The sequence below is a fragment of the Allorhodopirellula solitaria genome (genome assembly GCF_007859855.1).
GTDB classification, from domain to species: domain Bacteria; phylum Planctomycetota; class Planctomycetia; order Pirellulales; family Pirellulaceae; genus Rhodopirellula; species Rhodopirellula solitaria.
In genome coordinates this window covers 57,672-173,014 of record NZ_SJPK01000009.1, presented here as the reverse complement: position 1 = coordinate 173,014, position 115,343 = coordinate 57,672, and the positions used below count along the sequence as shown (strand labels likewise).

The following is a 115,343-nucleotide window of genomic DNA, read 5'->3' as shown; positions in this document are numbered from 1 at the left end:
GGCTGTCGATCCGATCGATTCCGCAATCAACCATCACGAGCTTGCAAGGAATGGGAAGCTAACCAAGATAGCTCGACGGCATGCTGTTGACAGCCATAAGGGGAGAATTTCGGTTCATCCGACGGAAGCGTGCGCAGAGCACAGCGGAAGTTTTTTTGAGGCATGGCTCTCGTATCCAATGATCGTTCAAAAATGCGTCCCTGACGAACAAACGCTCGCAAGAGACAGACAACACCATTGGCGTACCGCTTTTGCAGGGAAACGCTGGCGACCGAGATATCCCTTGCCAAGCCAGCAGCTCTGCAGAGCTCGGCTCCGTTTCTCCCGGCAGTGCCAGTCTAACATTGATAATCACATCCCACAAATAAATCCTTCGATACTGGAGCCATGCCTTGAAAACCTCGGGCGCACGCTTCCGTCGGATGAGCCGGAATTTCTGGCATTCCCTTGCCGTCTGGGGGTGCCTCTACAGTTCTTGCTCGCTGGCTGTTATCCTGGCGGGTCCTGCCTGGTCACACCCCACCCACCGAGAGAAACCGCATGAAGATAATTCCGTCGTTATTGGGCACTTGTGTGTTCGCACTGTCGGCCCTGTTAGTCAGTCCCGCCCGCGATGCCGAGGCGGAATCCCCACGCATGATCGGACGCGTCGAAACGCTCCAACCAGAACTGGAGAAGTTCTTCGCGCCGGACGCCAAAATGGAAGTGCTCGCAGGAGGATTTACCTGGACCGAAGGCCCGCTGTGGGTGCCTAGCGGATCGCAGGTTGACGGATGCCAAAGCGATGCCGGCTGCCTGCTGTTTTCGGACATCCCTCGGAACACCATTTTTCGTTGGACGCCCGGTCAGGGTATCGACACTTTCCTCACGCCGAGCGGCTACACCGGTGTCTCCTATTATGGCGCCGAGCCGGGTAGCAATGGTTTGGCTCTCGACCCCAGTGGTCGTTTGACGATGTGTGAGCATGGTGACCGCCGGCTCTCGGTGCTGACCAGCGGCGGTGGCAAAAAAACACTCGTCGATCGCTTCGAAGGCAAGCGGCTCAATAGCCCTAACGATCTGGTCTTCGATCGAGCCGGAAATGTCTACTTCACCGACCCGCCCTATGGCTTGCCCCGCCGCGAAAAGGACGATCGTCGTGAACTGGATTTTTGTGGCGTCTATCGCTTGTCCACCGACGGTGAACTGAGCTTGCTGACCACCGAAATGGTGCGTCCCAATGGCATCGGGATTTCACCCGACCAGGAAACTCTTTACATCGCCCAAAGCGATGGCCAGCGACCTGTCGTCGTTGCGTTCCCAATCCAAGCCGACGGCAAACTCGGGCCGCTACGGGAACTCGCCAACGCCAAGCGATTCATGAGCGACATGCCCGGTGCTTTTGATGGCATGGCGGTGCATTCCTCTGGGACGCTGTTCTGCAGCGGTCCCGGTGGGATCTACGTGATCACTCCCGAGGGTGAATTGCTCGGACGAATGATCACAGGCGGACGCGTCAGCAATTGTACGTTCGATCAAGACGAAAAATGGTTGTACATCACCGCCGATAAAGAGCTATGTCGAATCAAAATGGAGTAGCCGCCGGCTCCGCTCTCGTAGATCGTTTCGGGCGCGTCCATCGCAGTTTGCGAGTCAGTGTCACTGACCGCTGCAATTTGCGTTGCACGTACTGCATGCCCGAGCACACGCCGCAGTATCAGCCGCGCAGCGAAATCTTGACGTTTGAAGAGATCGTTCGCTTTGTCCAGATCGCGGTCTCACTTGGCGTTGCCGATGTGCGCTTAACCGGTGGCGAGCCGCTCGTCCGCGCCCAACTGCATCGCCTCATCGAATCGCTATGTCGGATCGAGGGTTTGGACAAGGTATCGGTAACGACCAACGGCGTCCTGCTCGAGGACCAACTCGATGATCTCCTCGCCGCTGGACTCCGGCACGTCAACGTGAGCCTCGATGCACTCGATGAGGAGACGTTCCGAGCGGCCACCCGCCGCTCGGGATTGCAGCGTGTGCTCAGCGGGATTGACGCCGCGGTGCAGGCGGGCATGAACGTCAAGGTGAACTCGATCGCCATGCGAGGGCTCACTGAACATCAGATCGTTGCCTTCGGAAAATTCACCAGACGGACGGGAATCCCTGTCCGCTTCATCGAATTCATGCCGCTCGATAGCGACGGGAACTGGGACACCTCCGCGGTGTTCTCGGGCGATGAGATTATCGCGATGTTCGAACGTTTGGTCGGGCCGCTCGAGCCAGTCCAACAACGGGGGTCGGCCCCGGCTGCCGACTATCGTTTCACCGACGGGCAGGGAACCGTAGGTGTGATCGCCTCGGTGACGAAACCCTTCTGCAACACCTGCGACCGATTTCGCCTGACCGCTGACGGGCAGCTGCGAAATTGCTTGTTTGGTGAAGACTCTGGCGATGTCCGTGAGTTGCTGCGAAGCGATGCGAGCGATGAGAGAATTATCGCGGCGATGCAGGAATCCGTGAAATTGAAAAAACGTGGGCACGGGACGGATGATCTGTCATTCCTCCGCCCATCACGCCCCATGCATGCGATCGGAGGTTAGGTATGTCGTCCGCTGCGTCTTCGTCCCATCCATCGGTTGGCGATTTGTCGGTTCTCGTTTTCGGTCCCCAGGCACGTAGCGCCGGCACTGATCGCCTGCGATTGTCGGCGATCGAGTTCCCGATCACGGCGGGCAAGCTGATCAGCAAGATAGCCGAGACCTACCCCGATCTCGCCAGTTCGCTGAACGTCAGCCGGATCGCGGTCAATCATGAGTTCGCTACCGCGGGGTGCCCGATCCAGCGTGGTGATGAAGTCGCATTGGTGGGGCTGATCAGTGGAGGCTGACCTAAGCGTTCTCTCCCCCGGGCCGCACATCCGGGTCGCGTTGACCGAGGGCCCGATTATCGCTCCTGCGAATTTCGCTGAGGCGGCCCGTCAAGCGGCCAACGCCGGCGCGGTGATCACCTTTCTAGGTTGTGTCCGCGGCAGTGAGGCGACCTCGGAGAACACCCTCGAGCCGATCGATGGTTTGGAGTACGAGATCTACGAACCAATGACCTCCCGCGAACTCGATCGTCTCGCTCATTCACACGCGATCAAACATGGTGTCATTGCCGTCGACGTGGAGCATAGTTTTGGCTTCGTCGGCAACGGTGGTTGCTCGTTTGTACTGCAGGTCGCTGCGGCCCATCGCAAGGAAGCCATTGCGTTCGTCGACGATTTTATCGACGCGATGAAAAAACACGTCCCCATCTGGAAGGTGCCCCGCAGCACTGCGGATGAGGGCAATTCCTAAGTGGACGTGCTGTTGATTGCCTCTCGTTTCCGTCAGGTTTCCCTCTTTTTGCTTTTCCTTGCACCATCGAGTTCGATCATGAATCAATGTGTTCGCTATCTGTTGCTCTGTGCGTTGGCGTTTTCTGCCACGGGGCGTCTGGCCGCTGAGCAGCCGCTGCGGCCGTCTGCCGAGTACCCATGGTATTGGAGCTTTCGCGGCGAACCAGTGTTGCTGTTGGGAGGCAGCGATGATGACAACCTGTTCCAGTGGCCGGAATCGCAGCTGATCGCGCAGTTGGAACGGTTGTCCGCGGCGGGTGGCAATGTGATTCGCAACACGATGAGCGACCGTCACGACAAGGGATTCGAAGTCTATCCCTTCAAGCGACTCGCCAGTGGCAAGTATGACCTCGATCGTTGGAACGTCGAGTACTGGACCCGTTTCGAACGAATGCTCCGCGAGACGTCCAAGCGAAACATCGTCGTCCAGATTGAGATTTGGGATCGGTTCGATTACACGGACCAAGGCGGTCAGGATCACTGGCAAGGCCATCCCTACCACCCCCGCAACAACGTCAATTACACCGCCGAGCAGTCTGGGTTTGCCCAGAGTTATCCGGATCACCCGGGTGCCAACAAGCAACCTTTCTTTTTCACGACGCCCCAGCAACGAAATAATCAAGTCGTTTTGCCGTACCAGCAACGCTTCGTCAGTAAGTTGCTCGAGCACATCTTGCCCTACGACCACGTGCTGTACTGCATCGACAACGAAACGAAAGGCGAACCAGCGTGGAGTCGCTACTGGGCGCAGTTCATTAAGCAACGGGCGGCGGCCAAGCACAAAACACTCGACGTCACCGAAATGTGGGACGATTGGAATTTGACGTCTCCGCAGCACAAGCAAACGTTTGATCACCCGGAGTTATATAACTATGTCGACGTTTCTCAAAATAATCACAACCACGGGCAAGAGCACTGGGACAATTTCCTAAGTGTCCGCGAGTACCTCAGGGTGCAACCGCGGCCCATGAACACCACCAAAACATACGGGGCGTCGGGCAACAAGTTTGGCCATACCGATCAGGATGGGATCGAGCGTTTCTGGCGACATCTGCTGGCCGGTGCCGCCTCAATGAGATTCCATCGTCCCAGCGCAGGTCTAGGGCTCAACGATCAGGCCGTCGCGAGCATCCAAGCGGCACGAGAACTCGAGGCCCGGGTCCCGCTTTGGTCCGTCGAGGCCGCCAATGAATTGCTCTCTGATCGTGAAGACAATGAAGCCTATCTCGCTGCCGATCCTGGCCGCGCCTATGCAATCTATTTCCCTGCAGGTGGCAGTGTTCACTTGGATCGCTCCGGGCACACCCGTCCACTGACCATTCACTGGATCAACATCGAAACAGGCGAAGCGATCGAGCCGAAATCACTCCCCGCGGCCGCCTCGATTCGCATCGAAGCCCCCGGTGATGGCAATTGGGCCGCCGCGATGATAGAATGAATCGCAGAAAAATTAGACCATCCGCCCTGCGTTGAATTCATTCAGATGGAGTTCACAACGCAGAGGCTCAGAGCACGCAGAGGTAAAATCAAGAACACACCAGCAACAGGACTCTGCGCTCTCTGCGCCTCTGCGATAGAAAATCCTCATCCCAGAGCATCCCGATGAAGAAGGACCCACTCACCGAGTGAATCATCGGTGCCGCGAACCCCAGCCACAGTGTGATCAGAATCGTCCACGCCGACCCAGCCGCCGTGATGATAGAATGAATCGCAGAAAAATTAGACCAATGCGCTCTGCGTTGAATTCATTCAGATTCAGTTCACAACGCAGAGGCGCAGAGCACGCAGAGGTGAAATCAAGGACACACCAGCACTGGCCTCTGCGCTCTCTGCGCCTCTGCGATAGAAATCCTCATCCCAGACATCCCGATGAAGAGAGCTACCAGAGTACCAGCAGAGTACCAGAGGGACATAGCACTTTGTTTTCCGAGCCAATGCTGGCTTCATTGAATCGACGGCCGATGACGGCCGAGTCGATGAGCTGTCAGCTCTCGCGCACAACAAGTACCCCTCTGATCAACTTGTCTAGCCGACGTCAGTGGTCCCGCGTCAACGCAAACCCAGTACTGATGGCGGCTGAGGTGCGTGTGGCCGGTGGGAACCTTGTCTTTATCCACAAAACCGGATCCCCTGTCAGCTTGTCTGACAGGAATCTCCGTTTTGTGATTAGATCAAGATGCAGCATTCACCCCGCTCCCATGCGGGCTTGCCCCGCATGACAGCAAAGTTGATCGACTTGGTTTCCTGTCCCGCGTCAATGCAAACCCAGTACTGACGGCGGCCGAGGTGTGTGTGGCCGGTAGGAACCGGCCCTACTACTACTACTACTACTACTCGCCCGATAGCCCGCTTGGATAAGTACGGCAGTTGCCTACTCGGTCGCAGCCACGATCCAACCGCCACCGAGGACGCGGTGGGCGTCGTAGACCACGGCGGCTTGGCCGGGTGCGACTGCGGATTGAGGCTCGACGAACTGCACGGTGAATCGCGCCGGGTCGGCGGGGTTGAGCTTCACGCGAGCAGCGTGGGGGCGGCCGTTGTAGCGAATCTGCACGCTGACCTGATCGGGCAGCGACTCAGGATCGATCAACCAATTGGCTTGGTCCGCCTCCAGCCCTGGGGCGAGCAGTTCCTCGGGGCTGCCGAGCACGACCCGCCGCGTATCGGCTTCGATGCGGACGACGAAGTGGGGGGTACCGAGCGCCACGCCGAGTCCTTTCCGCTGGCCGATCGTGAACGCTTCGAACCCGTTGTGTTGCCCGACAACACGTCCGTCGGTCGTGACGAAATCGCCTGCGGTGGTGCCGACACGATCGGGGCGACGCGACTTCACAAAGTCACTGTGGTGCCCCTGGGTAACGAAGCAGATCTCTTGGCTGTCTTTCTTCTCGGAGACGCCCAAGCCCAGCGAGGCAGCGATCTCGCGAATTTCAGATTTCTTGAAATCGCCGACAGGCAGCATCATTCGCGCCAGCCGCTCGCGACCGATGCCAAAGAGTGCGTAGGATTGGTCTTTGCCGTCATCGAGTCCTCGCAGGAGCTGCGCTGTGCCCTCGGTGTGCTGCATCCGGGCGTAGTGGCCGGTGGCGACGTAGTCCGCATCGACACCGTCAGCGTAGTCGAAGAGTTTGCCGAACTTGATCCAATGGTTGCATTTGACGCAGGGGTTGGGGGTGCGAGCGTTGAGGTAGTCGTCCACGAAATAGTCGACGATTTTTCGAAAATCTTCCTGCAGGTCGAGCGAATAGAAGGGGATATCCATCGACATCGCCACGCGGCGGGCGTCGGCAGCATCGGTGGCGCTGCAGCAACCCTGTTTGTGATCGGCGCGTTTGCCCGTCGATACGGCGCCCATCGACGTCCCAGCGAGGACGGGCAGTCCGAGCGGATTGGAGTCGGACGCCTCGTCGCTGCTGATTCGGCACGCTGACGCCGAGGCTTCGCCGTGCCGCATGAACACGCCGATCACCTCATGGCCAGCCTGGGTGAGCAGGTGGGCCGCGACGGACGAATCCACCCCGCCACTCATCGCAAGAACGACACGAGACATGTATAAATAACCCAGTGAAAGAAGCACACAAAAACCAGGATTCTGTCGCCGATCGGATCGGCGAGCATCATCACACCACCCCTATCATACCCATTGAGCCTGATCCGTCATGGACGCTGAATTGACCCAACGCCGAAAATCGATCGTCGCTCGCCTGAAACAGCTACAGGACTCTCTTTGACCACGCGGCAAAGAACGAGCAGATCCAGACGATCGAGACTCAGATGGCGGCCCCTGATTTCTGGGATAACAGCGAGTCGGCTCAGAAGGTCGTGATGCAGCTGAAGACGCTCAAGGGCATTGTCGGGCCGTTGGACGATCTCGATGAATCGGCGACCGACCTGAACGCTTTGTTCGAGATGGCAGAGGAAGACCCCTCGATCGAGGAGGAAGTTCGCGGTGAAATCGATCGGCTCGAAGGGATCCTCGACGATCTCGAGCTGAAGGCTCTCCTGAGCGGCCCCCACGACGCGGCTGGCGCGATCCTCACGCTCAACGCCCGCGATGGCGGTACCGACGCCAACGACTGGGCCGACATGATGCTCCGCATGTACTCCGCTTGGGCGGTGGGACACGGCTACAAAATTGAGCTGCTCGACCGCCACGAGAACGAGGAGGCGGGGATCAATAACGCGTCGATCGCGATCCGCGGCCCCATGGCCTATGGGTACCTCAAGGGCGAAGAGGGAATGCACCGGCTCGTCCGGATTAGCCCCTTCAATAGCGAGGGCAAACGCCAAACCAGTTTTGCCGCCGTCAGTGTCTCGCCAGAGATCGATGATTCGATCGTTATCGACATCGAGAAAAAGGACGTGCGGGAGGACACTTACCGGGCTGGCGGAGCGGGTGGACAACACGTTAACAAAACTGATAGTGCAGTCCGCTTGACCCACATTCCCACCAACACCGTCGTGCAGTGCCAAAACGAACGCAGCCAACACCAAAACCGCGATACGGCGTGGAAGATGCTACGTGCGAAGATGGCACGGATCGAAGAAGATCGCCGCGAAGCCGAAGAGGCGTCGAAGTATGCCGGACAGGCCAAGACCGGATTTGGTAGCCAGATCCGCAACTACTTCTTGCACCCCGATCAACGGGTCAAAGACTCACGCACCGGACACTATGTCGGGAACTTCGAAAGCGTGCTCAATGGTAGCGAACTGCAAGGCTTTTTCGACGCCTTCCTGCGACTCAAGGCTGGCAAAAGCGAAGCCGTCGTCGATGACGAGGGTTAGGTGGGCGTGTCGGTAGACGAGTGTAGTGTCTGTTCAGGTGGTGTTCGCTTGCGCTCGAGCCACCGGCTATTTTTTCAGGCTCATCCGACGGAAGCGTGCGCCCGAGGTTTTCAAGGCATGGCTCCCGTATCGAAGGATTTCTTTGTGGGATGTGATTATCAATGTTAGACTGGCACTGCCGGGAGAAACGGAGCCGAGCTGTTGATTACCCAGGCCGCTTCCCATCGAAAGTCAGCGGTATTCGGCCAAAGCCCGTTGCCGTTTAGCGAACGTGATCGCAGGGCAACTCAGCGTCGAATGCAAGTGAGGCGCCGTTGCGCTACGGGCCATGCTCGCCACCATGAAAATCGTTGGCCTCGACTTCAAACGGGTTATCACGGTAGAACCGCCGACCGGTCAGCCACACGAATACCGACGAGAGGTAGTACGCAGGTAGCATGAAAGGCCCCCAACGTTCGTATTGTGCGACGTGAATCGCCTCGTGTCTGCGACAGATATCGAGAGCGGCATCGGTTTGGCCGAGTATCGTGTGACCCAGTGTCAACGCGAGTGTGAATTGGCCGTGTGGTAGCCGGTGGAGAAACCATCGAATGCCGCCACCGTAGAATTCGATCGAGCGGCCACGAACTCGAACGCGGCCGCCGAAGCATAGTCCGATGCCACCGATCAGGAGGCCAACCAGTGTGTACGGCGACGCCCACAGGACGCGAACGAGAAACAGTAAGGTTGTGATCAGTGGGTACCTGAGGCGTACATCGTTTCTAGTAGACGACACTCTGTCGCAGCAATCGCCCAGGGCCGGAAAGCGAATGATTGTGGTGGCTTGGGTAGCGACCCGCAAACCGACTACAGTGAGACCTGGACCAGTTCGCGGGCGCTGGCATCGGCGTTGGCTGTGATCGCTTTCTGCTCGAGTTCCTGATCAACGAGGTTGTAAAACACATCTCGTTGGCGGGGTTCGAACCCGTGTTCCTCGATCGACCCGCGGATCTGTTGCAGGGACAGGTAGTGGACTGTGCCAGCTTCGGCGACCACGTTTTCCTCGATCATCAGGCTGCCCATATCGTTGGCACCAAACATCAACGCCATCTGGCCGATTTTCAAACCCTGAGTCACCCAACTGCTCTGCAGATTCGGGATGTTGTCGAGGTAGAGTCGTGATACGGCCAGCATCTTCAGGTATTCGAACGAGCCGATCTTAGGCAGTTCGCTCATCTCGGTATGCTCGGGCTGGAACGTCCAGCAGATGAAGGCGGTGAATCCACCGGTTTCGTCTTGCAGTTCGCGCAGTCGGCGGAGGTGCTCGACACGTTCGGCGAGCGTTTCAACGTGACCGAACATCATCGTCGCCGAGCTGACTCCGCCAAGTTCGTGCCAGGCCCGCATCACGCCCAGCCAGTCATCGGTCATGACCTTGCCCCGCGTGATCTCGCCCCGGACGCGGTCGTTAAGAATCTCGGCGCCGCCACCAGGAATACTGCCCAACCCTGCGGCCTTGAGCCGGGTCAGGACCTCGGTGATCGACAGCCGGTTCATCTTGGTAAAGTGATGCAGTTCGGGCGGCGAGAATCCGTGCACGTTGACTTGCGGGAAACGGGATTTGATATCGCCGAGCATCTCCTCATACCAATCGAGTTTGAACTGCGGATGCAGCCCGCCCTGCAGCAGGATCTGGTTGCCGCCAAGATCGACCGTCTCTTGAATCTTCTGCAGCAGCACCTCGCGGGGCAACACGTAACCCTCGTCGCTCTTGGGGCCACGGTAGAACGCGCAGAAGTCACAAACGGCGGTGCAGACGTTCGTGTAGTTGATGTTCCGGTCGATATTGTAGGTTCGATAGGACTCCGGATGCTTTTGCCGGGAGACCGCTTCGGCGGCAGCTCCGATGGCCGCCAAATCATGGGATTGCAGCAGTGCTAAGGCATCGGCATCGTCCAAGCGAGTGCCGGCGACCGCTTTGTCGAGGATGTCACGGACGGAGGAGGATCTGGACACAGTGGTGGTCGTTGGGTTGGAGTGCGTGATCAAGCCGGTGGCCTCTGATTTCTGGCGAAAGAGTTCGAGTCCTGCACGCTCGCCGCTGCCGAGTTGAAAGTGCAGGTTTTCAGCAAAGTAACGGTGCAGGTCTTCGTTCGTCAAACCGTGCTCGGCCGCTTCCCGCACCGCGATCGCTTCGAAACACTGTTTGCCTTCGTCGCGGCAGACATTCAGGGTGTCGGCAATTCGTTCTCGCACGGCTGGATCTTGGCTGATTTCGCGGCGGGCAACCCACATGGCGAAGACGAACGGCAGTTCGGTCCAGCGGCACCAGCGGTCACCGAGGTCCCAGATTTCGTGATAGACGCCATGCGGCGGATGCATGGCCCGGTCGCCGATCGTCAACACAGCATCGGCAGAGACATCGGCAGCATCGGTCCCGATCGGGAACGGGACTGTGGTGGGGCGAACCCCGTGCATCTCCCAGAGCAGGACCTGGGCCATCGCGGCGCTGGTGCGACTGCCCTCGTCCAGAGCCAGCGTCTGGATCTCTGACATCGGCACCCGGCTGAGCAATCGCACGCTCCATACCGGCCCGCGACAAGCAATCGCTGCATCGGATACGATTTCATACTCTTCGCTGTGACGAAAGTACTCCACGCTCGGAATCAAAGCGACATCGAGATCGCCTCGGGACAGATCCGTGGCCAACCGGGAGGGCAGGTCCAAACGGAGTGTGCCCCAATCGGCCAAACGCTGCGGCAGGGTTTCAATGAGCGGTTTGGTATTGAGATAGGAAACGGCGCCGAAGCGAAGCATGGGAACTTTCGAAGTGGGAGGGGGCGTGGTTGAGCCAGCGAATGTCAAATTCGTCGTGCCACCGAGAAGTGGGCGATTTCGATCAGGGAATCGAGGGCCGGTGAGGGCCTGAGGTGCTCGATCGCAGAGATCGCCGAACGGCGGAAACGATTTGCGACGCCGCGAGTATATTCTGCCGCATCACTGTTGCTCAACAGCGGGAGGACTCGGGCTAACCGCTCCGCTGGGGCGGCCTGCAGCGCCGCCTGCGTTTCTGCGGCGAGGGCGGCGTCACCGCTATGCAACAGCCGGATCAGAGGCAGCGTGAGCTTGCCCTGGATTAAGTCCGTTCCGAGCGTTTTGCCAATCTCGTCAGCATCGCCCCACAGGTCGAGATAATCGTCGGCGATTTGGAAGGCAATCCCCAGGTCGTTGCCGTAGCAGCTCAGGGCCGCTGCCAGCTCCGGATCGCCACCGGAGAGGCTGCAGCCGAGTCGACAGGAAACACTCGTCAGCTCGGCGGTTTTGCCACGCAGAATATCCAGATAGGTCTGCTCGTCCATCCCCAAGTGATCGCGGCTGAGGATCTGTCGCAGCTCACCCTCACAGACCTGCTGGGCGGCTTGGCCGACCCAGCGACAGGCCTGCGTCGAGGCCACCGGCGAGGATAGTGTCGCGGCCAGCGAGAAACTTTGGGCGAACAGATAGTCCCCCAACAGAATGCTGGTGTCGCTGTCCCACTTCGCGTTGATCGTGGGCGTGTGCCGCCGTGTGGCCGCCTTGTCGAGGACATCGTCATGGACCAGCGTCGCGGTATGCACCATCTCGATCACCGTTGCCATCGTGATGTGGTCATCACGGATCGTATCCCCGTCGTTCCCAGGGGCGGGCTGTGCATCGAGTGAATCAAGGTGGTGCTCGGTTGCGACCGCAGAGAGCAGCAGCAGGGCGGGCCGCAATCGCTTTCCACCGAGCTGTGTGCCGTGTCGCAGAACCGGCGCGATCGCTTCGTAGCGAGACTGCAGCTCTCGACGCAGCCGTGCATCGACAGCGGCAAGATGATCGGAGATCGGTGCATACACCCGCCGCATCTCAGCGCTAGCGGTGCTGCGGTGCGCTGTTCTCTCGCGACGGTCGGAGCCGTCGGTCGACAAAGTAGCCAGACGACTCCGTTCGTCTGAGCTGAGGTGCGCTGTTTTCTCGCGACGGTCGGAGCCGTCGGTCGACAAAGTATCCCGACGAACCTGCTCGTCTGAGCTCGGGTGCGCTGTTCTCTCGCGCCGGTCGGAGCCGTTGGTCGACAAAGTAGCCAGACGACTCCGCTCGTCTGAGCTCGGGTGCGCTGTTCTCTCGCGACGGACGGAGCCGTCGGTCGGCAAAGTAGCCAGACGACTCCGCTCGTCTGAGCTGAGGTGCGCTGTTCTCTCACGACGGTCGGAGCCGTCGGTCGACAAAGTAGCCAGACGACTCCGTTCGTCTGAGCTCGGGTGCGCTGTTTTCTCGCGCCGGTCGGAGCCGTCGGTCGACAATGTAGCCAGACGACTCCGTTCGTCTGAGCTTGGGTGCGCTGTTCTCTCGCGCCGGTCGGAGCCGTCGGTCGACAAAGTATCCCCACGACTCCGCTCGTCTGAGCTGAGGTGTGCTGTCTCCTCGCGACGGTCGGAGCCGTCGGTCGACAATGTAGCCAGACGACTCCGTTCGTCTGAGCTGAGGTGCGCTGTTCTCTCGCGACGGTCGGAGCCGTCGGTCGACAATGTAGCCAGACGACTCCGTTCGTCTGAGCTGAGGTGCGCTGTTCTCTCACGACGGTCGGAGCCGTCGGTCGACAATGTATCCCGACGACCCCGCTCGTCTGGGCTGAAATCGTCGTGGTGTTCAGGACGGTCGGTGGGTGACACGTCAGTGGCGACGAGTGGTTTCATGGCATGTGGTTCCGGGGTCGAACGTGCAGAAAGCAGCTGGTTCCCCAACCGCATTTCCGATCAGCTCGTTAACTCGGCGCCGGATGGATCTCTGGAAAAGTCACCTGATTTCCCTCCTGACTTCGAACACCAAGAATGATCTCAACGCGTCAATTTAAAAACGATGGGAGCATTCTGCTCGCTCGACTCCACGCAAAGATACTCCTGGCTCTTGCTTAAATCCCCGACCTGATCGACGCGGCCGGATGGCCATGTGATCTTGACGTCCTGAAACGTGTCGGCAGGCCCCAAGCCAACATGAATGACGCTTTCGTTCGAGCCCATGTATCCGTTGCCCGAGAGCAAGGGATAAGATCGCAGAGCACCCTGTACCGTACCACTGACGGTGGCACCGACGGCATCACGTGAAGACACAGTACCCCTTAAGTAGATACGAACGTAGGCACCCTCATTGGCGACTTTCTCGGTTTGGTTGACCAGCAGCGCCGACGGAGTGGAAGCGTGCGTGACCGCCAGGTCGAGCCGCCCGTCTCGATTGAGGTCGGTGATTGCCACAGACCGTCCGAGGTGGCGTCCTTCAAAGTACCCCCCGATATCGCTGGCGGCGGATTCGCCCCAGCGCCCCGTCTCGGCGCGCTGAAAGAGTTGCGGCGGCATCTCGTAATCCTTGTCGCCACCCGCCGGCCGATTGACGTGCCCATTAGCGATAAAAAGATCAGGGCGTCCTGAATTCGTTAAATCGAGAAACTGCGTCCCGAACCCGAGCCATGGCATGGTCGGCTCGAGCATACCCGCTTGATAGGTCCGATCGGCCCAATTCCCGGGTGAGATCTGCTCATAGTAAGTGTTGTAATCCCGCGAGAAATGGGTCACGTAGAAATCCAAGTCGCCGTCCCCATCGGCATCGGCAACGGCGACACCCATGGAGGCTTGCGCCAGCGAAGCGCCACTGAGGCCGAGCCCGCGAGTCGTCCCTGTCTCCTGGAACCCGTCCTGCTCGTGTCGATAGCTCCACAAGTGATTGGCAGACATATCATTGGCAATGTAACAATCCAGTCCACCCGACCCATCGAGCTGTCCGGCGACAATCCCCAAGCCACGCCCGACGGTGGACACGTCAGCGAGAAGCTGGCTCTTATCGACAAGCCGCCCATCGGGCTGTACCGACCAAAGAACGTCTGGCTCGGCAGGAAACTGCAGCGGTGGGCACGTGACGAGATGGCTGTCGCCGCCGCATTGATGACGAAACGGCTCGTCGCCGCCACAATAACAGACCTCGAAAATCTCGTTCAATCCGTCTCCATCAAGGTCCGCCATGGCCGCCGACGCCGACCAGCGTTTCCCTTCGAGCCCAACAGCATGAGTGACGTCGAGAAAAGTTCCGTCGCCCTGGTTTTGATACAAGCGGTTCTCGCCGATGTTGCAATCAAACAGGTCTGGAAAACCATCCTCGTTGTAATCGCAAACCAAGATGCCTTGTCCAAAACCATGGTCAACGTAGCCTGCCTCGACGTTGCACTGCCGAAACTTACCATCGATATTTCGGTGCAAGGTGTTCGGCAAATTATCGGATTTCATAGGCGTTCCGTCGAGCACGGAGGAAGCCAGGTCAGGCCATCCGTCGAGATCAAAATCGATCACGCCCACGCCGCCGCCAACGGTCTGATAGATCCAAAGCCACATCTCTTCGTCGGACGACCGAGGCAACGCTTCGTGGTGATAGGTCAACGCAAGGGCTCGATCGTCGAGCTTCGGAACCCGATTCGGCGGGAACGAATCGGGCTGCACGCCTTCGAGATCAAAATGCCAATGAAAGGCACCAAGTTCCGATGGGTCGAACTGTTCGGCGAGGCTCGATCCTGGCATTTGCCATGGCGTTCCAGCAGCAATGCTTCGGGTGACATGAGCCAATCGTTGGTCGAGGTTTGCCACAGGGTCATGGGTAACCTCATTCGCTTTGCGAGCCCAACCGTATGCCTCCCAAGGCCGGCCTAATTCGATCAGCTGATCAGCAATCTCGAAACAAAATGTTTGCGACTGATGCTCGCCCTCGAAGAAACGGCCCAACGCATCGCGAACGGCTGTTTCCATTTCGATTCGCTCGGCGACCAGATCTGCTTGCGACGAAAGACCGAGTTCGGAGAGGCTCTGATAGAGGCCTCTCATGGCGTGGAAATGACCTGGGTTGATTCTGAGCGTTTCCAGATAGGCGCGGCTGGCCTCTTCGTGATTTCCAGTGCGAAGCGACCAATCCCCAGCAATCGCCCAGTAGTCTTCCGTTTCCCGCAGATGGACAGGTAAGCGTTGGGCCCAATCTTGGATCGCCGTACCGTCCTCGGCCTCAACAATCGCCTGGCCGTAGAGGACCCAAGCTGGATCGATATCGGGGCGAACGGCTAGCAATTGTGATAGTTTTGTGGCCGCTTCGTGGTATTTTCGATCAGCGAAATCAATCGCCGCCAACCCATACTGCAGCTCCTGGCGTTGCGGGTGAGCACGAACCAGGTCATAGATGTAATTCCAATCTGGCTTGACGCGACCGGGATCCATTGCAACGGCAATGGTTTGAAAATCTCCCTGCCCGTGTTTGATCAGCACACGCAATGCAAACAGCGATTCTTCCGCCATTCCGATCGCCGAGCTGATGCCGGCGATGTCATAGTAAAATTGCGTCGCGGACGGGTGCTCGGCAATGGCTTGCTTTAATAACTGGACCGCTTCGTAGGGCTGGCCAGAGCGAACGTACGCTTGCAATAGTTTGTCATAGAACCCCCTAGGCGATTCGGGCCTGATCTCCATCACCGCACGATAAGACTCGATGGCGTCGTCGATTCGACCGTTCTTCAGGTATTCGTCGCCCAGGCGTTCGGCCGAATCCGCGGCTTCATCGCCTCCCACAATCAACAGAGATTTGAGTTCTTCGCGCGGAGTTGATCGTACCTCTGTTGCGTTGATACGCGGTTGCGCCGCTGCAGTGGGAACTTCGTTAGACGGAGGTGTTGAGGAATGCTGGTGTGGCTCGCATCCGACCGATCCAAGCACTGCGAGCACGAGCACAAGCAGCATCGACTGCCCCCGCTTTCTGCGGTGACAGTCGATACTACGCTCGAAGTAGAGATCGGGATGCACAACCATGTCCAGCAGCAATCAAAAATCAGTCGAGATGACTTCCCTGCTCGCTTTCGTCCCCAGCGCTCCCCACAATCCATAAGGGCTGGCGATCCCAGTTTCGGAGATCTTCCCGGATGCGTCGAATCCGATCGTGGGACGGCTCTGTGTTCCCGCTTCAATGGACTCCGTCAAGAATTTAATCGCGCCATCTCCGAACGCCACATGAACACCGCCTTGGTGACGACTCGAGGGCGGTAGGATCCCTCGGCTGCCGTGCGCCTCAACAATGCAGGCGGAGTTTGGCGGCGAGACGGTTACAAATGCCGAGAACTGTGGACGACCGTCTGCCCAACGTCGCCCGCGCCCGTGTTGGGGTGCGCTCCCACTTCCTGCAGATCCGTTGTCGACATCGAGATTTTGACCGACGGCCCAAAACTTAGGCCGTGTGGGATCGATGTAGGGTGCCGCAGTGTAAATGGCTGCACCATTTCGTTCGACCGTGTTATCTCGGAGGGGCGACGTCATGACATCACGGTCGCCCAAGTCACAGGCCACCTCGCCCGCCATCAGGGTATTGCTCAAACCGTCTTGGAAATCGCGGAAACGAGTGAAGTGCCGCGCTCGAAAAGCACCGCGCGCGTAGGGTTGCTCGGCAGCCGATCCCCAGTCCCAACCGGCTTGGGACGCGTCTCGCCCGTCATGCCAAATCCCAGAGTGGTGTTGCTCCCGAATCGCGTCTCCCGTGCAAGCGGCGTAGTTATTAAACGCCACCTCACCTTGGTTGGCGACGGCGGGGTCACTTGGGCATCGCAGGGACGGGACCTGTGTCAACCAAGGCACATAGCTCGTGTTCCAAGGGCCGTTGCCCATCGCCGGAAATGGCGGGACTTGCGGTGTGACCAAATCCCGCTGATACGCGAACGGATTCGAAATCTGTTCCCAGAGAGCCTGCTGCTCCATCATCGGCAAGACACCGACGCACCAACTCAACCAGTGCTGGTTCGTGATGCTCGAATCCGTCCCTTTCGTACCGCCTGCTTGCATCGGCAGCCGGTCAAATGCGGAGTGATAGTTGTGAAGGGCCAAGCCGATTTGCTTGAGATTATTCGAGCAGCTCATTCGGCGGGCAGCCTCGCGGGCAGCTTGCACGGCGGGCAGAAGCAGGCCCACCAAAACGCCAATAATGGCGATCACGACCAAGAGTTCCACCAGGGTAAAGCCGTGGCGGCGGAAGTCGTTTCTTGAAACAGTACGAAACACAGTCAATTCTCAATGAGGTAGGAAGCAAGTTGTAGTAGGAGGAGAGGCGAAGTAATCACCCACGGCAGGGAAGCGGGGGCTAAGCTCCCGGCGGCTTTGACATTTCTTCGTTGTAAGCCTTCGCGGCCGCCTCCTCCTCGGCGGTCGGGAGGGCAAGTGGCTCATAGGTCGCCTGCTCGTTGGAACTGCATCCGGAGCAGAGGAAAGCGAGAAAAGTAAGAACGGGAAGCCGCAGTAGTTTCATTGCCATAGGACTCGAAAAGGGGCGAGATTCGGAGACGCGTGCATTGGTTGCGAAATTCATTTCGCTCCGACTTGATGACGGTTGCACACGCAATCGCCGTCAACGCCTCCGAGACGAACGCCGTCAATGTGAAGCAATCGCTGATCCGCTAGACAACATTTCTTCGTTCATGAGTTTTTATGCTGCCCAGTCCGCCGTCATCGAGTCCAAAGGCGGAGAAAAGAACCTCGGACGCCCGTCTGTGCACGCCACGTTTCTCCAGTCGAATTACCGGCTTTGCCAATAAATTAGGCAAACCTACGACCGCGTCTGCCTGTTACACAGACAGGAGGTCCCACGTGCGGGTGGGAGGGACTGTTTCCCTTCCGGTGCGAAGGCACGACTGCTCCGGTACTCTGCCAGGCTGTCTCCTTGACGTTGCCCGCGAACGTCGTTTGCAGCCGCCTGCTCCATCTCACGTTTTTCCCAACCGAGATGTCTGGGATAGAAGGCCGACGATTTTCGCCCCGTTGGCCAACGCGGTGACGGGTTTTTATCAGCCGTTATTCAGACCTGTTCTGAATCGAAGTTTTTCGGGCTGATCCGACGGAAGCGTGGGCCCGAGGTTTTCAAGGCATGGCTCCGGTATCCAAGGATTTATTTGTGGGATGTGATTATCAATGTTAGACTGGCACTGCCGGGAGAAACGGAGCCGAGCCCTGCAGAGGTGCTGGCTTGGCAAGGGATATCTCGGTCGCCAGCGTTTCCCTGCAAAAGCGGTACGCCCATGGTGTTGTCGGTCCCTGGCGAGCGTTTGTTCGTCAGGGACGCATTTTTGAACGATCATTGGATACGAGAGCCATGTCTCAAAAAACCTTCCGCTGTGCTCTGCGCACGCTTCCGTCGGATGAACCGTTTTTCGTTCCTTCCAGAGTGCGAAGCTCCGACTACGCTCTGGAGAAGTCGCCTGATTTCCCTCCAGACTTGGATTCCAAGCGGGTGGCGGTGATTTCCATCGCACGGTCAACGCTCTTGAGCATGTCGTAGACCGTCAGGGCAGCGACCGAGGCGGCGGTGAGCGCTTCCATCTCCACGCCGGTTCTGGACGTGGTCCGCACCGTCACCTCGCACTGCAGCGTTTCTGGGGAGGCGGGAGAGGTGGGGTCGCCGTGGGACAACCATGTGAACTGCACCTCGACGCCTTCGACGGGGATCGCGTGACAGAGCGGGATCAGGGTCGACGTCCACTTGGTGGCACTGATCGCGGCCAGGCGAGCAACACCGAGCACATCGCCCTTGCGGCTCGACCCGGCTCGAATCGCAGCGGCGGCGGCGGGGTTCATGCGAACCGTGGACGACGCCACCGCCACTCGCGAGGTGACGGGTTTGCCGGTGACATCCACCATATGTGCTTGGCCGGCATGATTGAAATGGGTCGAGCCCGGCGGGTCCGATCGACTCATGGAATCCATCCTTTCTCGGAAAAAGTGGGTAAATACTACCGATTGCGACAGTGTGGCTGGGGAACCGTTGTCCGATTGAGCACGTCGTAACGGTACGAGGAAAAAAAGTTTCCGTGAAGCCGAATGATCTTGACTCGCAATTCACGTCAGTTGGCGGCTCGATCGGCTGATAGTGATTATTCGTGATGAATCACATTAAAGAGTTACCCCGGTTTTGCTCGACACTAAGCCTTGGAAGGACACTTTCCCTTTTCCTTCGGTTTTCTGCTCCGGTAGAGTATCGAAGGCGACGGTGAAGGTCGACGGACACCCAGGGGGGAATTCTGGGAAACGTGTTTGCGTGACTCCACGTCAGTCAACGTCTCTGCGACTTCGGTCAGTCAGTGCGGTGATCGGCGTGGAGAACCAGAGCACGGTCGATGAGCGATTTTACTTCGTTGAATTCGGATTCGAGACAGTGATTTCGACCGCCAGCACGCCACCAGACGGGCATGCCGAGCGGCTGAGATTGGATCGAGAACGAGTTGGAAGCGAAATGGCGAAACGCGGCATCTATTTTTTCCCCCGATCGTTCACGTACCCGCGTGGATGAGCAACCTCATATTTACATTTATCAACAGCGAGGATCCCACTTCGGCAAAGCGTTCAGCAGGATGCGAGCCGGCTGGCCCAGACCCAGCGTTTTGAAGATCGTTTGGTGTAAACCGATTGCGACCCACCGCAAACGCTTGTTTCACTGACAAACGATTGGACGAACGACCACGGGCCATCGAGAACATGGTTACCGACGCACCATGTTTTCAAGGGATGAATCAACGAGGCGTTTGGAGCACCTAGAATGAAGGTCTTCACAACTGGTCAGGTCGCCAAGATCTGTAAAGTTGCCCCGAGAACCGTTAGCAAATGGTTCGACTCGGGGCGGTTAAAAGGCTACCGGATTCCTGGATCGCAAGATCGACGGATTCCGCGAGAATATCTGATCAAATTCCTGAAAGAGCACGGCATGCCGCTGGGCGATCTGGAAGACGAAGCGATGGCGAAATGCCTGATCGTCGCCCAGGATCAGGTGCTGATCGAAAACCTGAAGCGCGAGCTACCCCCTGAGAAATCGTTCAAAGTCGCAGTCGCGGCCAGCGGTTTCGAAGCTGGGATTCAAGCTGAGAGTTTCAACCCAGACTGCATCATCGTGGACTTCTCGATCGGTAAGATCGAAGCGGTTCAGATCTGCCAGAATCTGCGGAAGAACATCGACTTCACCGACATCGTGCTGATCGCGTTGCTGCCTGACGACGGCCAACCGATGAGTTTCGATCGCAGCAGTATCAACGAAACGTTCAAGAAGCCCTTCGACGCGCACCTGCTCGCCGAACGCTTGCGAACCCTCGTCGGTACGAAGAAAGAGCTGGTTTAAGACCGGCCGATTCATCGCCTCGCTCAAAAACGCCACTGACGCTTGCCCGCTCGCGTCCGTGGCGTTTTTTTTTGTCCTAAGCAGGTCGGGTGAAGTTTTTCGGTGGAATGAGCCGACGACGCTACGAGCTGTCGTTCTATTGAGCCGAGACGCGTAGGCGACCGGGTGGGCGGGGTACCTGGGGTCTTACGGCCGTCGGCTCACCAAAGATGTGCGGAATCATTTCTCCCGATGTGCTCAGCTGCTAGCTTTTAGCCTTTTGGCCCAGCCGTTCCCGCGCAGGAGGCATTGGGTTACAAAGCAGGTTAGTCTATTGGCTCGGTTGTCCCCGTTCGGCGACCCCGTGCCCATCACCCAACACCTTCCCGTCCTACCGAGCTAGCAGCTATTCGCTAGTAGCTAGCCGCTAGTAGCTATCACCTCATCGCTCAACCAATGACTGATCGCATATCACGCCTGGCTGCCTCACTGTCCGACTTCGACATCGATGCTCTGTTGATTATCGATGAGACGAACGTCCGCTATCTCAGTGGGTTTACCGGCGATAGCTCGTGGTTGCTGGTACGACCGGATGCTTCGGCGACGATTCTCTCCGATGGGCGATACCGCGTTCAGCTCGCCCAGGAGTGCCCCAACCTCCCGGCCGCGATCCGCCCACCGAGTCAGAAAATGGTCGAGTTGTACGCCGAGGTGGCCGGCGGGCAGAGCCTTCGCCGGGTCGGCGTGGAATCGGCTCATATGTCGATCGCGACTTTGCGTGACCTCCAGGAACAGCTCCCCGAGATGACGTGGGTCGAAACGAGTGGCCTCGTGGAAGACCTCCGGGCGATCAAGGATTCCACAGAAATCGCGACGATTCGGCAAGCCGTTGCCGTTGCTCAGCAGGCGTTCCTCACCGTGATCTCGGACTTCAAAGCGACCAAAACCGAAGAAGATATTTACTATGAGATCGAGGCTGCGGTGCGGCATCTGGGGGCCGAAGGCGTATCCTTTCACCCCATCGTCGGCGCCGAACCGAGCGGTGCCCTGCCGCACTATCGCCCCGGCGACATGCCACTGGGCGAGTGCCGCACGCTGTTGATCGATTGGGGCGCGAGGGTCGACGGGTACTGCAGCGATCTGACGCGTACGCTGCACCGGCCGGGGACGAAATCGGCTAATTCGGCCCGGTATGAAGCTGCTTACGAGGCGGTTTTAGAGGCTCAACTCGCGGCGATTGCGACCATTCGCGACGGTGTTGAAGCTTCGGCGGTGGACGCGGCAGCCCGCGCGGTGTTGGCCAAACACGGATTCGCCGAAGCCTTCACCCACGGCCTCGGGCACGGCTTTGGGCTGGAAATTCACGAGGATCCACGCATGGGACCATCGGCAACCCAGACGCTTCGCAGCGGCATGGTGCTGACCGTGGAACCAGGTGTCTATTTCGAGGGTGAATTTGGAATCCGTATCGAAGATGACTTGTTGGTCACCGATGCGGGCTGCGAATTGCTCAGTGACTTGCCCAAGGGCCTCGATGATTGCCCGCTGGTAATGTAAAACATCGATCTGAATCCCCACACGCACCCCGCTCCTTTGTTTAGTAACTCAGGCCTTTCGCATGACTGCTGATTCGCCCAAACGTGGCTCCACCTCCAAGAGCACTGGCTCGAAATCAACCACGGGAACCCGATCCCGCTCGGGTTCTGGATCGAGCGATGTTTTTGACATTGACCGCATCCGCCAGATCGTGGAGCTGATGGAGCAGCACGAGCTCAACGAGGTGGATTTGCAGCAGTCCGATGATCGCATTCGGCTGACCCGTGGCGGTGCTCCCGTCGCAGCAGCCCTCCCGCCTGGGTACGCACCACCGGCCGCCGCGGCAGCGGCCCCCCCGGCACCTGTACCAGCGGCGGCTGCACCTGCGTCGAACGCCTCCTCGGGAGCGGGCGACGCGGCGTCTACGGCTGGCACGATCACCATCAATTCACCCATGGTGGGGACGTTCTACTCGCGAGCGAACCCAGAAGCACCGCCGTTTGTCAAAGTAGGCGATCAGGTCAGCGACGATACGGTCGTGTGCATCGTCGAGGCGATGAAGGTGTTCAACGAAATTCCCGCCGAATGCAGTGGCAAGATCGTCGAGATCCTCGTTGGCGACCAGGAGCCGGTCGACTTCAACAAGCCCCTCTTCCGCATCCAAACCGGTAGCTGAGCGATGTTTCAACGAATCTTGATCGCCAATCGCGGCGAAATCGCACTGCGCATCATCCGCGCCTGTCGTGAAATGGGGATTGAATCGGTGGCGGTCTATAGCCAGGCCGATGCGGAATCCATGCACGTGAAATTGGCCGATCGGGCGATCTGCGTCGGCACCGCTCGCAGCGCCGACAGCTATCTGAAGACCGATCGCATCATCGCCGCCGCCGAAGTTTCTGGCGCAGACGCGATTCATCCGGGGTACGGGTTCTTAGCGGAGAATGCCCAATTCAATGAGATGTGCCGCAGCAGTGGCTTTGAATTCATTGGCCCTTCGCCTAGCGCCATGGAAAAGCTCGGCGATAAGAACACGGCTCGCAGCATGGCGGTCGCCCAAGACGTGCCCGTTGTGCCGGGCAGCGATGGGCTGATCAACGATTTTAGTCGGGCAGCCGCAGTTGCTCATGAAATCGGCTTCCCAGTCCTGATTAAAGCCACCGCGGGTGGTGGTGGTAAAGGGATGCGTGTCGCCGAGACCGAGGACGTCCTCGTCAGCCAGCTTGAAGCGGCCCGCAATGAAGCCATCGCGGCCTTCGGCAATGGTGGCGTCTATCTGGAAAAGTTTGTCGAGAACCCGCGCCACATCGAGGTCCAGGTGATTGCCGATACGCACGGCAACGTGTGCCATCTCTTCGAACGCGATTGCAGCGTTCAGCGGCGGCACCAGAAACTCGTCGAGGAGGCCCCCAGCCCCGATTTGCCGCAGGATCGCCGCGAGGCCATCTGCGATGCCGCGGTACGCATGATCGCCGGAGCGGATTACTCCGGTGCGGGCACCGTCGAGTTCATCGTTGACAAGGATTACAATTTCTACTTCATCGAAGTCAACGCGCGGATCCAAGTCGAACATCCCGTCTCGGAAATGATCACTGGCGTGGATCTGATCCAGGAACAAATCCGCGTGGCCGCCGGCGAACCTCTCTCGTTTCGTCAGGACGAATTGCAGTGCAACGGTGTCTCGATTGAATGCCGGATCAACGCGGAGGATCCCACCAAGAACTTCCAGCCCTGCCCCGGTAAGATCGCGTCGATGTTCGCCCCGGGCGGTTTGGGTGTGCGGTTCGATTCGCATGTGACGACCGGCTATAGCGTGCCGCCGTACTACGATTCGATGATCGGAAAGTTGATCGTTCACCGCCCCACGCGAGAACTGGCGATTGCAACAATGCTCCGTGCCCTTCAAGAGCTCCAAGTTGAAGGCATCTCGACGACGGTGCCGTTCCACCAGTGGATCTTGAAGGACGAGGCGTTCCTCGGCGGCAGCGTCGATACCAAGTACGTCGATCGCGCCTACAAAGGTCAATAGTCTGCTGCGGCCCGCGTCGGTTTCGCCCGCGAGTTTACTCGGGGCGACGGTGGGTAACGACAGCTCGTGGCCTCGACCACGAGGACAACCATTGTTCCTGCGTTCCTTCATGACGCCTGTGGACTGCTCCGCTGAGTGATCGGCGCGTTATCGCTTGAGCCCGTTACAGCTTGGGCGTGGCCTGCTTGCTCTCGCGGTCGAACTGGTAAATCTGTTTCTGCTTGGGATCTGCAACCCACACGCTTTGGTCAGCGATGGCGATCCCGACCGGCCCGACAAGCGGTTCACCTTCGTGCCATTTTTCGGTTTTGCCTTCGGCAGTGAACTTCCAGATTGCGTGCCCGTAGCCATCGGTGACATATCCATTCCCGTCACCTGCCCAGACGAGGCCGTTGGGGTACTGGAAGGGACGTCCTGTGATCACGTTGTCGACGTCTCCAGTCCCCACGTCGATCTTGACCACGGCGGCATCATCCGGAGTGACCGCCCACAGATTGCCATCCTCGTCGAACGCGAGGCCTCTCGCGTTGACCCGAGCGACCAGTTCTGGGGCGCCGCCACTGATGGGCAGTTTCAGGGTCGCCCGTTTTTCAGCATCGCCCACGTACAGGGTCTCGCCATCGGCACTGACGGCCAGCGTCATGGCGATCCCAATCTTGCCGCCGCTCAAGCCTTGCGGTTCGCCGCCATCCTTCGCGATGTGGTAGACCTCCCGGGTGGCTGAGTCACCGACGAGGATCCCGCCATCGGGATGCATGGCGATGCAGCGGGGACGGTTCATGGGTTTGCGAAGCAGTTTTGATCCAGCGACAAACAGTTCTCGCTCGGCATCACCCGTGATGCTGCTCTTCCATACGCCCGGCAGATCCAGGTCAACGGTGTACACATTGTCCCCATCCACTGCGACCGCAATTGGGTAGGCGGGCGCGGCAGCGGATTCTACATCCGGCTCGGAGTCCTGCGCCCTCAGCGGAGCAGGCAGGCATGAGAGGCACGCCAAAAACGCGCAGGCAGATGCGATGGAACGAGTAGGCAGAACCGAAAAAGGTAGATTCGATGGCAGCATGGGCGATGTGATGAAAGAAGGAATGGAGGAGGGCGATCTGTACGACTGATCTACCGGCAATTCGATGCCGATTTCGCGGCATCGCCCGACGCTGGCATGCTTGCGGGCCTGTTCGACGGGGGCGTGCGGGAACCGTTGAGGGCGATTCCGTTTCCATTTCAGCCGTATCGTGCAGGTCACGCGTGTTGCGAGGGAGAGGCGACGGCATTGTACCCCAAATCACCTGTCGCTCCATCAATCCTGCGCGGCAGGTTTCGGGTCGAGCTCTGCATGCCAAGCGTCGGACAGTTGTTGGGCTGTGGATCCGGTTGTCTTCCTCCAGAACGCGTCGGTATAGGTTCCCGTGCGAGCGGCCGCGTTGAGCTGGGCGAGAAGGTCTGGGTTGCCCTCGTCGATCACCCAGGCCAGAAACGCCGCCGTGTCCCGGTAGCTGGCGTCGTAACGCAGGCTCGAAGGCCGACGTCGAGCCACACCGCCACCGACTGATTCCGGTTCGTACAAATGCCAGCGGACGTAGTCGGCGATGCCTTCGACGACCCAGCCCGGTGTTCGCTTGGCCTGCGGGTTGGTCCGACGCGCGTTGCCATACTGCTGGACCACGTGGACGAGTTCGTGCACGGTGGCGCCCTTGGCTTCGCCCTGCAAATTACGGCGGTACCAATCTGCTGAGCAGGTTACGTTCGTGCCGCTCGTCGCTGCCACGCCATCCATCGCCGAGCTGATGTGGATGCGGAAGCTCTGCGGTGCCTCGTATCCGTCGCTTGCCAATAGCTCGACGACTTTCGGGTACCACTGCTGTACGACAGGAGCCAATTCCTGTTCCGCCCAGCGGGTCAAGTCTGAGCAATCAGATGTATCCATGACAAACTCGTACTCGCCGCTTTCGATCTCGAAGGTAGCGATTCCCTCGACGTCAATTGAGTGGGCGGGAGTGACGGCGGCACCCTTCTCCAAGACGTCGATCTCACTGAAAAACGTGTTGGAGAATCGGGCCCCGGGCTCAGCCGGTTGGATCTCGAACAACAGGTAGCGAAAACGACCCAGAGGGCTTCGAGAATCTTCGTCATTGTTGGCGATTTTGACGCCCACCTGCCCACCAACAGTGGCTGGGCGGAGCGGCTGGGAGGCTGTGTTTTCTCTCGACGGGCGGAGCCGTCGGTCGACATTGTTTCTTTCCGACGGGCGGAGCCGTCGGTCGGCATTGTTTCTTTCCGACGGGCGGAGCCGTCGGTCGACTTTGCTATTATCCGACGGGCGGAGCCGTCGGTCGACTTTGGGGCCGCGTGTGTTGATGGAGGCGATTTTGGTCCATCCACAGGACTCTGGGTCTGTCTCGGCAGCGGGTTTAAGCTGGAAGCTGCCGTCGTTATCGATTTGCCGCTCGCGTTGGTCCTCGGCTGGCGGATCGCAGCCGTACACCGTGTAGACCTGGGGGGACCGCTCGCTGGGGTGCCACGAGTAGCTGCGAATTTCGGCGAGCTCGATCGATCGCTCTAGGTCGAGCAGCAATCGCCCACCGTCGGTCGCGGGAGCAAAGAAAAAGTTCTCGCTCGGTTGGTCCGATAACCGGGGCAGCTGCCCATCGTTGAGCTTGGTCAATCCTCCGCCAGCTCGATCCGGTGTCCCGGAGACCACGGCCCATGTTCCTTCTTCGCCCGCGTCACCTTGGACGGGTGATTCCATCTCGGGAATCTGGAATCTTGCGTCGGCACGCCGCTCGGATTGATGCCCGACTGAAACGGTCGCCTCGGCCCAGAGGCTAGTCGGTGCGTGAAGAGAGGCTGCGAGTGCGAGCAGAAGCGGAGTGCGGTTGAGCATGACTGGCCGAGGGGTGAGAGGTGGGCGCAGGTCGTTTGACACGTGAGCCGGTGGTTTGACGGGCTGGCGGTTGAATCGACGCCCGGTTGAGGGTAGTGAACACTACCGGACACGTCCTCACTCTCTCCAGCGGAGAGGTCGTTCAGATTTTGAGTGCTGTGTTCGCAACGATTCACCTCTCCCGGCGCAGCTGGGTGAGGCCGACCCTCCTCAAACTTCGTTTGAAGAGGGTGAAGGCATTGCGAGCCCTTGCAAAATCAACTGCACGAGCTTCCGCGGATGAACGCGAAATCCTTAGGATTTGCACTTGGCAGCGAAGATCGGGCCGCCGTATTGAGCGGAATCGCCGAGCAGTTCTTCGATCCGCAGCAATTGGTTGTATTTCGCCATCCGGTCCGAGCGGCTTGCCGATCCGGTTTTGATTTGGCCGGTCGACAGGGCGACGGCCAAGTCAGCGATCGTGCTGTCTTCGGTTTCGCCGCTGCGGTGGCTCGAAATCGACGTGTAGCCACTGCGGTGTGCCAATTGGATTGCATCGATGGTCTCGGTCAACGTGCCAATTTGGTTGACCTTGATCAGGATGCTGTTCCCGATGTTTTCGTCGATTCCGCGTTGCAGACGCTCGACGTTGGTGACGAACAGATCGTCACCGACGAGCTGCACTTTGTCGCCGAGTTTGAGGGTCATCTTCTTCCACGTGTCCCAGTCGTCTTCGCTGCAACCGTCTTCGATGCTGCAGATCGGGTACTTGTTGCACCAATCAGCAAAGAAATCGACCATTTCGTCGCCCGAGAGCTGCTTGCCGTCGATCGTGTATTTCTCGGTCTTGGTGTCGTAGAACTCAGTCGATGCAGCGTCGAGAGCGATCCAGATCTGTTCGCCCGCTTTGTAGCCGGCTTTATCGATCGCCGTCATGATCACATCGAGGGCTTCCTGGTTGCTCTTCAAGTCGGGAGCAAAGCCGCCTTCGTCACCGACGGCGGTGTTGTAGCCTTTGTCGGTCAGCACCTTTTTCAGGTTGTGGAAAATTTCGGTACCGGCTCGCAGGGCGTCGCTGAATCGATCGAAACCGAGTGGCATGACCATGAATTCTTGCACGTCGACGTTGTTGTCGGCATGCTCGCCACCGTTGATGATATTCATCATCGGTGCTGGCAACATGCGGGCTCCGCAACCGCCAAGATAGCGAAACAGGGGCTGGTTCGTTGACGCGGCGGCCGCGTGGGCGGTTGCCAGCGACACGCCGAGAATCGCGTTGGCACCGAGGTTTTTCTTGTTTGGGGAACCGTCCAAGTCGATCATGGCTTGGTCCACGGCGGCTTGATCGGTCGCGTCCATGCCCTCGAGGGCGTCGGCGATTTTACCATTGACGTTCTCAACGGCTTTGGTGACGCCCTTGCCCATGAAGACGGACTTGTCGCCGTCTCGCAGTTCCCAGGCTTCGTGGATACCGGTGCTAGCACCACTGGGTACGGCGGCGCGGCCAGCCGCTCCGTCCATCAGGGTGACTTCGCACTCGATGGTCGGGTTGCCGCGGCTGTCGAGAATTTGACGGGCGTGGATGGCTTCAATCAGTGTCATGATTCTTTGCAGGGCTGAAGGTTGAAAAAACTGAAAAGGAGGGGCGTGTCGATAACGCTGGGCGTTGTGCTTTCGCGGCGTAGTTTGTCCAATGAGCGGCAAGTTGAATACCCCGCCCCGTTTCTCGTGCGACCGCCACCGTCCATGTTCACCGGACTGATCGAAACCCTCGCTGACGTCGTCGCTATCGACGACCAACCGCCCGGTAAACGCATTGCGGTTTCGGCACCAGCATTCTGCAACAGTGGCGAGAATCACGCCGTTCAGATCGGCGACAGTATCGCGATCAATGGCTGTTGCTTGACGGTAGTCGAGATCGACGGCGACCGGTTTTCCTTCGAGGCGGGGGAGGAAACCTTGCTGCGAACGAATTTGGGGAAACTCGTCGCGGAATCGCAGGTGAATCTCGAGCGTGCCCTCGCCGTCGGTGATCGACTCGGTGGGCACTACGTGACCGGTCATGTCGATGCGATTGGCAAGTTGGTCGAGCGAAGCGACGATCCTCCATGGGCGCACCTGAAATTCAGTATCCCCGCCGAGTTCATCCATCAGATTGTTGCCAAAGGCAGCATCACAGTGGACGGGATCAGCCTCACCGTGGTCGACGTGGGCGATAACAAGGGCGTCGACGATTCCTACTTCACGGTCGCTCTGATTCCGCACACCCTCAACGCCACCACATTGGGCCGCTGCAGTGTCGGTGACACAGTGAACCTGGAAACCGATATTCTTGCTAAATACGTGCAGCGCAGTCTGCAACACCGTGAAAATTGAAAACCAATCCGATGAACGCTCCTGACGACGTCTCGCCCTCTGACGAACCTACCGATCCACTCCCCGATGAGTCTGCATCCGAGTCCGTGGAGCCGATCCGGCTCGATCGCGACCGCAGTCGACACCGCCGGCCCCCGGCATCTTCGGACGCCGGGCCTGCTTGGCCCGCGCAGCCGCCCGCCGAACAAGCCAAGAGCGGCCGCACCAGTAAGAAGCGGTCGCCATCGCCATACGATGCGGCGGCGGCCGATAACTCGCACGCCGCCTACATCCGCGCCAAGCGTGACCAACAGGGCCCGCGGCAAACCGTCAGTTATCTTTCGGATCGCCTAGCGTCGGCGGGCCTGCGTCCGGTGTCGAAATACGGCCAGAACTTTCTCGTTGATCTGAATCTCGTCGAGTTAATCGCGCGCTCGGCCGAGCTCACTCAACGTGATTTGGTGCTCGAAATTGGGACGGGCGTGGGATCCCTGACCACGATCATGGCGGAGCAAGCCGGGGCGATCCTGACTGTTGAAATCGACAAAAATCTGCACCAGCTCGCCAGTGAAGAGTTGGCCGACTATCCCCATGTCAAGCTGATTCAAGGTGACGCGCTGCGTAACAAGAATTCGCTGCGCCCCGATATCATGGAAAGCGTCCGGGATGCCAAGGCACGCCTGCCCGAGGACGGCCGATTCATGCTCGTGGCAAATTTGCCCTACAACGTCGCCACCCCCATCATCAGCAATTTGCTGCATGAGTCACCGCCGCCAGACCGGATGGTGGTCACGATCCAGAAGGAGCTCGCCGAGCGGATGACAGCCTCACCGGGCACCAAGGACTACGGGGCGCTGAGCGTGTGGGTCCAATCGGTCTGCCATGCGGAGATCGTGCGAATTCTCTCGCCCGGCGTCTTTTGGCCACGCCCCAAGGTCGAATCAGCGATTATCCGATTGGATCTCGATCACGCGCGTCGCGATGCGATTCCGGATCTGGCCTTTTTCCACCAGACCGTCCGGGCCCTGTTCTTCCATCGCCGCAAGTTCCTGCGGAGCGTCGTGATCAGTGCCTTCAAAGGCCGGTTGGACAAATCCGCCGTCGATGAAGTCCTCGCGTCACTCGGCCACGGTGAGACGGTTCGAGCAGAGGCACTGAATTTGCAGCAGATCCAGGATCTCGTCGAAGCGCTGCGGCAAGCTGAACTTGCGGCGGACAATTGAGGCGATCGGCCATTGACTGACAGATCGCCTCTCTCGACGGGTCGACTTTCCGCCTGTATTCTGGATTAGCTGGCGATCGTCTGATCGCTGATCACCCACCCGACCTATCCACCTGCCTAGGTTTTTTTATGAATCGCCGAACCTTTCGTTTCGCCACTGCCCTCGCCTGCTCCGTCGGACTGGCGGGGTTCCTCACGGCCCAGCCGTCGTCAGCTGAAATCACCTTGCATATCGGTGATGAAGCCCCGGCACTGGACATCGAGCACTACGTCCACGATCCCGCCGACGGTTTTGGCGAAGTGACTGAGTTTGAAAAAGATAAGGTCTACGTGGTTGAATTTTGGGCGACCTGGTGTGGCCCCTGCATCGCCAGCATGCCGCATCTGGTCGAACTGCAAAACAAGTATCGTGGCGAAGGCGTTCAAATCGTCAGCATCTCAGATGAGGATGTCGAGACGGTCAATGAATTGATGGAGAAGGATTATCCTGAGAAAGACGTCACGTTCAGCGAACTAACCAGCGCCTACACGATCACGACCGACCCCGATGGCTCGGTCAGTGACGCCTACATGCGGGCCGCTGGCCAGAACGGAATCCCGTGTGCCTTCGTCGTTGGCAAGACCGGGCAAGTCGAGTGGATTGGCCACCCGATGAAGATGGATGAACCCTTGGCAGAAGTGGTCGCCGGTACCTGGGATCGCGAAGCCTACAAGGAACAGATGAAGCAAGAGCAGCAACTGCTCGCGGCGATGCAAAAAATCAACCAACTCGCCCGCAATGGCGAATTTCAAGACGCCATCAAAGTTGTCGATAAAGTTCTCGGCGAGATCGACAGCGACAACCCCGAATCGGAAATGATCCGTGAGCAACTCACTAACTTCCGCTTCAACCTGCGTTTGGATGCCGGTGATCAATCCGAAGATGTCCTGGAGTTCTTCCGCAAGCAGATTGCCGATGCCAAGGGCGACCCACGTGCGGTGACCCAGTTCGGTTTCGGACTGATGTCCTCCATGCAACAAGGCACCGATCCTGGTCCATTGGCAGCCGAAACGATTACGGCACTCGAAGCCGATGTGGAGAAAGCCGATGCTGAGATCAAACCGTTGATGTACCTGTGCATCGCACAGATCAATGCGTCGATGTCCAACTTCGACGAAGCGATCGCGGCCCAAACCAAAGCGATCGAACTGTCCGAAGGTCAACAGAAAGAACGCATGCAGCAGGTGCTCGAGCAAATCAAAGAGATGTCGGCAGAGCCCGAGAGCGATGACGATGCGTCCGACAACGAATCGGAGTGATCGACGCACGCTCGTAGCTTCCATCGCCTAAGTTAGAACCCGCGGCCATCGCCGCGGGTTTTTTTATGGGATCATGCATCTGTTCGGCGGGGTAGAGGCGACGCCATGGTGAGCCGAGTGGCGCAAGCAACGCGTGATCAACAAGTGGCGAATTTGGAGAATTTGGCGAAAGCGCTTCGTTGGTCGTGGAACGTCGACCCCGAAGCGGATCGCAGATCCCGTCATGAATGATCTTTCACCCCATTCGGGGTTGGTTCTTGAGTCTCGCGACGTATCCGGTGGTGTTCGCATGCGCTCAAACCACCGGCTATTTTCTATCATCCCTGACGGGAGACTTCTGGATACTGAGCAGCTCGTTGGTTCGTCCAACACGACACTTACTTCCTCCCCCGTTCCTTAGTTCTGCGGTTCGATCTTGATACACGGTAGTGGCTCGGCAACTCGAGGCCGATCCTCGGTGAAGTCGTATCCCATTGCCGCGGCGACGGTCGCGGCGATCTGCGATTGAGTTAGCTGGCCGGCATCTCGATCGCCGGGGCCGATGCCAGGTCCCATCGCGGCGGCCCAGATCAGTTCACAGCCGGGGATCGATGCGCTGTGCGATTTCCAGGCGGTCCGGTTGTCACCGCGACCATGGTCGGAGGTGATGATCAAGGTTGTGTTGTCGCGGTATTCTTCCATGGACTGGATCGTTTCCCAGATTCGGCGAATGTAATCGTCGTTTCGCTGGGCCGACTCCAAGTAGAGGTCGTAGCGACCTTCGTGGGCCCAGTCGTCGGTTTCACCCAACGAGAGATAGAGCACCCGTGGGCGTTTCGCCTGTAAGTAGATCCGCGCCGCCTCCAAGGTGATGTAGTCATAGCGAACCGCGCTCCAAAGATGCGGGATCTCGGCTGCGATTTCGTCGAGACGCTGCAGTTCACTCACCCACTGTTGGTTCGCATCACCGCTCGCGTCGAGTAGGTCGGACACCGGTGCCCAGCCCGCGTTGACCAACACGCCGCTGCGTTGGTCGTTGATGATAAAGGGGAACACATCCCACGAGCAGAATGCTGCGACGCGGCCGTTGAGGGCGGGTTGCTCATCGAGCCATTCGAGTACCGTGACGTTTTCGTTGTACTTCTTGGCGTTGGAGTCCACTTCCGGATCCGCGAACCCGCATAGCAATTCGCTATAACCTGGATACGAAAAATGCTGGTTGTTGGTGACGTGGACAAAGGACTCTTGTTCGGCGTCGCCATAGATCACGCCTTGGTCCGCAACGGTCGACCACAGAAACGGCATGAGTTTCTCTCGAGCCTCCATGGGATCGGCATTAAGAAATCGCTCTTGAGTCTCGCGAATGTTTTTTGCGCCTGCGTCGGGCGAGATCAGCCGTTTGTCAGCACCCCGGAAAACCTCTTGCCAACGCAGCCCGTCGAGTGTGACCAGCACCACATTGCGGCGCGGTTTCAGAGATGCATCGCTTGGGGACGATGGGGGCTGGGCCAACGAGCTGTTGTCGATTGCTAAGCTTTGGGCCGTGAACCAACAGCAAATCAGAAGAAGCATGCGGCAGCGAGCGTATGGCATATTTCATTTCGTTATAGTAGCGGGCGAGATGGGAGAGGCCCCGATTCTACCTAGCGCGAGCTGTCTGGGGCGAACCGGCCCGTGTTTTCTGGGCTCACGCCTGCTACTTGCGTCGCGGTTGCCACTCCTCCGATGTATTGACCCAGCCCATTTTGAGCCCACTCGAAGGATTTCATGAACGCAGCGATCTCACGATGGATGTTGCTCGGCGGCCCCACGCTTGCCGTGGTCATTTCGCTCGCCTGCTATGTCGGTGGTTTGCCCCCGCAAGCCAGTGCGTGCGCCGGTGTTGCGGTTCTCTGTGCAACCTGGTGGATTTTTGAGAGTTTGTCCTTGGCTGTCGTGGGTTTGGTCCCCTTCGTATTGCTGCCGCTGCTCGGTGTCGTCGGGCACAAGGAGATCGCGTCGTCCTACGGCCACACGGTGATCCTCTTGTTGCTCGGCGGGTTTCTGCTATCGGCTGCCATGGAACGTAGCGGTGCCCATCGCCGTATCGCCATTGCGATGGTGCGACTCGTCGGCGGGACAAGTGGGAAACGATTGGTGCTCGGCTTCATGCTGGCCACGGCGGTGTTGTCGATGTGGATTAGCAATTCGGCGACCGCGCTGATGATGCTGCCGATCGCGATGGCGGTGCTGCAGCAATCCGGTGACTCCCGATTGCGCACACCACTGTTGCTCGGTATTGCGTATTCGGCGAGTGTGGGCGGCATGGCGACACCGATTGGAACCCCGCCCAACGTCGTCTTCATGGGGCAGTTCTTCGAGCGGACTGGGCATGAGATGCCCTTTGCAACTTGGATGTCGATCGGGCTGCCGATCACGCTGGTCATGCTGCCGATCATTTGGTGGTGGTTGACTCGCGGAGTGGCTTCGATGCAGCCCATTGAGATGCCCTCGATCGGTCCGATGCAGAGCAATGAGCGGCGCGTGCTCATGATTTTTTTCATCACGGCACTGCTGTGGATCTTTCGCGCCGGACCCGGGGGCGGTTGGTCGGCGCTGCTGCCCGTCGATAGCGCGATGGTGGGTGATTCGACGGTGGCGCTCGGTGCGTCGTTGATGATGTTTCTTTGTCCGAGTGGTCGGCGGAGTGGGGAGCATGCTGAGTCGCTCCCGGCGGGCGGAGCCACCGGTCGACCATCCGGCTCTGTCGCAGGGCAATCAAACGGAGTCGATGGAAAGTGTGAGCGGCTTTTGGACTGGGAGACGGCTGCAAAGATTCCCTGGGGGATTCTGGTGATGTTCGGCGGTGGCATGGCTTTAGCACGAGGGTTCCAGGACTCAGGACTGAGCACCGCGATTGGGCACCAGCTGACGTTTATGGAAGGAGCGCCGACGTGGTTGATCGTGCTCGCAGTGTGCTGCTTGGTAACCTTCATGACCGAGATCACCAGCAGCACGGCGACGGCGATGTTGCTACTGCCGATCCTCGGGGAACTCGCCGTGCAGTTGGGCCTGCCGCCCGCCATGCTGATGGTGCCGGGCACGATCAGTTGTTCGTGCGCCTTCATGTTGCCTGTTGCCACACCACCCAACGCGATCGTCTTCGGTGCCGGCGGGATCAGTACCGAGGAGATGGCTCGCACGGGATTGGTCCTCAACCTGATCGCCGCCGCTGTGATCACGGGGCTGTCTCTCATGCTGATGTCGTAGCTCGCAACTGAGTCTGACGCTGATCACATCGACGCCGCGGCGCCGGCGATGCGAAGCAAGCATCGACAGTTCGGTATGTTGTTTGTGATTGTTCCCAGGCGCCAGACTTTCTTTTTGCGCTCGCTCAGCTTACGCTGTCATCTGACTTGGGTGTGATCGCTGCGACAATCCGACGGAAAATGAAATGCGAATTGGTGTGCCAGTCGAGACGTGGCCGGGCGAACTTAGAACGGCGCTCGTGCCGGGTAACGCAAAAAAACTGATCCGGAGCGGTTTTGAAATTATCGCTGAGTCAGGGTTGGGTCGCGCCTCAGGGTTCCCCGATGAAGAGTATACCGACGCCGGTGTAACGATCGGCAACGACCGTGGCGAGGTGCTCTCGCAAGCTGATTTGGTGTTACGGGTTCGGCAACCCGAACCAGCCGATATCGAATCACTGAAATCGGGCTGCGTCCATGTCAGTTTCCTCGATCCCATGAATCGCCGTGAGTTAGTCGATTCGCTGGCGGCACGCGGTGTCACGGCGGTCTCGATGGAGATGATTCCCCGCAGCACGCGGGCGCAGAAGATGGACGCGCTCTCATCCCAGGCCAACCTGGCTGGTTATGTGACGGTCATCGCGGCGGCAAATCATTGCCCCAAGATCTTCCCGATGATGATGACGCCGTCGGGAACCATCCGCCCCGCCAAAGTGTTTGTGATCGGAGCGGGCGTGGCCGGGTTGCAAGCGATCGCGACCGCCAAACGACTCGGTGCCCGTGTCGAAGCCTTTGATACGCGGCCCGTCGTTGCCGAACAAGTTCGGTCGCTGGGGGCCAAATTCGTCGAAATCGATCTGGGTGAAGTCGGCCAGACCGATCAGGGATACGCCAAAGCACTCACACCTGAACAGATTGAGTTGCAGAAAGCTGGGCAAGCCAAAGTGATTGCGGAATCCGACGTCGTGATCACCACGGCGCAGTTATTCGGCCGCCCCGCCCCGCGGATCGTGACCGCTGAAATGGTTTCCTCTATGCAACCGGGCAGCGTCATCGTCGACATGGCGGTGGAGTCGGGCGGCAACGTTGAAGGCGCCGTGCTCAATGAAATCGTCGATGTCGGCGGCGTGAATATTTATGGCTTCGGTAATTTGCCGTCCCAAGTCAGCCGCAGTGCCAGCGAGATGTATTCCAACAACCTGTTCAATTTGATCGACGAGTTCTGGGATGCTGAAACGAAACAGTGGAACCTGTCACCCGACGATGAGATTGTGCAAGCCGCCGTGATCACGCGCGACGGTAACATCGTTCACCCCATGCTTGAAGACAAATAGTCACCGAGGGCCGAAAAATGGAAATGGTATTCTTAGGCTTCGTGTTGATGCTCTCGATCTTTTTAGGTTTTGAGCTGATCTCGAAAGTCCCTGCGACTTTGCACACCCCGTTGATGTCGGGCGCCAATGCGATCTCAGGGATCACAGTTGTCGGTGCGATCACGCTGGCCGGTGGCGAGTTGGCGGGATGGGCGACTTTGCTCGCTGCTATGGCGGTGTTCTTTGCAACCGTCAATGTCGTCGGTGGGTACATGGTTACCGACCGCATGCTAAGCATGTTCAAGAAGAAGGATAAGCCGGAGGCGCGATCATGAGTGAGGAACTGATCGGAGCCGTCTACATCGTATCGGCTATCCTTTTTGTGTTTGGGTTGAAACTGCTCGGCTCTCCTGCCACGGCGGTCCGTGGCAACCAGCTTTCGACGTTGGGGATGCTTGTCGCAGTCGTCGTCACCTTGGGGTCGACGGATATCATCGATTACCGCTGGATCGCGATCGCCGCGGCTCTCGGGGCAGTCGTGGGCATTGTCGCGGCGCAGCGTGTCGCGATGACCGGGATGCCGGAAATGGTTGCTCTGTTCAACGGATCCGGAGGTCTGGCTAGTCTCTTGGTGGGTTGGGCTGCGCTCGGTATGGAAGGGGCCGAAGGTGATTCCCAATCCGCGTTCACGATCATCACGGTCTTGCTGTCGATTTTAATTGGCGGCGTGACCTTTTCAGGCAGCCTGGTGGCTTGGGCGAAACTCTCCGAGACGATGCCCAGCGGCGCGATTTCATTTCCAGGCCAACAATTCGTCAGCTTGATTTTACTCGTTGCCACGATCGGCTGCGGCGCCGCGATGCTGGCCCAACCCGATGCTGGCACCGCGATGCTGGTCTATGCGGTCATCGCATTGTCGGTGCTGCTCGGTGTGATGGCGGTGATCCCAATTGGTGGCGCCGACATGCCCGTTGTGATTTCGCTCCTCAATAGTTACTCGGGACTCGCGGCCTGTGCGGCAGGCCTCGCAATCAACAATACCATTTTGATCGTTGCCGGAGCACTCGTGGGGGCCGCGGGGATCATTCTGACGAACATCATGTGCAAGGCGATGAACCGGTCGCTGTCTAATGTGTTGTTCTCCGGGTTCACGGCGTCCAAGTCGGCTGCGAAGGTCGAGGGAGAGGTCAAGCCGATCTCGCCCGATGATGCGTACTTGATCCTCGAGGCTGCGTCGTCGGTCGTGATGGTGCCGGGGTACGGGATGGCTGTTGCCCAGGCGCAACATGTGGTGCGTGAACTCGGTGAACTGCTCGAAGAACACGGAACCGAGGTAAGCTACGCGATCCACCCCGTTGCCGGGCGAATGCCGGGCCACATGAACGTGTTATTGGCCGAAGCGAATGTGCCCTATGATCAACTGATTGAAATGGACGATATCAACCGCCGTATCGAGAACGTCGATGTGGCGATCGTGATCGGTGCCAATGATGTGGTCAATCCCGCGGCACGGGAGGACGAAAACAGTCCCATTTATGGGATGCCGATCATCAACGTGGACCAGGCCCGTACGGTATTCGTGCTCAAGCGGTCGATGGCGTCGGGGTTCTCAGGCGTCGACAATCCGCTGTTTTTCAAGGAGAATACGCGAATGCTCTTTGGCGATGCGAAGCAATCGATTTCCCATATGATTGCCGAGTTCAAAGGTTAGCCAACCCGTCGTAAACGAACGTTCGTTCCCGGAATTATGATTTGGTCAATACGCTTCTCCTGCCAGAACTCCGTGAGATGCTGGCCCTTGACCAGGAATCCGAACTGCAAGAGTTTTGCACTGCTTTGAATCCTGGCCGGACGGCGGAGTTCATGGAGGGACTCGACGACTCGGACGTGTGGCGGGTTCTGCAATTCGCCCAGTCTGACCGGCGGGCAGAAATCTTCGGTCACTTCGATGAAGAGCGGCAACTCGCCATGCTCGCTTGCGAGCCTCCTGTCGAGACCGCCAAACTGATCGAAGAGATTCCAGCGGACGATCGAGTCGACCTGATCCAGGGTTTGCCGACCGAAACGGTGGATGAGATTTTGCCGCTGCTGCCGGTCAGCGAGCGGCGCGACATCGAACGTCTGCGATCCTACCCCGAAGGCACTGCCGGGGCATTGATGACGACCGAGGTCGCCAAGTTGGCTGAGAAACTGACCGTCGGACAGGCGTTTGATGAACTGGCCGGAATCGCCAGAAGCCTGGAGACGATTTACTACCTCTACATCGTCGATGATCACAACCTCTTGCGAGGCATCGTCTCGACGCGGCAACTCGTTTCATCGCTGAACGATCGGTCGCTGACCCTCGGCGAGTTGATGGAAACCGATGTCGTCACTGCGTTGGCCGGAGAGGACCAAGAATCCGTAGCCGAAACGGTCGAGCGTTTCAACTTGCTCGCGATTCCAGTGATCGATTCAGGCCGTCAAATGCTCGGCATCATCACCCACGACGATGTCATCGATGTTGTCCGTGAAGAATTGACCGAGGATGCCCAGCGGATTGCGGCCGTCGAGCCGTTCGACGATGACTTCCTGCGCATCGGACTGGCCGTTCTCTCGTACAAACGCGGACTGTGGCTAACGATCCTCTTTTTCGCAGCCTTGCTGACCGCCTTCGCCTTGCGGCACTACGAGGATGAACTCGCCGTGCATGCCTGGTTAGTCTGGTTTATCCCGCTCATTATCAGCTCGGGAGGTAACTCCGGCAGTCAATCGGCGACACTGGTGATCACGGCGATGACCGGTGGCGAGGTCGAGCTAACGGACTTGCCCAAGGTGCTCGGACGAGAGCTGGGGGTCTCGCTCATGCTGGGCGGTTTTCTGTCAGCGATCGGTTTTTTCGTTGCGCTGTTCGTCGCCCCCTCTGCTGTGGCAGCACTGGTGATCCCGCTGACCCTGCTCAGCGTGATCGTCTGCGGCTGTCTATGCGGCGTCACCCTGCCGATCCTATTCAAACGCTTGGGGCTCGATCCGGCCCTGATGAGCAATCCGTTTGTTGCCGGGATCGTCGACATCCTCGGCATTGTGATCTACATCAACGTGGCCCGGATCGTGTTGGGCTAGCTCACTATTTTAAGCGTTTGGACTTGGCGGTCAGGAACCCGGCATACTCTTCCACCGTGATCCGGCCATCGCCGTTGAAGTCGGCTCCCGCGGGGCTGATCATCATCTCCCCCCATTCGGCGGCCGAGAGTGCGAAGTCTCCGTTCTTGTCGTAGCGTTTGATGATCGTTTTCGCCATGCTGAGTATCTTTTCGGTCGGCGGTTCGCTGGGCATCTCCAACTTTTCAGCAGTCGCACCGCCGTCCGATGTCGCCGATCGACTCGAGCCGGAGGATGCGGACGACGAACGGCTAACGGTGGTCTCGTTCTGAGGTGCGGTTCCAGATCGCGTAGCGCTCGCCGTCAGCCCGCCGTTGACCCCCTTGAGAACTTCCGAAGCAACGATCACCCCATCGTGGTTGGCGTCCCAGTCGTAGAATTCAGCCACCAGGGAACTGGTCCACTCGGATGTGTACTCGCTCATCGAAACCTGGCCGTCGCGATTGAGATCACGATCAGTGAAAAATCGCGGCAACCCTTCGGGAGATTCAGCGGAGTACACCCGGTAGGAACGTCGGCCTTCGAAGTCGACGAACTCCCCACCCTCGCTATCGGATACCTCGCTTTGCGGGTTGTCACGTCGGTCTTGACGGTTGGCTTCCTTCCCATTCCGCTCAACTGCTTCGCGGGTCGCCAATTCCTGTTCGGATAGTTTGCCGTCCCCGTTGCGGTCGAAATCCATGGGGTCACCCCAGAACCCACCCCGCCGGATTTCTTCGGCGTCGAGTTGGCCATCGCGGTTGCGGTCGTACCGCCGTAAGTTATTGCGGGCCTCCTCGAGATCCTCTTCGGCGGGAACAACCGCCATGATTTCAGCAGATGGGCCGAACCCGAGCAGCGGTAGTACGGGGATATCGACGCCAAACCCCGGCACCAGCGGCGCCACGGCGGTCGGATCTTCATTCTCGTCGCCCCGGTCATCACCGCGGCCCCGGTCGCCACCGCGCCCGCGGTCGTCTCCTCCGCGGCCCCGGTCATCCCCCCCACGGCCACCACCGCCACGATCGCCGCCGCTACGCATTTTCGAGAATGCTTCGGTGAGCTTGCTCATCGGAATCGGTCGCCCTGGCTTGATACTCGGGTCGGCTGACGCCATGCGTTCGACCATCTCGCCCATCCGGCCTTCCTGCTCGTCAGGGTCGAGCATCCCGTTGCCGTTGCGGTCTAGCCGTGACAGAAACCCGCTTGGATCAAAGCTGCCGCCTCCGCCCCCGCCGCCACGTCCGCCTCTTCCGCCACCTCCGTCCCTTCCGCCTCCGCCACCTCGCTGCGCATGCACCGAGAGAAGAGAAAAACTAGCAATCGCCATCGTCAGAGCGACACGCCGCAGGCAGGAAGATAAGTTCATCAACATGGTTCAAATTCGCGAAAAGTGAGAAGGGACGCCGATTTCCCGAGAGCTTGTTGGGACGTGAGCACCATTGAACGTTCTCTATCCCTTGTATTTTAGCTCTCTTATTCCCGCGTGGTGGAAAATCAGGGCTCCCGTTCTAACACCGCAACTGAACCGAGGTTTCTCTTTCTCGCTCTAAAACGCTATCCTGCGGCACAGTTGTCGCTCAATTTTTCTTTCACGTTTCCCCTTTTGTCCCCCTTTTGCAAAACATGTCTACCGCTTCGGCTCAAAACATTGACGTTCGCCTCCCCGATGGCACCACTCACAGTCATCCTGGCGACACCACGGCGATGGACGTCGCCCGGGGAATTAGCGATGGTTTGGCGCGTGCCGTCGTGGCTGCCGAGGTAGACGGGAAAATTGTCGATTCCTTCCGCCCGCTCGGCGAAGTCGCGGGCGAAGACGGTTCGGTGTCGTTGAAACTATTGACTTCCCGAGATTCGGACGCCCTTGATGTCCTCCGCCATTCGGCCGCGCACGTGATGGCGCGGGCGATCATGCGGGTCTACGACGGGGTTTCGCTAGCCTTCGGACCGACCACTTCGGGGGGGTTTTACTATGATTTCGACCTCAGTGAAAAAATTAGCGAGGACGATTTCCCCAAAATCGAAGCTGAGATTAAAAAGATCATCAAGGCGAAAGAGCCTTTCGAGCGCTTCGTGCTCGAACGCGACGAAGCCCGAAAACTCTGCGACGATCTCGACCAAGACCTCAAGGTCGAGCACATCGACACGGGGCTGAGCGATCAATCCACCGTCAGTTTCTACCGCCAAGGCGAGTTTGTCGATCTTTGTCGGGGGCCGCACATCCCGCACGCGGGCATGATCAAAGCGATCAAGCTGCTCTCGGTTGCCGGAGCGTATTGGAAAGGCGATGCCTCCGGCCGGCAGTTGCAACGGGTCTACGGCACCGCATTCTTTGACAAGAAAGAACTCGCCGCCTATCTCGAGCAACTCGAGGAAGCCCGTCGCCGCGATCACCGCGTACTCGGCAAACAGCATGGCCTCTTCGCGATCAATCCCGACGTCGGCCAAGGCCTCTGTTTGTGGCTGCCCAAGGGCGCGCGGGTACGGGTGGCGCTCGAGGACTTCCTCCGCAAAGAACTGCTCTCACGCGGCTACGACCCGGTCTACAGCCCGCACATCGGGCGGGTGGAGTTGTACGAAACCAGCGGTCACTTCCCCTACTATCGCGACAGCCAATTCGCACCGCTCTTTGGTACCGAGGTCGGCGGCCTGCTCGACGCTTGGAGCAGCCGGTTGAGTGAGGGCAACCTCAGCAGTGATGATGAGGATAAACTGATGGCCGCGGCGGAAGTCTTCGGGGTCAAGTTGCCGCAGTACAAAGCCTCGGCGGCAGCCGATGCGAAACAAAAGGTACTGCACGACTGGCAGCTCGCCCACGAACGCTACCTGCTCAAGCCGATGAACTGCCCGCATCACTGCCAAATCTTTGCCGCCCAACCGCGATCCTATCGCCAACTCCCACTGCGTTTGTTCGAGTTCGGCACCGTCTATCGGCACGAACAGACCGGCGAGCTCAACGGCATGATGCGAGTTCGTGGTTTGACCCAGGACGATGCTCATATCTTCTGCACTGCCGAGCAAGTCGAAGAGGAATTCCGAGCGACCATCGATCTGACCAAGTTCGTGCTGGAGTCCGTCGGTTTGGAGGACTACCGCGTGCAACTATCACTACGCGATCCCGATAGCAGCAAGTACGTCGGCAGCGAATCCAATTGGGATCATGCCGAGAGCGCACTGCGTGGCGTGCTGCAACACTCTGGGTTAGATTTCAACGAAGAACCCGGCGAGGCTGCTTTCTATGGCCCGAAGGCTGACTTCATGGTCCGCGACTGCATCGGTCGTTCCTGGCAGCTCGGCACCGTGCAGTTGGACTATAACCTGCCGCAGCGATTCAAGCTCGAGTACAAAGGCAGCGACAACGCCACCCATCAACCCGTCATGATCCACCGGGCCCCCTTCGGATCGCTTGAGCGGTTCACGGGGATGCTCGTCGAACACTTCGCTGGCGCGTTCCCAATGTGGCTCTCGCCGGAGCAAATTCGTGTGCTGCCACTGAGCGACAAATCGCTCGATTATGCCGTGGCAGTTGCCAAGCAGTTCGATGAGGCGGGACTCAAGGTCACCGTGGATTCCCATGATGGCAAGGTGCAAGCCAAGATTCGCAACGCGCAGCTCGACCTCGTCAACTACATGGCCGTCGTCGGCCCCAAGGAAGCCGAGAAGGGACACGTGGCTCTGCGCGACCGCATCGATGGCGACCTCGGATCGATGCCGATCGCCGAAGCGATCGCCCGATTGACAGACGAAATTAAGAACCGCACCGTCCGCCAAGCCGTGGGGTCCTCGTCGGTGTCCATCGCCGATTCGGGTGAAACGTCGCACGAATATTGAGAGTGCCGGTTACCCGTGAGTTGTCCATCCGTTTGCCCATCGTGTGCTTGTCACACGTCCAAGCGAGATTTTGCAATTCGATTGCAAGCGGGTACAAAGTAAGTGCCATTCGCCGTGAGGCCGCGGGTAACGCCGCCGAAGGGGCCGCGCACGCGTCTCGGCTCAATGATCTGTTTGTTGGTAAACGATGACAGGACTTCACTCTGCTCCGACGAAGTCGGGGCGGGGTGATCACGCTGGTTTGGGGGTCCCGCTGCGCTGTTGGCCCTCCCCGGAAGACTCGCTAAAGGCTCGTCTTCTGACCCCCTCAGCTTCGCCGGGCGGGTGGTGTAAATCGTTGAGTCACCATCACTAAGAACTGCACGACCGCTCAGTCGGGAGGGCTGAGCCAACGGTGGCCGCTCGACCGCATCAGCAGTAGAAACAGGACGGCGAAACAATCGAAACCGGCGATGATGCCAATCGATCGCATGAACTCGGCATCCGCGTCAGGACTGCGCAAGTCGATCATCGAGCTGACCGTAACCGTCTGCGCCATGATCAGCGGGATGGTGATGAGCATCAGCCCCCACCACCGGCTGAGCAGGATGGTTAGCATCACAATCCACAGCAGCGCAATCGAGAGGATCAGTGCGGTCGCTGAACTGGTCAATCCAGCCCAGCGGTCGCTCATTCGCAGCAATGCACTGCCCACCGCGATCGTGAAGGCAATGCCGAGTAAGTGTCCAATGCTGCGGCGGACAGGCGGAGGTGCTGTGGTGCGATGAATCCGTTGGTGCGTCCATTGCCATCCAATCCATGGGCCGAGGATCCCCAAGGCGACCGCCAACAGGACCTGGATCAAGACCCAAGCGTGGTCTCGAGCGACAACGCCCAAGACAATGACGTTGAGCAACCAAGCTAAAAAGACCACAACCCGAGGAAGCCATCGCTGAGGCGTCCGCTGACCCGCTGATGGCGCAGACGAAGGCAATTCGATGAGGGCTACCCAAGTAAGTGTCGTGAGCCAGGCGGCAATCAATCCTCCCATCGCTGCCCCGAGCACCGCGTGTCCCCCTTCGGCCAAACTCTCTAGTTCACCTTGTAATGCAGCAATCACTACCGTTAGCGTGATCGACCACACTGCTAGCCAAACCAGGAGGTGTTCATCGGGGCGTTCACGACCGAATTCTCGCTGACTCACTCGACGCTCTTCTGGCGTAGTGCATCGAGTGGTTGGAACTCTAACGGTAACTGACCATCCTGGCGGTTGGCGATCTGCTCGAGAACCTGTTGGTTCGTTTGAGTCGACTGGAAGCGAATTTCGCCGGACCCGAACAGGACATGCACGCCGCCGGGGTGGTGGCTGCCAATCGATCCCACCGCCGATGGAGGCGGCGATTGAAAAGCGTTGCTCGACGAAACGATCCCGCCCCCGACATTGCGAAGGGTTGCCCGCGTGCCGCTGAGCCAGCCCAGGTCATCAGCCCACGAGAGCTTCTCCGATACAAATGCTGTGTTAGCCAAGCCATCGGTGACGTCGTCACGGCTGATCGGTTCATTGAGAACGAACACACCGAGATCAGATTCATCAATCGGCTTCTCAACCGGGCTGTGCAGCCCCACGTAATTGCTCGCGTTGTCCGGATCGTTGGTCGCCGATGGGCAGTGCACTCCCACATAGCTCAGTTTCAAAACGGGGGCGTTGGCGGAATCGTAAATGCTTACGCTGCGATCGATATGGGACTCGATGACCGGTTGATCCATGAGCTCCAAGAGGCGGCCGAGCCAATTGTGGTGATCGCCCTGTGCGACGCTTTCAATTGGTCCGGATTCAGCAACGGTTCCCACGGGATAGTGTTGCCAGCGATCGTGGTAGCTTTGGACGGCCATACCGATTGCAGTGAGTCGAGATTGACAGACCGCGCGACGGGACGACTCACGCATCGATTGCACCGCGGGAGCGGCCAGTCCCACCAGCACGCCGATGATGGCGATCACGACCAAGAGTTCAACGAGCGTGAAGGCGTGTCGGTGTCTGGACATGGTGGTGAGGGGAGTAAGAGGCAGCGGGCGCGAGTGGGGACGTGAGCGTGATGATTCCATCGGAACAGGTTTTCGTTTCAGGGCCGACTGATGGAGAGCCCCGGGCGATCGTTATGATACTGAGTCGCTCGGTAGCGTTCGGAAGGTTCGTCGGGAGATGAATCCGTTTCGACAATGATCCAGCGATCGCCCTCACTGCCGAGCGGCAGGCGAATACTCGATTCGCCCGGCAGGTCCGCTCGCCGCGCCGCGTCGATTGCCGATTCGAGCGCCGCGATGGCTTGATGTTGTCTTTCGGTGCGTCGCTGTTGGTTGGCGCGGCTGGTCAATGAAATCGCGAAGGTACCGACCAACAGGGTGAGGACCAGGACGAGCATCAGTGCGACCGCGCCCCTGCGATGATGAGTGCATCTCGTTCGGTTCATGAGTCCGACCTCCGGGACGCGACGATTTGCACCGGATCCTCGGATCGATCTGGAGACGTGATGGTCCACTGGATTTCGCTGCCCTCCTCGAGCCACTCTAGATCGATCGTTGCCTCACCATCGATCCCATATCGATCGGTCGACACAACCGGTGGGTCTGCATCGTTCTGTTTGCGGCGACTCAGCGTGCCGTCCTCGACCCGATAGACGACCTCCCAGGAAGGATCTTCGCTAGTCAGGGTGAGTTCCCCGTTGCTCATCCCAGCGTTTTGGGTGGAATGCATATCGCGGCGGAGGTCATTGGCGAAGCGGCGGATCTCGTGCCGGTGCAGCGAACGCGAACTCCCATTCTGATTGCTCACTCGGACGAGTGAAAGCAATCCTGCCACGCCCGCGAGCAGCGAGCTCACCAGGACGAGGACCAGGAGCACCTCGATCAGAGTAAAACCGAGCTTGCTGCCATTGGTTTGACGTTGGATTCGGCTCATGACTCGGGCTCCAATCGCCAAACGTGATGGACGAGCGGTCCGCCTGCCGAATCGATCGTGATCGTAAGATGCTGACCTCGCGTGGAACCGGATTCGAACGGATCGACATTGACCTGCCCCCCGGCTTGATCGGCTAGCTCCGCAGCGGTGTCGGAAAGGCTCTCGTCATCGACAGCGACGAGTCGCTCGGCAATATTCTCAATGGCCAATTGGTCGGTCAATCGCTGCAGCGAGATGCGTTCAAAGTCCAACCGTGACTGATGCATCTTCAGCGTCATTCCCATCGCAGCGGCCAAAAACGCGGTCGCAATGAGGGTTTCGATCAGGGTAAACCCAGTGCGTTGACGGTGACTTTTTCGATTTTTCACGACACTCCACTAATCAAAATGCGCAGGGCGCGGACGACCACGACGCCGTGAACGAGAACGTAGATGCCCACCCCGAAGGTAGCCAACGGAACGACCCAGGATTTGCGGGCCTTCCATCGTAACGATTGTCGGCGGCGAATGTTGGCGATCACCTGATCGAGCGTGTCGGCGAAGACGCCGTTTTTCTCCGCACTGCTCAACCAAGCCTGCTCGTCGGCGGAGATCAGTTTGGCTCCCCGCAGGGTCGCCGCCAGCCCCGTGCCTTGCTCGGACAGTTTATTTGCCTTGGAGCAGCGGTTGCGAATCCACCTCACGCGTGTCGTCTCGCAAGCGAATCGGAAAATATCACCGGCTGGCTGGCGACGGCGCACACCCCGCGCGACTGCACCTAAAACCTCGCACCGCCAGCGGTCGATCGACCGGCGGCCGAACCAGGGAACCCAAGCCACCATCCAAAGCGGTAGACGACGTATCAGGAAGGCAGCGACGAGCCAGACCACCAGGAGTATCACCACCACATTGCCAATCAACACAGTCGTCTCGAGTCCCCAGGAAGACACGTCTTGATGAGGGCTGAACTCTTCCAGCAGCTTTCCGAATATGGGCATGGAGAGCGAACGGACCATCCAGCCAATCGCCCAGGCGAGTAGGATCGTGGCGACGACGTAAACGAACTGTTCCGACACCATCGACGGTGACTCGATCGACGAATTCACTCGCTGAGGGGTAGTGTCCCTGTCAGCGATGTTCCTGTCCGCAAAGTCCCTGTCAGCGAGATCTGGGGTCGAGGCAGCACGTTCGGCCGATGCCGTTGCCGAACCAGCGGGCAGCTTTCCGCTGGGCGTCATCAGCGCCGCCAGTGTGTCGGCATGAACAGGGAGTCCGGAGCGACGGACGGCTAGCTCGATCGATTGCCCGAGCCGCACGCGTGATGCAAAACGCTTCGCTTGCCCGGTCATCTTGCCATGAAATCCATCGCCCATGTGGTCGACGAGATCGGGGATCGACACGGTCGTGCCTGCGGCCAGTCGCAGCCAGTGGTTGAGCGACTCGGTTTCCTCTCGATAACGCCAGCGATTGGCGACCACGATCGAGGTGAAGAAGATCGCCACCATCACCAGCGTGATCGGGTGCGGCAATGCGACTAACAGAGCGAGTGTGCCGAGTATCCACAGCGACCACTTGATGAACCAGAGCAGGAGGATCATCAATCGCCGCGATCGCAGCCAGGCCAGTCCCGTCAGGTTTCGCTCGATCGCACCGACGGTCCCGGCCAATAACAGGATGCCTACGGATGCGGGGAGGAAGAGCAATTCCGATTCGACAAGCTTCTCGGTCCAATCGGGCCCGCTGTGATGCCAAGAATACATTCCCACCCAGCCCTGCAGCACCATGTTCGTAATCGTTGCTGCTAATAGCAATCCGAGTGCCGCAAGGAACACGGACACGAACAGGCAGGAGAACGAAACAACCTGAGTGGTCCGCTTGAGCTGCCGCTGAGCGTGGAGGTGACAATCCCGCGCCGCCTCATGCCAGACACGGAGCGACTCGCGGTGCGAATGCTGGCCATCGACGAAGGCGAGAACTACGGGCAGTGGCAGGTCTGTAATCGGTGAGGATCGCAGTACATCGGCGATCGATTGCCCCGCCTCGATGTCTTCAGCTGCCTGGGCCGACCAGCGACGCATGCTCGCGTCTTGAAGCTCCCGCGAAGCCTCCGAGAACGCTTCACCGTATGTCTTGGAGTGGGCCACGGACCGATACATCGATTGGCAGAACTCGCCGAGTTCGACCGTACGCATCGTTCGTCCGATCCCCGGTAGGCAACGCATGATTGACGCCAAGACGGGCGGCAGTTTTCCACTGACCAGCAACCGAGTCAGGGGGTAGACGATCACTGCCAGGATCGCGAGTCCGGCGTACCCCCACGCGATCTGTCGCATCCAATCGAGATCGATCTCTCGCTCGTCCAAGCCCCAATTCCATCCAGTGATCGTCGTCGAACCATCGGCGACCGCGGCAACGGCTAAGATCAAGTACGCACCCACCGCCAGAGCAGCGACGATATAAAGGAACGACCCGGTGACGGCGCCGCTTAACCTCCGACGCGTCGATTCACGGCCCCGCGTCCAGAGTTCCACCTCGGCCTGCTGGGCAATCGTCCAGGAACTCGGCATGGTATCCTCGTGCTGTTTCATGTTACCTGGATTCATTAGAGCACCTCACCGATCACATCGAGCAGTGGCGCCACCATCGTTCGAATCAGAATGGTGATCACCGCCACCATCAGGATCCCGGCCAACCATTTCGGAATGGATTCGATCCACCAAGTTTGCCGGTTCCACGCCTCGGTTTCGTACAGCTCACCGAGAGATTCCAGGTCGACGGCAATCGACTGGCGATCACGCTCGGCGGCGACCAAGTCGACAACACATTGTCGCACGGGTTGCGATAGTGACTCGGGCATCGCGATCGCTCGTTCGCTTTGAGCTCCGGCTCGGATGTTTTCAACCGCCTCATTCCAGGATGCGGCGAAAGCGGGGCTGACCACCTTGGCAGCCGTCTCGATCGCTCGGGCCGATTCAATGGATTCGTGTCCGGGCTGTCCCATTTGCATCGCCAGCCAGCGACAAAAGATGGCTTGGTCGCGAGCCGCGTCGTCGCTTTGCAGCGATCGACGTTGTCCCCAAACGATGAACAACGCAAAGAGTCCGATGACCACGAGCATGGTCGCAATCGCGACGATGGAATGACGAGTGAACGTCCGCAGTAGGTCGATGAACGTCGGCGAGAACGCTGTCGTGATCAGGTCGGCTTGGACAAGCGACAACAAAATCCAGGGGATGACCAAGCATAGCACCGTCGCGGCGACAAAGATGTTGAGCATCGGGTTGATCGTCGCGAGCCGGACCTGACGCCGGCGCTGGTTGGATCGACGAATCATCCGCACCGTTTCGTTGAGCGGGCGAGTGGATCCCGTTTGCGCCATCAACTGCATCGCGCAGCGAATGGGTGCGTGGTAGGTCGGCGACAGCGAGGCGATCGCTTCGGCAGCGGATTGGCCTTGCTCCATCCGGTTGCGAACCCCTTTGGCGGCGCGGCCGATCGTGCCCATTGCCGAGTCGCCAAGTCCGGTCAGCCCCAGCGTCAAGGAACGGCCCGAATCGGCCATGGCAGCGACCTCATCGAGCAGCATTGCCAGGGATTCGTCATCGATCGAACGAGGGGCCGCCTGGAGTGAGTTCATGAAGATCGCCCCAGTACCCGGAAGACTTCGGCTGCATCGGTTTGGCCTTCCTCGACCAACCGTTCGGCTTGCGACCGCAGTGACGCGACCCCTGCTTGTGCGGCGACGTCGTCGATCTCCGAGGCCGGTCGCCCGTCGACCACCGCTCCCCAGATCGCTTGTCCGGCCGGCCCACTATCGAGTGTGACCATTTGAGCGATCGGGATGCGCCCCTCGTAACCGGTGGCATGACAACGCTCACATGTCGAAGCGGCGGTTTGAGATCCGCCGGCACAGGCCGCACATTTTCGCCGCAACAACCGCTGGCACAGTATTCCCCGCAGACCGCTTTGGATGGCGAAGAGCGGGAGCTGCATCTGCACGAGGCGGCGCAGCGTCGTGCCGAGCGATCCGGCGTGAATCGAGGAAAAGCACAGATGTCCGGTCATCGAAGCGGCCAAGACGGCTTCGGCGGTCTCGACGTCACGAATCTCGCTGACCAACAAGACCTCAGCATCCTGCCGCACGGCCGCCCGCATCGCTGCGGCAAGCGTCAAACCGCTGGCCGGCTGCAATTGGCTCTGGCTGATCGAATCGATTACCGATTCGATTGGATCCTCGATCGTCAGCACGCTGCGATGAAAATCACGCGAGGCAATTTGAGATAAGCAGGCATACAGAGTGGTTGTCTTGCCGCTGCCGGCGGGCCCGGCGACCAACAACCAACCCTCTCGTGAATCGCAGACGGACTCGATCTGCCCGGTCGTGGCAGCATCGAAGCCGAGTTGGTCGAGTCGCCGGATCGCCTCGCGGTCATCCATGATTCGAATCGCCGCGCGGTTGCCATGCACGGTCGGAAAGATGCCCAGCCGCATCTCTCGCAGATCCCCGTCGGCGTCCCGCCAACGCAGCGGACCTTCTTGCGGCACACCGCCGTGATAGGACGGCAATCCCGCTAACGCCATCAATCGGGATACCGGATCACTCTCGCTGCTCCGCTGATAGGATTCCCGCGGCTGCAATACACCGTCGATGCGAAACGACACATCCCAGCTCTCTGCCCGCGGCTGCAGATGCACGTCACTGGCACCGCACCGGATCGCAGTCGTCAAGCAATCATCCACCATGGCCGCGGCAAAATTCGCGTCCGAGGGGGGAAGTCGACGAGAAGAGAGAGAAACCGCCATGAAGTCTTTCAGAAATTTTGCATCGCGGCCCCGCACGCTCGCGAGGACCGCTAGACTGAAGGATCGCAGTGAGCTCGCCACACCCATTGAAATAGAGATCCTCATGCAACGAAGTCGTCATCATAACGCATTCACGCTGCTCGAGTTGCTCGTCGTGATGGGCGTCATCGGAATTTTAGTAGGGTTGCTGTTGCCGGCGGTCCAGGCCGCCCGCGAGGCCGCTCGCCGGATGAGCTGCAGTAATAACTTTCAGCAGATCGCCTTGGGCGTGGCCCAGTACCATGAATCGTTTGGTAACCTACCGTTGCACGGAACGGGCACGTTCAGCAACGCCAACGACCCTGCCAACACGAACCAGTTCCGGCTGAGCTTTCTCGTGTCGATCACCCCGTTCACGGGTCAGGCACCGCTGTGGGATGCGATCAGTGAGGGTTTCGCGGGCACGCCGCCCATCGGGACTGGGGGCGACCCCAGCGATCCGAATGACGCTTCGATGGGGATGCTTCCTCAGTTCGACGTGGGCGATGGTGGCGAGGAACCGACCCACCTGTATCCGCCGATGGGGCCGGTGCCCTCGATGGCGACCTATCGGCCTTGGCAAACCGAGGTCGCGACGTACCGCTGTCCCTCTGATCCTGGTGCTGGGCTCCCTGCGATGGGGCGCACCAATTACGCGGCCTGTCTCGGTGATGCCATCGAAGGCCTGGACCAGGGTTCCTGGCGATACGAGGCTTCGAAGTGGTCACCCAGTGGCAAAGACCTGATGCGGGTGACCGGACGTGGGATGTTCGTGCCACGCATGGTGACCTCCTACAGTGACGTCACCGATGGATTATCCAACACGATCATGCTCGGTGAGATGGCCACCGATCTCGGTGATCGCGACACACGCACGACCCCATCGATTGACAACGGATGGTCGCCCGGCGTCCTGGACGATGTGAAGACATGCTATGGTCAAATCGACCCCAACCGCCCAAGTTTTTGGCTGCAGGGCTCCGGAGTGGGCGCGACGTCCAAGCGTACCGAAGGTCGTGGTTACCGTTGGGCGGACTCAAACGGCCTGATGACAGGAGTCAACACGACCCTGGCTCCCAACCGTGAACTTTGCTTCGGTGGCGACGAGTCGACGATCGGCACGCTCACCTTCAGCAGCCGGCACCAGGGTGGCTGCCACGTCGCGATGGGCGACGGGGCGATCAAGTTCATCACGGATTCGATCGAGGCTGGCTATAATCAAGGCACCGTCAGCGAAAATGGGACCGGCAATCTCGCCCCCGGAAGCCCCAGTCCGTTCGGCCTCTGGGGAGCTCTGGGCACACGCGACCAGCGTGAAATGGAAGGGAGCGAGTATTTCTAACTCCGCTAATTATCGCTATTGAGGTCCTTTCCGGTGGTGTTCGCTCCGCTCAAACCACCGGCTATTTTCTTCAACGCCTTCGGCGTAGGGAAACTTGTGGGGGATCAACTGCTCGTCGACTTGTCCACCACGGAACAGCTTTCGCAATACTCGGCTCTATTTACTCCCGCGTTCCTTGGACGAGTAGCCGCGGACCGGATTGGCGCCCAGCAGGCTGCTGGAGGTGTCGCCAATCCGCCTCCCCATGGCGAGCGTTGCCGGGTAGAATGTCGCCACGCATGGTCGTGCGAATTGGCTCGCCGCGTCCTGTGCCCCTGTTTTCGATCTTTTAGCGGCCATCGCCATGATGACAACCACGGGCCTCATGATGGGGCTGGCTAGCGTCGCGACGAGCGATACCACTGTGAACGTGTCGCCAATGGATTTGGTTGTGACCGAACCGATTCACATCGCGACGACCATCGGCATGCTCCTGACCGCGAGTTTGTTCGCGGGGTTGGCCAGCGAATTGCTGAGGCTGCCCAAAGTCACCGCCTATCTCGTCGCGGGGCTGCTGCTCGGCACGAGCGTCTTTGACGTGATCCCGCACCAGCACTATCAATTTCTCGAGCCGCTGACGAAGTTGGCAATGGCTTTGGTGCTGTTTTATCTCGGCACGCTTTTTCCCTTTGATCAGATTCGCCGGATCAGTCGCCGGGCGATCCCGCTTTCGATCGGCGAGATGGTTTGCACCGGGGTCTTCGTGACCATTGGCGTTTACCTACTCGGCATGACGCCCGCCCAATCTGTTTTGCTTGGCACGCTGGCGCTCGCCACATCGCCCGCGACGACGATGTTTGTATTGCGGGAGACGAACGCCGAAGGTCCGGTGACGAGTCTCATCAGCACTCTCGTCACACTCAACAACCTCGCTGCGGTGATCGTCTTCGAACTGGTATGGTTGGGCATCGAGTTGGCGATGCCCGGTGGTCAGACGCAATCAATCGCAGCCACCTTGATGCGATTGGTTCAGTCCCTTGGGGGTGCGTTTGTCCTCGGCTTGGTCGGTGGGTTGGTGATGAGCTACGCCTGCGAGATCATGCACACGCGCCGCTGGCTGGTGCTGCTGGTCGGGATGGCCTCGCTGCTGCTCGGGCTGAGCGAGACGTGGCAGCTGCCGTACATGCTCGTGTTCCTGGTCGTGGGCGTCGTTGTGGTCAACTCATCGAGCGGCACGCAGAAGATAACGGAACAGTTTGATTCGATTGGCGGCCTGCTCACCGTCGTGTTCTTCTCTGTTCATGGCAGTGAGCTCAACCTCCGCTTGCTATGGCAGGTCGGATTGGTAGGGGCCGGGTATGTCATCTTGCGATCTCTGGGCAAGATTGTCGGTGTGTGGGCCGTTGCCTCCCGCACAGAAGCCTCTCCCGAGATCCGCACTTGGTTAGGGCCGGCGCTATTGGCCCAGGCCGGGGTGGCGATCTCGCTCAGCGCAACGGCGACCTCAAGGAACCCAGAGATCGCCGGTCATGTGCAGACGATCATCCTCGGCACCGTGGTCGTGTTCGAGATCTTCGGTCCCCTGCTGACTCGAGCCGCGGTGCTGCACAGCGGTGAGATGCCGATTGCCAATTCCATTCACCACACGTTCGGCACGCCGCTGAGCGCGCTGCGGAATGTGTTCACCCGGTTGGCAGGGTCCGCTGGACTGCTGGACAAGAAAACCGCCCTGTCGGAGCGGATGCGGGTCGAACAGGTGATGCGGCGAAGCGTCGAAGGGATCGCCGAGAACGCAGATTTCAACGAAGTCGTGCATTTTGTCGAGCACTCGCATGCCAACACCTTTCCCGTCGTCGACGACGATCGCTGCGTGGTTGGGTTGATCCGATTCGACCTGCTCAACCAAGCCTTTTTCGATCCGCAGTCGGATCTCCTGGTCCGCGCCGGAGATTTGGCGACACCGCCCGACCTGCTGCTGCGGCCGTCGCAGCCCGTTAAAGACGCGGTCAACCTGTTTCGCAAAACCAGCGATGACTGCGTTGCCGTGGTCACCGACGATACCCCGCATCGGCTGATCGCGACGGTGCGTCGTAGCGATCTGACGAGCCTCTTGATCCGTGACCGCAAAGCCGGTTTCGGCAGCCCCGAATAGCCGTACGGCCTTCGAGTCCGAGAGATTCGCCGACTCAGGATGTGGGGTCGTTCAACGATTGCGGTCTGCGCTGCAATCGCATGAAGATCATCAGCGACAAACCGGCCGACGCGAAGATCAGGCACATGATCATGATCTGGTAGCGGGCTGCGATCAGTGGGGATACTCCTGCGAGAACTTGGCCGGTCATCATCCCGGGAATGGAAACGACACCGACAGCGAAGAGACTGTTGGTGATTGGGATCAACGCCACGCGAACGGCTGAGTCGGGAGTGCCCTCGGTGGCGGAATCGAGTCGCTCGATCGCCAATGAGAGTGCGTTCATGCAGTTGCTGAAGGTCATCCCTGCTAGCGGAATCAAGATGCGTGGGTTGTACCAGGGCTCGACGTCGAGGACGCCAACGGTGATCACAGCGAGCGTTGTGCCACCGCCGATCAAGATCGACAGGAGGACGTCAGCATAGCGCCGCCAAGGCCTCTTCTCCGCGGTGCGGATCGCGATCGCCGAGGACGCGATCATCATCGCAGTCAGCGTCGCCAAGGTCACCCAAGCTCGATCGGACCGAAAGAGATAGACGAGCACGTAGCCAACGAGCGATAGCTGGATCAGCATTCGCCCGAGACCCTGCAGGGTTGTCCGCAATGAATGGCCTTCGGCGGCTAACCAGACGAGCAGTCCGAGGACCGGCACGAGGGCGATCGCTAAACGCGTCAGCGAAATCGGTTCAGCCATCGGGGGTGCCTCGTCAGTGAGAGCCTAGCGGTGACGTTTACCGATGTCGTGCGCCCGAGCCGCGGCGGCCCTGCTTGCGGTATTTATTCGGGTTATCAGCTTTGCCCGTGATCTCGTACAGGAACCGGCTCGGTTGCGTGGGACGCGGCTTGCCCCATTTCCTCCGCGTCAGGGCCAAAGACATGGTGAGATTCTCTTGGGCTCGGGTAATGCCCACGTAGCACAACCGTCGCTCTTCGGCGATGTCCTCGTCACGCCCGCTTTTGACGCTACGGCTGTGAGGCACGAAGCCATCTTCCATTCCCACCATGTAGACAACAGGAAACTCGAGTCCCTTGGCCGCGTGCATGGTCAGTAGCCAGACCGCGTTCTTCATGGCGAGCTTGTCTTTCTCGCTGCCCATTTCGCGACCCGACAGGGCGATATCGCTGAGGAACCCGGACAGCTCCGCTTTCTCGCTTTTGTCTTGATAGGCTGAGAGGGCATTGGTGAATTCACCAATCGAGGCCATCCGAGCTTCCCGTTCGTCGGGTTGGTCGTACAGCTTGGTGATCTCGTCTGCGTAGGCGGTCCGCTGCATCAGCGTCTCCATGGCACCGACGAGCGAGTCATTCTCGGCTCGCTGTTGCACGTCGGCGCAGAGTTGGCGGAGTTGCTCAATACCACGCTTGGCGGCTGGGGGCAAATCCTCGGTGGCCGCTGCGTTCTGCATGACCTGCCACACGGGCACACCCCGCTGCACGGCCCGGTCGACGAGTAACCGTGTCGTCTTGTTGCTCAGCCCTCGAGCCGGTGTGTTGATCACACGAAGCAGGGAGATCTCATCGTCGGGTTGATCGATCCATTTGAGGTAGGCGATCAGATCGCGGACCTCGCGGCGATCGAAAAACGATTGACTGCCGAGCATCACGTAGGGCACGTCGGCTTTGCGTAGTTCAGTTTCGAACAATCGCGGTTGCTCATTGGTGCGAAACAGAATCGCAATATTCTTCGGCTGTACGTGTTCGTTGTCGATCAGATGCCGGATTTCGCGGACGACCGTTTCGGCTTCGACAATCTCGTCTTTGTGCTGGACGATTCGGGGGCGTTTGCCCATCGGCCGATCGGGCTTGAGGATCTTGTCGTGCCGCTCGGTATTGAATGCGATCAGGGTATTGGCCATCTCCAGGATCGCGCCGGTGGAGCGATAGTTGTCCTCGAGCCAGACGACCTTGGCATCGGGCCAATCCTGGGAAAAGCTCAGGATGTGAGAGACGTCGGCGCCACGCCAAGCGTAGATCGACTGGTCATCGTCACCGACGACGCAGAAATTACGGTGGTCGCGGGTCAATGCTTGCGTGATCCGGTACTGGCTACCGTTGGTGTCTTGGTACTCGTCGACGAGCACGTGATCGTACTTAGCCGCTTCGGCTTGCCGGACCTCTTCGTGCTCGGTCAGCAGTGTTTCGGTATGCAGCAAGAGATCATCGAAGTCCATCGCGCCGCGGGCGCGGAGGGCGTCTTGATAGCGGCGGTAGCCCGAGGCCGCGAAGTGTTCCTTGTCCGTGCAAGCGTGCCCCGCAGCCTGTTCGGGCAAAATCGATTCGTTCTTCCAGGAACCGATGATCGACAGCATGTCCGAGGGTTTCAGGGCCGTGCCGGGCAAGCGAAGTTCGCGGAGGACGGCGCGGGCCAGCGATTCTTGATCGCTGCGATCGTAGATCGAGAATTTTTTGGGAAAGCCGAGCACGTTGGCGTGCTCGCGAAGCATCCGCACACATTGCGAGTGAAACGTGCTGATGACCGGCTTGGGCGGCGCTTTCTCGCCTTTGCGGCGGCGTTGGTTTTTATGGCCGAGCAGTTCGGAGACGCGTTCGAGCATCTCGCCGGCGGCTTTATTGGTGAACGTCACCGCGAGAATCCGCTCGGGAGCGATCCCGTGCTTGATCAGGTTCGCGATCCGGAACGTGACCACCCGCGTTTTGCCAGTGCCGGCACCGGCCAAAACCAGGAGCGGTCCCGACAGGGTCGTGACCGCTTCGGCTTGCGGAGGGTTGAGCCCCTCGACGCTGAATCCGTTCAAAAGAGAATGCTCAGGCGACGTCGACGTTGATACGGCGACCTTCGCGATCGAAGCGTACCTTGCCCGCCACGAGGGCGTAGAGGGTGTAGTCGTTGCCCATGCCGACGCCCTTGCCGGGATGGAACTTGGTGCCGACCTGGCGGATGAGAATATTGCCGGCAGCGACAGCTTCGCCGCCGAATCGTTTCACGCCACGGCGTTGTGCGTTACTGTCGCGACCGTTACGGCTACTGCCCTGACCCTTTTTATGTGCCATGATCTCTTCGCTTGCTGATTTTGTTTGCTGGTTTTGACGCCGTCTGCGGGGACGCGTCAAAATTGAATTGGATTGGGAAGACGAGAAAGTTACCGGAAGACCCACCGGTAATCAAGCCGTTTATCGAGCCCATATTTCTCCAACACGTAGGATTGTTGCTTTTCGTCGTCGAAAGCGGGGATCCCGAATCGGACCCGGTCGTCGATCTGGTTGGTCGCATCGCCGGGGCGATAGAAATTCAGCATCAGGGCTTTGCGGCGATATGGGGCATCGTCGCCTTCACCGTCCTGTTCAAACGCGTTGGTCAGACCGAAGACGTTGACACTGATGTAATCGATGTTCGGGTCCACATCGACCCAGGTCGCCACGCCCCACACGCCCGGGGCATTGGGATCCTCGGTGCGTGGGATTTTGACGCGGGAAATGTCCACGCTATTGTGCAAAGGGGCCGTGATCTGTTCGCGAATGGCGATCCGCTCGACTGCGGTCGGCAAGATTTGGTCGACGTATTGCTGGTCTGCCTCGCGGTCCTCCAGAACGAACATCGGGAAGAAACGACGGGACTGGTAGCTCACCGACTCAATCCGTTTGAAGATCGGTTCGTCGGGATTGTCCACCGCCGGACGCAGGTCGCCGCCGCGATATCGCACGCGGTAGACCATGTACTGCACGAGTTTTCGCTGCATCTTCCCGTCCGGCCGCGGGATGTCCAGATAAATTTGGCGAAGCGGTTTGAAGGACAATTCGAAGCAAAAAATCTCGCGGCGATAAATCACCTGCTTCAGCATCTCTTCGAGTGTGCGGGATCGCGGATCAAAATGAGGCTTGCCCTCCGGGTGATCTCCTGATTTTTCCCAAGAGATCTCCGGGTGGGCGTTGATCAGCGCCTGCAGGGTTTGCGGTCCGTCAAAGGTTTCCTTGGGATCCGGAGCTGGCGGGATGACCGTGACGACGCCCGGGGCAAAAGCGGTTTGCGTCTGGCTCGATGGATCCTGCTTCGTCTCGCCAGCTGGATTCGCAGCGGCGCCCTGGCCCATCGACGGGGCGGCGGCGATGGCGCTACCCAGCGTGATCGCCAGCATACTGAGGGCGACTCTGATATCGCGGGCTCGTACGGACTGAGGGCGTCTCACCCGGCTCATGGAACGTTCGTTGCGAAAAAGTTGCATCGGGGAAAACGCCAAAAACTCGAAAACGGCTGTCAGTAGATTAGGGGTATGACGCAGCATGGAGCAGAACGGGTCGATGCACCTCGCTCGTCAGGACGGCAGCGGATCGCACCGCTTCATCACGCAGGTGCGACCTGTCACGCGTTCCGTCACGGCCGGCTACCCGGTTCGTCGCTTCCCTAGCGGGACTTCACGTCGCTCGGTGAGAGTAGCTCGGCTACCGCTGCTCCTGATTCTACTTCGTCCCCCGATTCGGCCGCGGATAATTCAAGATTTTTGTCGTTTTTCCCGGAATCGGGATCGCTTTGGCCCGTGTTCCCGGTATCGCCTGTCAATCGCAGCGACGCGGCGAGCTGGGTGTCGGACCCTGCCAACAGTGGGACGCTCTGCCCGTCCATGGTCCAGGTGGCGAGCACGCGGCGGCGGCTATCGTCACTCAAGTGCATCATGATCCACTGGATCGGCACGCCTTCAACGCGGCCGCCGACGACCACATGGAGCATCCGCAGCCCCCCCTCTGTCATGCCTTCGCTGCTGCCGATGAGTTCGCCGAAGCGATCCCCGAGTGTTTTCTCGACATTGCTCTGGAATTGTTCCAAGCTCAGTTGTTTGCCTTCGACCAGGCGGGGCAGCGGTTTCAGGTTCAGCTGCGCGATGGATCGATCGTTCTCGATCATTCGCAGCACCGCCTCGCCCGGGAGGTCCTTCATCACCCGCCAGCGACGGTCCATCAAGCCCTCCACGCCGACATGATCGCTGGCCATCGTCACCAGCAAACGGCTTGCTGGTGGCGGCTCATCGAATGCGATTCGTTGCGGGGCCTGCGGCAAAGTCTGCACGCTCGGCAGCGGCTTGCGAACCATGCGGATTGTGGCGGTCACATCGAACCCCGGCTCGGCATTGCCGATCTCACGGGTCTCGTGGACCGCGACGGCTGCCCAGGTAACCGCTCCAGCTTTGCGGTCGAGCGTCAGTTTCCCCACAACCTTCAACTCGGTGGGTACGCCTGAGACCGAACCGTGCATCTTGCCACGTAACTGCAGCTTCGCTTCCGCGGCGTTCGCAGCGACCAATTCCACCTGCACGTCACTCGATGCGATCGCCGACAGATTGAAAAAGGAAGCGAGGTCCGACGAGAGAAGCGTTACCTTCTCGCCCGCTCGCATCATCTGATCGGGGACCAACGCGTCGATCGCCGTGCTGGCGATGGGCGTGCGTAGCAGGTCCATTTCCTCATGGGTTAGATAATCGTCATTGGAGTAGATCGTTTCGGGTAGCTCGTCGCGCCTGGCAATCACATCGCCCACCGAATGCCGAAGAGTGATCTCCTGGTCGTTGCGGCTGATCCGACTGGTCCCCGTGGCTTCATGAAAATGCCGTTCGGCCGCAATAATCTCCGAGTCAGCGGTCGCCCCAGCGGGCCGCAGATACCGCTCTTCATAATCCAGTGCCAATTTCGCTTCGATCGGCAGCATGCGTTTTTTGCTGTTACGCACCAATGGGTCTTGGAGCAAGTTCACATTCCCGTTGACTTCAATTTCCATGCGGACCCGAAAGAGGTCTTGATCCCGGTTGATGCCAAGCCGCGTCTGCTCGTTCGCATCGCCAGCCGTCGCCGAGCGGTCTGGACCCGACAGCAGAGTACCGCTCAACGCGCCCAGACTCGCGCCCGCCAAGGCAGTACCCGCGGATATCGATCGTAAGAATCCTCGCCGGGAGTGACTTGGCCCCTCAGGAAGGGTGGCTGGCGGAGGCCCACTAGGCAGCGATTGAGCCAGTTTCTCGAGCGAAACGGAGCGGGACAAAATTCCAGGGCGGGGGCGATTGCTCATGGCAGCGGACCAGTCGTTTGGAAAAATGAGGCGAGAATCAGCGCAAAAGCGGCGTTCACGACACCGCGTCTCTGCACAATCGGCACGCACCCACCAAGCGATTGAATGCTTGTCCCAGAATCGCCCTTATTCTCAAAATGAGACCCCAAAGTTTCAATCTGATTGTAAAAGTGACAATCTCAGGCATCCTCGGCGGGACACTTGGGGACGCCTGGATTTTTTTATCGGTACAGAAATGCGGGTATTTACGGGACACTTATGAAGTCAAGTGTTCTCCATGAACGGTTCTGGAGCACTTTGGCGCGGAAATTTCAGTACCTAGGTTCCGTTCGCATGAAACCGTGGGAACGCGGCCTGAATTTCGAAGCAAATTCGGCTGGGGGACGAACACTACCCCGACTTTCACGGTCTTTGTTGTGGGCACGACTTCGAAGTCGTCGAAGGTCGGATTTTTCACCCCAAGCTAGTCGTCGGAACGAGACGGAAGCGGTGGTGGCAGTCAGGCGTGAGGGGACATCGAGAAACGAGACACAGAAGCCTCGCGTGGCATGGAGCCACTCGAAACCTTCGGGCTGTCTGGTAAGCTTTGGATCGCTGATCCAATTGCTTTGCCCGGACGGTTCGGATCCCTTCATCGCCATATGGATTTGGCGATCCCCGGGCAAATCAGATCGATGTGTTGGCGACCCGCCGGGGTTGCATGGAAAACAGACATGAGCGATCACGCACTGGGAAAACAAGATTATGCTTACCAGCTACCGTCACATCGGATTGATCGAACTTCGCGACCAACTGACCCGGTTTGCGCCGCGGCCGAAAAAGATCGAACAAGGATTGCTCGCCGAGAAACTGCTCAACGAACTCGAGGACGATCGCGACTACCTGTTCGATTACGTCTATTTCCGAATCACAAACTACCATCCCGATTCCAAGCTGCGGCAAACGATCCGCTCGGAGGACCTGCAGCACGACCTGCGTCTGTTGATCGAAGACCTCGCCGATGCGGCAGTCCTCGATTCCGAGTCGGCTGGTGAGCGGGTGCTGACGGTCAATGAACTGGCCAAGAAGTTTCAGGTGTCCACCAAGACCATCAGCCGCTGGCGCGATGCGGGTTTGGTTGCCCGCAAATTCATGTTTGGCAAACGCAAACGGGTCGGGTTTCTACAGAGCAGTGTGGACCAGTTCATCAAGGACAACCGGGATAAGGTTCGTCGCGGTGAGCGGTTCAGCCAGCTCAGTGGCGACGAGAAATCAGAGATGATCGAACGTGCTCGGCAATTGGCCGAAGGCGGCGCCAGTCTCTCCGAAGTCACCCTCCAATTGGCTGGGCAAATGGACCGCTCGCCTGAAACGATTCGCTACACGTTGAAGAATTTTGACGTCAAGAATCAATCGCTCGCGATCTTTCCCCACCATCGGGAGTCCTTGACCGAGGATGACAAACGTGTCATCGCCCAGTTATACGCCCACGGAGCGACCATCCCGCAATTGTGCAAGCGATTCAAACGCACCCGTTCGAGCATTCGCCGCATCCTCGACGAGGTGCGGATGCAGGAAATCTCCGAACTGCCGCTCGATCACATCTACAACGAAGATTTCGAGGACACGAGCCGAGAAGCGGAATATTTGGCCGACATGCCCGACGGACCCCCCGCCCGCAAGGTTCGCACGCCCGCAGACCTGCCTAGTTACTTGGCAGCCCTCTACGACGTGGCCTTGCTCAACCGTGAGCAAGAGGGGCATTTGTTTCGCAAGATGAACTACCTCAAACACCGCGCCGGTGTGCTGCGGGATGAATTGATCGCCAGTGGCCAGACCAATGCAGCCACCATGGATCAAATCCAGTCTCTCTACGAAGATGCCGTGCGGGTTAAGAACAAGATCGTGCAGGCAAACTTGCGTTTGGTAGTCTCGATCGCCAAACGTCACCTCGCTAGTACCGATGATTTCTTCTCGCTGATCAGCGACGGCAACATGTCGTTGATCCGGGCGGTTGAGAAATTCGACTACTCGCGTGGCAACAAGTTCAGCACCTATGCGACCTGGGCGATCATGAAGAACTTCGCCCGGACAATTCCTAAGGAGTTCAAGCATCGCGACCGGTTCCGCACCAGTGGCGAGGAGATGTTCGATGCCCACCAAGACCAGCGACGAGATCCCTACACCGAGGAGACCGTCCAGCGCCAGCGACAACGGGAGCTCGCTCGGATTCTCGATCGCTTGGACGAACGCGAGCAAAAGATTATCTCCGCTCGATTCGGTCTCCAACGCGGTGTCGAGCCGCTGACGCTCAAAGAGGTCGGTGCCGAGATGGGTGTGACGAAAGAACGCGTCCGCCAACTCGAAGCCCGAGCGTTGACAAAACTTCGCGAAGCCGCCCGCGACGCGAAAATTGACGTCGAACTCGGGGCCGGCTGATATCGGCGCGTAGCTTGTCACGGATCGGCTGCTGTACCGGCTCGCGATTGCGTGAGCCGAGACGCGTCTGCGGCGCTACCCGGGACCTTACTGCGAATGGCACTTAGCAACACACGATGAATAAGTGCCGGTTCTAGTAGTGGACGAGGCGACGAGTCCTTGGGACGCAGGGCTCGCCGCCTCGCGCACGCGTCGGGTTGCCAAGCCCGCTTCGCAGCCTCAAGTAAGTGCCATTCTCCTTGCGGCACTCGGCTCAATATCGCGGCGGACAACCTCGATTCAACCGATAGCCCGTTGGTTCGGCTGAAATCCATGCTTGGTATTCTTACGTCCAAGCACTGCCCCTGTGTGAGAGCCACGTAGGGGAGCAAACCGGATCAGCCACCGCGCGTTTAGAACTTCAAGCCGCTGCGTGGCTCGAAGGATTGTTCGCTCTCGAACTGTTTCAGTAACTCGACCGCTGCGTCGGACATGTCGTCGGGCAGCTGGATTTGCAGTTCGACGATCAGGTCACCAGGGGCTCCTTTGGCCGATTGCACTCCGAGCCCCTTCAGCCGGAGGCGTTTCCCGCTTCGGCTGCGAGGGGGAATCGAGAGCGTGACAGTCCCTTTGGGAGTCGGAACATCGGCTTTCGTACCCATTGCCGCTTCCCCGACGGTGATCGGCAGATCGAGTTCCAGGTTCTTGCCTTTTCGCTCGAAGTAGGGGTGCGAATCGATTTGGATGATCAGGATCAAATCACCCGGCGTCCCCCCGGGGCTGGATTGGCCCTGTTCTCGCAAGCGAATTTTTGCACCATCTTCGACGCCGGCCGGGATCGTGACAGAGAGTTTTTCATGCTTGCCTGTGCCGGTGGGATAAAACTCAGCTTTCCCGCCGAGAACCGCTTTTTCGAACGGGATCGCTAACTCATAGCGAACGTTGGACCCACGCTGCGGTGGCGCGGCAGTCCGATGTCGGCCGCCGCCCGGCGCAGCCCCGCCGCCGAGGATCTGTTCGAAGAAATCATTGAATCCATTTTCGAAGCCTCCGCCCGCATCGCCGCCGCCTTGACGACCCGCCGCGCCGAAGATCTGTTCGAGATCGAGGCCATCAAATGAAGGTCCCGCTCCTCCTCCGCCGCCACCGCCACCGGCGCCAGGCGGGTACCCGCCGCGGATTTTCTCGAAATCAGCGCCATAGCGATCGTAGGCAGCTCGTTTGTCCTCGTCTCCCAGGACTTCGTAGGCTTCTTGAACGCGTTTGAATTTTTCCTGGGCCGCTTTGTCATCCGGGTTCATGTCCGGGTGGTACTTGCGCGCCAATTTACGATAGGATTTTTGCAGATCGGATTTATCCGCGTCGCGAGAGACTCCAAGCGTTTGATAAAGGTCTTCAGCCACAGTGTGTCATCAACAGAGTAGGAAACGTCGCAGGGGCGAGAAAAACGGGCGGGGCCGCGACAGAGGTCGTCTCTGTCAATTTGGCATCGCCACAATTGCTTGGAAGACTGTAGCAAAATGCAAACCAATTCCGCAGCGCCCCACGCTCGCGATTGTTTTGCTCGCTTTATCTGGGACGCTGTCGCCAGTCGGAGCGGCCGATGGGAAGTGGACCATTTCTGCGGTCGAAGAGTCTGATGGTGAACCGCGTGTGGCACGAATCGAGCTGACCCGACCGACGGTATCTCGCGGTGGCAACCGGCCCACTAGCCGTGTCAAGCGGCTCCGGATCGTTCGGCCTCTCCCAGGCCGAACGGCGGTGGAAGCTGGATTCGGATTTGTGCTTGACGGTCCCACGAATTTGAACCTAAGCGAAGGTGGCTACGAATTTCGTGTTTCGCGTGGGCCAGAGTATCGGGTGATCGGGGGCAATTCGACGATTGAGAAAACAAGTTCTGACGAGCACGTATTTGCTCTTCCTCGGATCCTCAACATGCGGCAACTGGGCTGGACGAGCGGAGATTGTTTCGTCCCGTGGTCGCGGGAGAACCTACCGATTCGGATGACCGCCGAGGATCTTCACGTGGCCATGGCCGTTGCCAATCCGGTCGCCCGCGAAGGTGACGACCCAGCAAAGAAAGTTGTCGAACTTCGCGCCCGGCGCCGCCGACACGAAGAACCGCCCTTGAGCGATCCGCTGTGGATCGGCAACGATGTTAACGCCTTGGGCGGTTTGGCGTTCTATGGTAGCGCTGCAACTGGGCCCGACGCTCTCGCCACGGGATCTGAATCCGAGGATCCCTCGGAGACTGATTCAGACCTCGCTGCCCTGCAATTACTCGCCCGCCTGGCATCGCAACGCCGAGACTCCTCCGCTCATCCACTGGTGCAGGGTAAGGTTGCTGTTGAAAACCCGTTTGCCTGGCCGCTGCCGGTTTATCTCGCTAGCGATCAGGTCGATGGTTACTTCGTACTCGGTGATTGGTTGCGACTGGATCGACCGATCACGCAGACGAAGTCGGGACGTCCCTACTCGACCAGCAACCATCGCACAGCCATCTCGCTCGGCCGCGAAGCCGAACAGATTGGTTGGGAGCTACTCGACGCGGGATTCCGAATGGCACCCCTGGCGGGTAGCGGTGATGAGAGAGGCTTGCATCCGGTCGGATACAACCGCCTCTATGTTGCGGGCGAATCGATCGATTCGAGCTCATCGTCGAGCCAGCCCGTGGAGTCTGCCGAGCAATGGTGGCAGGGAGTTTGGGAAGGGCGCAGCTTCGCGACCAATGGACCGTTGCTGATTGCCAATCTCGACGGCAAATTGCCTGGGCATGTCTTTCGTGTCGATGCAGCCGACCCGATTCAGTTGCGAGCCGAGCTGACGCTCACCGTCCAAGACCCGGTCGACTACTTGGAGGTGATCTACAATGGGCAAGTCCACTACTCGGCCAAGCTCGATGAGTATGCCAAGGCCGGTGGGAAGATACCGCCTCTGCACGTCGACCGATCCGGATGGGCTTTGATCCGAGTCGTCACGCTCTATGAGAATCACTTCCGCGCCGCCACAACGGCTCCATGGTATTTTGAAGTCGACGGTGAGCGGCGGATCACACGGAGCAGCATCGAGTTCTTTCAGAATTGGCTCGCCGAATATGAAACATATCTGCGATCCCAACCCGACGCTGACCTCAACGCCTACGCCCCGTTCATCAGGTCCGCTCGCGATTTCTGGCAGTCGCGATTGCAGGCAGTTAACGCGAATTGAATCATAGTCGACCGACGGCTCCGCCCGTCGCGAGGAACAGCCGGCGTTGTTTTTAGCTCAGACGGACGGAGCCGTCTGGCTACGAATTTGATAGTGGACCGACGGCTCCGCCCGTCGTGAGGAGCAGCTTGCGTGGTTTTTAGCTCAGACGGTCGGAGCCGTCTGGCTACGAACTTGATAGTCGACCGACGGCTCCGCCCGTCGTGAGGAACACCTGGCGTTGTTTTTAGCTCAGACGGACGGAGCCGTCTGGCTACGAATTTGATAGTGGACCGACGGCTCCGCCCGTCGTGAGGAACACCCGGCGTGGTCTTTAGCTCAGACGTTCGGAGCCGTCTGGCTACGAATTTGATAGTCGACCGACGGCTCCGACCGTCGTGAGGAACACCTGGCGTTGTTTTTAGCTCAGACGGACGGAGCCGTCTGGCTACGAATTTGACAGTCGACCGACGGCTCCGCCCGTCGCGAAGAACAGCTGGTGTGGTTTTTAGCTCAGACGGTCGGAGCCGTCAGGTTGCGAATTTGATAGTCGACCGACGGCTCCGCCCGTCGCGAGGAGCACCTGGCATGGTTTTTAGCTCAGACGGACGGAGCCGTCTGGCTACGAATTTGACAGTGGACCGACGGCTCCGCCCGTCGCGAGGAACAGCTGGCGTGGTTTTTAGCTCAGACGGTCGGAGCCGTCTGGCTACGATTTTGATAGTGGACCGACGGCTCCGCCCGTCGCGAGGAACACCCGGCATGGTTTTATGCTCAGACGGTCGGAGCCGTCTGGCTGCGATGGTCCCGTGAAGGTTGGCGGCACGGCGGAAGTACCGTTATACTGGCGAGCATCCATCCTCCACCTCCCTCCTATGATCGTGGCCCCGCCTTATGAAATTGTTTTCTTCTAAATCACTGCCAGCGTATTCGCGGCGCTTGAGTCTTGTGACAGTTGGCTTGCTTGCCGTCGGGGCCACGGGATTGGATCTTGGCCAATCGCCTGCTCGGCAGATGCAGACCTATGCGACGGCTTATCTCGATACTCTTGACGAATCGCAACGTCAGCAAACGACGATGGACTTCGATTCACCCAAACGAGTTGGCTGGCACTTCATCCCCAAGGATGACCGCAAAGGATTGAAATTGGAGCAGATGAACGACGCCCAACGCACCGCAGCACTGCGGCTATTGCGTGCGGCACTCAGCGAAGCAGGGTATCGCAAAGCGAACCAGATCATGCTGCTCGAAGAGGTGCTCAACGAGCTCGAAAAGGGCCAGGGCGGGAACGAACGGAATCCTGAAAAGTACTACGTCACGCTCTTTGGAACGCCGGGTAGTGACGAGTCATCTGCAAGTGGCGACGCAGCAGACCGCTGGGGGTTGAGTTTCGAAGGTCATCACATGTCGCTCAATTTCGTTTGCCGTGGTAATCAGATGCTCGACAGCACGCCCCAGTTTCTAGGGGCCAATCCCGGGGTGATCAAAGACGACACGGGAGTGACGTTGAGCAAGGGGACTGCGGTACTCAGTCGTGAAGAGCAGTTGGGTTTCAAACTGATTCGTTCGCTCAGCGACGAGCAGAAGGAAATGGCAGTATTCGCTGAGGAGGCCCCGCGAGATATTCGCTTCGCTGGCGAGGCCCAGCCCACGCCCGGCCCCGCAGAGGGAATCGAGTATGCGAAGCTCGACGCGGCCCAGCAAGATGTCCTGCGGGATCTGGTGAAGACTCACACCAACGTGGTCGCTGAACCCGTCGCCGAGGCGCGGCGGGCTCAGATCGAAGCCGATGGTTGGGATCAGGTTCAATTCGCCTGGGCTGGCGCCACGAAACCGGGGGTCGGTCACGCTTACCGTATTACGGGCGAGCGTTTTTTGATCGAGTTCAACAACACCCAGTCCGATCCGTCAGGGAACCCGGCCAATCACATTCACTGCATCTACCGCGACCTGACCGGCGATTTCGATTTGCCTGCGGACAGCGACCAGTAAGGTACACGGTGTCTGCGTCGTGGTAGTCTGGATCGCATCCGCCGCCGCACGTGGTGTCTACTGCTGGAAACGCTGGACCATCCCAATGAGTTTCTTCGCGTCGATGGGTTTGCTGAGGTAGTCATTGCAACCCGCTTGGAGACACTCGTTCATATCGCCCTGCATCGCATCCGCGGTCAGGGCGACGATAGGTCCGGTGTATCCGAGCTTGCGAATTTGCCGAGCCGTTTCATAACCATCCAGGTTAGGCATCTGCATATCGAGCAGAATGAGATCAGGGCACCTACCGCCTTTCAAGCAATCGTGAAAGTAGTTCACCGCGATCTGACCGTCTTCACACTCATCGACGGTCGCTCCAGCGGCGGTGAGCAAGCGTTTGCTTAAAAAGCGGATATCACGCCGGTCGTCCACGATCAGGACGAGGCCGCTCAGGCGTGTCGTTTCGTCCTCGACCTGCAATGTCGAGACTGGGTCATTCGTGGAGGATCTTGGGTAGCCCGTCCGCTCGACATCGGTCAGGTCACCGGTGGCGACCCTGACAAAAAATGTGCTGCCGACGCCGACGGTACTGCTGACACCGATTTCACCACCGAGCATGGCTGCCAATCGTTGGCTGATGGCGAGTCCCAGCCCGGTGCCTCCAAAATGTCGGCTCACCGAGGCATCACCTTGGGAGAACGGCAGGAACAAGCACTCCTGCTGCTGGGCTGTCATCCCGATGCCTGTGTCGGAGACTTCGATGTGCAACAACCTCTCTTCGGAGTCGAGACGCACGCGAATGTTCACTCGGCCTTCGCTAGTGAACTTGACCGCATTGCCGACGAGATTGATGAGGATTTGCTTGAGACGCTTGGCATCGGACACGATCGTCGTGGGCAGTTTGCCGTCGTATTCCACCGCGAGCTTAAGACCGCGTTCGGTAGCACGCACGTCCATAATCCCTCGCACATCCTCGACGAGCTGACAGGGATCGAATCGTTCAGGTTCGATATCGAGTTTGCCCGCTTCGATCTTCGAGAGATCCAGGATGTCGTTGACGATGTCGAGCAGGTAGGCACCGTTGCGGCGGATCGTCTGCAGGTACTGCTTGGCTTCTTCGCTCTCAACGAAATCTTGTAAGAGATCGGCATAGCCCAGGATCGCGGTCATGGGGGTGCGAATCTCATGGCTCATGTTCGCTAGAAACTCGCTCTTGGATTTACTCGCTTCGGTTGCTATTCGCTCGCTCTCGCGAAGCTCGATCGCCTGCACGTGTTCTCGGGTGGAGTCCCAGTTGAGTCCGTACATACGCACCACCCGACCGGAGGCATCTTGGATGACTTCACCGACACCCTGCAACCAGCGGGTTTCTCCATCGGCCCGAACGATGCGAAATTCACAGTCATAGGTGTCGCCATCGTCCAAGGCCTGCGCCCAGGTCGCTTTCAGCTCGTCGATATCGTCGGGATGAACATACGAAAAGAACAGCTCCGAGCTGGGCTGAGTACCCGTGTCGATTCCTAGCAAGGCAAACACTTCGCTCGTCCAGAAGCTTTCTTGGGGGGTCCATTCCCAGGCTGCCATGCCCGCAGCCCCTAGAGCCAATTCCAGTCGAGACTTGGCTTCGGCCAATTGGGTCACATCCACGAACGTCACAACGATTCCATCATGGTCGCCACTGGGGGTGTGGTAGGGGATGACACTGCGAATATAAACCCGGCCTGACTTCGAACTCAGAGTGTTCTCAATGACATCGTTGTCGGCCAAACTGTCTGGGGTGGGCAGACTCGGCATCGGTTCAATTGTGGAGACAAAATTTGCGAGCGGGCGTCCGATGTCGGTATCGAGTAGATCGTAGATGGCTGTCACTGCCGGAGTGAAACTTCGAATTCGCAGCTCATTGTCGAGGAAGATTGTGGCGATGTGGGTGCTACGTTGCAGGTACTGGATGTCGTTATTACTTCGCACGAGCATCTCGTTGGTCGCCTGGAGTTCCTCTTTCGATGTTTCGAGCTCCTCATTGGCCGACTGCAACTCCTCGTTCATCGAGAGCAGTTCCTCGTTCGATGACTTCAGCTCTTCGTTGGATGTTTCGAGTTCCTGGACGGTACGTTCGAGTGCCTCGCGTGTCCGCGCGAGTTCTGATTCGAGCTGCTCGATGACCTGGGTGGCCGAGGAATCATCGCGACGATTGCGCCGAGGGTCGCGCGGTGGGTCCCCCTCGGCATCATCATCCACCTGCAACGGTGTCCCCACGCGATGGAACACGACCAAGTGCAGGCTCGCGTCCTCGCCCATTTCCGGCATCGGCTGGACGGTTATGTGGACTCGTTGCAATCCTCCGGCAACGCTCAGTGACAAGTCTTCGGCGAGCGCTCGGCGACGATGATTCTTGGCTTCAGCGAACGCCGCACGCAATCCAATTCGAATGGAATCGTGGGCCATCGTGATGATATTATTTTTAAATCGCCCTCCCGACATTTTCAGAAAAGGAGTTGGGTCCGACGACAAAGTTTGAATATGCCCCTCATCGTCGACGACCGCCCACTGCGGCGCAAATTCCCCAAGAATGATCTCTTGGGCATAACGAAACAAATCGATTTCATCAGATGACTCCCCCACAATCCGGTCGGACTGGCCGAGATTGAGAATGGGGAAATCCAGTTTCGCGGAATGATCGAGCGACGTGATCCGCCGTTGGTACACACGATGCTTGATATGGATCGGACGAAACAGTTCCTTGTTGACAGAAAGGGTTTCGGCGGGCCCTAGGAAGAGAAACCCACCCGGCTTAATCGCGTAGTGAAATAGCGGGATGAGTTTCTTTTGCAGATGGCTGCCAAGATAGATCAGTAGATTGCGGCAGGAGACCAGGTCGATTTTGGTGAAAGGCGGATCACTGATGAGATTGTGCGACGAGAACACAACCATGTCCCGGATCCGCTTGCTCGCGAAATAACGATTGCCGCGTTTGACGAAAAACCTACGCAAGCGATCGGCGGACATCTCATCTTGAATCCCGATCGGGTAGTCGCCCGTTCGTGCCACTGTGAGCGCATGTTCGTCGAGATCGGTCGCGAATATTTGAACGCTCGCCTCTTTGTCGTTTTGGTCCAGAATCTCCGCGAGCAGGATCGCGATCGAGTAAGGTTCTTGACCAGTGGCGCAGCCAGGGACCCACACCCTCAACGGTGTGTCTCCCTGATGTTGTTCGACCAGCGGCGTCAAGACGTCGCGTGCCAGGGAGTCAAATGCTTGCGAATCGCGGAAAAATGCAGTGACACTGATCAATAGGTCGCGGAACAACCGGACGGATTCTTCACGGGACGTTTTGAGCATCTCGACATACGCGTCCACGCTGCTGATCTTAAGCACCTGCATCCGCCGCCGGATTCGGCGGACCAAGGTCGTCGTTTTGTAGTGTCTGAAGTCGTTGTTGGTGTGGATCTGTACAGCGGACGCGATTGTAGGAATCGCCGTGATGATGTTCCGATTGAGTTGATCAGCGTTCTCGGCGTCCTGTTGCTCATGCATGTGTTGAGCGTGATCCCAAATCTCGGCTGCGATTTTCTCGGGCGGTAAAACGTGATCGACGCTCCCGAGCGTTGCCGCCGAGCGAGGCATCGAACGCTCGTCCGCGGTATCGATGCTCTGAGCAATCGTCATGCCTCCAGCGTCACCGATGGCGCGGAGTCCGAGGGTGCCATCGGATCCCGTTCCTGAAAGCACCACGGCAACGGCGTGCTCCTTTCGCGACGTCGCTAGACTCGCAAAGAAGTGGTCGACCGGTGCGGCCCGCTCGTCAGCGGGAAGTTGAATTGCTACCAGTTTCCCGCTGCGGATCTCGAACGCCAATCCCGTAGCAGGGCAATACGCGCAACCCGCTCGGATCGAGACCTCTTCATCACTAGAGATCTCTTGCCATGCCTTCCCAGCAAACAACGCTGCCGTATCGCCCTCGTCGGGCGTCTGGGATTCGATCTCGGACTGGTGAGCCGATGGACTCGCTCCCGCCCGGCTGGTCGCGAACACGAGCGTGATCGCTCTGCCAGCATCCGCTTGCGTGTTGGCGGAGATCTCTGCGGCTAGGCTTTCTGCTACCTGAACAGCCACCGACCAACTGTCGGCTCCGACGGCGATACCAACGATGAGCGGTGGCGACGTTTCCACATTCGAAGTCGCCGGTTGTTCTACGCCCATTAACTAACCGTCTGGAGCAAGGGGGTCGGGGATACTGACAGTGTAACGGAATTCGCGTTTTACTCTACCGCATTCTTCGCGTTTTGAATCCTCCGAATGACTACCGGACAGGTGATCAGGCCAGGCCCCAGCGTCGGCGAAGTATCCACTCGACACAGAGGCTACCAGCGAACAAGCCGAACACGAGCCAACCGCTGAGGGGGCCGTCACCGAGCCGCCATTTCTCAATCACCGCCCGCTCCGCTCGCCGTCGTTGGTTCCCGATCCGCTCGATCAATTCGGAGATCTGGTCGGCCCGAAACGACTCTCCGCCAGCGGCTTCAGTGATCAATGCGAGGCGATCGAGCAACGCGTGATCAGCATTCCTCACCGCCAACTCCCGGGTATCATCGATGACTTGAAACGGCAGTTCAGCGGCAGCGGCTTGGCCAGCCGAATCGCTTGATCGCACCCGCAGTCGGTAAATCCCTGGAGGCAGTCCGTTGGTCAGCGTCTCGGCATTTTCGTCAGCGGCCGCCCCGGCGACCTCGCCGCTGGCCTCGACGCGCATTGCATCTCCGCTGCCCCTCGTCGTTGTCGTGACGTCGAGTGAACGCACGTCACCTGATGCCGATACCACTTCCACCGTCCAGTCTCCGGCGCCCACGCCCTCGCCCTCGCCGCCTGGACGCTGGGTAGCCGTGAACAGGCTACGCTCGGACGTGCTCATCCGCCGACGCGTCATCGTCAGTTCCAACTCACCCTCGGTGGTCTCTTCACGCGAGAGCATCCACAGCATCAGTTGTCGCCAGTAGCGCCGATGAAACTCGCTCGCTCCACTCGTCCACCAAATCCAAGTCGAATCGAAAGCGAGCGAGGCAACACGTCCTTGGCCGAATTCGCCCACGACCATCATCGGCTGCGCCTGTGAATCCTCTAAAAGTACCTGGACACCCGGCGCCACCTTCACGCCAGCAAACCGGTTGCCCCCGGGCATGGCGGGCAGAGCCAACCATTCGTCCTCATCGGATTGCGATGCGTCCAAATCGATTCGAGTGATCGGGTGGACAGCAGCGATGTGGAGCGACACTGGACCTGCGAGTTGGCCAGGCAATAAAGCCTCTGCCCCATCCGGCCCCAGCGGTCGCCGCAGGTCGCTCGTTTCTCTGCCAGGCGACTGCGCGGTTGCCCCATCCAACTGCACTGGCAAGACATTCGCCAACGGCGTTGCCTCGTAGCCTCCGGGGCCGTAGGTCCGCTCACCACCGAGCGTCAGCAATGCCGTTCCACTGGCAACCAGCTCGGCGATCCGGCTGAGTTGCTCCTGGCCCAAGGCGGCCGAATGCAGGTCCCCGAGAATAATGACGTCAAATCGGCCTGGTTGGAGATCGTCATCGAGATCGATCGGCCAAAGCGACGACGTGTCCCGTGGGATCCAGCGATAGGTGAGTTCGAGATCGGGAAACCGCCGCAGAGCCCGTCGCAGGTACCGTTGTTCCAATCGTGGCGTCCCCTCGAGATACAAGACGCGGCCACCGCCCGAGCGCACATCAACAAACGAAATCTGCTGGTCGTTGGTCGTGTCGGTCTCTCCCGCTGGAGAGCTCACCCCAGCAATCAGTCGGTACTGACCCGGGTCCGGTGCAACGACTGGAATATTCATCACCTCGCGACTGGCGTCCTGATCCGACGTGATCGTGCGCGTCGCGGCGACCGTCTGTTCGCCTGCTTCGTCCACCCAGACCAATGTGAGTTCGATCGGTGTCCCTGCGTAGCCGCGGGTTTGAACCTCCAGTGAAACGTCGGTCTCGTTGCCAGTAAACATGCGATAGGTTTCCGGCAAGGAGCTGACCGATACATCTCGCTCTGGACCGCTCGCAGCCCGCGGTCCCAGAGCCACCGTCCACAGTGGGACCCCGATCGAAGCCACCCACTGCGCCGATGCGACGGGATCGCTGGTCTGCCCAGCATCGGAGGGCATCGTTTGCGTCCCATCGCTGATCAAGACGATCCCGGCCAGTGGCGTGCTCCGCGATGTTGCCACGGCCGCCTCGAGCGGTGACGCCAGGTTTGATAATCGGCCATCGGGCTGGACCGTGTCAAGCGATGGAAGCGTTCGAGACAGATCACCTGCTGGGCCCCCGACGAGCCGTTCACTCGAATCGTCAAACCGATACAGGGACACGTTGAGATGGTCATCGAGGGAGGACAGTCCCTCCGCCAAGGCAGTCAGGGATCTCCACTGCTGGTGCCAACGGTTTTCCGCGCCACCAATCGCGCTGGGCACGTTCGGATGCCCCTCATTCGCCCCGCCGGCCGGTGTTGTTACCGAAGGGTCACCTGATGCCAGCGTCATGCTCCGCGATGTGTCGATCGCGATCGCGAGCGTCGCGGCGGCTGGCCGATTGTCCGTTTGAACCCACGAGGGCCGGAGCATGGCGAGCACCAGCGTGATGGCGGCGATGCCGCGAAGGGCCAATAGGAGTCGGCGCCTGCCCCGCGTCACACCCAGAGGCATGATCCAAAACAAAAGTGAGACCACCAGGATCGTGAGCACCAACCCAGTGATCCCCGAGTTGTAGATCGGGTCATAACTCAATCGCATCAATCGGACTCCCGATCGGATGACGAACCGTAAAAACGATTGCTCAAGATTTGCTCCGCCAAGAACACCAGCACCACCATCAGCATCAGCGGCCCATGCAACGAAACAGCAGCTCCTGCCTGCCCTCCCGTCCGCAGCGACAGTTCACCGAGGTCATGATCCATCGACCAATCCTGATCACCAAACCACCGCTGCAACGTCTCCTGGTCGGTCGTTTCCCCCGCGGACCAGACTGGTGGCAAATTTACCGAGAGACCGCTCCACAACCGCGGCCCACGCAGAAAGTAGGTGCCCGGTGTGTCGGTGTCTTGAATCAAAACATGGGACTCGGTCGCCGGAAGGGTACGCCCGCTCGCTTGCCCGGGTTGGTAGAGCTCGACCACCGGTTCGTCTTGAACGCCGCTTCCGTCGCTATTGCCGTCGGTGTTGCCTCTGCCATCACCGGTCCCCCATTCCAAGTGCCGCAGGACAGGTTGGCCTGCGAGGACGGTCGTATCCTCGTGATGCAGTCCCGCCGCCCACGCGGCGAGTCCGCGAACGGCCATGAATGCGGGCCACGCGTCGGCAGCACCAAACAGATCGTTCCAATCTCGCGTTGACCGGCCGAGGGCGGGCAAGGGGGTCGTTGTCAAAGCAACCCGTCCCTCGCCCAGTCGCCGGATCAGTACCGCGGGGTGTCCCCCGCCAGCCTGGTCGTTGGGCTTTGCATACCGAGCAATCACATCCCATGCTGATCCCTGACCGGCTGAATTCTGACCCGTTGATTCACCTTCCCTCGATGGCTGCTGCATGGATGCAGCGTTGCCGGAGGTCGCCTCGGCCACTTGCCAGTATCGCTGGATGCGAAAATCGCTCCAATTCGGCATGGAAGTTGGCCGCATCAATGTGGAGAAGATCGGGTGGGTGTTGTTCGTTACTTGCCAAAACGTGCCCGGCGCAGGCACACGCCAGGACCGAATCAGGGGCGGGGCCAGTGGCTCAGTTGACCGCGCTGCTTGCCCGAGATCACCGCCGCTCGACGCCATGCCAATCACCTCGGCGGCGGGACCGAGGCTGATCATGAGACCGCCGCCGCGCGAGACCACGCCCGCGATATCGTTCCACATGGCCGTGCTGATCCCATTGGACGAACCAACAATTTCGCGTCTCCCCGCATCAAAGTGCAGTGGTGGGTCGATCAGCACGACTAGGTTGAACACGGTCCAATCGACGGCGGCCAGATCACGGTAACTCACCGTTTCGATGTTGTAGCTCGCTGATGCCGAATCGGGCGCGTGCGGCGCCGTCATGGCGGCCGCCAATACCGAGGTCTCGTTGCGGTCCTCGCCCACCACTAAAACGCGTGGGGAGGCGGGGATGTCGACGGTGATGAACCGCAGATTATCCCATTGAAAACGATCGCCGCCAAGCAACTCGACCACCGCATGGTGGGTGCCTCGCGTCAGCGGGGGCAGTGTCAAGGAAACCTCCTTGGCAGCGCCACCGCTCAGTGCAACCGATGCTCGGTCGACCGTTCGTCGTTGTGGGAAAACGATTCTCCCATCGCGGACGACGGGCAGCGCCGGATTCTGGTCATAGAGACTGAGCTGAACCGTAGCCGTGAACGCCTTCGTGCTCGTTCCGTCTGCACCGGAGTCAGGCAAAGGGGCGGCTGCCATTGCGCTCGCGGGCCACGCACCGACCTCGAAGCGAATCGGGATCGCTGTTTCCGGTGAGGGGGCGACCTCGGCTACCTGCGGCGGCGAAATCCATGAGTTGAACGTGTCCGCATCGGCAACCGGTCGCCCCGCCGAATCCGCTTGACGGTTTCCCTCGCTTTCGAGTTCGAGTTCCCCTTGCTCGTGGGTGCTGAGGATTCGAATCGGGACACCTTCGTGCTGAGCCGCAGCCAAGGGCGATCGCGTGTTCGATGCAGGCGCGTTCGTTTCCCAAGTCGGCGCCGACATGTCGGATATCACGACGACTTGATGTTGGGGCAGATCGCTGGTGCCGACGAGATCCACCGCCGCGACGATCCGCTCCGCAATCGGCGCGGGCACCGCGTGCGGTGTGATCCGATCCAACCTCGCCTGGGCGGCTCGCGGATCGAGCGAAAAACCTGCCGGCGACCCCGATCGGTCCACGATCGCCACGCGGCTGCCGCTCGGCAGGCTGTCGATCAGGTCGCTCGCCCAGGCCAGGGCCAGGGCCAGGCGTGTGCCCGCGAGATCCAGCCCCGCCTGCTCACGCAGCTCTTCGCTGTTCTCCGCCACCGCCTGCGTGTTGCCAGCGGTGGAAGTGAAGTCGTCGTCGATGCGCCAGGCCGAGGAGGGGGAGTTGTCGATGAGGATTGCGATCGCCATCGGGCCGTCGCCAGCGATGCGCGGGGAGGTGCCGCTTGCGATCGCGCGGACTGCCACGATCCCACCGATGCTCGCCAACACGATGGCGACGGCCAACAGTGACCACGCCAACGATCGGGCCAGACCGCGTGAGAAGGCGACCGACGCCATGACCAACAATACCGCTCCAGCGACCAGCAGCATGCCAGTGGAAATCCACTGGGACGACATCGCGGCATCAATGTGAGGCTGGGCCAATACGATGGCGAAGGCGACCAGAGCGAGGATCCTCAGTACCAACAACCACAGACGGCGCACTCGCAGTCGGCTGCTCTGCGTCGTCAAGCGTTGTCGTAGAAAGGAGACCGCGGGAAAGACAACACGGCGAGGTGGCTGGCGAGCCAAAAAATGCAAGGCGATGGGAACTCCCGCCGCCAATGTTCCCAACAGCAATGTTGCACTGAGGAAACTCATTACTCGATCGAAACCGCCATCAGTCGCAGACGCTCAACCAGCCGAAATAAGGTGTCGGTCTCGATCGTGTGCGGTCCCTGAAAGGACTTGAACTCCACTTCCACGCCGCCGCCTCGCAAGAGATCACGCAAAGCTTCGGCACTGGAGAAAGGCAGGATCGGATCGACCCGACCGTGTGATTGGAGAACGTGTGTTTCAGCGAGCCGTGGCATGGCCTCGGTCCAGGATGATTGGCAGACCAGGGTTCCTGAGAACTGTACCAGCATGCTCGGTGGTCGCACGCTACCGCGCAGGGCCACGTCCATCGTCAACATCGCACCCTGGGAAAATCCACCGAGCACGTAGGGGGTGTCGTCGGGGAAATCCGCAAGCACGGCGGTCACGGTTTCCTCCAAGGCCGCGCGAGCCTCGTCAATGCCGGGTGGAACTTCATCGTGCAGCTGAGCAAACTGATTCGTCTGCAAGAGCTCTTGCAGCATGCCCATGTTCAACGGCCACCACGCACGCCCCTCGGGCATTCCCACGTCGGATAAGTCGTGAGGCGCTTCGGGGTAGATGAACCGAAGCTGCGCCGAGTCGCGGCCGATCCATTCGATCAAGTGAGGCGTCAGCGAAGCGAGGTCATCGCCGGGGGCACCGTAGCCATGACATAGGATGACAGGGATCTGAGGCTCTTCGGATCCGTCGACGACGAGACAGCGAAGAGAACCGATGGTTTCGATGCGTGGCCGGGCGGCGTAGCCGTCGGCGGAATAGTTGGGCTTGTTCATGCCCCTAGGTTACGCGAAAGAGGGTGTCTTTCGCCAGGCACGCTTAGAAACATGCTGCTCACTCGGGCGTCGTCATCCCCAACTGGTTCATCTTGCGATAAAGATTTGCGCGATGCAGTCCGAGCCGTTTGGCCGCCTGGGACATGTTTCCGCCGCATTGAGCGATTGCGGACTCGATATGAGCCACTTGGAATTCCCGCGTCACGTCGCTGAGTCGACCACTGCCGGTACCGCCCGGTCGCTCCGTCGCCGGAGCCGCTGTCGAAACGCCGCTTCGTAGCATGAGGTCGCTTTGACCGACCGTTTTTCCCGTGCTCAGGTACGATACTCGCTCGACGGCGTTGCGTAGCTCGCGGACGTTGCCCGGCCACGGGTGGGCGAGCATGGCCCGCTGCGCCGCATCGTCAAAGACCGGGACCGGCCGCCCGATTTGACGACAAAAATGGTTCAGGAAATGTTCGGCGAGTAGGATCACGTCGTTGCCTCGCTCAGCCAACGGTGGCAGGGTCAGCGAAACCACGTTGAGCCGGAAAAAGAGATCCTCGCGAAATCGTTTGGCAGCAATGAGCGCTTGCAGCGGTTGGTTGGTCGCTGCGATCACACGGGTGTCGACGGGGATGGACTGCGACCCGCCGACACGCACGACGGCGCGTTCCTCGAGCACGCGTAATAACTTCGCCTGCCCGCCCAAACTCATATCACCGATCTCGTCGAGAAAGAGTGTGCCGCCATGGGCGAGTTCAAACTTGCCCGGCCGAGCGGTGGAGGCATCGGTGAAGGATCCCTTCTCGTGCCCAAACAGTTCACTCTCGAGTAACGATTCGACGATCGCGGCGCAGTTCACGGCGATGAAGGGCCCGTTGCGTCGTTCGCTCTGGTAATGAACCTGCTGAGCCAGCACCTCTTTGCCGGTGCCATTCTGGCCGAGGATCAAGACGCTCAGTTCGGTCACGGCTACCTTCGCCGCCTGATTTCGCAGTTCACCAATCACCTCATGATCGCCGATCAAGGGGATCGATTCGACGGCCTGGGCAATGAAATGATCACGGGTGCGGGTGAGTTCAGCGCGGGTCCGTTGGGAGTCGATGGCGACGACGGCATGCCGCGCCAGTTCGGACAGCGTGTGCACATCGGCGGCCGCGAATATGCTCTCGCCCTCCCCTTCGCCGCAGGCGTTGATGGCTTCGAAAACTCCCACGATCTGATCTTGGGAATTCACCATCGGCACCGCCGCGAGCGAGTGTGTTTGAAAGCTCTGGGCCCGGTCGACGCGGCGGTTGACTCGTTCATCCTCGTCACTGCTTGCGGCCCAGCAACGCGGGCTCGCACTGCGTAGTACCTCACCAACGATCCCCACATTGTCGGCGACTTCGAGCACACCGCCTTCAATCCCGATCGCGGGCCGGCCAATTAAACGCTGCCCCGGTTTATCCCACAGGAAAATCGTCGCCCGTTCGCAGGTGAGGACATCGCAGGCGCAGCGGGCGATGGCCTCGAGCAGAGTTTGGTCGTTGTCAACCTGTTGCCACTGCGCCGCCGCTTGGAGCATCCGCGTCGTTTGCCATAGGCGACGTGTGTTGTCTTGGCGATCGCGCCGCAGCACAAACAGCTGACTCAGGGTCTGGCCCATCGCCGCCAGCAGTTCGGAGTCGCCCGGCCGGCCGTCGATCGATAGCAGCATCGCCATGTTCGGCATCGCTGTCCCGCCGTCGCCGTCGATGGGATGCTCCTCGATCGGGACCGCTGCAAACTCACCTTGGACAACGACTGCGCCCCGATCGGTCGCGTCGCTGGCCAGTTCATGCGATAGCGGCCAAGGGTCGCCGGTCCAGTAGTCTGTCACCCAGTGATCGGCATGCTGGCGGACGACCCCACACCGCCATCCCAACTCGCTCGCCGCCAAAGATGACCCCGAGGATGACCCTGAGGTCGATCCCGGCGCGACTCGCTTTTGCCGGCCGGCCAGGGAATCGGCGGCTGCGAGGCGGAGCAGTTCTGGCATCAGCTCTCCGATCAAGTCTTGGTCCGATAATCGGCCGATCTGTGATGGTCGCTGCCTCGAATCGAGCGATCCCTGTCCTCCGCCGCCAGTCGCGCCAGCCGCCTGACGATCGGGCGTGGAGCTGTCCCCACGGGCTACCGAGCGTTGAGAGTGAGGGCCGATCACAGGGATTTCCAGTTTGGTGTGTCAAGGATGCCTTGTGAGCATGCACGCATCCAGCGATGATGGTCCACCCCACTGCAAAAACTCGACCCAATCTAGCCGCAAAGGTATTAGAAATGCAATTTGAAGGAAAAAAAGGACTCATTGTCGGTGTTGCCAACGATCACTCGATCGCTTGGGCCATCGCTCAACAGATCCTCGAAGGCGGCGGAAAGTGCGGATTCACCCATTTGCCCGACCGTCCCGATGACGAAAAGAAGAAAAATCGTCGCCGCGTCGCCAAACTCACTGACAAATACGAGGGCGCCGAATTCCTGCTGCCGATGGACGCCAACAACGACGATGACATCCGCAGCATTATGGAGCATACGGAGAAAACATTCGGCAAAATCGACTTCCTGCTGCACTCGATCGCCTTCGCCGACCGCGATGACTTGGGCCGCGAAACCCTGCACACGTCGCGAAACGGATTCAAGATCGCGATGGAAGCCAGCGTGTTCTCGCTGATGGCGGTGACCGCCGCAGCGGAGCCCATTCTCGCTCCCGGCGGTTCCGTGTTGACGATGACCTACTACGGCGGCGAAAAATGTGTCCCCGGATACAACGTCATGGGTGTCTGCAAAGCTGCTTTGGAAGCATCGATGCGGTATCTCGCCTTCGACATGGGCGCCCGCGATGTTCGCGTCAACGCTCTCTCAGCTGGCCCGATCCGCACCCTCGCCGGCCGCGCCGCCGGCGTCGAAGACATGCTGCAGATGTACGAACACATGGCGCCGCTGGGACGCAATGTGACGCACGAGGAGGTCGGTCGGACCGGTGCGTTCTTGCTCAGCGATAACAGCAGCGGGATTACCGGCGAGGTCTTGCACGTCGATGGCGGTTACAACGCCATGGGCAGCCCCGGCCGATTGCTGGACGAAATCAAAAAATCGCAGTCCAGCTAATCGCATCATTCGGGTTTGCGAAATCGCATCAAGTAGTTGTCTTCGAAGGCATCGACTTTGACCTCGTCGACAAACTCCAGTCCGGCCGCTTCGACTTCACCGCGAAAGACGTCTTGGCCGGCTCGCACATGCCCGAGGATGAACTCGCGTGATTGACCGGGGATCCGGTGGAAATCGATCAGCACTAATCGTCCACCGGGTTTCAAGGCTCGTTTGATCGACGCCAACATCTTTTCGTAGTGCTCGAAATGATGGTAGGTATCGCAAATGAAAACCAGGTCCACGGACTCCGGCGGCAAGCGGATGGAAACGTCCGTCCCGAGTACCGGCGTCAAGTTCTTGATGCCGTCGGCAGTCGCGCGGGCTGCGATGTGCTGCAAGAATTTAGGGGCCACGTCGACGCTCATAACCCAACCGTCCCAGCCAGTCGCACGGGCAAACAGCTGGCTGTAGAAGCCCGTTCCCGCCCCGATGTCCGCGATCCACTCGCCCGGCTTGATATCGCAGGCCGCCAGTACTTCTTTGCGAGCACCGTAGACTTCGCGGCTCTCGACTTCAAAACGCGCCAGCCATCGGTCGACGTCCAGTTCAGGATCTTGGAAGGTCTCATTGATCCCAGCCGGCACGGTCGTCGGATCGAGCACAGGTGCAGCGTCCTGCCCCGCTGCCGGTTGGGGAGTGCTGGCCAGCGATACTGTCAATAGCAGGGTCGGTAATAGGAACAACAATGATCTCATGGTGGTGGGCTCGGTGGGTCAGGGGAAGGGAGTGGTAAGCACACGGGGGAGCAAACTTATGAGGAATCAACAGCTCGTCGCCTCGATCACTATAATTCGCCACTTATTGATCACGCGATGCGAAGAGACGACGGCGGTTGGCTGCCGTTTCCGCAGCGTACCATTGCAGTGATGTCAGTGCGATCGCGGGCGGAACAGCTCACTGCAAGTGCACTTCCTCGACTTGAGGGAGGTCGTCGAGCGAGTCCAGTCCGAGTAGCACCAGCAACCGTTCAGCTGGATAGAACTTGGAAACCAGTTTCGGCGAGGCTTTTTTCTTAGCCTTCGCCGGTGGGGAGTCGGTGGCGGTCTCCGAGCCAGCGTCGGGTAGCGCTGCGGGTTCACGCCGCACCTCGATCAAACGGCGGCGAACCATTTGATTGAGCAGCGGACCGCTATCACGGCCTCGTTTGTCTGTGCATTCCGCAGCGGTGATACCGGGTTGGTAAGCCACCATCGCGAGTACCTCAATGGCGGCCTGGGCGAGTTTGGTTTCACGGACCTTGCCCGTGAAAACGTGACGCATCGATTCCGCTTCGGGTGCGACAATGAGCCGGTATCCCGTTTCATCCTCGGCGATTCGAATGCCCTGCCGGTGCTCGCGATAGGACGTCTGTAGGCTGTCAATGGTTTCGATGACCTCCTCGGGTGTCATGTCCCGCATGATCGAGGCCAAACGGGCGGCGGTGATCCCATTGCCGTTGGGGTTCCCGACGAACAGGGCGGCTTCGATGATCGCCTCGGGAGAGGCAGCGATCTCAGCGGTCGATTGCTCATCCGCCGACTGCCACGCTTCGTCTGGATCATCCGGATCGCTCTCGCTATCGCCGTCCGCATTCTGCAGACCACTGGCTTGGGCGGCAACCAAGTGTTCTCGCTGTAGCACCTCGCCGATTTCCATCGACGTGCCGTTGTCGTCCGAGCCCCCGTCGGCGACGAGGTGTTGGTAGGCCGCACCGAGTTCCTCGAGTGAGAATGCATCCTCGTCGTCGTCGAAATCGGCATCGAGCTCCTGATTGTCGTCGACGAGATCGTCGTCGTCCTCGGGCGTATCAACCCGGTTGCCGGAATCGTTCATCGGGAGCCGCCCCCGTACTGGGACGCCGTCCATTCGGAACGCAACTGTTTCATGCCCCGGTGCAGCAACCCGGCGACGGCGCCGGTCGTTTTGTCGAGCACCTCGGCGACCTCGGCGAGTTTCAGACCTTCGAGATAATGCAGCTCAATCGCTTGCCGTTGGCCGTCGGGCAGTCGCTCGACCGCTGCCGCCAACGCGGTAACGTTCTCGCCCACCACCGCCACCTGGCTCGGCGTGGCTTGGTCGGCCGCGAGCAACCCTTCAAGCCGCATCGAGGACTGGGCCAGTTTTTGTTCCATGGAACGCTCGCGTCGCACGTCGCGTTTATCGCGGTGTAAATCGCGATCGAGGTGGCAGATCTGGCGGACGAGAATCTTGCGCAGCCACGCTCTCAGCTCCGCCTCCGTTTCGCCCCGAAACTGGTCGATCGCGCCGACCGCATTGAGCATCGTTTGTTGGACAATGTCCGAATCGCCAATCTTGGCCCGGTAGGCAGCGCGCATGTGAGTCCGCGCCAGCATCCGCAGGTAAGGCTCATACCGAGCGATCCAGTCGGGATCGGATCGAGAGGGCGGTGGATCGGAAGCGGCGTCAGTGGACATGGTGAGACTCGAAAAATCGACACAGGAGCCATGACCGACTCGCCGGGTGCGAACCCAGCGAGAGCCAGGATGGCTAGTTCGAGCGACATTCTAGCAGATCCCGTTTCCCACGCACGCCATCTCACCAAGTAGGGCCGGTTCCCACCGGCCGATCACCCTGCGAGCGCGGTCTGCTGTCTGGATAATCGTGCCGCGTTTCGCTTACGCCCCCTGGCATTTCAATCATCCCGCTTCCCAGGTAACGCATCGCGGAATCGATGCCGACGCCGATTCTTCACCTGTCTGCCAACTCGATCCATTCTCACGCAGCGAAACTTGCACGAAAAATTTGCTTGACCCCCCAAATCCAGCCCCCCATACTCAACAGCCGACAAACGGCAATCACCCTCCCTCGAACCGGCGATAACACATCTCGTGTCACCGAGGGAACCGAAGGTCCCACCCATGACATGAACGGGATCTGCGTGCCGTGTGTTTCGGAAATGGAAACCATCTCGTCGCGACCGCATGGTTGCAACCGTAATGCCTCAGGGGATGCGTCCCAATGAAACGCCAGTTCTACTTCCAGGACGATCGTTCCAACAAGTTTTGGACGATTGAGTTGGTTGGTAACGAATCGATCACGACGCACGGGCGCGTTGGTGCCACGCCACGCCAAACTCGTAAGCAATTCGCCACCGCGGAAGACGCCAGGCTCGGCATTGAGAAACAGATCGCCGCCAAGGTCAAAAAGGGTTACGTCCAGGGCATTGCTCCCGAATACGCGAAACCCGATTGGACATCGATGGCGATGTCGGATGAGGTTTTTTGGCGTATCATTAGCCTATTCAATTGGAAGAAAACGGGTGAAGACGACGCCGTTATCGAACCTGCTGTTGAGGCACTCGCCGAAATGAGCGTCGACGACATCAAGCGATTTGAAGACATCTTGACCGAGAAACTGCATGCACTGGACACCGAGGCGCATGCCCGCGAGATTGGCGAGGAGGCGTACCAGTTCGATAGATACTTCTCGCCCGATTGGTTTCTCTACGTGCGGTGCGTGGTCGTGGCAAACGGTCCGTCGCTGTATGAATCCGTCCTAGCCGACCCGACTGAAATGCCGAAGGATATAGAATTTGAATCTCTTTTGACGGTTGCCTCCACGGCATTCGAGCGGAAGACCGGTCAAGATTTCGATCATGTGCCTGAGTTGAGTTACGAATCGTTTCGTAATCAAGCAGGTTGGCCAAACTCAGAAAAGACATAACCACCAAGTAGGGCCGGTTCCCACCGGCCGATCACCCAGCGATCGCCTAACCGTGACTCGATCGTCTTCCCGCGTCACACTCCCAAGCGTCCTGATGGCAAACGTCATCGCAAGTGCGGAGAACTATGAAGAGTACAGGAGTACGGAAGCGGTATGCAATGGTCGGCTTGCAAGCCTTCCTCCCATCCTCCGTAATTCCGTCGGATGAGCCCCCTTCTCTTCGTTCGTCCAACCAGGAGCATCCGTGAAGGGCAACCCGTACACCGTACCGACGGGGAATGACAAGCCGGTTCGCCAACAGCAAGTACGACTTTCACGTGGTGAGCTAGCCGGCAAGTTCGCAGTCACAGGTTTCATCGGAGGTGGCTTACTCGGTACGTTTGGTTACATTGCGATTATCGTGGTGATCGAAACTCTGCTGACGCCTCCGTTGAAATCCCCACCGAACTACGGCCAGTTTTCAATCGTTGTTGTTGGCGTTGGATTCTACATGTCGCTGTTTGGACTTTGCCTTGGATTGGTGCCGTACATCACTTGGATCGGGTACGTCCCGCTGCATGTGCTCGGTGTGTTATCGATTTGGTTCGTCGAACGGCAATTCTTCGCCGAGGTTGACTGGGCTGAAGCACCAATCGCTGCAATGATAACACTGCTGATGTTGCCTAGTTTCTTTGCATTCGGATTGGATCTTCGTGCACGCCGAATGCGAGCGGTACGCACAACTTGAACCAGTCGCTGAAGAGCTAGGGAACGCACCGGAGAACGTGAGCCAGGTTGCTTAACCATCACAACGTCTTCCGCGCGTTTTCGGTGAATTCAACCGCCCGGCGAACGATCCACGCAGTTCTCGTTATTGTTTACCCGTTGTCAATCGTCTCCCAGTTCTCGCGAATCATCTGCGTTGTGCCACTGAGTCGTGCTCGTGCTCAGGCGTCAGCCGGTACTCGTGCTCCTGCTCGAATCGGGGGCGTCAATGGTTGCTCGGCGGGATGCGTGACCGAAGTATACGCAGAGTCGCTAGGACGCAAAGACGCGAAGGAACATGGAAATGCACGGCGAGTTTGCATCTTGGCGTCCTTGGCATTCTGATCTGCACTGCATGCCAGACCGACGCTCGGATGCTGTTGGCGAGCTCTCGGCCGAGTACAATACGGGAGTCGAGTACGAGTACCGCGATGCTGAGTGCGAGTGCGAGTGCGAGTATCAAGGAAGTAGGAAGCCAGAACCATTTCGTGACCTGAGGGACGCCTTGCTTGGTTTTGGAAATGGAAAATCACTCGTCCGTCCCAGATGACGGATCCCGTTCGCCAACTGAAGTCTTTGCCGCCGTGACGCAACATTGATCCGATCCACGTACCACAACCTGCTGTTCATCGGAGACGCGATCAATGCTCGCGATCTGCGACAACTATATGATCACGATATTGCGGCGGTTGTCGATCTTGCTGCGAACGAAAAGCCTGCACAACTCGGACGCGGTCACATCTATTGCCGCTTTCCGCTACACGACGACGGATCGAACTGCCCGCAGCTTATCGGTGTTTCCATTGCCTGCGTTCGATCACTGATCCTTAGCGATGCACGAACCCTTGTTGCATGTTCTGCTGGTATGAGCCGATCACCCGTGATCGCATCTGCGGCAATTTCGCTGGTCACCGGAGTTCCCCTCGCCGATTCACTTGCTGCTATCGTCCTGGACGCACCGCATGACGTCTCTCCGACATTCCTTTCCGCTGTCGCATCCATTAACGCTACATTGTTTAACCCTACTGAAAGCCAGAGCGGCGGGTGACCAATCCATCCAACGGAGCACGGCTGCGGCGCCCATCCAGGCATCGCAATCAATGTTTTGCCACCAACGAGCCCACTGATTCTGAGGTATGACATCGTCAAAAATGGAAACACTGTCACAATCCAGTCGCTTCGTCTTCTGGTGCACCGCTCCGTTCTTGATCGCATTCATGGTGCTGTTTCCATTCCTGATGCAATCGTCTGAGCCAAGCGGTTGGATGGTGGTAGTTGGGTGTCAGGTCTTTGCTATGTTCGTGCTGCTAGGACTGTATGACTCGAAACGATTCTGGTGGTGCTGGCGAGCGGTTGGCGCAATGGTCTTTCTCGCTTATGTCGCATACCTGATCTACGCTATCGCCCAAGGTAGATGGGTGCGTGGGCCCGCGACAGTTTTGAAGGCTATGTTAGGACTCCTGGCGTTCGGAGTCCCTGGCATCATTTACGCAATCCGCGGTAGTTCAACATTGCATGACAACGCAGAAATTGGGGATCCGTATGAAGACCCATTCGACACCGAAAGCTAGCTAGAGAAATTCCGTGCCCAGAACGCTAACCGCATCGCGTCGGCCAACCTACGGCCGCTTCGATGCTCCCAAAACGATGCGATTCAACGTGTAATCGCTGGAGCGTATTTTCGAAATGGCCAATCGTCTCCCAGTTCTCGCGAATCATCTGCGTTGTGCCATTGAGTCGTGCTCGTGCTCGTGCTCGTGCTCAGGCGTCAGCCGGTACTCGTGCTCCTGCTCGAATCGGGGGCGTAAATGGTTGCTCTGCGGGATGCGTGACCGAAGTATACGCAGAGTCGCTAGGACGCAAAGACGCGAAGGAACATGGAAATGCACGGCGAGTTTGCATCTTGGCGTCCTTGCTTTCTGATCTGCACTGCATGCCAGACCGACGCTCGGATGCTGTTGGCGAGCTCTCGGCCGAGTACAATACGGGAGTCGAGTACGAGTACCGCGATGCTGAGTACGAGTGCGAGTACAAGTATCAAGGAAGTAGGAGGCCAGAACCATTGCGTACACCTACGAGCGGCGTGCGTGGCTTCGCGAATCCAGGTTCTATCGTCCATTCTCGGTGAAGGTGACCGTCATCGCGCTAACCGAATCGCCTGCCTCGCACACTCGAGGCGTCACCATTGTTGAAACTGTCAATCCGTATGCCCCAACAAAGGGCGTGGAATCTTCCGAGGCGACGGATTCCGTGAGCAAACGAATTATTCGTTACTCAACGTCCACAATTGTGCTTGCCGCCGGACTCGGGCTTCTGATTGCGGGCGTTAGCACCTATTCAAGCTTAGCGATTAGCGACCACCACAGCGCGACGCACGGAACTGCGAAATTGGAATGGACACTGATTTCTGCACTTCTGACTGTCAGCGGACTATTGTGGATGCTTGCTTCGATCGTATACTGGAAGCGTCGAACTCGCGTCGGTCATTGGATGGTGATCACGGGGTTCTTTGCGGCATTGCTCTCAATGTGTGTGGGTATTCCCGTATGAGGAAGCACTGGAGAACTGCAGTCGTGCTCGTGATCGAATCGGAAGGGACACGGTTGATCGATCGGGTTTGCGATCGCGATCGTTATCGCTATTTCAATCAAACAGGCTGACCTTTTGCTATGATCGACCGAAGTGCACGTAACGATCTCGCGGGGCTGATCCGCCGCTACCTCGGTGAGCAAATCAAGGCGTTCGATTTTGACGAAGCACTCGACCCGTTTCGCGATTCGGAGGATTCTGCCATTGAATACGTTGCCAACGCGATGTGGTACCACTACGACGATTGCGATGACCACTTGATCGTCGCGTCCAAGCAGCAGTGGGATTACTTACAACGTCTGCTGCTGCTGTTGGAATCAAACTCGACCGTGTCTCACGAACACCGCCGAGAGTGGTCGGTCACTCAATGGTGCGCAGCGTTTCTTCTCGCTGCGTGTATTGGCATAGCTGTCCGATTCGGCGTTGGTTCTCATCTGTTTATCTTTTTTGTGCCCTTCGGCTTGGCTTCGATTGCCCTTTCACATTTCCGCCGAGCAAATGTCGAACGGGGTCCTTACGACGAGATCGTGACCCCATTCGTAACGATGGGCGACCTTCGCGTTGCCTATGATTCGGCAGGGCACTTCAAGAAAAGTCAGTTCCCGCGTCACATTGATGCTCGGTTGGTTCGATCGCCCGCCGTCGCCGCGTTCTGGACCTGCCACATGTACGTAATGTGGGCGATTCTTGCCCCCGCGCCATTGCTGGTACAATGTGCACCGGTCAGGCTTGACTACTCCGTTGTGACGCCGGGGTAAGCAAACCTTCCGACGCAACGCAGTTGCCCGTCGATGCCCCCAGAACGATGCGATTCAACGTGTTAACGCTGGACATCTTTTCGAAATGGCCAATCGTCTCCCAGTTCTCGCGGATCATCTCCCTAGTGGCATTGAGTACGATGAAGGTAGGAAGCCAGAGCCATTTCGTAAGCTGAAGGACGGCTTGCGCGGTTTCGTAACTGGAAAACCAATCCTCCGTCGTAGGCGACGGTTACCGTTCGTAGACTGAGCTATGACGCGCAAGACCGACAAGTATGGCCAATTCGCTGATCATCCCCGCTATGGCAGCAGACCCAATGTCACCAACTCGAATCCAAGTCCTATGGATCGCGGGGTGCATCTTCACTGGAATGCGACGACGCGCAAGGAAATCGTGGCCCAGTACGAGTCGGTCACTGGAAAGCGTTGGCCTTATGCTGACCATAGTGCGTACTGCGAGCTGAGTCGAAGAATTCCGAACACAGCGATTCCTGCCGATCTCACACGGCAGACGCCAGCAATTGTCGCCGTGACCCACTACTTTGACCTGGAACGACGTTGTCGAGATTGCAGTCGTTCATTCATCTTCTTTGCCGAAGAACAAAAGCACTGGTACGAACAACTTGGGTTTGGCTTGGATTCAGATTGCGTTCGATGCGTTGATTGCCGAAAGACACTCCAGGGAATTGCTCGCCAGCGTGAGAGATACGAGTCACTTTTTCACGTGCCCAACAAGACGGAGAAACAATCGATGGAAATGGCAGAGGCATGTCTTTCACTCATCGAAAAGCGAGTGTTCACGAGACGCCAAACCGAGCGAGTTCGCATGCTGCTAAATTCGATCCCAGATGACCCGGATGCTCGAAAACCGTCGCAATACACCGACTTGGTTCAACGCGTTGTAGTCCTTGAAACCAAAGATGATGAGGGGTGTGACTCACCGAACTGATCTTGCTCGGAGGAATCTTTGCATCGAATCGTCGGACGCGGGTGACGATGCCTCTTAAAATCAAACACACCGGCTCAACTGCCGGAGGGAGGGCACACTCCCTGCCACTTGAACCCGATTCGAACCCTCGGATGGACTTGGAAATGCTAGTCTCTCGATTAATGGCTACTGAACTTGCAAGTGAAATGGTGATGACGCGTAGGCTGCTGGAGAGAATTCCCGATGAAAAGATGGAAATGGCAGCCCCCAGGCGACCTTCATTCGATTTCTTGGAACGCAAATCATCTGGTGGAGATCATTGGCTGGGTACCCGGCATTCTCGGGCAGAGCGAATGGGACATATCGCCGGTAGGGGAGGAGCCGTACGCTGCGCCTGATATTTCGCAAACGAGTCAGTTGTTGGAGGTATTCGATGACCACGGCAAGGAGGCAATGGAGGCTCTGCGAGGCGTCCAAGATTCTGTGATGGATGAGCCGTGGTCGCTATTGATGGGAGGGCAGACTCTATTCACCTTGAAGAAAGGCGATTGTCTTCGCGAACGGGTCTTTAGTCATTCGGCTCATCATCGTGGTATACTTTCGGTCTATCTCCGGATGGCCGGGCTCCAGTTCCCCTCCATCTTCGAGGAATAGGCGTTGTTTCGACAAAGCCATTGCGATTATACCTTGCGATCGCCAAACCACGCTGATGTCGTACCTGGTATCTTCGTGATCTGATCACGAATGAAGGAGCAGCGAACCCCTGCCAATCGCGGTAGGGACGCCGCTATTTAACTCAACTGCCAACAAAGCCGGCCCGGCTTGCATACCACGTTTCTCGATCAACATGGCCCGCATCACACTTTCCGACAGCGAACTGGCGCGACTCGAACGTATCCTTTCAGTTTCGGACCTCGAGCCACAGCGGAGAATGGCATACCCAATGTTCTTTCTCGCTGCTGCGCTAGCTGTCGGTGGACTTGCTTTTATCACATCGCGGCCGTCCTGGTACTTCGCCCTGTTGGCGTTCGCGTTCGCGAGCGTCATCATGGGTTTCATGCGACTGGGCTACTACCATCTCTTTCGACTGTTGCATTATCAGTCACAATTACTGGCGCCTGCGCCTGGTTCGCCTGAAGCGCCGAGTGCAAGCCCACACGAGAGAGGTTGAACCATGGTTTAGACGTCGATACGCGACCTATGAACCAGAACTTTATCTTTTCGGGATTTCGATCACACCAACCACCGCGCAGATCCTGACCTTCGGCGTCGCCCCATTGGTGTTCGCGTTGTCAGCATTTCTCGTCTTTCGCGGTGTGCGGAATCGACGCCTCCACGTTGATTCGACTCGCCCTGCGGACTGATACGGACCTGCGAATCCTTCGTGTTCTCAGCCGATATCCGAAGTGTGCTCAACACAAGACGTCTCGGCGCGAGCGTCTCCTGCATGGCGTGATTCTCGTTGGGATGTTCTCGCCAGAGCAGCTATAGGAGCGGGGAGAAATAAGTGTCGTATGGGACGAAGCAACGCGCTGTTCAATGCTCAGAAGTATCCCGTCAGGGATTAAAGAGAATAGCTGTAGGTCAGCGCAGCGCCACCTACGGTGTATCTTCAACCCCATTCAGGGTTGGCTCTTGCGTCTCACGTCTTTTCCGGTGGTGTTCGCTCCGCTCAAACCACCGGCTATTTTCTAAAGCGCCTTCGGCGTAGGAAAACTTTTGGGGCTCAACAGTTCGTCGCCTCGTCCAACACAGAGCAGCTTTACTTCATAACCAATGTCTTGGCGAGCATGTCGTGCCAGCCTCGCTTTTGCTTGGACCATATCATCCACAAGAATCCGAGTCCCAAGGGGATGTACGAAAGGAACTTGGCAAAGTTGCGTCCAAAGGATCTGCCGACACTCAGTGGTTGTCCCTGGTTGTCGGTCACTCGAATCCCCATCAGCTTTTTGCCGAGCGTCGCTTGCCACGCCGAGCATTCCATGACGCCGCAGTAGAGTACGTAGACTAGGAATGACAAATCTCGCATCTGGTTTCGCTGCGACAAAAATGCAGCTCTCGCCTCGGCGTCATCTGGCGAGGTGGTGTAATGCAGCCAAGTTTCATCGAAGCCCAGCAAGAAGTAATAGATGACGGCGAGGGCAATGGAGATCGGCAGGATATCGATCAGATAGGCGGCAAAACGCGGCCCAAATCCAGCCGGCTCGCTCCGGGATTCGGGAGTAATGGACGAAGTGGTGTCACGGGATGGTTCGAATGGATTTGCGTTCATTTCGTTTCGTAGAAACAGTGGACTGCTAGGATGCGTGTCCATTTATAATCTTCTCAACGGACTCCCGGGGGAACGCCTGGCTCTTTTGCGAGAAGGTTGATGGAACACTCGCTCGTGGCGGGGCAGAGAATGCGGTGCTGAGGTGCACAGGAGACCGCTTTTAGCGTTAAAGTGGAGATCTCGCACACGGGGCATACACCGAGCCTACATGGAGACTTCATGGTATTTTCACGGTCCGTGACGCCGAAGATTGCCTGTCGTCGGGTGCAATCATTACGACAAACGAGATAAGGAAGACGCGGAATGACATCGAAGTCGATCAAGATCATCTCGGCAGAGGTCGTCGACCTTCGCGTCCCGACATCTGACCATCTGCTCGGATCGGACCCCTTCCACAAGCAGCCCGACTACTCCTCCGCCGTCTTGTATCTCGAGACCGACGCGGGGCTGAGTGGTACATCGGTGGTCTTTACCGTTGGCGCGGGGACGGATTGGATTTGCCATGGGATCCGTGATCTGGCGCAACTCGTTGTTGGAACGACGCTCGATGATTTTTCATCGGCACCGATCGGTCTCTATCGACGACTCGTCGATCACCATCAACTGCGGTGGCTACACGATGGAGTGTTCCGGATGGCGGCGGGGGCGGTGCTCAACGCGATGTGGGATCTCTGGGCGAAGTCGGTGGGCAAGCCCTTGTGGAAGCTGCTCGTGGACCTCGATCCTGAGTTCATCGCCGACTGCATCGATTGGCGCAACATCAGCGACGCGTTGACCCGCGACGAAGCGATCGGCATTCTCCGGGAGCGAGGACCCGGTATCGAGCAACGCGAGCGTGAGCTGACTCAGCGGGGCCCGAAAGCGTACTGCACCGCCGGATGGCTTGGGCTGAGCGATGCCGAGATTCTCGCGACGATCCGCAAGCTGCAAGGTCAGGGTTTCGATTCGTTCAAGCTCAAGGTGGGGCTCGATTCGGAGCAAGATGTTGAGCGGATTCGGTTCATGCGCGAGGCGATCGGTCCCGCCTGCAATCTGATGGTGGACGCGAATCAGTATTGGGGGATTGAAGAGGCCAAGTGCCATATCGAGCGTTACACGCCGTTCGGCTTGAAGTGGATCGAAGAGCCGATCGCGCGTGACGATGTCCTGGGCTACATCGAGCTTGCAGAGACATTCGCTAGCGCCGATTTTGGCTTCGCTTGTGGCGAACACGCTGCCTCCCCGGTCATCTTCAAGCAGTTGCTCAAGAGCGGAGCGATCCAATATTGTCAGATCGATGCTGTTCGTGTTGCGGGCGTCAACGACGTGATGGCAATCATTTTGATGGCAGCCAAGTTCGGCGTGCCCGTCTGCCCGCACGGCGGTGGCATTGCGCTCTGCAACATGATCCAACACTACGGCATGTGGGACCAGATCGCGGTTTCGGGACAGTCGTCCACCCAGTTGATCGAATACATCGACTTTCTACAGGACGAATTGGAGCATCCCGTCCGAGTGCGTGATGGCTGTTATGAAGCACCCACGGCGGCGGGATGGGGATTGGAATTTCGTCCTGAATTCATCGAACTCCACCGATTCCCCGAAGGGAATGTGTGGAGTTCGCGAGAGCCAGCCCGAACAGGTGCCCTGTTCGAGGTGCTCAACGAATCGCAGGCCCGTTAGGATTTGGCTTTGCGTTTGTTCTTCTTGCTTTTGCCAACGAAGGATCGTTTTGCGTTATGCGGACCGCCGCCGCCCTTGCCATGCTTGGGCTGGAATCGTCCCGATCGATTGCCGTGGGAGTAACCACCACGTGAACCGCCGTCATGATCGCCCTCGCGAGCGACCTCGAGATTCAGGCGTTTTCCGGAGACCCAGGTTTTGCGAAGCTTCTGATAGATGTCCGAGGGCATCCCTTCGGGGAGGTCGACCGTGGAGAACTCGTTGCGGATGTTGATGGGGCCGATGTATTGGCCTTCAATGCCTGCTTCGTTAGCGACTGCGCCAACGATATTGCCTGGCTTGACACCATCCTGCCAACCGACGTCGATCCGGTAGCGAACCATGCCTTCGCGTGGCGGGCCGAGTTGGCGGGGCGGTTTGCCGCCGCGTTCATGGGAATCGCCCCGGCGGTCACCGCGGCTGAAATGATCGCCGCGATCGAATCCATCGCGATGTTCTGATTTGGCGGTCTTGGGGCGATCTTTCATCAGGAACGGGCGTCCCTGTTGCGAGATTTCAGCGAGCGCCGCGGCGATCATTTCCAAGGGTTTGCCTGTTTCCTCGGCGTAGTTCGCGATCAGTTCTTTGAAGTGGGTCAGGTCCTTCTCGGCGGCAATGTCCGTGATCTGTTGGCCAAATCGTTTGACCCGCATCGCGTTAATTTCTTTGGACGTCGGGATACCGATCGTCTCGATCGGCTGTTTCGTCGCTCGCTCGATGTAGCGAAGTTTGCCGCGTTGGGCGTTGGTCAGGAAGATGATCGCTTCCCCGTCGCGTCCGGCGCGTCCGGTCCGACCGACGCGGTGGATGTACGATTCACTGTCATGGGGCAGGTCGTAATTGAACACGTGGCTGATCCGTGGCACGTCGAGGCCGCGGGCGGCGACATCGGTGGCAACGAGGATATCGAGCTTGCCATTTTTGAGTTGGCTGATGGTGCGTTCACGCACTTTCTGGGGCATGTCGCCATTGAGAGCGACCGCTGACAAGCCTTCCCGGCTCAGTCCCTCAGCGACACTGATCGTGGCGTCTTTCGTTTTCGTAAAGACGATCACACCGTCGGTCTCTTCGACCTCGAGCAAACGCAGCAGAGCATCCATCTTGTCTCGCGGAGAGACGAACAGGGCGCGTTGGCGAATGGAATCGGCGGTCGCTGTTTTCTTCTTGATCGTGATTCGGGCGGGATCGTTGAGGTACTCATCGGCAATTTCGCGGATGGGACCCGGCAGGGTGGCTGAGAACAACGCAACCTGGCGCGTCGCAGGCGACTTCTCGAGTACGAACTGGACGTCTTCGAGGAAGCCCATGTTGAGCATCTCGTCGGCTTCGTCGAGAACGAGGCAATCGAGTTTGCTCAGGTCGAGTGTGCCGCGATTGACGTGGTCGATGACACGGCCCGGTGTTCCGACGACGACCTGGACACCGCGTCGCAGTTGCTTGAGCTGGGGCTCGTAGTCCTGCCCGCCGTAGATAGCGGCGACCGCGAATCCAGGAACTTTGGCACCGTAAGTCGAGAATGATCTGGCGACTTGAATCGCCAGTTCCCGTGTTGGGGCGAGCACCAAGACCTGCGGATGCGATTTGTGCAGATCGATCGTGGTGAGGATAGGCAGTGCAAAAGCAGCCGTCTTGCCCGTGCCGGTCTGGGACTGGGCCAAGACGTCTCGGCCGTCGAGCATGTAAGGAATGATCTCGGCTTGAATCGCCGTCGGGGTGTCGTATCCCGATTTGACAACAGCCTGGAGTACCTCGGGGCGAAGTGGAAAGGCAGCGAAGCCAGCGTCGGCGGGTTCTTCGACTGCGGGTTCTTCCACTGTGTTTTTCTCGGCCGTGTTCTTTTCAGCCACATTCTTTTCGGCTGCAGCTTGCTGTGGGGCGGCTGGCTTTTGAGGTGCCTGTTCCGCCTGAGGTGCCTGTTCCTTCATTTCCGTCTGGAGTTCCTGTCGCTCTTGCTGAGTCTCGGTAGCCTGGTCGGTGTGGGTTGCCAGGTCGGCGGGCTGAGCAGCAGCCGGTTCGGCTGGAACTGCGGCGTTGGATTCCGGTTCGGGGGCAGTGGGTTCGTCGATCTCTGCGGCCGGAGTCGAGCAGATGATCTCGACTTCGGGTGTTGCTGGCGATGCCAGGCATTCGACGCTGATGTCTTGGGCGTAGCAGGCGAGCAACGCATTGTTGGTCGCCGGGGTGGGGTCCAGACGAATGGCGTCGTTTGGATCCGCCAGGAGAGACTCGCTATTGGCGAGCAAGGACGGGTCGTTGGAAGGTTCGTTGTCAGACAAGAGAAGATGCTCAGAGTTGGGGAGGTGGCTCGACATATCGGTACCGTGTGCGCAAAGGGACTCCCATCACCGAGTCACGAAACCGGCTGGTCAGGAGTGGGGGAGGGTTGGAAGGATGGCGTGGCGAACGTACGCAACCGATACAATCCGGTGCGACGCAACACAGATCGCGACGCTGCTTTCGCTTCCAGGGAGATGGGCGAGGATCACTCGCCGAACGTTCCCGCTCGCAGGACGGTTCCAATGCCGCGATGAAACACCGCTGAGAACCGATCAAAGACTTGTCGCGTTGATGAGCCCGTGAATGGATTCGGCAGCATCCCCGGCAATGGCACCATTCGCTCGGGGCGACCAGCACATGAGGTTGGGGGGAAAGCGACCAAAACGGTCGAAGTTCTGTGGACCTTCGACGGCTCTTACGTGGGGGAGAGTTTAGCTGAAGATTGCCAATTGCAATAGGAGAAATTTCCCGGAACCACTCCCGCCAGGGGACGGTTGCCACGAGCCTCCTTGCGTTGCGGTGAAGACTTGCTATTGCCCCCTTACGAGCCGCGTCTAGCGATCCGGTTGGCGGTGGGGATGCGAAACCGCTCGGCATCGCGTGATCAATGGATGACGAATTTGGCGAAAGCGTTTCCGTAGTGGACGAGGCGACGAGTCCCTGAAACGCGATCGATCACGCAAAGCGAAAGGGCTCGGTGCCTCGTCCAATCCGACGTTTACTGCTCTCGCGTTCCTTCGTTTTTCCGGTCGCCCAGTGATCGGCGGGCCTGTTCCAAACGCCCGGTCACTTCGTCAAGCGATTCGCCGACGGCGGAGAGATGTCCCATCTTGCGTCCCGGCCGGGCGGCGTGTTTGCCGTAGAGATGCAGCGAGACCCCATCGACGCTCAGTGCGGCTGGCCAGTTTGGTTGCTCGCCCCCTTCGCCCCACCAGTCACCGAGCAGATTGACCATTGCCGCGGCCGGTGTGGTCGGCGCGGTATCACCGAGCGGCAAGCCGCAAATGGCGCGGACGTGCTGTTCAAATTGGCTGGTCCGGCAGGCCTCGATGCTCACGTGGCCTGAATTGTGTGGTCGCGGGGCAACTTCGTTGATCAAAATCCGGGGCGGTCCCTGATCGGTGTCCTCGATAAACATCTCGACGCACAACAGGCCCACGACGTCCAAACATTCTGCCGCTGCGATGGCCATCGCGCGGGCATCGGATTCGATTTCGGGCGAAATGGCGGCAGGCAGCGTGGTCACGTCGAGTACATGATTGCGGTGCAGATTCTCAAAGACGGGGAAGGTGCGAGTCACGCCGTCGGCCCGGCGCGCGACGACGACGGAGACTTCACGCTGCAGGTCGATCAAGGCTTCGGCGACCCAGTCACCGCCCGCCTGCCAATCCACCGATTCGGCTTGTTGAACGTCCACCAAGCGATGCTGTCCTTTACCGTCGTAGCCGCTCCGCTGTGTTTTCACGATCAGTGGCCAGCCGAGTGATTCTGCCGCAGTTCGGGTTTCCTGGGCATTGCGAACGGGGGCGAACGGGGTGACGGGCAAGCCCGCATCACGCAGCGTCGTCTTCTCAACCAGCCGGTCTTGGGCGATCGCGAGCACGGAGGCATTGGGATAGGTTGGCGCGTGGCGGCCACAAACAGCAATGGTCTCGGCCGGAATATTCTCGAACTCGAGCGTAATCACATCACATCGGCGGGCAAAGTTTTCGATTGCCGAGTGATCTTCGAGCGGGCCGCAAACGGTGAAGGAAGCGACATCGGCGGCCGGCTCATCACTGCTGCCGCAGAACACCCCGACGCGATAGCCCAACTTGGCGGCGGCCATGGCGAACATGCGTCCGAGTTGGCCACCGCCGACCATGCCGATTGTCGAGCCAGGCAGAATGGGAGCGATGGTGGAATTCATGGCAGCGTGATTGAAAACGAAAGGATGAAAGGAAGCCGAGCGGATCGGTTGTAAGCTGATCGCCAGAACAGATTGAAACGTAGTGGACGAGGCGACGAGTCCATTTTTCTGAGGACTCGTCGCCTCCCGTGTGATTGCCCACAATTATCCCGTCAGGGATTATAGAGAATAGCCGTAGGTCAGCGCAGCGCCACCTATGGTTGTTCGTGGAAGATGGAGCGCCGACCCCGAAGTGGGTCGCAGACCTCGTCGGGGGCGGTCTTCAACCCCATTCGGGGTTGGCTCCTGCGTTTCGCGTCGAATCCGGTGGTGTTCGCTTGCGCTCAAACCACCGGCTATTTTCTTCAACGCCTTCGGCGTAGGTAAACTTGTCCACTGCGATGCGGGTGGACTCGTCGCCTCGTCCACTGCGATGCGGGGGAAGGTTTGATCTGCCGCTCGCTTAGGTGTCCGAGAGGTCGGCGTTAGCGAGTACGTCGTCGTGTTGTCGTTGGACAAACTCGGCAATCCGCTCGGCAAGTGTGGGGTCGGACATCGCCAGCATGCGGGCGGCGAGAATGCCGGCGTTCTTGGCACCGGCCTTACCGATTGCCATCGTAGCAACCGGAATTCCGCCAGGCATCTGGACGATTGACAAGAGCGAGTCGAGCCCCTGCAACGCCCGGCTTTGGATCGGCACGCCAATGACGGGCAAGATTGTTTCCGAGGCCACCATGCCGGGCAGGTGTGCGGCACCCCCGGCGCCCGCGATAATGACTTTCAGCCCACGCCGCCGCGCCGATTGAGCGTACTCGAACATGCGGAGAGGGGTCCGGTGGGCCGAGACGACCGCTTTTTCGAACGGGATTTCGAACTGTGCTAGCATCTCGCAGGCCGCCGACATGGTGTCCCAATCGTTGCGGCTGCCCATGATCACTCCCACCACAGCGTCCGTCGTGGCGTCGAGAGCGGGCGAATGCTCGGCGGTTGTCGAATTCACGTGGGGGTGCCTTCTAGGTCAAGGAAAATGTAGGCTGGCCAATCCAATGCGAGGAGTCGTGGTTATAACCGAGATCCACTCGGCTCGAAATCAGACCGGGGATTGAAATGGTAGCTAGAAAGGGACAGGTGAGCGATTGAATGACCGCGATGGAGATCACGTCGACCCAACCAGCGACGCTGGCCGCGTTCGATTGATGCACCACGACGCCCGATGGCGGCAGGAATTCGAGCAGACCCGCAGCGGTCTCCTGCAGGCTTGTCAGGGCCGCGTCGTCACGGTCGAACACATCGGGTCGACGGCGATTGGCGGGATCATAGCCCAGCCGGTCATCGATGCCGTTGCGGTGATCGCCGATCCAGTCGACTTCCGAGACGCCGTGCTGCTCATCGAGGGATTGAATTTCATCACGGTTTCCTCCCCAGCCTGGATGCAACGATTTGAGGGTCATGGACAGCAGGCAATGCTGTCGAAACCTCGGCACGGTGAAGCCACCCATCGACTCTATCTCGTGACCCAGGGTTCGATCTTGTTGGAGCAAACGATCCGCTTCCGCGACCGCTTGCGGGCGAATCCGGAAATGGCGATTGGGTTTGAAACGGCGAAAGTCAACGCTTGGCGGCGTACCGAAGGGGTTGCCAGCGACTATGAAGCCGCCATGGCAAGCATCTTTGACGACTTTCAATCGATGGGCGGTCAACCATCGGACTGACTACGTCAATCGAGTCGGTATGATAACATGGGATGCTCACGCCCCCGTACCCTGTTAATAATACCGCAAATTCCGTGAACCGCGCCTCAGGTGATCCACCCGCCGCCCCGACGCCGTCGGACTCTTCGTCGACCACGGCTCTGGTGATCGCATCGAAACGGGGCAGCAACGAGGCATTGGGGAAATTGCTGCTGCAATACAGGGGGTTTCTGCTGATGCTGGCCCACCGCTATCTATCGGATCAGCTGCGCCGTCGCATCGATCCGGCTGACATTGTGCAGGTGACCTTCCTCGAGGCCAAACGTGATCTGGGGGCGTTTCGCGGTGACACGCCTGCCGAATTCGCTGGCTGGTTGCGAGGCATGTTGAAAAACAATGTGGCGTCGGCGCTCTCACATCATGTGATGACACAAAAGCGTAGCACGAAAAAGGAGGTCCACACGCGAGCGGGCGGCGGGGAATCAGGCTCACGCGAACACTGGATCGCTCAACTGCCCGGCGGCAAGACCAGCCCGAGCGGGGTGGCCGTGCGAGAGGAGGCTGTGCTCGCCATGATGGATGCGCTGCACCAGATCCCCGAAAACCAAGCCGAGGCGATTCGATTGCGGTACATGGAAGGGTTGCCGTTGAAGGAGATTGTCGAGCGGATGGGCAAGAGCGAGACGGCGGTCGCAGGGTTGCTCAAACGCGGGTTGCAGAAACTGCGGACGCTGCTGCAGACCGATAGCAACCCATGGTGGACGACATGAACCAAGGCGAGTCGAGCGACCCCGTCGACGAGGCTGATGACAAACCAGCTCCGTTGGACGAAGCCCAAGACGAAGTGATGTCTGATCAAGAAGCCCAGGTCGACGAGGCCTTTGCGATGTATCTACGAGCGTGCGATCGCGGCGAGATCGCTTCTCGAGAAGAGTTCCTCCGGCAGTTCCCCAGCCTCGCGGGACAGCTGAGCGAATTGATGGAGGCCGCCGATCTCATTGGCGGGTTCACACAGCTGCGCACCCAGCCGGCTGCCGGATCTACCGCCGCTGACGTCGATGCGTCTGCGCCGACGCATCCCGTGAAAAGTGATGAGGATATCGAGACCATTGGAATCGGCGCGTTAGGACCAGGGGAAACCGCTGGAGACCTCTCGGGGCTCGATCCTCACGCCACCCTGCCGGTCGCCCATCGACCCCAAGGCGATTCGGGACCCTCGCTGCCTTTCGAGATGGAAGACTACACGCTGATGAAAGTACTGGGCATGGGCGGCATGGGGGTCGTCTACCTGGCCAAACAGCGTGATCTCGACCGCCTTGTTGCCGTCAAGATGATTCGTAGCGGGATCTTGGCGGGCTCGGATGAAGTCAAGCGTTTTTATATCGAGGCCAAAGCGGCTGCACGTTTGCGGCATCCGAACATCGTCGCGGTGCATCAGTTCGGGCAACGAGCGGGGCACCATTTTTTCTCGATGCAGTATATCCAGGGCATGGATTTGCAGCGTGTCCTCAAGACCGGTCCGCTGCCACCGCGCCGCGCCGCTGCGATCGTACGCGATGCCGCCCGGGCGATTCAACATGCCCATAGCCGGGGCGTGTTGCATCGGGATCTGAAACCGGGCAACGTGATGATCGACGAACACGACCACATTCACGTTACCGATTTTGGTCTGGCCAAGCACACCGATGGCGATAGCAGCCTCACCGGCCAGGGCACGGCGATCGGCACGCCGCACTACATGGCGCCCGAGCAGGCGGTCGGCAACAGTGACGAGGCGACATCGCAGAGCGACATTTATTCGCTCGGCGGGATCCTTTTTGCTGCCATCGCCGGGCACCCGCCGCTGGTCGGTGATACGGTGATGCAAACTTTGATGCGTGTTGCCCATCATCCCGCCCCCGCACTGCGGAGTGTTTGCCCAGACGCCGATATCGAGATCGAAGCGATTGTGGGCAAGTGTTTAGAGAAGCAACCCGCGCTGCGGTACGCCACCGCTGGGCAACTCGCCGACGATCTCGATCGTTATCTCGCGGGCAAGTCGATTACGGCGCGGTCGAAAGGGCGGTTGGGCAAGACCGTGGCGTGGACACGCCAGGTCCCCCTCGTCGCCGCCTTGACGGGCCACCCGACGACGGATGCTCCGCTGGGCCAGCGGCGATTTCAGACCTCCCTGTTGGTGCTCGCAATCTTGCTCCCGGTCATGTTGTTGGCGTGGTCATGGTGGGATAGCCGGCGAATCGCTGCCATGCCCTCTCAAGTGAGTTTGGCGGGGGGATTGGTCGGCGGGCTCTATACCGACGCCGCCCAGCACCTCGCCGATGTGATGCAGCAGCAATCCGGTGTGCCGTGTCATGTCCTGCCGACGCGAGGTACCTGGGACAACCGGGCCAAGTTGATTGCCGGTGAGGTCCAGCTCGCGCCGATGCAAGCCTCTGCGGTCGGGGGTGAGGAACTCGCCGTCGTAGCGCCGCTGTTCTACGAAGCGGTGCATGTGCTCGTACGCCGAGACGGTCCCGTGCGTACGATCGCCGATTTGGCGGGACAGCGGATCGCGGTGGGCCCCTCGGGCAGCGGGTCACGGCGCGCCGCGGATCTCGTTTTGGATTCCCTCCAGCTCGACGCGGAAGTGTGTCCACGCGTGGAGGTGGAGTGGCCGCAGTTGAAGGAGGGGCTGCCCTCAGACAGCGGGCAGCAGCGTGGGGTGTCGGTCGCAATTATCTGCATTGGCCCGGGCAGCAAACTCGTCCGCGATTTGCTCGCTGACGGGGACTGGGAATTGATTTCGCTCAGCGGAAGCGTCGAAATTTCGCTGCAGCACCCCACCTTGCGGCCGATGATTCTGCAACGGTCGGCGTATCGAAATACCTACACTGCTGAAACAGCATCCCAGCCGGTTGCCGAGGGGGACCCCGGTGCAGAAGACGGTAGCACCCCGGCAATCGCGAGCGATGAGGGGGGGATTGAAACGCTCGGTACGACGGCGTTTTTGGTTTGTCGTCGCGACGCCTCGGATGCCCTGGTGCAGGCCACGCTCGAGTCACTCTACCATCGGCCCACGTTAGTTGGCTTGATCCCCGCTAACCATGCCGCCGAGTGGCAGGGGCTCGCCTTCCACCGTACCGCCCGTGAGTACTTTCTCTCGCTCGACGACAACATCGATTCGAAACCGAGGTGACCGCCTTCGGCGAGACTCGCCTGATGGACGCTCTCGCGGGTCTAGTCAACACGGTGAAAAATGCTTCTCAGCGATCCGGTCTAGGGCAAGAATTGATCGGTGAAGCACTCCTCGGCCTGTACGGAATCCGGAGCGATCACGTCCAGCTCTTTCATCTGCGCGACGAGCTGTTGCCAGCGCGCGAGTGACATTTCCCCGAGTTGGGTGGTGTCGGTGGGGAACGCCAACGGACGCATTTGTTCGGCACCGAACTGCAGTACCTCCTCGGTCATGCCATGCGTGTTGGCTTTCAAGATGGCGGTGTTGGCCTGCGCCGGTGCCTCCAAGTATTCAGTCCAACCGGCCTGTGTAGCCGCTACGAATTTCCGCACCAGTTCCGGGGATTGGCGGATCAGGGTTCCTGTCGTGACCAGCACGCTCGAATAAGGATTCCAACCGAGATCGCTGACCATGAGTGTTCGCACCTGCAAGCCTTGTTGGCGTGCCAAGAGCGGTTCGGCGACTGCATAGGCCTGGACCGCCATTTGCGGATCGTCCATCATCCCCGCGATCGAGTTGAAATAGGGGACTTCGCGAACCCCATTGAGAAAGCCTCGTTCCCGCAGGAATGGAAGGAACGTGCGTCCGGGTTGGCACTGCAGCGTCATACCCGACAGGTCGTCGAACCCTTCGACACCGCTATCGGCCCGAACGAGCAAGCATCGTGGGTTATTCTGGACCGCCGCAAGCACCGCGACAATGTCGGCCCCCTGGGCGCGAAACAGCACCACGTCGTCTGCATTGGTGATGGCAAATTGGCTTCTGCCGAGCAGCAACTCAGGGGCGACGGGCGTCTCTCGACTGCCCGGTTTAATCTCAACGGCGAGGTCCTGGTCGTCATACAGACCGTCGACGAGGGCATGGTAAGCACCGCCATGTTCGACCTCTGGGTACCAGTTCAGTTGCACGCTGACCGGTTGCCCTCGAGCTTCATCGCCCGGCCCCGATTCACTTTCACGTCGTGCCGAGCATCCCGAGTTGACTAGCGAGATCACGAGCGAAACCGCGGCCCAAGCTACCGTCCATTTTCGAAAATCATTCACGTCTGGATTCACCTATGTCGTTCTCGTCGTTTCAGTCGACCCGAGTGTAACGACTCAGGAAAATTCGTCCGAGCCAGTCCACACTGGCAAATAATAGCAGACCCAGTAGCGTTGACATGCCCAGGGCTGCGATCAAGGCGTCGGTTTGCAGTAGCCCCTGCCAACGTGTCATTAGCGCCCCCAGTCCGACGTAGTTGGCACCATTGCTAACAAAGAACTCTGCGACGATCGCACCGATCACTGCCAGACCGCTGCTGATTCTCGCCCCCAGCAACAGGTAGGGGATCGCGGTGGGGATTTGCAAGCGGGTCAGTGTTTGCAATCGCGACGCACCATAGAGATGAAAGAGATCGCGGTGTTCGACGCGGGCCGCCTGCAGCCCGGTGGTCACATTGTTGACGATTGGAAAGAGACAGATGATGACGGTCGCAATCACGGCAGTGCGGAATTCATAGCCGCTCCAAATGATCAGCAGAGGTGCGATAGCGACAATCGGCACGGTTTGTAGGAACACCACGTAGGGGAAGAAGGCGCGGTGAAGCAACCGCGATTGGCTGAAGAGGATCGACAGGCCGCTGCCGATCGTGATCGCCACGATGAGACTGATCGCAGCGGTCATGAACGTGACCAGGCTCGCTGCGACCAATTCCTGCCGCCGTTGCCATCCCGCCTCGAGGACCTGCCAAGGTGTGGGCAAAAGAATCTTGGGTAGATCAAAGAATTGCACGCTCAGTTGCCAGGCAACCATGACGGCTACCGCTACGCTGGCGACGCTCAATATTGTGATCAGTGATTCTCGGACTGGGCGCTTCATCGCTGCGCTGCCCCACGCAGGCGATCGGTGATCGTTCCATAAAACTCGCCGAACTCAGCTGTTCGCCGAACGTCCCATTGCTCGGTTGATTGGGGTGGTGCGAGACGCGTGACTGGGTTGTCGAGAACCGTTTCGATCCGGCCAGCGTGCATCACGCAGATTCGATCGCTGAGTGCAATCGCCTCAGCGATATTGTGCGTGACGAGCACCATCGTGAAGCGGTGGGTCCGCCATAGTTCGGTGACGAGGCTGCCGAGTTGGGTGCGGAGCATGTCGTCGAGTGCAGCGAAAGGTTCATCGAGCAGCAAGAGGTCGGGCCGCGTCACGAGGGCCCGCGCAATCGAAACCCGCATTCTCATTCCACCAGAAAGTTCGTAGGGGAACTGGTCGGCGGCGTCGCCGAGTTCTACTTCATCGATAGCCGCGTCGGCCCGCTGCCGCAGTGATCTGAGGTCCTTTCGAGTTGCTGGGCGACGTCGCCGGCGCGACAGCAATTCCAGTGGCAGCATCACATTGCCGACAACGCTTCGCCAGGGCAGCAGGGCGGGCTGTTGAAATACGAATGAGGTTGTCTCGGTATGGCGGACACACCTGCCACTACTGAGTGTTTGCAGGCCGGCGAGTACTCGTAAGAGCGTCGTTTTACCGCAGCCACTCCGCCCCACGATCGAGACGCATTCGCCCTGTTGGATTTTCAGGTCGACCGAGTCAGCGGCCCGTTGCCCGCCTGGAAACTCCACCGTACACGACTCCAACGCGACAGCGGTTGCCCGCTCTTGGGAAGCGGTCGATGAAGGTTGTGGGGCACAATTCAAGGCGGATACCAACGGGCAGACGACTGAAACGGAAAACATAAGGGAGGTGGAACCGTGTAAATTGACCATTCCAGTCCAATTCAACAACCTCCCTCGATATCGTCCCGTCATGCAGCTTCATTGTCTCGGCACGGCCGGTTACCATCCCAATGAATCGCGGCACACGTCGTGTTACTTTCTTCCCGAATCGGGGATTGTCCTCGATGCGGGCACGGGCATGTTCCGACTTCCCGGACTGATCCAAACTGATCATCTCGACGTTTTGCTGTCCCACGCTCATTTGGATCACATCGTTGGCCTGACCTTTTTACTCGGGATCGTTTTTCAGCATCCTGTGGAGCGTATCCGGGTGTGGGGCGAAGCGGAAAAAATCGCTGCGGTGCAGAAACTGATGCTCAGCGAGACCATCTTTCCCGCCGCATTACCCGTCAGTTGGCATGCGATCGACCGGTCTGGTTCGGACGCAGAGACGCCGCTCGAAATCGCAGGAGCCCAGGTAAGCTGGCGACACCAAGAGCATCCTGGGGGATCGGTCGCCTACCGGATCGACTGGCCCGCGAACAGGGGCCCGCTCGCGACCGACGGCCCCGCGCGCGCTCTCGTCTATGCGACCGACACGACGGGCGCGACTGACCCGTCTGTGCTGCAGTGGATGCAGGGTGCAAACGTGCTGCTGCATGAATGCAATTTTCATGATCACCAGCGCGAGTGGGCACGCAAAACCGGCCATTGCTATCTCGAACGGGTGGCCGAGGTCAGCGCCGCGGCCGCGGCGCAGCGAGTGCTGCTAACCCACATCAGCCCGATTGACCCGATTTCTCTCCAGCCGAACGACTCGCGTTTCGCGATGCCCTGCGAAATCGTCGATGACCAACAGGTCATTGAGTTTTAGTGGTACCAATCGCAGCGCGGATCTCAGCGGGACGATTGGTCGTGATCGAATCAAATCCGAGTTGATGCAAGGTTTTCGCCACGCTGGGGTTGTCGACTGTCCAGGCATGGATGCCGCATCCCATCTCATGTACCGCGCGGACCATCTCGCCATCGATCGCGTCCATCTCGTCCCTCGTCCCCAACCCAGAGGCCGAAGTTTTCCGCAGGGTGTCGACAATGGTGGACGTCGTCGGAGTCAGGGACTGGGTCTTCGAGTCTCGGCGGTACGAGGTCAGCCAATTGGTTTGGTACTGGTCCATGGTCTTGCGTGCCTGGGTCACCACTTCGGTATTGAAACAGATCAAAACGATCTGGTCGGGGCGCAGGTCACTCGATGCCAGTTGTTCCTTGAGCACAGGTAGGATTTCAGGGCCGCACTTGATCTCAACAAAGATCTTCTTTCCGGCCGGGATCGTTTTTAGGACTTCGTCCAAGGTAGGGATTTTTTCCCCGGCGAACTGTGCACCTTTCCAGGCACCGACGTCCAGTGTGCGAAGCTGTTCGAGTGTGGCATCGGCAGGCGTATAGGAGGGTTGATTCGGCGCGGTGCGCGAGGTGGTCTTGTCGTGAAGGCAAACGATCTGGTCGTCGGCCGTCAAATAGAAATCACCTTCGATGACATCGGCGTTTTGTTTCCACGCAAGGTTGAAAGCCGCCAGCGTATTTTCGGGGGCGTCGTGCGAAGCGCCGCGGTGAGCAACGATCAGTGGCTGTTTTGCAGACGAGCGAGTGGCAGTATTCGTGGGTTCCGCTCCTAGTAGTTCTGGGCTTAGAAACGCAAGCGAGCAGACGGTTGCTCCCCATGCGACGAATCTGACACGACTGATTTTCTTACGTTTGAACGAACTCTGACTCATTGCGAATGATCCTTTGAAGTTTGATCCAGCGAGTTTGTGATGCACCGGGTTTGTGGTGCACCATGGTAGCAAGGTGACAAACCCCGTGTGGGATGCCAGCAACACTTGGCCAATTGTCGCGATGGAAATGAAGGGACGGTGAAGTTGCCCGGTAGAACGGATGAAGCTTGTTCTCGCGGATTGGCGATTGCGTTTTCCGACGTTTGCAGTAGTGCTCGCGACGCTCAAACCACCGGCTGGTTGGCAATGCGTTTGGCCTCGCGGCATAGGTGAATGGCTGACAGGATTGCCGCTCGAAGCTGTGATTCAGTCGAGCTCGATGATCGTACCGAGAGGCCCCGCGTTGAGGATCAGAGTATCTTCGAGTCGCACTTGTTTTCCCCAGTCGCTGTGGATGTGTCCGCAGACGACCAGTTTGGGATGACACCGCAGGATACACTCTCGAATACTAACGCTGCCGCGAATTCGGCCACTGCTGTCGTGATCGACGGTGTCGATGGGTGGCGAATGCGTGACCAGGATACCACCGCTGGGGCAGGAGGCCAGCATTTCGCGGGCGCAGTCTTCGTCGAAATCGTAGCTCCAGTCGCCGAATGGGGTCACAGGGATCCCGCCGCCCACTCCCCACAACGCCGCCTCTCCGGCTGAGGTGGAAAGCGTATGGCCCTCCCCGTGCAGGACGAACGCAGTCGGCCAGTCCTGTGTGGCGCGGCGAAGTTCCTCCACCGTTTCGCCATTGCCTGGGACCAAACAAGCTGGTTTCTCGATTTGGCAGAGAATGTCGAGCGTGTCGGCGAGCCCCTGGTGTTGGTTGGCAAAATCTCCGGCGCCGATTACGAGATCGGCGTCCTCCGCCATCTCGACGAGGTTGCGAGCGGCATTTTGGTCACGGTGGAGGTCGCTAAAGCAGAGGATGTTCATGATCGGGCCTGGGTGAGAGGGGTTCGAGGCGGAATCGATGTGCAATCAGGGGGGCAAATCGTGTAGACTATGCAGCATGAGTGAATCATTTCGACAGAGCAGTATCATGACGATTATCGGTGCGGCGGGAGCGACCGCGAGACTGGCGAGCAGCCTCGTGGTGAGTGTGGCAATGGCCTCGTGCTGTCTCGCGAACGACATTTCGGTCGCGGGTGAGACACCCTCGGCCGATCCTGTCGACTTGGAGTTTTTCGAAAAAGAGGTCCGCCCGTTGCTGGCGGAGCATTGTTTCGAATGCCACGGGTCCCAGTCCGAAACGCTGCAGGCAGGACTGCAGGTGGACAATCGCGCCTCGCTACTCGAAGGTGGCGATTCGGGAGCAGCGTTGATCCCAGGTGACGCCGACGGCAGCCTGATTATCGAAGCGGTACGCTACGAATCTTACGAGATGCCGCCCGAGGGCAAACTCGCCGATGAAGAGATCGAGGCGCTCAGCCGTTGGGTTGAGATGGGGGCTCCTTGGCCAGACGAGGTCGCCCCGACGCCAGTCACATCTCGGCCCACGTTCGACTTGGACGATCGCAAGACAAACCATTGGGCTTGGCAAGCGATTGAGTCCCCCGAGCCACCGCAGGTCCAGGCAACCGACTGGCCGCGTGACGAAATCGATTCGTTCATTCTGGCGAGGCTCGAGGAGGCCGGCCTGCCGCCGGCTGCCGACGCCGATCGTCATGTGCTCATGCGGCGACTGTACTTTGATTTAATCGGGATGCCTCCCACGGCTGATCAAGCCGCGGATTTTCTCTCTCAGTCCGATCCGCAGGCAGTCGAGAATCTCGTTGACGAATTACTCGCCTCCAAGCATTTTGGCGAACACTGGGCGAGGCACTGGCTCGATCTGGTGCGGTATGCGGAATCTCGTGGGCACGAGTTCGACCCCGATATTCGCAACGCCTATCAGTATCGTGATTACGTGATTCGCGCCCTCAATGCAGATGTCCCTTACGATCAGTTCGTGCGGGAACAGATTGCAGGTGACCTGTTACCGGCTCCGCGATTGAACCCCGACCAAGATTTTAACGAATCCATCCTCGGTACTGGATTTTGGTTCTTGGGTGAATGGGTGCATTCACCCGTGGATATCCGCAAAGACGAGAGTGATCGTTTTGACAACATGATCGACGTGATGTCCAAGACGTTTTTGGGGGTGACGGTCGCCTGTGCGCGGTGCCACGATCATAAGTTTGATGCAATTTCGACAGCAGACTATTACTCGCTCAGTGGTTTTTTGCAGAGCAGCGATTATCGCCAAGTGCGTTTTGAATCAATCGAGAACAATCGAGAGATCTCGGAAGAACTCGCTGCACTCGATGCAAGATATCGCGAGCGGGTAGCAGAGACATTGCCGAACGAGCCTGCATTGGACCAGCTATCAACACCCCTGGATGAGGCTGCCGCGGCGACGGTTGTGGTGGACTACGCAGAGATTGCTTCCCCTGAGTACATGCAGGACGGTTTTATTTTTGGCGAGCGGCCCCGGCACGCAGGCGATGCGGTGCTGGCGAGGACGGACGCTGGAGCGACGATTCAGCTGGCCAAGAGGAATGCTGCTACCAGTGATCGGTTCTGGGACGGGCTGGAGTCGGTTTCCGGTCCCGCTACCAATAAACGCGGCGCGTTGGTGAAGATCCCGCAGTCGGGGCGCACTTTGCGAACGCCCACCTTCCTCGTTGAGCATGGCAATGTGGCCGCACGTGTTGACGGCCAGGGGCATGTCTTCGCCTGTGTTGATTCTCACCGGATGATCGCTGGGCCGTTGCACGGGCAGGTTGTCCGACCCATCAAGGGAGAGAAACAATGGGTGCAGCTCGATTTGAACCGCTATGTGGGACACCGCGTGCATTTGGAGTTCACCCCCTCCACCGACGCCGACCTCTCAGTGGTTCTGGTTACCGACGGGGCAACCGATGAGATGCGTGCCCAACTGGAACAACATGAATCCGAGATCGCTGATTCTGTCGCGGAATATGAGTCGGCGGTTGACTCAGCGGTCCTGGAACAGTGGCAGCAGTTGGCGGCAGATTGGGCAGTCGAGCGAGAGAAACTCAGCGAACGTGTGAACCGCCGCTCGGCGCTGGCGATTGCGATGTCTGACGGCAGCGGTGAGGACGATCATATTCTTATTCGCGGCAATTCCTCGAAACCTGGCGATTTAGAACCCCGCCACTTTCTGACCGCGATCAGTGGCGAGCCGCTGGAGATTCCCACCGGGAGTGGCCGCTTGCAACTCGCCGAGGCGATCAATGCTGCGGATAATCCGTTGACTCGGCGAGTGATCGTCAATCGAACCTGGCACCATTTGATGGGGCGCGGGATCGTGCCAACGCCGGACGATTTTGGCGTGCTCGGCCAGCGGCCGACACACCCGGGACTGCTCGATTATCTCGCGACTGAGTTCGCCGACGAGGGCCAGAGTCTGAAGGACTTGATTCGCCGCATCGTGTTGTCACGAACCTATCAGATGGCGAGCCAGACCGATGCCGCGGCCGTCGCAGCGGATCCGAAGAATTTGCTCTGGCATCATCGCCCTGTTCAACGCCTGCCGGGAGAGGCGATTCGTGATTCGCTCTTGGTTTTATCGGGACGTTTGGACGCCACTCTCTTCGGGCCGTCGGTGCCCGTGCACTTGACGCCGTTCATGGAGGGTCGCGGCCGACCGGCGCACAGTGGTCCCCGCGACGGGAAGGGGCGACGCTCCATTTACACGGCCGTTCGCCGCAATTTCCTGTCGCCCTTCATGACAACCTTTGACACGCCCACGCCGTTTAGCACGATGGGCAGACGCACCGTTTCGAATGTTCCCGCGCAAGCCTTGATTCTGATGAACGATCCGCTCGTTGTGGAATTCTCACGTGATTGGGCGGAGCGGGCTATCGAGCAGTTTGACGAACACGTCGAGCGAATCGACTGGATGTTCCAGTCCGCGTTCGGCCGCCCTGCCAGCGAGCAGGAACGAGCGATTGCAGCGGAGTATATCGCTGCCCAAGCGTCTGCTCGCGAGACCACGGCGGACTCAATCGACGTGTGGGCAGACCTGGCTCACGCGTTGGTCAATACGAAGGAATTTATCTACATCCCATGAACGTGCCCTCCCCCTACCCATGCCAGCGTCTGCAGTCGCCTCCTCTCTCGCGGCGCGAGATGCTCAGTCAATGCGCCGGTGGCTTCGGTGCCCTGGCACTCGCGGCCTTGCAGCAAAACAGCGCTTTCGCAGACTCGATCGACGCGACACGAAAGGCCGGGCATGGCCCCCATCACGAGGTCCGTGCCAAGAATGTGATTTTTCTGTATATGGACGGCGGGCCGTCGCAAGTCGACACGTTCGATCCCAAACCGCTGCTGAAGCGATTTCATGGGAAAGACCCCGGCAAGCTCTTCACCGTCGAGCCGACCCAGTTCAATAACAATGGAACGGTATTGGCAAGTCCATGGGAGTTTCATCAGTACGGTGAATCCGGCATGTCGGTCAGCGATTTGTTCCCCAATATCGCCACCTGCGTGGACGAACTCGCCGTCATTCGCTCGATGGTGTCTGAATTCCCCGAGCATACGTTCGCCAATTATTTCCTGCATACCGGCAGCGGATTGCAGGGGCGGCCGACAATGGGGGCCTGGGTCAATTATGGTCTGGGCAGTGAATGCGAAAACCTGCCGGGCTTTGTTGTTCTCAACGGAGGCCTGATCCCACCGGGCGGATTGGATTGTTTTGGCAGCGGTTTCTTGCCGGCCAGCTACCAGGGCTCGATCTTCCAGCCGTCCGGTAGTGGCGTGGCCAATATCTCGCCAACCGAGCTGAGTCCGGATCGCCAGCGTGGTAAGCTCGATTTGGCTCGCAGTCTCGACGACATCGCGGTCCACCGCGATGGCCGACACGACAGCATTGAGTCTGCGATCGCCAACTATGAACTCGCTTACGCTATGCAGATGGCCGTGCCGGAGGTGATGTCGCTAACGGATGAGCCCGCCCATCTGCAGAAAATGTACGGCTTGGAATCGAAGTACGAACCCACTCGTATCTACGGGGCCCAGTGCATGATCGCGCGGAAGATGATCGAGCAAGGTGTGCGGTTCATCGAGCTGACCTGTCCGCAGGTCGGTGGCGACCGATGGGATCAACATAGCAATTTGAAGAAAGGTCATGAGAATAACGCCAAGGCTGTCGATCAACCGATCGCCGCGTTGCTCAAAGACCTCCGCGCTCGCGGCCTGCTCGATGAAACCCTAGTGGTCTGGGCAGGTGAATTTGGGCGCACGCCCTTCGCTCAGGGAACCAATGGCCGTGACCACAACCCATTCGGATTTACTGTGTGGATGGCCGGTGGTGGGGTGAAGCCAGGGACGGTGTACGGCGCAACGGATGAGTGGGGGTACAAGGCGATCGAAAACCGGACGGAGATTCATGATTTGCACGCTACCATGCTGCACCTCATGGGGGTCGACCATACCCGTTCCACGTTCCGTTTTGGGGGGCGCGACATGCGATTGACCGATGTCAAAGGGCACGTGATTGAGAGCGTCATCGCGTAGCCACTCGGCAGCGGTCTCTCGTATCACAGAAACGGGCTGTCGGCTTATATCGATGAATCGCCATTTCACGTCAATGAGTCGCCCGCCTTTCGCCAATACGAGGATTTCGTGACCCGTTCTCTTCAGATCGCCTTTCGATCACGCCCCATCACGCTGTTGTTTGCCGCTATCACGACCTCCACGCTGTTGGGGGTTTTGCTGGTCAGCGGCTCGTTCCACCGCGTCTCCGCCGCAGACGGCCCTGTTGCTGGCACGTCCACACCTCCGACCCCGCCGAGTGAGCTGCCACCGGGTGAACTGGGGCGAGTCATCGAGTTGGGGCGGGACATTGTTAACAACACGAAGGATCACCCGCTGTCCAAAGCGTACGTGGGCAATTCACTCAATTGCACCTCATGCCATCTCGATGGGGGCACCCACCCCGAGGCCGGTACCTTCCTCGGCATCGCGACGGCTTATCCTGCCTGGTCGCCTCGGGAACAGCGTGTCATCACGCTACAAGACCGGGTGTTGAACTGTTTCATGCGCAGCCAAAACGGCGTGCGACCGCCTCAGGGCAGCAACGTGTCGATCGCCGTCACCGCATACATCACATGGCTGTCTACTGGCGAGAAAATCAAGCAGAACCCCGACAAGCCGCTCGGCCCGCACCACGTTCCTGGTTTGGCTGTCGTCGACGGGAGCACATTGAAAGGCGATGTCGAGCGAGGCGCGACGCTGTACGAGGATCACTGTGCCTCATGTCACGGTGACGAGGGGCTCGGCGGCGTTGATGGGCCGCCTGTGTGGGGCGACCAATCCTATAACAACGGTGCGGGGCTGAGCCGGGAGCTGAAACTCGCATCTTGGTTGAAAGTCGCGATGCCACTCGACGATCCCTATCTGAGCGAACAGGAAGCGTTCGATATCGCCGCGTTCGTCAACAGCCACGATCGCCCCGAGTTTGAATTGCAGCAACAATTGCCGGCGGCTGAGCGACTCGGCGAGTACAACGCTGAGTCGACTGGGAAGTGACAGCTGGGGCGACGTCAACGCGCTGTGTTTGGCTGACGCCTACCGTCGATTAGCAACCGACGGTTGAATTTAAGCCGAGGAACAATCTATCGCAGCAGGGGCTTAGCAACACACGATGAATAGGTGTCGGTTTTCGTAGTGGACGAGGCGACGAGCTGTTGGTTACCCACAAGTGCAGCATTCTATCGATTGCTGAAGATAGCTCATGACAACGCCCCAACGGGGCAGTTCTATGAAAGCCCCTGGCAACGCCTGGGGTTTCAGACGCCACCACCTCGCGTTAGCCCCAACGGGGCGGCTCTATTTGCTTCGGGATACATGCGGGTAATCACAAAACCGGGATTCCTGTCAGACAAGCTGACAGGGGATCCGTTTTTGTGGGTAACTGACAGGAGGCGACGAGTCCACTACGACAGAAATTGATCGTGCGTTGCTTACTCCATCGGGGCCGCACGCAGCAGCTCTTCGCCCGCCTCGTTGAACAAGTGCAACAATCCCCGGTCATCGACCTGATAGCGTGTGACTTGGTTCATCGCTTTCATGAACTTGTTCTCCTGATCCATCAACGCGGGTGGCCCCGCGCGACGGGTGGCCCCCATTTTCCCAAATTGAATCTGCTCCCCTTCCATATTGGCTTTGCCGAAGTAGCGATTGACGGAAGTATTTCCTGAGATCGAGCCATCGTCTTGGACCTCGAGCGTGGTTTGCGCCAGATCGACGACACCCTTGCCTGCGATGTCTTCAATCAGCCATTTTCCAATCAGGCGAGATTCGTCCGCAGGCGTGGGGGACTCGGAAGCCACTTTGCCGCTGCCGAAGGTTTTGGTCAAAGCGTTCACCCCAGCGGCGGCGACTTCAGCATCTTGTTCGCCGGTCGCGCCACCGACACCGATGGCGCCGATGACTTGATCATCACAGAGAATCGGAACGCCGCCTTGGAGCGTTGTGAACTTGCCACCGCTGGCGGCTGCAGCATTCTCGAGAGCCAGACTCAGCTGCACGCCGCCCGGACCCTCGCCTTCGAGCGGGCCGGTCGGCCGGCGACGCGTCGCTGCCGATGCCGCTTTCGTGATCGCGGTGTAGACACTGCTGGGTCGGGCGTTGTCCATCCGGATAAACGCCAAGAGATGTCCGCCCTCGTCGACGACGGCAATATTGGAGTGCACGCCCATCTTCTCTGCCTGTTGGCGAGCGGCAGCGATCGCCTGTTCGGCACCGGCAACGGTTAATTTGGGAGCGTTGCGGCGCACCGTCGGTTGGGTAGCCC

The 115,343-nt window shown here is 58.9% G+C and carries 84 protein-coding genes and 1 pseudogene (1 of these 85 only partly in view); 39 read left to right on the top strand and 46 right to left on the bottom strand.

What is annotated here, in order from left to right:
- Positions 1 to 540: 540 nt before the first annotated feature.
- The 5 genes from CA85_RS16965 to CA85_RS16945 all read left to right on the top strand — a co-directional run bounded on the left by CA85_RS16965 (position 541) and on the right by CA85_RS16945 (position 4,787).
- Positions 541 to 1,578, top strand: coding sequence for an SMP-30/gluconolactonase/LRE family protein (locus tag CA85_RS16965; RefSeq protein ID WP_146392548.1), 1,038 nt, complete (start codon positions 541 to 543; stop codon positions 1,576 to 1,578).
- Positions 1,557 to 2,570, top strand: coding sequence for a GTP 3',8-cyclase MoaA (moaA, locus tag CA85_RS16960; RefSeq protein ID WP_146392547.1), 1,014 nt, complete (start codon positions 1,557 to 1,559; stop codon positions 2,568 to 2,570). Before CA85_RS16965 ends, moaA begins: the two co-directional genes overlap by 22 nt.
- 2 nt (positions 2,571 to 2,572) lie before the next feature.
- Positions 2,573 to 2,857 carry a MoaD/ThiS family protein gene (locus CA85_RS16955; RefSeq protein ID WP_146392546.1) on the top strand — a complete coding sequence of 95 codons (285 nt, stop codon included), beginning with the start codon at positions 2,573 to 2,575 and terminating at the stop codon, positions 2,855 to 2,857.
- Positions 2,847 to 3,308 carry a molybdenum cofactor biosynthesis protein MoaE gene (locus CA85_RS16950; protein WP_246112888.1) on the top strand — a complete coding sequence of 154 codons (462 nt, stop codon included), beginning with the start codon at positions 2,847 to 2,849 and terminating at the stop codon, positions 3,306 to 3,308. Before CA85_RS16955 ends, CA85_RS16950 begins: the two co-directional genes overlap by 11 nt.
- 78 nt (positions 3,309 to 3,386) lie before the next feature.
- Positions 3,387 to 4,787: a DUF6298 domain-containing protein gene (locus tag CA85_RS16945; RefSeq protein ID WP_146392545.1), complete on the top strand. Its 1,401-nt coding sequence runs from the start codon at positions 3,387 to 3,389 to the stop codon at positions 4,785 to 4,787.
- Positions 4,788 to 5,720: 933 nt separating this feature from the next.
- Here CA85_RS16945 and mnmA read toward each other — a convergent pair.
- Positions 5,721 to 6,899 (bottom strand): tRNA 2-thiouridine(34) synthase MnmA, encoded by a 1,179-nt coding sequence (mnmA, locus tag CA85_RS16940; RefSeq protein ID WP_146392544.1) that lies wholly within the window; start codon positions 6,897 to 6,899, stop codon positions 5,721 to 5,723.
- A 109-nt stretch (positions 6,900 to 7,008) separates the two neighbouring features.
- On the opposite strand from mnmA, the gene prfB reads away from it, so the two are divergent.
- Positions 7,009 to 8,134 (top strand): peptide chain release factor 2 gene (prfB, locus tag CA85_RS16935; RefSeq protein WP_211088211.1). Its coding sequence is split into 2 segments (ribosomal slippage): positions 7,009 to 7,077 and positions 7,079 to 8,134, totalling 1,125 coding nucleotides; the frame shifts between segments, so codons are not numbered across the junction.
- 319 nt (positions 8,135 to 8,453) lie between these two features.
- Here prfB and CA85_RS16930 read toward each other — a convergent pair.
- The 8 genes and pseudogenes from CA85_RS16930 to moaC all read right to left on the bottom strand — a co-directional run bounded on the left by CA85_RS16930 (position 8,454) and on the right by moaC (position 18,888).
- A complete protein-coding gene (locus CA85_RS16930; RefSeq protein WP_246112887.1) occupies positions 8,454 to 8,909 on the bottom strand; it encodes a hypothetical protein in 456 nt (151 codons plus the stop codon).
- A gap of 71 nt (positions 8,910 to 8,980) precedes the next feature.
- Entirely contained in the window at positions 8,981 to 10,129 is a 1,149-nt protein-coding gene (gene mqnC / locus CA85_RS16925; protein WP_146392606.1) for a cyclic dehypoxanthinyl futalosine synthase, read from the bottom strand.
- A 57-nt stretch (positions 10,130 to 10,186) separates the two neighbouring features.
- Positions 10,187 to 10,930 (bottom strand): annotated as a pseudogene (locus tag CA85_RS16920) (menaquinone biosynthetic enzyme MqnA/MqnD family protein); the annotation flags it as partial.
- Positions 10,931 to 10,974: 44 nt separating this feature from the next.
- Complete coding sequence (locus CA85_RS16915; protein WP_146392605.1) at positions 10,975 to 12,000, bottom strand: polyprenyl synthetase family protein; 1,026 nt, start codon at positions 11,998 to 12,000, stop codon at positions 10,975 to 10,977.
- Positions 12,001 to 12,972: 972 nt separating this feature from the next.
- Positions 12,973 to 15,966 (bottom strand): FG-GAP-like repeat-containing protein, encoded by a 2,994-nt coding sequence (locus CA85_RS16910; protein WP_146392542.1) that lies wholly within the window; start codon positions 15,964 to 15,966, stop codon positions 12,973 to 12,975.
- Between the two features lie 12 nt (positions 15,967 to 15,978).
- Positions 15,979 to 17,202, bottom strand: coding sequence for a DUF1559 domain-containing protein (locus CA85_RS16905; RefSeq protein WP_146392541.1), 1,224 nt, complete (start codon positions 17,200 to 17,202; stop codon positions 15,979 to 15,981).
- A gap of 79 nt (positions 17,203 to 17,281) precedes the next feature.
- The gene (locus tag CA85_RS25015) at positions 17,282 to 17,452 is read right to left on the bottom strand and encodes a hypothetical protein (RefSeq protein WP_186775007.1); all 171 of its coding nucleotides are present in this window, start codon (positions 17,450 to 17,452) and stop codon (positions 17,282 to 17,284) included.
- Positions 17,453 to 18,372: 920 nt separating this feature from the next.
- Positions 18,373 to 18,888: a cyclic pyranopterin monophosphate synthase MoaC gene (gene moaC, locus CA85_RS16900; RefSeq protein ID WP_146392540.1), complete on the bottom strand. Its 516-nt coding sequence runs from the start codon at positions 18,886 to 18,888 to the stop codon at positions 18,373 to 18,375.
- An 838-nt stretch (positions 18,889 to 19,726) separates the two neighbouring features.
- Here moaC and CA85_RS16895 point away from each other — a divergent pair.
- The 4 genes from CA85_RS16895 (at position 19,727) to accC (ending at position 23,840) form a co-directional block, all read left to right on the top strand.
- A complete protein-coding gene (locus tag CA85_RS16895) occupies positions 19,727 to 20,299 on the top strand; it encodes a helix-turn-helix domain-containing protein (RefSeq protein WP_146392539.1) in 573 nt (190 codons plus the stop codon).
- A 435-nt stretch (positions 20,300 to 20,734) separates the two neighbouring features.
- Positions 20,735 to 21,835, top strand: coding sequence for a M24 family metallopeptidase (locus CA85_RS16890; protein WP_146392538.1), 1,101 nt, complete (start codon positions 20,735 to 20,737; stop codon positions 21,833 to 21,835).
- 61 nt (positions 21,836 to 21,896) lie between these two features.
- Positions 21,897 to 22,490 (top strand): acetyl-CoA carboxylase biotin carboxyl carrier protein, encoded by a 594-nt coding sequence (gene accB / locus CA85_RS16885; RefSeq protein ID WP_146392537.1) that lies wholly within the window; start codon positions 21,897 to 21,899, stop codon positions 22,488 to 22,490.
- 3 nt (positions 22,491 to 22,493) lie between these two features.
- Positions 22,494 to 23,840 carry an acetyl-CoA carboxylase biotin carboxylase subunit gene (accC, locus tag CA85_RS16880; RefSeq protein ID WP_146392536.1) on the top strand — a complete coding sequence of 449 codons (1,347 nt, stop codon included), beginning with the start codon at positions 22,494 to 22,496 and terminating at the stop codon, positions 23,838 to 23,840.
- Between the two features lie 163 nt (positions 23,841 to 24,003).
- Here the strand turns inward: accC and CA85_RS16875 are convergent, their stop codons facing one another.
- The 3 genes from CA85_RS16875 to eno form a co-directional block, all read right to left on the bottom strand.
- Positions 24,004 to 24,906 (bottom strand): Vgb family protein, encoded by a 903-nt coding sequence (locus CA85_RS16875; RefSeq protein ID WP_186775006.1) that lies wholly within the window; start codon positions 24,904 to 24,906, stop codon positions 24,004 to 24,006.
- Positions 24,907 to 25,140: 234 nt separating this feature from the next.
- Positions 25,141 to 26,724 carry a basic secretory protein-like protein gene (locus tag CA85_RS16870; RefSeq protein WP_146392535.1) on the bottom strand — a complete coding sequence of 528 codons (1,584 nt, stop codon included), beginning with the start codon at positions 26,722 to 26,724 and terminating at the stop codon, positions 25,141 to 25,143.
- Positions 26,725 to 27,018: 294 nt separating this feature from the next.
- Positions 27,019 to 28,305: a phosphopyruvate hydratase gene (gene eno, locus CA85_RS16865; RefSeq protein ID WP_146392534.1), complete on the bottom strand. Its 1,287-nt coding sequence runs from the start codon at positions 28,303 to 28,305 to the stop codon at positions 27,019 to 27,021.
- A gap of 144 nt (positions 28,306 to 28,449) precedes the next feature.
- On the opposite strand from eno, the gene CA85_RS16860 reads away from it, so the two are divergent.
- From CA85_RS16860 to CA85_RS16850, 3 genes are all read left to right on the top strand, one after another.
- Entirely contained in the window at positions 28,450 to 29,079 is a 630-nt protein-coding gene (locus tag CA85_RS16860) for a riboflavin synthase (protein ID WP_146392604.1), read from the top strand.
- A gap of 11 nt (positions 29,080 to 29,090) precedes the next feature.
- The gene (rsmA, locus tag CA85_RS16855) at positions 29,091 to 30,281 is read left to right on the top strand and encodes a 16S rRNA (adenine(1518)-N(6)/adenine(1519)-N(6))-dimethyltransferase RsmA (RefSeq protein WP_246112884.1); all 1,191 of its coding nucleotides are present in this window, start codon (positions 29,091 to 29,093) and stop codon (positions 30,279 to 30,281) included.
- A 128-nt stretch (positions 30,282 to 30,409) separates the two neighbouring features.
- Positions 30,410 to 31,579 carry a peroxiredoxin family protein gene (locus CA85_RS16850; RefSeq protein ID WP_146392533.1) on the top strand — a complete coding sequence of 390 codons (1,170 nt, stop codon included), beginning with the start codon at positions 30,410 to 30,412 and terminating at the stop codon, positions 31,577 to 31,579.
- A gap of 396 nt (positions 31,580 to 31,975) precedes the next feature.
- Here CA85_RS16850 and CA85_RS16845 read toward each other — a convergent pair whose 3' ends face one another.
- Positions 31,976 to 33,130, bottom strand: coding sequence for an alkaline phosphatase family protein (locus CA85_RS16845; RefSeq protein ID WP_222435467.1), 1,155 nt, complete (start codon positions 33,128 to 33,130; stop codon positions 31,976 to 31,978).
- A 195-nt stretch (positions 33,131 to 33,325) separates the two neighbouring features.
- On the opposite strand from CA85_RS16845, the gene CA85_RS16840 reads away from it, so the two are divergent.
- The 5 genes from CA85_RS16840 to mgtE all read left to right on the top strand — a co-directional run bounded on the left by CA85_RS16840 (position 33,326) and on the right by mgtE (position 39,200).
- Entirely contained in the window at positions 33,326 to 34,807 is a 1,482-nt protein-coding gene (locus CA85_RS16840) for an SLC13 family permease (RefSeq protein WP_146392531.1), read from the top strand.
- Between the two features lie 184 nt (positions 34,808 to 34,991).
- Positions 34,992 to 36,119 carry a Re/Si-specific NAD(P)(+) transhydrogenase subunit alpha gene (locus CA85_RS16835; protein WP_146392530.1) on the top strand — a complete coding sequence of 376 codons (1,128 nt, stop codon included), beginning with the start codon at positions 34,992 to 34,994 and terminating at the stop codon, positions 36,117 to 36,119.
- Between the two features lie 17 nt (positions 36,120 to 36,136).
- A complete protein-coding gene (locus CA85_RS16830) occupies positions 36,137 to 36,433 on the top strand; it encodes an NAD(P) transhydrogenase subunit alpha (protein WP_146392529.1) in 297 nt (98 codons plus the stop codon).
- Positions 36,430 to 37,809: an NAD(P)(+) transhydrogenase (Re/Si-specific) subunit beta gene (locus CA85_RS16825; protein ID WP_146392528.1), complete on the top strand. Its 1,380-nt coding sequence runs from the start codon at positions 36,430 to 36,432 to the stop codon at positions 37,807 to 37,809. The genes CA85_RS16830 and CA85_RS16825 overlap by 4 nt, the downstream gene beginning before the upstream one ends.
- A gap of 41 nt (positions 37,810 to 37,850) precedes the next feature.
- A complete protein-coding gene (mgtE, locus tag CA85_RS16820; protein WP_146392527.1) occupies positions 37,851 to 39,200 on the top strand; it encodes a magnesium transporter in 1,350 nt (449 codons plus the stop codon).
- A gap of 4 nt (positions 39,201 to 39,204) precedes the next feature.
- Here mgtE and CA85_RS16815 read toward each other — a convergent pair whose 3' ends face one another.
- Entirely contained in the window at positions 39,205 to 40,587 is a 1,383-nt protein-coding gene (locus CA85_RS16815; RefSeq protein ID WP_246112883.1) for an EF-hand domain-containing protein, read from the bottom strand.
- Between the two features lie 257 nt (positions 40,588 to 40,844).
- Between CA85_RS16815 and thrS the strand changes: the two genes are divergently transcribed.
- Positions 40,845 to 43,052: a threonine--tRNA ligase gene (gene thrS, locus CA85_RS16810; protein ID WP_146392526.1), complete on the top strand. Its 2,208-nt coding sequence runs from the start codon at positions 40,845 to 40,847 to the stop codon at positions 43,050 to 43,052.
- A gap of 370 nt (positions 43,053 to 43,422) precedes the next feature.
- On the opposite strand, the gene CA85_RS16805 is transcribed toward thrS, so the two are convergent.
- The 8 genes from CA85_RS16805 to CA85_RS16770 form a co-directional block, all read right to left on the bottom strand.
- Positions 43,423 to 44,235: a hypothetical protein gene (locus tag CA85_RS16805; protein ID WP_146392525.1), complete on the bottom strand. Its 813-nt coding sequence runs from the start codon at positions 44,233 to 44,235 to the stop codon at positions 43,423 to 43,425.
- Entirely contained in the window at positions 44,232 to 45,077 is an 846-nt protein-coding gene (locus CA85_RS16800) for a DUF1559 family PulG-like putative transporter (protein ID WP_146392524.1), read from the bottom strand. The genes CA85_RS16805 and CA85_RS16800 overlap by 4 nt, the downstream gene beginning before the upstream one ends.
- A 77-nt stretch (positions 45,078 to 45,154) precedes the next feature.
- Positions 45,155 to 45,502 (bottom strand): hypothetical protein, encoded by a 348-nt coding sequence (locus CA85_RS16795; RefSeq protein WP_246112882.1) that lies wholly within the window; start codon positions 45,500 to 45,502, stop codon positions 45,155 to 45,157.
- Entirely contained in the window at positions 45,499 to 45,990 is a 492-nt protein-coding gene (locus CA85_RS16790; protein ID WP_146392523.1) for a prepilin-type N-terminal cleavage/methylation domain-containing protein, read from the bottom strand. Before CA85_RS16790 ends, CA85_RS16795 begins: the two co-directional genes overlap by 4 nt.
- A complete protein-coding gene (locus CA85_RS16785; RefSeq protein ID WP_146392522.1) occupies positions 45,987 to 46,358 on the bottom strand; it encodes a type IV pilus modification PilV family protein in 372 nt (123 codons plus the stop codon). The genes CA85_RS16790 and CA85_RS16785 overlap by 4 nt, the downstream gene beginning before the upstream one ends.
- Entirely contained in the window at positions 46,355 to 48,556 is a 2,202-nt protein-coding gene (locus CA85_RS16780; protein ID WP_186775005.1) for a type II secretion system F family protein, read from the bottom strand. The genes CA85_RS16785 and CA85_RS16780 overlap by 4 nt, the downstream gene beginning before the upstream one ends.
- 14 nt (positions 48,557 to 48,570) lie before the next feature.
- Complete coding sequence (locus tag CA85_RS16775; RefSeq protein WP_146392520.1) at positions 48,571 to 49,605, bottom strand: type II secretion system F family protein; 1,035 nt, start codon at positions 49,603 to 49,605, stop codon at positions 48,571 to 48,573.
- Positions 49,602 to 50,876 (bottom strand): GspE/PulE family protein, encoded by a 1,275-nt coding sequence (locus CA85_RS16770; RefSeq protein WP_246112881.1) that lies wholly within the window; start codon positions 50,874 to 50,876, stop codon positions 49,602 to 49,604. Before CA85_RS16770 ends, CA85_RS16775 begins: the two co-directional genes overlap by 4 nt.
- On the opposite strand from CA85_RS16770, the gene CA85_RS16765 reads away from it, so the two are divergent.
- Positions 50,875 to 52,131, top strand: coding sequence for a DUF1559 domain-containing protein (locus CA85_RS16765; protein WP_146392519.1), 1,257 nt, complete (start codon positions 50,875 to 50,877; stop codon positions 52,129 to 52,131). The two genes, CA85_RS16770 and CA85_RS16765, sit on opposite strands and share 2 nt — an antisense overlap.
- Before the next feature lie 343 nt (positions 52,132 to 52,474).
- Positions 52,475 to 54,262 carry a cation:proton antiporter domain-containing protein gene (locus CA85_RS16760; protein ID WP_146392518.1) on the top strand — a complete coding sequence of 596 codons (1,788 nt, stop codon included), beginning with the start codon at positions 52,475 to 52,477 and terminating at the stop codon, positions 54,260 to 54,262.
- A gap of 34 nt (positions 54,263 to 54,296) precedes the next feature.
- On the opposite strand, the gene CA85_RS16755 is transcribed toward CA85_RS16760, so the two are convergent.
- The 5 genes from CA85_RS16755 to CA85_RS16735 form a co-directional block, all read right to left on the bottom strand.
- Positions 54,297 to 54,995, bottom strand: a complete 699-nt coding sequence (locus CA85_RS16755; protein ID WP_146392517.1) for an ABC transporter permease — start codon at positions 54,993 to 54,995, stop codon at positions 54,297 to 54,299.
- Positions 54,996 to 55,032: 37 nt separating this feature from the next.
- The gene (locus CA85_RS16750; RefSeq protein WP_146392516.1) at positions 55,033 to 57,057 is read right to left on the bottom strand and encodes an ATP-dependent helicase; all 2,025 of its coding nucleotides are present in this window, start codon (positions 57,055 to 57,057) and stop codon (positions 55,033 to 55,035) included.
- A 10-nt stretch (positions 57,058 to 57,067) separates the two neighbouring features.
- Positions 57,068 to 57,313, bottom strand: coding sequence for a 50S ribosomal protein L27 (gene rpmA, locus CA85_RS16745; RefSeq protein WP_146392515.1), 246 nt, complete (start codon positions 57,311 to 57,313; stop codon positions 57,068 to 57,070).
- A gap of 89 nt (positions 57,314 to 57,402) precedes the next feature.
- Positions 57,403 to 58,455, bottom strand: a complete 1,053-nt coding sequence (locus CA85_RS16740; protein ID WP_146392514.1) for a hypothetical protein — start codon at positions 58,453 to 58,455, stop codon at positions 57,403 to 57,405.
- 206 nt (positions 58,456 to 58,661) lie between these two features.
- Entirely contained in the window at positions 58,662 to 60,134 is a 1,473-nt protein-coding gene (locus CA85_RS16735) for a hypothetical protein (protein WP_186775004.1), read from the bottom strand.
- 924 nt (positions 60,135 to 61,058) lie between these two features.
- Between CA85_RS16735 and CA85_RS16730 the strand changes: the two genes are divergently transcribed.
- On the top strand, positions 61,059 to 62,732 hold the full coding sequence (locus tag CA85_RS16730) for a sigma-70 family RNA polymerase sigma factor (RefSeq protein ID WP_146392512.1): 1,674 nt from the start codon (positions 61,059 to 61,061) through the stop codon (positions 62,730 to 62,732).
- Between the two features lie 392 nt (positions 62,733 to 63,124).
- On the opposite strand, the gene CA85_RS16725 is transcribed toward CA85_RS16730, so the two are convergent.
- Complete coding sequence (locus CA85_RS16725; RefSeq protein WP_146392511.1) at positions 63,125 to 64,114, bottom strand: DnaJ C-terminal domain-containing protein; 990 nt, start codon at positions 64,112 to 64,114, stop codon at positions 63,125 to 63,127.
- 157 nt (positions 64,115 to 64,271) lie between these two features.
- Here CA85_RS16725 and CA85_RS16720 point away from each other — a divergent pair, with 157 nt between their 5' ends.
- Positions 64,272 to 65,918, top strand: coding sequence for a CehA/McbA family metallohydrolase domain-containing protein (locus CA85_RS16720; RefSeq protein WP_246112880.1), 1,647 nt, complete (start codon positions 64,272 to 64,274; stop codon positions 65,916 to 65,918).
- Between the two features lie 873 nt (positions 65,919 to 66,791).
- Entirely contained in the window at positions 66,792 to 67,889 is a 1,098-nt protein-coding gene (locus CA85_RS16715) for a DUF3500 domain-containing protein (RefSeq protein ID WP_146392510.1), read from the top strand.
- A gap of 57 nt (positions 67,890 to 67,946) precedes the next feature.
- On the opposite strand, the gene CA85_RS16710 is transcribed toward CA85_RS16715, so the two are convergent.
- The 5 genes from CA85_RS16710 to CA85_RS16690 form a co-directional block, all read right to left on the bottom strand.
- Positions 67,947 to 72,068 (bottom strand): CheR family methyltransferase, encoded by a 4,122-nt coding sequence (locus CA85_RS16710; RefSeq protein WP_146392509.1) that lies wholly within the window; start codon positions 72,066 to 72,068, stop codon positions 67,947 to 67,949.
- A gap of 115 nt (positions 72,069 to 72,183) precedes the next feature.
- Complete coding sequence (locus CA85_RS16705) at positions 72,184 to 74,652, bottom strand: hypothetical protein (protein ID WP_146392508.1); 2,469 nt, start codon at positions 74,650 to 74,652, stop codon at positions 72,184 to 72,186.
- Positions 74,652 to 77,447 carry a BatA domain-containing protein gene (locus CA85_RS16700; RefSeq protein WP_146392507.1) on the bottom strand — a complete coding sequence of 932 codons (2,796 nt, stop codon included), beginning with the start codon at positions 77,445 to 77,447 and terminating at the stop codon, positions 74,652 to 74,654. The genes CA85_RS16705 and CA85_RS16700 overlap by 1 nt, the downstream gene beginning before the upstream one ends.
- The gene (locus CA85_RS16695) at positions 77,447 to 78,217 is read right to left on the bottom strand and encodes an alpha/beta hydrolase (RefSeq protein ID WP_146392506.1); all 771 of its coding nucleotides are present in this window, start codon (positions 78,215 to 78,217) and stop codon (positions 77,447 to 77,449) included. The genes CA85_RS16700 and CA85_RS16695 overlap by 1 nt, the downstream gene beginning before the upstream one ends.
- Before the next feature lie 58 nt (positions 78,218 to 78,275).
- A complete protein-coding gene (locus CA85_RS16690) occupies positions 78,276 to 80,384 on the bottom strand; it encodes a sigma-54-dependent Fis family transcriptional regulator (protein ID WP_246112879.1) in 2,109 nt (702 codons plus the stop codon).
- A gap of 113 nt (positions 80,385 to 80,497) precedes the next feature.
- On the opposite strand from CA85_RS16690, the gene CA85_RS16685 reads away from it, so the two are divergent.
- Positions 80,498 to 81,325, top strand: coding sequence for an enoyl-ACP reductase FabI (locus CA85_RS16685; RefSeq protein ID WP_146392505.1), 828 nt, complete (start codon positions 80,498 to 80,500; stop codon positions 81,323 to 81,325).
- Between the two features lie 5 nt (positions 81,326 to 81,330).
- Here CA85_RS16685 and CA85_RS16680 read toward each other — a convergent pair whose 3' ends face one another.
- The 3 genes from CA85_RS16680 to CA85_RS16670 all read right to left on the bottom strand — a co-directional run bounded on the left by CA85_RS16680 (position 81,331) and on the right by CA85_RS16670 (position 83,781).
- Complete coding sequence (locus CA85_RS16680; protein ID WP_146392504.1) at positions 81,331 to 82,062, bottom strand: class I SAM-dependent methyltransferase; 732 nt, start codon at positions 82,060 to 82,062, stop codon at positions 81,331 to 81,333.
- A 199-nt stretch (positions 82,063 to 82,261) separates the two neighbouring features.
- Complete coding sequence (locus tag CA85_RS16675) at positions 82,262 to 83,179, bottom strand: SMC-Scp complex subunit ScpB (RefSeq protein ID WP_246112878.1); 918 nt, start codon at positions 83,177 to 83,179, stop codon at positions 82,262 to 82,264.
- On the bottom strand, positions 83,176 to 83,781 hold the full coding sequence (locus tag CA85_RS16670) for a sigma-70 family RNA polymerase sigma factor (protein WP_146392502.1): 606 nt from the start codon (positions 83,779 to 83,781) through the stop codon (positions 83,176 to 83,178). Before CA85_RS16670 ends, CA85_RS16675 begins: the two co-directional genes overlap by 4 nt.
- 544 nt (positions 83,782 to 84,325) lie before the next feature.
- Here CA85_RS16670 and CA85_RS16665 point away from each other — a divergent pair.
- From CA85_RS16665 to CA85_RS16630, 6 genes are all read left to right on the top strand, one after another.
- Positions 84,326 to 85,030 (top strand): DUF4240 domain-containing protein, encoded by a 705-nt coding sequence (locus tag CA85_RS16665; RefSeq protein WP_146392501.1) that lies wholly within the window; start codon positions 84,326 to 84,328, stop codon positions 85,028 to 85,030.
- Positions 85,031 to 85,274: 244 nt separating this feature from the next.
- Positions 85,275 to 85,757 (top strand): hypothetical protein, encoded by a 483-nt coding sequence (locus CA85_RS16660; RefSeq protein ID WP_146392500.1) that lies wholly within the window; start codon positions 85,275 to 85,277, stop codon positions 85,755 to 85,757.
- Between the two features lie 1,153 nt (positions 85,758 to 86,910).
- A complete protein-coding gene (locus CA85_RS16650; protein ID WP_146392498.1) occupies positions 86,911 to 87,345 on the top strand; it encodes a hypothetical protein in 435 nt (144 codons plus the stop codon).
- A 1,098-nt stretch (positions 87,346 to 88,443) separates the two neighbouring features.
- A complete protein-coding gene (locus CA85_RS16640) occupies positions 88,444 to 89,121 on the top strand; it encodes a hypothetical protein (RefSeq protein WP_146392496.1) in 678 nt (225 codons plus the stop codon).
- A 253-nt stretch (positions 89,122 to 89,374) separates the two neighbouring features.
- Positions 89,375 to 90,070: a zinc-ribbon domain containing protein gene (locus tag CA85_RS16635; RefSeq protein WP_146392495.1), complete on the top strand. Its 696-nt coding sequence runs from the start codon at positions 89,375 to 89,377 to the stop codon at positions 90,068 to 90,070.
- A 222-nt stretch (positions 90,071 to 90,292) separates the two neighbouring features.
- Positions 90,293 to 90,703 carry a DinB family protein gene (locus tag CA85_RS16630; protein ID WP_146392494.1) on the top strand — a complete coding sequence of 137 codons (411 nt, stop codon included), beginning with the start codon at positions 90,293 to 90,295 and terminating at the stop codon, positions 90,701 to 90,703.
- Positions 90,704 to 91,811: 1,108 nt separating this feature from the next.
- On the opposite strand, the gene CA85_RS16625 is transcribed toward CA85_RS16630, so the two are convergent.
- Positions 91,812 to 92,321 carry an RDD family protein gene (locus CA85_RS16625; protein ID WP_186775003.1) on the bottom strand — a complete coding sequence of 170 codons (510 nt, stop codon included), beginning with the start codon at positions 92,319 to 92,321 and terminating at the stop codon, positions 91,812 to 91,814.
- Between the two features lie 303 nt (positions 92,322 to 92,624).
- On the opposite strand from CA85_RS16625, the gene CA85_RS16620 reads away from it, so the two are divergent.
- Positions 92,625 to 93,983 carry an enolase C-terminal domain-like protein gene (locus tag CA85_RS16620; RefSeq protein ID WP_146392492.1) on the top strand — a complete coding sequence of 453 codons (1,359 nt, stop codon included), beginning with the start codon at positions 92,625 to 92,627 and terminating at the stop codon, positions 93,981 to 93,983.
- Here CA85_RS16620 and CA85_RS16615 read toward each other — a convergent pair.
- The 3 genes from CA85_RS16615 to purE form a co-directional block, all read right to left on the bottom strand.
- Positions 93,980 to 96,334: a DEAD/DEAH box helicase gene (locus CA85_RS16615; protein ID WP_146392491.1), complete on the bottom strand. Its 2,355-nt coding sequence runs from the start codon at positions 96,332 to 96,334 to the stop codon at positions 93,980 to 93,982. The two genes, CA85_RS16620 and CA85_RS16615, sit on opposite strands and share 4 nt — an antisense overlap.
- A 683-nt stretch (positions 96,335 to 97,017) precedes the next feature.
- Positions 97,018 to 98,208, bottom strand: coding sequence for a 5-(carboxyamino)imidazole ribonucleotide synthase (locus CA85_RS16610; RefSeq protein ID WP_146392490.1), 1,191 nt, complete (start codon positions 98,206 to 98,208; stop codon positions 97,018 to 97,020).
- Positions 98,209 to 98,650: 442 nt separating this feature from the next.
- A complete protein-coding gene (gene purE, locus CA85_RS16605) occupies positions 98,651 to 99,118 on the bottom strand; it encodes a 5-(carboxyamino)imidazole ribonucleotide mutase (RefSeq protein WP_146392597.1) in 468 nt (155 codons plus the stop codon).
- 265 nt (positions 99,119 to 99,383) lie between these two features.
- Between purE and CA85_RS16600 the strand changes: the two genes are divergently transcribed.
- The 3 genes from CA85_RS16600 (at position 99,384) to CA85_RS16590 (ending at position 103,053) form a co-directional block, all read left to right on the top strand.
- Positions 99,384 to 99,899: a GrpB family protein gene (locus tag CA85_RS16600; protein WP_146392596.1), complete on the top strand. Its 516-nt coding sequence runs from the start codon at positions 99,384 to 99,386 to the stop codon at positions 99,897 to 99,899.
- A 74-nt stretch (positions 99,900 to 99,973) separates the two neighbouring features.
- The gene (locus CA85_RS16595) at positions 99,974 to 100,648 is read left to right on the top strand and encodes a sigma-70 family RNA polymerase sigma factor (RefSeq protein ID WP_146392489.1); all 675 of its coding nucleotides are present in this window, start codon (positions 99,974 to 99,976) and stop codon (positions 100,646 to 100,648) included.
- The gene (locus CA85_RS16590) at positions 100,633 to 103,053 is read left to right on the top strand and encodes a serine/threonine-protein kinase (protein ID WP_391564889.1); all 2,421 of its coding nucleotides are present in this window, start codon (positions 100,633 to 100,635) and stop codon (positions 103,051 to 103,053) included. The genes CA85_RS16595 and CA85_RS16590 overlap by 16 nt, the downstream gene beginning before the upstream one ends.
- Positions 103,054 to 103,133: 80 nt before the next feature.
- Here the strand turns inward: CA85_RS16590 and CA85_RS16585 are convergent, their stop codons facing one another.
- From CA85_RS16585 to CA85_RS16575, 3 genes are read right to left on the bottom strand one after another with little or no spacing between them, the layout of a single operon-like run.
- Positions 103,134 to 104,135, bottom strand: coding sequence for an ABC transporter substrate-binding protein (locus tag CA85_RS16585; RefSeq protein ID WP_246112877.1), 1,002 nt, complete (start codon positions 104,133 to 104,135; stop codon positions 103,134 to 103,136).
- A 31-nt stretch (positions 104,136 to 104,166) separates the two neighbouring features.
- Positions 104,167 to 104,949, bottom strand: a complete 783-nt coding sequence (locus CA85_RS16580) for an ABC transporter permease (protein WP_146392487.1) — start codon at positions 104,947 to 104,949, stop codon at positions 104,167 to 104,169.
- Positions 104,946 to 105,764 carry an ABC transporter ATP-binding protein gene (locus tag CA85_RS16575; RefSeq protein WP_246112876.1) on the bottom strand — a complete coding sequence of 273 codons (819 nt, stop codon included), beginning with the start codon at positions 105,762 to 105,764 and terminating at the stop codon, positions 104,946 to 104,948. The genes CA85_RS16580 and CA85_RS16575 overlap by 4 nt, the downstream gene beginning before the upstream one ends.
- Before the next feature lie 109 nt (positions 105,765 to 105,873).
- Here CA85_RS16575 and CA85_RS16570 point away from each other — a divergent pair, with 109 nt between their 5' ends.
- The gene (locus CA85_RS16570; protein ID WP_246112875.1) at positions 105,874 to 106,656 is read left to right on the top strand and encodes an MBL fold metallo-hydrolase; all 783 of its coding nucleotides are present in this window, start codon (positions 105,874 to 105,876) and stop codon (positions 106,654 to 106,656) included.
- On the opposite strand, the gene CA85_RS16565 is transcribed toward CA85_RS16570, so the two are convergent.
- Together CA85_RS16565 and CA85_RS16560 are read right to left on the bottom strand one after the other, a co-directional pair.
- A complete protein-coding gene (locus tag CA85_RS16565) occupies positions 106,643 to 107,554 on the bottom strand; it encodes a glycerophosphodiester phosphodiesterase (protein ID WP_146392485.1) in 912 nt (303 codons plus the stop codon). The genes CA85_RS16570 and CA85_RS16565 overlap by 14 nt on opposite strands.
- Before the next feature lie 306 nt (positions 107,555 to 107,860).
- Positions 107,861 to 108,475, bottom strand: coding sequence for a metallophosphoesterase family protein (locus CA85_RS16560; RefSeq protein WP_146392484.1), 615 nt, complete (start codon positions 108,473 to 108,475; stop codon positions 107,861 to 107,863).
- A 76-nt stretch (positions 108,476 to 108,551) separates the two neighbouring features.
- On the opposite strand from CA85_RS16560, the gene CA85_RS16555 reads away from it, so the two are divergent.
- From CA85_RS16555 to CA85_RS16545, 3 genes are all read left to right on the top strand, one after another.
- Positions 108,552 to 111,617: a PSD1 and planctomycete cytochrome C domain-containing protein gene (locus CA85_RS16555; protein ID WP_246112874.1), complete on the top strand. Its 3,066-nt coding sequence runs from the start codon at positions 108,552 to 108,554 to the stop codon at positions 111,615 to 111,617.
- Between the two features lie 59 nt (positions 111,618 to 111,676).
- Positions 111,677 to 113,062, top strand: a complete 1,386-nt coding sequence (locus CA85_RS16550) for a DUF1501 domain-containing protein (RefSeq protein WP_146392592.1) — start codon at positions 111,677 to 111,679, stop codon at positions 113,060 to 113,062.
- Between the two features lie 108 nt (positions 113,063 to 113,170).
- The gene (locus CA85_RS16545) at positions 113,171 to 114,076 is read left to right on the top strand and encodes a c-type cytochrome (protein ID WP_246112873.1); all 906 of its coding nucleotides are present in this window, start codon (positions 113,171 to 113,173) and stop codon (positions 114,074 to 114,076) included.
- Positions 114,077 to 114,510: 434 nt separating this feature from the next.
- On the opposite strand, the gene CA85_RS25010 is transcribed toward CA85_RS16545, so the two are convergent.
- On the bottom strand, positions 114,511 to 115,343 hold the 3' portion of the coding sequence (locus CA85_RS25010) for a heme-binding protein (RefSeq protein ID WP_186775002.1). The gene runs 103 nt beyond the window's last position; the window shows 833 of its 936 coding nt (coding positions 104-936); its start codon lies off the right edge, out of view; its stop codon occupies positions 114,511 to 114,513.

Coding starts and splice junctions, on each gene's coding strand:
- thrS (WP_146392526.1), top strand. CDS start 40,845: ATGTCTACCGCTTCGGCTCAAAACATTGACGTTCGCCTCCCCGATGGC.
- CA85_RS16840 (WP_146392531.1), top strand. CDS start 33,326: ATGAACGCAGCGATCTCACGATGGATGTTGCTCGGCGGCCCCACGCTT.
- CA85_RS16640 (WP_146392496.1), top strand. CDS start 88,444: ATGATCGACCGAAGTGCACGTAACGATCTCGCGGGGCTGATCCGCCGC.
- CA85_RS16800 (WP_146392524.1), bottom strand. CDS start 45,077: ATGTCCAGACACCGACACGCCTTCACGCTCGTTGAACTCTTGGTCGTG.
- eno (WP_146392534.1), bottom strand. CDS start 28,305: ATGACACTGATTGAAGCCATCCACGCCCGTCAAATTCTCGACAGCCGC.
- CA85_RS16630 (WP_146392494.1), top strand. CDS start 90,293: ATGAAAAGATGGAAATGGCAGCCCCCAGGCGACCTTCATTCGATTTCT.
- CA85_RS16680 (WP_146392504.1), bottom strand. CDS start 82,062: ATGAGATCATTGTTGTTCCTATTACCGACCCTGCTATTGACAGTATCG.
- CA85_RS16825 (WP_146392528.1), top strand. CDS start 36,430: ATGAGTGAGGAACTGATCGGAGCCGTCTACATCGTATCGGCTATCCTT.
- CA85_RS16860 (WP_146392604.1), top strand. CDS start 28,450: ATGTTCACCGGACTGATCGAAACCCTCGCTGACGTCGTCGCTATCGAC.
- CA85_RS16675 (WP_246112878.1), bottom strand. CDS start 83,179: ATGAACGATTCCGGCAACCGGGTTGATACGCCCGAGGACGACGACGAT.
- CA85_RS16730 (WP_146392512.1), top strand. CDS start 61,059: ATGCTTACCAGCTACCGTCACATCGGATTGATCGAACTTCGCGACCAA.
- CA85_RS16790 (WP_146392523.1), bottom strand. CDS start 45,990: ATGAGCCGAATCCAACGTCAAACCAATGGCAGCAAGCTCGGTTTTACT.
- CA85_RS16830 (WP_146392529.1), top strand. CDS start 36,137: ATGGAAATGGTATTCTTAGGCTTCGTGTTGATGCTCTCGATCTTTTTA.
- CA85_RS16835 (WP_146392530.1), top strand. CDS start 34,992: ATGCGAATTGGTGTGCCAGTCGAGACGTGGCCGGGCGAACTTAGAACG.
- CA85_RS16795 (WP_246112882.1), bottom strand. CDS start 45,502: ATGAACCGAACGAGATGCACTCATCATCGCAGGGGCGCGGTCGCACTG.
- CA85_RS16600 (WP_146392596.1), top strand. CDS start 99,384: ATGCACCACGACGCCCGATGGCGGCAGGAATTCGAGCAGACCCGCAGC.
- CA85_RS16915 (WP_146392605.1), bottom strand. CDS start 12,000: ATGCGGCGGGTGTATGCACCGATCTCCGATCATCTTGCCGCTGTCGAT.
- CA85_RS16555 (WP_246112874.1), top strand. CDS start 108,552: ATGAGTGAATCATTTCGACAGAGCAGTATCATGACGATTATCGGTGCG.
- CA85_RS16710 (WP_146392509.1), bottom strand. CDS start 72,068: ATGGGCGTAGAACAACCGGCGACTTCGAATGTGGAAACGTCGCCACCG.
- CA85_RS16755 (WP_146392517.1), bottom strand. CDS start 54,995: ATGGCTGAACCGATTTCGCTGACGCGTTTAGCGATCGCCCTCGTGCCG.
- mnmA (WP_146392544.1), bottom strand. CDS start 6,899: ATGTCTCGTGTCGTTCTTGCGATGAGTGGCGGGGTGGATTCGTCCGTC.
- CA85_RS16670 (WP_146392502.1), bottom strand. CDS start 83,781: ATGTCCACTGACGCCGCTTCCGATCCACCGCCCTCTCGATCCGATCCC.
- CA85_RS16565 (WP_146392485.1), bottom strand. CDS start 107,554: ATGAGTCAGAGTTCGTTCAAACGTAAGAAAATCAGTCGTGTCAGATTC.
- purE (WP_146392597.1), bottom strand. CDS start 99,118: ATGGGCAGCCGCAACGATTGGGACACCATGTCGGCGGCCTGCGAGATG.
- CA85_RS16625 (WP_186775003.1), bottom strand. CDS start 92,321: ATGAACGCAAATCCATTCGAACCATCCCGTGACACCACTTCGTCCATT.
- CA85_RS16945 (WP_146392545.1), top strand. CDS start 3,387: ATGAATCAATGTGTTCGCTATCTGTTGCTCTGTGCGTTGGCGTTTTCT.
- CA85_RS16560 (WP_146392484.1), bottom strand. CDS start 108,475: ATGAACATCCTCTGCTTTAGCGACCTCCACCGTGACCAAAATGCCGCT.
- CA85_RS16875 (WP_186775006.1), bottom strand. CDS start 24,906: ATGCTGCCATCGAATCTACCTTTTTCGGTTCTGCCTACTCGTTCCATC.
- CA85_RS16715 (WP_146392510.1), top strand. CDS start 66,792: ATGAAATTGTTTTCTTCTAAATCACTGCCAGCGTATTCGCGGCGCTTG.
- accC (WP_146392536.1), top strand. CDS start 22,494: ATGTTTCAACGAATCTTGATCGCCAATCGCGGCGAAATCGCACTGCGC.
- CA85_RS16550 (WP_146392592.1), top strand. CDS start 111,677: ATGCTCAGTCAATGCGCCGGTGGCTTCGGTGCCCTGGCACTCGCGGCC.
- CA85_RS16620 (WP_146392492.1), top strand. CDS start 92,625: ATGACATCGAAGTCGATCAAGATCATCTCGGCAGAGGTCGTCGACCTT.
- CA85_RS16740 (WP_146392514.1), bottom strand. CDS start 58,455: ATGAGCCGGGTGAGACGCCCTCAGTCCGTACGAGCCCGCGATATCAGA.
- CA85_RS16870 (WP_146392535.1), bottom strand. CDS start 26,724: ATGCTCAACCGCACTCCGCTTCTGCTCGCACTCGCAGCCTCTCTTCAC.
- CA85_RS16635 (WP_146392495.1), top strand. CDS start 89,375: ATGACGCGCAAGACCGACAAGTATGGCCAATTCGCTGATCATCCCCGC.
- CA85_RS16955 (WP_146392546.1), top strand. CDS start 2,573: ATGTCGTCCGCTGCGTCTTCGTCCCATCCATCGGTTGGCGATTTGTCG.
- CA85_RS16665 (WP_146392501.1), top strand. CDS start 84,326: ATGAAACGCCAGTTCTACTTCCAGGACGATCGTTCCAACAAGTTTTGG.
- CA85_RS16570 (WP_246112875.1), top strand. CDS start 105,874: ATGCAGCTTCATTGTCTCGGCACGGCCGGTTACCATCCCAATGAATCG.
- CA85_RS16700 (WP_146392507.1), bottom strand. CDS start 77,447: ATGAGTTTCCTCAGTGCAACATTGCTGTTGGGAACATTGGCGGCGGGA.
- CA85_RS16890 (WP_146392538.1), top strand. CDS start 20,735: ATGACTGATCGCATATCACGCCTGGCTGCCTCACTGTCCGACTTCGAC.
- CA85_RS16770 (WP_246112881.1), bottom strand. CDS start 50,876: ATGAGGATCTCTATTTCAATGGGTGTGGCGAGCTCACTGCGATCCTTC.
- CA85_RS16685 (WP_146392505.1), top strand. CDS start 80,498: ATGCAATTTGAAGGAAAAAAAGGACTCATTGTCGGTGTTGCCAACGAT.
- CA85_RS16650 (WP_146392498.1), top strand. CDS start 86,911: ATGACATCGTCAAAAATGGAAACACTGTCACAATCCAGTCGCTTCGTC.
- CA85_RS16780 (WP_186775005.1), bottom strand. CDS start 48,556: ATGAAACAGCACGAGGATACCATGCCGAGTTCCTGGACGATTGCCCAG.
- CA85_RS16910 (WP_146392542.1), bottom strand. CDS start 15,966: ATGGTTGTGCATCCCGATCTCTACTTCGAGCGTAGTATCGACTGTCAC.
- CA85_RS16695 (WP_146392506.1), bottom strand. CDS start 78,217: ATGAACAAGCCCAACTATTCCGCCGACGGCTACGCCGCCCGGCCACGC.
- CA85_RS16760 (WP_146392518.1), top strand. CDS start 52,475: ATGATGACAACCACGGGCCTCATGATGGGGCTGGCTAGCGTCGCGACG.
- CA85_RS16850 (WP_146392533.1), top strand. CDS start 30,410: ATGAATCGCCGAACCTTTCGTTTCGCCACTGCCCTCGCCTGCTCCGTC.
- CA85_RS16610 (WP_146392490.1), bottom strand. CDS start 98,208: ATGAATTCCACCATCGCTCCCATTCTGCCTGGCTCGACAATCGGCATG.
- CA85_RS16580 (WP_146392487.1), bottom strand. CDS start 104,949: ATGAAGCGCCCAGTCCGAGAATCACTGATCACAATATTGAGCGTCGCC.
- rsmA (WP_246112884.1), top strand. CDS start 29,091: ATGAACGCTCCTGACGACGTCTCGCCCTCTGACGAACCTACCGATCCA.
- CA85_RS16615 (WP_146392491.1), bottom strand. CDS start 96,334: ATGTCGAGCCACCTCCCCAACTCTGAGCATCTTCTCTTGTCTGACAAC.
- moaC (WP_146392540.1), bottom strand. CDS start 18,888: ATGAGTCGATCGGACCCGCCGGGCTCGACCCATTTCAATCATGCCGGC.
- CA85_RS16845 (WP_222435467.1), bottom strand. CDS start 33,130: ATGCTTCTTCTGATTTGCTGTTGGTTCACGGCCCAAAGCTTAGCAATC.
- rpmA (WP_146392515.1), bottom strand. CDS start 57,313: ATGGCACATAAAAAGGGTCAGGGCAGTAGCCGTAACGGTCGCGACAGT.
- CA85_RS16705 (WP_146392508.1), bottom strand. CDS start 74,652: ATGCGATTGAGTTATGACCCGATCTACAACTCGGGGATCACTGGGTTG.
- CA85_RS16815 (WP_246112883.1), bottom strand. CDS start 40,587: ATGAACTTATCTTCCTGCCTGCGGCGTGTCGCTCTGACGATGGCGATT.
- CA85_RS16895 (WP_146392539.1), top strand. CDS start 19,727: ATGAAGGTCTTCACAACTGGTCAGGTCGCCAAGATCTGTAAAGTTGCC.
- CA85_RS16965 (WP_146392548.1), top strand. CDS start 541: ATGAAGATAATTCCGTCGTTATTGGGCACTTGTGTGTTCGCACTGTCG.
- CA85_RS25015 (WP_186775007.1), bottom strand. CDS start 17,452: ATGGCAATGAAACTACTGCGGCTTCCCGTTCTTACTTTTCTCGCTTTC.
- accB (WP_146392537.1), top strand. CDS start 21,897: ATGACTGCTGATTCGCCCAAACGTGGCTCCACCTCCAAGAGCACTGGC.
- moaA (WP_146392547.1), top strand. CDS start 1,557: ATGTCGAATCAAAATGGAGTAGCCGCCGGCTCCGCTCTCGTAGATCGT.
- CA85_RS16590 (WP_391564889.1), top strand. CDS start 100,633: ATGGTGGACGACATGAACCAAGGCGAGTCGAGCGACCCCGTCGACGAG.
- CA85_RS16775 (WP_146392520.1), bottom strand. CDS start 49,605: ATGAACTCACTCCAGGCGGCCCCTCGTTCGATCGATGACGAATCCCTG.
- CA85_RS16765 (WP_146392519.1), top strand. CDS start 50,875: ATGCAACGAAGTCGTCATCATAACGCATTCACGCTGCTCGAGTTGCTC.